The organism is Chloracidobacterium sp. (assembly GCA_025057975.1).
Classification (GTDB): Bacteria; Acidobacteriota; Blastocatellia; order Chloracidobacteriales; family Chloracidobacteriaceae; genus Chloracidobacterium.
Genome location: JANWUV010000003.1, coordinates 172,552 through 275,646, shown reverse-complemented (window position 1 = coordinate 275,646; position 103,095 = coordinate 172,552). Strand labels below are relative to the sequence as shown.

The window sequence follows — 103,095 nt, the reverse complement described above, 5'->3', positions numbered from 1 at the left end:
CGATTTACTACGCCTACAAGCAGCAGGAAATCGAAGCGAATCACGCGCACGCTCCGGCCTCGACCGGTTGGGAGACGTTTCTTGACGCGGTGATGCGCGCCGGTTTCAGCATCACCGGTACGTGGCCGATGCGGACGGAGTTGGGCAATCGGATGGTTGGGCGGGAGACGAACGCCTTGGCTTCGAGTGTGGTCTTGGTGTGTCGGAAGCGTCCGGCGGACGCGCCGACGGCGACGCGGCGCGCGTTCGTCGCCGCGCTCAAGGCGGAACTTCCCACGGCGGTACGGCGCTTGCAAGAAGGGAACATCGCGCCGGTGGATTTGGCGCAGGCGGCGATTGGTCCCGGTATGGCAGTTTATACGCGCTACGCGCAGGTCCTCGACGCCGAGGGCAAGCCGGTCCCGGTGCGCGAGGCGCTGGCGCTCATCAATCAGGTGCTGGACGAAACGCTGACCGAGCAGGAAGGGGACTTTGACGCGGAGACGCGGTGGGCGCTGGCGTGGTTTGAGCAGCACGGTTTTGCGGCTGGGGAGTTTGGCGCGGCCGAGACGCTTTCGAAGGCGAAGAACACGAGCGTGGCGGGACTGGTGGAGGCTGGTTTGCTCGAATCAAAGCGCGGTCAGGTGCGGTTGTTGCGTCCGGCGGAGTTGCCGGCTGAGTGGAAGCCGGAAACGGCGGCGCGCCTGACGCACTGGGCGGTTGCTCACCATTTGATTCGCGTGTTGGAAACCGGCGGCGAGCAGGTGGCGGCGGCGCTGGTCGCCAAGGAGGGAGTGAGGCGGCGACGGCGCGCGAGTTGGCGTATCGGCTGTACACGGTTTGCGAACGGCGGAAGCGGGCGGCCGAGGCGTTGGCGTACAATGCGTTGGTGCAGAGTTTTCCTGAGATTGTCCGGTTGGCGCGGGAAGCTGGCGCGGCAGCGGCGCAGGGGACGCTGTTTGGAGACAAAGAGGCGTAGTCCGCTGCACCGCCTTTCCGCTCCGACACCCTCTCCCGCGCCACGACCGTACCGGCAACGCCGCCTTCGTCTACATCCTCTGCGAGCACAAAAGCACTCCGTGGCCGTGGAAGCCGCTTCAATTGCTGCGCTACGTCACGGCCATCCGGGAGCAAGCCCGGCGGGGCGGCACAACTTGCCTGCACCTTCACGTTCGATGCCCTGAAGAGACGGTACGCCCGCCGACCCTCAATCGTCGGCGCGGCGTCGTCTCGGAAAGCGCGTCAGAAATTCAACCGGAAGCCCGCCTGCACCAAGCGCGGCGGGCCGGGCAAAATCCCGCGCACTCGGTCGGCAATGTAAAGCCGGTCGGTCAGATTCTTCGCCGTGATGAAGAATGTCGTCCGCCACTGCTCGACACGGTAGTTCGCTGTCGCATTCCAAATCGTGTAGGCCGGCAGCGTCCCAAGCTGCCCGTTGGCAAACACCGCCGGGTTGACCGGCGACGTGGGACGCAGGTTGAGATCGTCCCCGAACTGCTCGCCGACGTGGACGGCCTCCATCTGGACATCAAAGCCCCGCGTGTGCGAGTACCCGAACGCCCCGGTGAACATGTGCTTCGGCGTGTAGGGAATCCGGTTGCCCGTCACCAAAACGTTGGTGAACCCGGCCACGCTGCTGAAGCGCCGTCCTTCAAAGCGGGCGTCGCCGACAAAGGTGTAGTTGAAACGCGCAAAGACGTTGTGCGCCGATTTCAACAGCGTCCCGCTGTCCACACGCCCAAAGAGTTCCAATCCTTGATGGAGCGTCCGGCCGCCGTTGGTGAGGGTCGCGCCGACGCCGCCCGCCAAGCTGGCCGGTACGATTTGATTGGAAAAGTTCATACGGAAGTACGAGGCGTCCAAGCGGACACCCTGCACCGGAACACTGCGGATGCCGACCTCCGTGTTCCAGCTTAGTTCCGGGTCAAGGTCAACCACGCCGCCGGTGTTGGAGATGGTGTCTTCCGTGCGTGGCGGCGCAAAACCCCGGTGAATGCCCGCGAAAACCGTCACCCGCTGCTTGATGTTGTAGGACGCGCCAATGCCTGGTACGACCTGCGTCAGCACAGTCTCACCGCGCGCGCCGAGACCGTTGTTGGCCAGCCGATTGGCCCGGACAAATGACACCCGCTCGACGCGCACGCCCGGTGTAATCGTCAAACCACCAATGATGAAGCGGTTCTGGATGTAGCCGGAAAAGGCGTCGTTGCCGCGAAAGTTGTTTTCGACGACCACGCCCGTCCGCGCCGTCGGTGTCGCGCCGTTGACCTGCCGCCGCTCCTGATTTTCCCGATGGTAGCGGAAGCCGAAATCAAGCTCGTTGCGCACGCGGCCAAAGCCGAAGCTTGCGCGCGCCTGCGGCGTCACGCCAAACGTGTAGTAGTTGCGCAGCCGACCTTCGTTGCCGCAGTTCGTGAAGAGGTCAATCATGCCCCGGCAGCCGCCGACGCCGATGCGATTCGGGCGCTGGTTAGAGTTGCTTGACTGCCGCCACCAGTCGCGGTCGAACGTCGTGCCGTACACGCTCGTCGTCAGCAGGAAATTCGGACTGACCACAAAGCTGTGCACCGCCGCCGCGCCGAAGCGCCGGAAATCCGTCGCATCGTTGCGAAATGGGTTCTGGCGTGGGTTGGCTTGATACTCGTCCACACGCAAGCCTGAATAGGTGACGCGCGAGTTTTCATCGTAGTAGTTCGCCTTCACGGTCAGCACATGCCGCGCGCCGAAGGTTGAGACCGACTTGAAGTTGAAGTCGTACAAGCCGCTGCGGGTGTTGTCGCGCGCGCCCTCGCCCTGCTTGCGCATGAAATCGAGCAAAAAGCCGGTGTTGCCCAGTTTCCAGCCGTAGGTGAGAAGACCGTTGAAATAATCGCGGTTGCCGCCGACCAGCAGCAGTGAGCCGCTTGGCGAGTCAGGCGGGTTAGGCGTGATGTAGTTGATGACGCCGCCGACCGTGACTGGGCCATAGAGAATCTGCCCTGATCCCTTGACCACCTCAATCGTCTCGAAACGCTCAATCGGCGGGTGATAATAGGAGGCGTTGTCGCCGTAGGGCGCAAAAGCCAGCGGTATGCCGTCTTCCAGCAAGAGAACCTTTGTGGAGCGCGTTGGATTGAGACCGCGAATGCCGATGTTGGGACGCAGCCCAAAGCCTTCTTCGTCGCGGGCGTGAATGCCAGGCAGCTTGCGCAGCGCTTCGTTGACGTTGAAGACGCGGCTAAGTTGCAGCGTGCGCTCGTCGAGAATGTCTACCGTCCCCGGAATGCGCGTCAGCGACTCGCTTGTGCCGACAATACTGTTGAGACTGACGACGATGTTTTCTGCCAGCGGCGCAACATCCAGCGTCACCGTGACTGTTGTCACCTCGCCGCCGACTTTGACAACTTTTGTCGCCGCTTGGTACTGGTCGGCCGTTACCGTGATTTCGTAGTCACCTGGTGTTGGTTGTTCAAACCGGAACGCGCCATCGGCGTCCGTTTGAACGGTTTGGATGACGCCAACGGTCAACCCCCGCAACCTGACCGTTGCGCCAGTGATGGGTGCGTCCGTTACGGTGGTGACGCGGCCGTTGAGAACAGGTGCGGCAGCGGAGGCCACCGTCTGAGCCGTTGTTGTTGGGGTCATAACGCCACAGAGTAAGCCGCATGCTAGCGCCGACCATAGCAGGGTCGCCGCCCGATATGACCACTGGATGCCGTAACGTATGCCGTGCATGTCGTGCATTCCTTTCTACTCCTGGAAGCCTTGCCGCGCCTGCGCGAAGGAAGTCGTCTTCGCCTTGGGGCGACGTTCTCTAAAGAGCCTGTAAGGGCATTCATATTCAACTTGACATTCATTTTCAATAAACACCCACAGAAAAACGCCGATAGTAACGGCCGGCGTTTTCCAGAAGGAGCTACACCCGCATTAACTCTTCCTCCTTAGCCTTGGCTAAGTCATTGAGTTTCTGGGTGAAGGTGTCGGTGTGCTTCTGGATTTGGTCGAGGGCGGCTTTGTGCTCGTCCTCCGAAATGAGTTTTTCCTTGAGGAGCTTTTTGACCTCTTCATTGGCGTCACGGCGGATATTGCGCAAACCTGCCCGGTGTTCTTCCGCCATATCACGAACAGTGCGCGCCAACTGCTTCCGGCGCTCTTCCGTCAGGGGCGGAATGGGCAGCCGCACCACTTTGCCATCGTTGGACGGCGTAATGCCCAGATCAGACGCCTGAATCGCTCGCTCAATCGCGCCTAGAAGCGAGGTATCCCAGGGCTGTACGGTGATCAGGGCGGCTTCCGGCGCGCTAATGGTGGCGACTTGATTGAGGGGCATGAGCGTACCGTACGATTCAACCTGAATGCCATCCAACAGGCTGACGGATGCTCGCCCAGTGCGCAGCGCACTAAACCGACGACGCGCGTCCTCCAGCGTCATCTCCATACGAGCCACGGTTTCCTTCAAAATCTCTTGTACAGTCATGCGATTTTCCTCGTCGCTAACGAAGGTTTGCTTGTTCGGAAGTCGTTCTTTGGCGTCTTTTACTCCGCCTTTCTATAACGCACAGGCGACCGCCGAGGGCGGCGTTGCGCTCACCAGCGTCCCAATCGGTTCACCAGTCACCACACGGTAGATGTTGCCCTTAGTGAGCAGATCGAAGACGATAATCGGCAAACCGTTGTCCTTGCACAGAGCAATTGCTGAGGCGTCCATAATGTTCAGCCCCTGCTCCAACACCTGCTGGTAAGTAACGTGGGTGTAGCGCCGCGCGCTAGCGTCCTTAGTTGGATCAGCTGTATAGACGCCGTCCACTTTGGTCGCCTTCAGCAGGACATCAGCTTTGATTTCGCAGGCCCGCAGGGCGGCAGCGCTGTCGGTGGTAAAAAACGGGCTGCCAGTCCCACCGGCGAAAATGACGACGCGGCCCTTTTCCAGATGCCGGACGGCACGACGTGGGATGAACGGCTCGGCGACCTGCCGCATCTCGATAGCTGAAATGACCCGCGTAACCAACCCAAGCTGTTCGAGCGCGTTTTGGAGCGCCAAGCTGTTGATGACGGTCGCCAGCATGCCCATGTAGTCGGCGGAAGCCCGATCTATGCCAGCGGCGCTGGCTTCTGCGCCCCGCACAATATTGCCGCCGCCGACTACTAGGGCCAGCTCAATGCCGAGTTGGTGAACATCGCGCACCTGTTCGGCGACTTCCTGTACTGTCGCCGGATCAATCCCAAACTCACGCCGACCTTCAAGAAATTCCCCGCTCAACTTGAGCAGGGCGCGTTTGTAGACCGGCTTTGGGGTCGTGGCGGATGACCCCAATCGTGATGATGGCGAGAGGACATCCATAACTCTTTGAAGGAATCTTCAGGGCAAGCTATAACAACCGCCCACCGATATCCCAGCCGAACTTGTACGTGGTTTAGGCATACAAAAAAAAGCCCCACAACCGTGGGGCGTGCGCGTCATTGCTTGGCTGCCAAGGCCGCCACTTCACCGGCGAAGTCGTCGGTTTTTTTCTCAAGCCCCTCGCCCATTTTGAAGCGGACAAACCGCCGGATGCGAATGTTTTCACCCGTTTTGGCGATCAGTTGTTTGAGTAACTCGCCGATGGTCATGCTCTGATCCTTGACAAAGGGCTGTTCTAGGAGACACACCTCGGCGCGGAACTTTCCAAGGCGGCTTTCAATAATGTTCTCAATAATGTGAGCCGGTTTGCCGGCGGTTTTTGGATCGGCCGCCACTTGCGCCCGCACAATTTCGCGCTCCTTCTCAAGGATCTCGGCCGGAATCTCATCGGCCGAAACATACTCGGCGTTCAGGGCGCAGATTTGCAGCGCCACATCCCGCACGAACTCTTTGAAGTCGTCGCTGCGCGCAACGAAATCAGTCTCGCAGTTGACCTCGACAAGGACGCCGATTCGTCCGCCGGTGTGAATGTAGGCGTCAACCAACCCTTCCGCCGCTACCCGTGACTCTTTTTTACCGGCGATGTGCCGATTCCGCTCACGCAGAATCAAGATGGCCTTTTCTTCGTTCCCGTGCGCTTCTTCGAGGGCCTTTTTGCACTCCATCATGCCAGCGCCGGTCTTTTCCCGAAGCGCCTTTACCGCCGCCGCACTGATCTCCGCCATGCCAGCTTCCCTTTCACAAAAGTGTGTTGTGGTGTGAGCCTCTATCTCTAGGTATCTCTAGGCCGGTACGGCTTCCGCCGCCGTCGCCACCGCCGATGTCGGATGGCTCGTTCCCGCTGCTCCACCGCTTTCAAGTTTATCACCGTCGGCTTTTTCAATCCCCATCGAACGTCCTTCAATCACGGCGTCAGCGATCTTGGCGCTGATGAGGCGCACCGACCGCAGGGCATCGTCGTTGCCCGGAATCACGTAGTCAACCCCCAGCGGGGAGCAGTTCGTATCTACCAAAGCCACCACCGGAATGCGCAGGCGGTTCGCCTCGGCAATAGCGATTTCTTCCTTCTTAGTGTCAATGACGAACAGTGCATTCGGCAAACGGCTCATTGCCCGAATGCCTGAGAAGTTCCGCTGGAGTTTGGCGTACTCCTTCTCGATACGGAGAATCTCCTTCTTGGTCAGGGATTGGTACCGACCATCCGTACGCATGGCTTCCAAGTCGCGCATCCGCTTCATGGAACGCTGGATGGTTTGAAAGTTGGTGAGCAAACCGCCAAGCCAGCGTTGGTTGACATAGGGCATCCCACACCGAGTGGCTTCCTCTGCAATTGAGTCTTGAGCCTGCCGCTTCGTCCCAACAAAAAGCACCGTCCCACCTTCGGCGGCGGTCTGCGCAATAAAACGCACGGCTTCGCGGAGCAGCCGTTGCGTTTTCTGGAGGTCAATAATGTATATGCCGTTTCGCTCACCGAAGATGTATTCCTTCATCTTCGGGTTCCATCGCCGCACCTGATGCCCGAAATGCACACCGGCTTCGAGCAATTCCTTCATTGTGACCGTAACTGCCACGCACAACCCCTTTCTTTACAAACAACAGGCCCTGTAGCCCGTCGAGTGGATGGTTCATGTACTCGCTGCACGCACGCCGTCGCCGACACGCCCTCGACGCCGGAACACACCCGACGCACAGCAATGGAATCCAGTCCGACATTGGCGGCTGCAGCCGCTGCCGGACGCTGACGTTACCGTTTGGAGAACTGGAAGCGCTTGCGCGCCCCCTTCTGCCCGTACTTCTTGCGTTCCTTCATGCGCGGATCGCGCGTCAGGAAACCGGCTTTTTTGAGTCGCCGCCGCAGTTCAATGTTGAACTGGAGCAGCGCCCGGGCAATGCCATGCCGGATGGCTCCGGCCTGGCCCGACAAACCGCCGCCCGACACACTGACCAGAACATCGAACTTACCCAGTGTTTCAGTCACTTGCAGCGGTTGACGAATGATCATCCGCAGCGTTTCGCTTGGAAAGTAGCCCTCAAAAGTCCGCTTGTTGACCGTAATGTTGCCGTCACCTGGACGCAGATAAACACGCGCCGTCGCCGTCTTACGGCGACCTGTCCCATAGTACTGAATCAGCATGCCCGCGCTTGACCTACCTCAACCTCGGCTTCAATTCACATTCGTCAAACTGCGCCTACCTCTCACAGCTCCAGCGTCCTCAACGGGCGGCGACCAACGGAGCGCGCAGCGTATCCAGCGCCAACGGTTCCGGTCGTTGCGCCTGATGCGGATGGTTTGGGCCTGCGTAAATGCGGAGCTTCTTAGCCATCCGCCGCCCAAGCTTTGTCTTGGGCAGCATGCCGATGATGGCATGCTGCAGAATGCGCGTCGGGAACTTTGCTAACAGGTCTTTCGCCTTGATTTCACGCAGCCCACCTGGATAGCCAGTGTGTCGCCGGTAAATTTTTTGATTCCACTTGTCGCCGCGAAACACCACCTTCTCGGCGTTGATGATGATGACGCCGTCACCCATATCCATAAAAGTTGTGTACCGAGGGTGATGCTTCCCCATTAGGATAGGGGCGACTTGCGACGCCAAACGTCCGACCGTCAAACCCGTTGCGTCCACCAAAAACCACTTGCGCGCCGGTTCTGGCAGCGGCCCCTTCGGCACAAAGGTCTGCCCTGTGTAGGGCTTACGTGGGTGGGGGCGAACCTTCAGTGGCCGTTCCGCCGCCGGAGAGAGCTCCGCCGGCGGCGCAGACGCGGTTGATTCGGTTGCTTCAGTGGTTTCAGGGGTCGGTTCGCTCATAGCAGCTTTTGGTCTTGCTCCTCACAACGCATCAAGTCTTGCCGTCCGGGCCAGCGCTGGGGCCGGAAAAGCCAAAGCACGCCTTGGACGCCCGCCGACTGGAAGCAAAGCGAACGGCTAGACTACGCAACCAAACGTCGCCCTGTCAAGGGTGGAGCTTTGGCGTTGTCGGTTTGGGTTCGGAAACGTCGGCGGCCGTGCGTACGCGCTGCGCCAGAAGCGAAGCGCTGACGCCCGCCGTGAGCAACCCCAGCACAACCCCAAGGCTGACCAGCGGCGGTAAATGAAACCAGTCGAAAGCCAGCGCCAGCATTTTGACGCCGATAAACGCGAGAATGACAAACACCGCCTTGTCGAGATGAATAAGCAGGCGTTTGGCCGCCGCCACAAGAAAGTACATTGAGCGCAAGCCAAGCACCGCGAAGATGTTGCTTGTGTAGACCAAGAACGGGTCCTGTGTAACTGCAAAGATGGCCGGCACGCTGTCAAAGGCGAACATAATGTCTGACGCTTCAATCACCAGCAGGCAGAGGAACGCCGGCGTCAAAGCATGCCGGTGTATGCCCCCATTATCCGTCACCTTGGTCAAGAAGCGTCCACGATCCAATTGCGTTGCAATGCGGTGGGGGAAAAAGCGCCGGAGAAAGCGCACCGCCCAGTGATTGGTGTAGTCGGTTTCTTCCTCCGCCTTCCGGTCGCCAGCGCGCAGGAGCGCGTAAACTGACCAGAGGATAACCAAACCGAAGCCGAAAAAGACCACGCGCTGAAGTTCGATGCGGAGACCGAACACCGTCACAGCCCCGATTGCCCCTGCGCCAAACAGCAGGCCAACGCCTAACCCAATGAAGAGGGCGCGAAAGACCAACGCGCCGATGATGCCCCAGTAGAGAATTCGGTGGTGCAGGCGCTCCGGAATGGCGAAGGCGGCGAAAATCGCCATAAAAACGAACAGGTTGTCCACCGCCAAGGACTTTTCGAGCGCATAGGCGGTGACAAACAGCGCCGCGTCATTCAGCCCGCGGACGACAGCCACATACCCGGCGAACGCCAGCGACACCGCAACCCAGATGACCGACCACACAGCCGCCTTGGTCATTGAAACTGGCCGGTCGGCTTTACCGGAGACTAAGTCAACCCAAAGAAAGCCAACAACCAGGCTAATGAAAACGAGAAAGTGGATGGGGTGCGTTGTCGCGGAGAACGCCGGGTAAAGTGGCATGGACAGGCTTCCGCTTCAGCCTCTATTCGTTCTCTTTACGCGGCTGGTCGCGCAGACCGATGATGGCGTTTTTGGAAAACTCAATCTTGACCGACGGCGCGACAAGCAGATGCAGCGTGTTTTCCTTCTGATTAATGCCGGCCACCGTACCGTAAATGCCACCTTCCGTCACCACACGGTCGCCGTTTTTGAGGTTGTTGCGCATGTTTTCAAGTTCTTTCTGGCGTTTGCGCTGGGGCGCAATAACCAGAAAGTAAAAGATGGCCACCATCACCACGATCGGAACAAGCTGGATGAGAAGACTTCCTCCGCCACCCTGCGCCAAGACGATGTTCATGGTGCCTCAGACTCCTCAAGTGAAAGCTGACGGCGACGAAATTCGGCGACAAAGCGCCCGAATTCGCCCTGTTCCAGAGCGTGCCGAATCCGCCGCATTAGGTCAAGATAGTGATGTACGTTGTGGTAGGTGGCCAAGATAGACGCGAGAATTTCTCCCGCACGCATCAAATGCGCCAGATAAGCGCGCGAGTACCGCCGACAGACAAAACACGAACAGGCGGCGTCCAGCGGGCGGTCGTCGCGGATGTAGCGCGCATTGCGCAGGTTGAGCCTGCCTTCGGACGTAAACACCGTCCCATTACGTGCATGGCGCGTTGGCATCACGCAATCGAACATATCCACGCCGCGCGCTACAGATTCGACTAAATCCGCCGGCGTGCCGACACCCATTAGGTAGCGCGGCTTGTCGGCCGGCAGGCGCGGCGCGATGAAGGCCGTTGTGTCGTACATGTGTTGTTTTTCCTCGCCAACGCTCAAGCCGCCGATGGCGTAGCCGTCAAAGCCGATAGCCAGCAACCCTTCCAGCGAGCGGGCGCGCAGGTCATGGTGAATGCCACCTTGGACAATGCCGAACAGTGACTGTCGTTCGCGGTCGGCGTGGGCGTCGAAATATGTCCGACAGCGCCGCGCCCAGCGTTCGGTCAGTTCCAGCGACGCGCGTACCTGTTCGTAGCTCGCCGGATAAGGCGGACACTCATCAAACGCCATCACAATGTCCGAGCCGAGCGCGATCTGCACTTCCATAGACACTTCCGGCGACAGAAAAAGTTGTGCGCCGTCCAAGTGCGAGCGAAAAGCGACGCCTTCTTCGCTGATGGTGCGCAGTTTGCCTAGCGAAAAGACCTGATAGCCACCGCTGTCAGTGAGAATGGAACGCGACCAACCCATGAAGCGGTGTAGGCCGCCCAGTTCCTGAATGACGCCGTGGCCAGGACGTAAAAACAAGTGGTAGGTGTTGGCGAGAATGATGCGCGCATCCAGCGCCTCCAGCATTTCCTGCGTCAGCGCCTTGACCGTCGCCGCTGTGCCGACCGGCATGAACACGGGGGTTTCGATGACGCTGCGCGTTGTGGTCAGGCGTCCACGCCGGGCCTCGGTAGCGGCGTCGCGCGCCAAAACTTCAAAGCGCAGGCTCATCGCGCTTTCATGATGTTGCCTGCAATACGGGCGGCGATCTCTCGTGGAACGAAGCGTGTCGCCTGCGATAGCAGGGCGTTGGTGAAACCGGACACAACCGAACTGCTGCGCCGCCGGATGCCGGCGAAAGCCGCTTCGACGACTGCTTCGGGCGTCTGGGCGCGGCGGAGCATGTCGCGCGCCGTGCCTTCCGCCACTTGCGCCGTATCAAAGAACTCCGTCGCCGTCGCGCCGGGACAGAGCGCCATGACCAAAACGCCCTGTTCACGACATTCCTCGTGCAGCGCCTCGGAAAAACTCAACACGTAGGCTTTTGTCGCGGCGTAGGCGCCAAGGTAGGGTACGGCTTGGAACGCGGCCGTCGAAGCAACGTTGACGACCACGCCTTGCCGCCGCGCCAGCATGCCGGGCAAGTAGCGGTGGGTCAACTCGGTCAGCGTCACGATGTTGAGTTGCAGCATTTCGAGGTTGCGTTTGAGGTCGGTTTCAACAAATCGCCCGCCGATGCCGAAGCCGGCGTTGTTGATGAGGCCGTCCACCTGTACGCCCAGCCGTTCGGTTTCCTCAAAGACTTCGCCTGCCGCTTGGGGTAGGCTGAGGTCTTTTACCAGCACATCCACCGTAACGGCGTGCTGTTTGGCAAGCTCGGCGGCAAGGCGGCGGAGCTTGTTCTCGCGGCGCGCAACCAATATGAGGTTGGCTTTTTCTTGGGCGAAGCGGCGCGCAAACGCCTCGCCGATACCGACTGATGCTCCGGTGATGAGTACGGTTTTCCCAGTCCAGTTTTCCATGCGGTGTGTGCCCCACCTTGTTCCGAACGCTGTCACCTCAAACGCTTTGGCGATATGCCTGTGTCCTGCGCCATTGTCAAAGGCAACCGCCCGTGACGCGCCGGTCGTTTTACCGTGAGCTTCTCGAAGGGGGCGGCGTCAAACGCTTGGAGTGGAGTGGCGTTTTGCCACTATGTGGTGGCGCAGCGTTTCGCGCCGGATGGCTTCCGAGCCTGTCTGATGCGTTCTTGTTTGATGAGAAACCGCTATGCCTAAGCATGGCGCATGGCAACGTCGCGCAAGAAAGCGTCAAACCGCCGCACTTCTTTGCGAGCTTTCACCATCTTCGTAAAGCGCCCCCAGTCGCCAATCCCTGTCTGGCTGCTTTATGCAATAACGGTGCGAAAGTAGGCGATTGTTTTTTCAAGCCCCTCATCCAGCGAGACCTTAGGCGACCAGCCCAACCGTTCACCCGCCAGCGCGATGTCGGGACGCCGCCGCTGTGGGTCGTTTTCCGGCAAGGGACGATGTTCAATCGGTGATGAAGAACCGGTCATCGCCAGCACCTTCCGGGCCAATTCCACTACTGTAAATTCACTTGGATTACCTAGGTTGACCGGCCCGGTGAAGTCCTCTACTGCCATCAAGCGCACCAATCCCTCCACCAGATCGTCCACATAGCAAAACGAACGGGTCTGTGAGCCGTCGCCATACACAGTCAATGGTTTTTCCCGCAGCGCTTGGCAAATGAAGTTGCTGACGACACGCCCATCATTTTCCAGCATATTTGGGCCGTACGTGTTAAAGATGCGCGCAATCCGCACATCCACGCGATGCTGCCGGTGGTAATCCATTGTTAGCGTCTCTGCAACACGCTTGCCTTCGTCATAGCAACTACGCGGGCCGATGGGATTGACGTTGCCCCAGTAGTCTTCACGCTGGGGATGCACCAGCGGATCGCCGTAAACTTCCGAAGTCGAAGCCAGCAGAAAACGCGCGCCGACACGCTTAGCCAGACCCAGCATGTTGAGCGTCCCAAGGACGCTTGTCTTGACCGTCTGAATTGCGTTGGCTTGGTAGTGAACCGGCGAGGCGGGACAGGCCAGATGGTAAATCTGCGTCACTTCCAACCGGATGGGTTCAATGACATCGTGGCGCACCAACTCAAAGCGCGGATGATCAAGCAGCGGCCGGACGTTTGCGCGCCGGCCTGTGTAGAAGTTGTCAAGGCAAATCACTTCGTGGCCCTCAGACAGCAGCCGCCGACAAAGGTGCGTGCCGATGAAACCGGCTCCGCCGGTGACAAGAATGCGGTTGGTCATATGTCATGGCAATGGCTCTGCGGTTTGGCGCGGGGTCTGCCTTATGCGTCCAGCTCAAGAGGCATGTCCTTGCTAACGTCGGAAATGTATGTCAACGCCTTGGCGTCGTCTTGGCGGGCGACAATCTGCATGGTTTCCAACAGCTTGTTGAGAATCGAAAGCGTGGTGTAGTGCGAAGCCGGCACTTCGTCGAGCAAGTCGCGCACCGTCGGCGTCCCGGCGTGAAGGCGATACCAGATGTCGTAGGCCGTCGGCAGCAAGGCGTCATCGTCCCACTGCAGGTCGTCGCCCAACGGACGATACTGCGTGGTGGCCGGCATCCGACGCCGCAGTTGATGAACTTCATCCTGCATGCGAACGGCTTCCATCAGCATTGTCATACCGGGCAGAAGAATGTCACAGCTTGCACCCTCTGACACTTCGTGCGCACCACCCTTGAACTCAAACGTGCCTTCTGTCGGCGGCGGCTGGAAGAGTTGGAAAAACGCCTCCCCGCCCGTTAGATGGCCCATTGTCGCGCGACACAAATGCCCGTTGTCGAAGAAGATTTCCGCAATGGTGACGCCGAGCGGGTCGTCTACACGGAGCATCCCCGTCATACCGGAGCTGATGATGGTTTGAATCACCGTCGGCAGGTCGAAGAACTTGAGGTTGCCGCTTAGCTGGCGCTGACGTTCTTTGCGCATATTGCGAACGGTGGATTCCAGCCGTTGCGCAAAGGTGAAACACAACCGCAGCGCTAGATCAGGAAAGCCGGCCACAACGCTGTGGAAGTTGTCGCGCGAGATGCGAAAGATCTCACCGCCGCCGGGCATCCGTGCCGCCGAAGCGCGCGCTGACTTGGTGAACATGGCGACTTCACCGATGACGTCGCCCGCCGCAACATACGCCACCGGCGTCAGTTCCCGTGCACCGTCCGCTGCCGGCCGCCGAATTTCCACTACCCCCGACTTGATGACGTAGAGATGCTCCGCTGGGTCGCCAATGTGAAAAATGTCGTCACCAGGCTCAAGGACAAGGGTTTGGCCGCGCAGAAAAAGCGCCTGCAATGTTAGGTCAGACAGGGTTGAAAACAGCTCGCACTCGCGCAAAAACGAGTACTCTGTTGGTGTTGAGCGCGATTCCGGTGCAGCCATAGGAAGCGAACCCAGTGGTTGGGAAACGTTTGCCGTGCACCCTATTGTGCACGATGCCGCCCACATCCGGTAGGGAAAGCGCGCGCCGCTGCATCCCTACCCTGTTCGCCGTAATTCCTGCTTAACCGCTTCTGTGACGCCAGTCGCCGACAGGCGCGGCAGGTAGATGTACCGCGCCCCGAACAACTCCGCCAGTTGCTTAGCCTCCCCGCGTGAAACAAAGCGGTTTTGTGTATCAAACACCACCATGCGGATGTTTGCGGCGGCGTACAGACGGGCTAAATCTTCCGTTTCGCGGCGAATGTGATCGGCTTGGGAGAGGTTGGCGGCGTCAGGTTCAGGCGGGCGGGCAGGGACATTCCCGCGTCCGTCGCCGATGACAACCACCAATGCTTCGGCGTAAGTTCCAGTGCGACGAACTTCCTCGATGAGCGCATGCGCCCGCCGGAGCGCATCGTTGAGCGGCGTCGCTCCGCCGGTCGGCAACGTCTCAAGCTGACGCTTGGCGGCCTCAACGCTTTGGGTGGGCGCCAGCAACACACGGCTTTCCTCCCCGTAGCAGCCAATGAGCGCCACTTTGTCGCGGTTGACGTAGGACTGACGCAACAACTCCACCACTGCTCCTTTCGCTTGTCCCATCCGATTGGCGGCCATGCTGCCTGACGCATCCACGATGAAGACAATCAGCGCCCCAGTGCGCCGGCGCAGCCGTTTGAGCCGAACATCATCTTTGGTGAGCAGTACCCGCGCGGCGGCCTGGGGTTGGCCAGCGGCCAGAGCTTTCTGGCGACGGGCCGGTTGGTGCGGCGCGGCTTGGCGGAGGGTCGCCTCAATGGCGACTCTACCCCGCGACGGCTCGCCGGGGACGGAACGAACGTAGCGTCCCGACTGGAAGTTATCGCGTTCGGAGCGTTTGCCGTAGCGACCTAGCCGAACCTTTTTGGCGAAAAGATTGAAGTCAGCCTCAATGATTGCCTCTTCAACGTCGAAGACCAGCGCCAAGTCTTCCAGACTCTCCGGCGGCGCAGGCGGTTCGGTTTCATCGTCCGCAGCGTCCGGAGGCGGTGGGGTAGGAGGCGGCGGGGGTTCGGTTTCGTCTTCTGGACGCTGGGTGGCGCGCGGCAGCAACACGAAGAACTCGGCCGTCCGGCAATCGTCCTCGTTGACGACGGTTCGCCCTTCAAGCGCGGCGTTGGCTTTGACGGCCAGCGTAGCGAAGTACTCCGCCCGCTGCCCGACCGTGCCCAAGGCGGCGGCGCGTTCGCACAGCCACCGAAGCGTCGTGTCCGGCAGCGTCACATGCGTTAGGCATGCGCGCGCTTCGGTCAGCAGCGCCCTGAGCGTCGCCGTTTCGTCGGCGTAGAGCGCGTGCAAAGCTTCCGCGTCGCGTTCAAAGGCGGCGACCGTCTCAATGACTTTTTGCCGGGTTTCCAAATCCGGGCGGCGCGGCGCGGCGACGATCAACCCCAAACGGTCAAGCACATGCCAGCGCACGCCGCCGTCTTCGGGATTGAACGCCGCGATGAGGGCGAAGTCAGCCGGTGACGTAACGGAAATCCCTTCACGCTCAACCTGTAGCCGGCCGGTGTCGAGACAGGTCAGGAGCGCATTTTCCACGTGCGTCGGCAGGAGGTTGAGGTTGTCGGCGAAGACATAGCCGCCGTTGGCTTGCGCAAGAACGCCTGGCGCAAACCGGCGCTTGCCGCCGGACAGGGTGGCTTCCAGATCGAGACCGCCGAAGAGACGGTCCTCGCTGATGTTGCTCGGTAGAACGACAAAGGGCGGGCGTCCGGCTGGGCTGTCCGGTACGATATCGGCGAAGGCACGGACAAGAACGGACTTGGCGCTCCCAGTCGGCGCGGCAAACGCGACGCCGCGCAGCCGTGGCTCAATAGCCAACAGCAGGAGCGCCCGCTTAATTGGCGCATGCCCGACGACGGCGACAAACGGGAGCGCGACAAGTCGCCGACCAGCGTCAAGCGAAGTCAAAACAGCGGTTTGGGTAGTCATTGACATCAGATGGGCGAGGAAACCGACATACAACTTGCGCAGAAAGAACGTGAGCATTGATTGGAAACACCGCCGCCCGGCGAAACAGACCAGACGGCGGCTCAGCGCTAATCTGCTTCAGCTTACATTGCAGTTGGAAGGCTCGGCGCACGAAGCTTCCAGCCAGCGTCATTGGCAGTCGCCTACTAGAGTCGGCGCGCGCCGACATCGCCAAAACGCTCCCGGAATACCACCCGCAACGCTTGTCGCCAGCGTTCGTTGACGCCAACTAGCGTGAGAGGGATGTCCGCCCGCAGTCGCCGGGCGACGGCGCGCGTCACCGGATGAAAGCGCAGCGTCGGCGCGACAAGGTAGAGTTGCGGCGGAGCGGAGGCGTCCAACTCCGCTCCGGTGAAGTAGCCACGCCGAACAAAATCGCCCTGCCGCCAGTGATGCAGCGCGTGCAGCCAATACGTCAACCCCTGCCAGATCACATCGGCGTCCGCGTCGGCTTTGAGTTCGAGCACCGCTAACCGCCCCGTCCGGGTCAACGTCAGCATATCGGCCACGCCCACCGTGTGCCGTCCGAAGTGCGGACACTGCCCTTGGACGTAGGCTGGGTCAAGAGCGTCGTCAATCACATTTACCTGCCGCCGAACCACCGCTTCCAACCAGCGTTCGGGATAGGCGCGATACAGCGGATGCGTAGCATCGCGCGCCATCGGCGTCCGATGGCGACGCAAGGCGGCTATGAGCGCCTGAAAGTCGGCGCGGGTGCTTTCCGTGAGCGGCCGGCTCGACTCGCCGAGCGTCGTTAGACCAAAGCGCAGCGGTAGGCGCGTCGCCCGGTCGGCGGCCGATGGACGACACCACCGCGCACATTCCAACCCGTACCAGCGCACGGCAAACGTCTCTGAACCCACCGACGCAACTTCACAGTGCGCGTCCAAGTCGGCCCCAAACCATTCGCGCAGCTGGTCAAGCTCGTCTGGCGTCGGCAGCCGGCGTACCCAGCGCCGGACAGGTTGCATTACCAGCGGCGTTTGATAGCCGACGGCGACGGGACGAATCGCCGACCAATCTGCGCCCGCTTCGTAGAGCTCAAGCCACGGCGCATCCAGCGGGAACAAGCAGGGCGACAGCCGCTTTGCGCCGTTCGGCGGCAGAACCAGCCGAATACAGGCTGTCGGGTGGCGCCCGTCGGCGGCCGACAAAGCGCGTCCAAGCAAGCGACGAAGCGCAACCTCGTCGGCGTCGGGCGTTGTGAAAACCAACCAACTTGTCCCGGCGTGGACGGCCCGCCAGCCCACTACGGCGTCGTCCTCGCGCTGACGAGGAAGCGCAATCAGGCGCGTCCGGGGTGGAAGTTGACTCATCAACCAGTTTCGGACGCGCCGCCGCCACTGCGCCAACGTCGGCGTTGTCGGCGGCGGCGGGACATCACCCGCCGTGATGATGAGCCGCCCGCGTTCCGCGCCGGCGCGTCGTGAAACATCGAGACGTATGCCGTCGTCGCCGACATCGTACCGCTCGACGCGCCAGCAAGCCGACCGGTCGCCGTTCCAGTACGTCACCGTCAGCTTCCCATATGCGACGGCGAAAGCGACTTGGTAGCAGCCGCCGTCGGTGGTCGTCGGCGTCACGGATTGGATGTGCAGAGCTTTGTCGGCCGGGCCAAACGCAGCCAGCCGTGCGGTCAACGTATGCAGATCGGCGGCAAGGTCGGAAACAACCGGCATTTAGTCGTGTGCATTTTAGGCGAAAGACGGCGCGTGACGCTCCACCGAAACGCAAGCTTTTTACCGGCAGGCGTCTCACACGCGCCAAACGAGCGCCCACCCACTGAGGCACATTAGCGCACCATTGGGCGCAGTTGTTCAATGCGCTGACTGATTTCAGCCGGCGACATGTGCCGGAACGCTTCCGGCAACATGTCGCGCGAAGTCGCCTCGCGGACGGCCACCAACGTCTGGTACTCAATGGCGACTTCATCGCGTGCAGGTGTAAATTCCTGCGCTACCAGTCGCACATCATCAGATGTGACTTCCTTCCGTCCAGCCTGACGAGCAACTCGCCGACAGCGAATCAGCATGGATTCAATATCGGCGCCAGAAAGCTTCATCTCGCTCCGCGTAATGGGTGACCAGTCGGTGACTTGATGGGCGATACGGTTTTTCTTGATCATTGCCTCAATGATTGCCAGACGATCAGCTTCAGATTCCGGATAGAACAATGAGATATGTTCCTCACACCGACCTTGACGTTTCAGGTCAATCGGGAGTAAGTCTGGACGCGAAGTCATCAAAATCCAAAGGATACGTCCACGGTTTTCCGTATCGCCCATCGCCGAAGCGATTTTTGAGAAAATGCGTTTATCCACACCACTGTCACCGCCGGCATCCCGATGGCCAAGCGTGGCATCAGCTTCATCAATCAAAACGACAATTGGCGCTAAGGTCTGAATCAGGTTGAGAATCTTCTCCAGATTAGCTTCGGATGACCCGACCCATTTGTCCCGGAAGTTCTTGAACTCAACAACATTCAAGCCGCAATCCTTAGCGAACGCCTCAGCTAGAAATGTCTTGCCGGTGCCGACCGGGCCGGAAATCAGAATGCCCATCGGCGCTTCGTCAGTTTCGCCGTTGCGAATAACTTCAGCAATATTGCGCAGGTAGGCTTTGGCTTTCTCAAAACCACCAACGTGGTCAAGACCATATTTAGGCGTAACAAATTCGATCAGCCCGACACATTCCGATTCGATGATAGATTTTTTCTTAGCACGCACTAGATCAATTGTTAGACCTTCGTTATTGAGCGTTGCACCCTTAAGAATAGACGAGATGTGAACGCGGTTGAGTCCTGACGTTAGATGCGCCAGTTGTTCATCGGTGATCTGCATTTTGAGGCCGAGTACACTATTACCTAGCTCGGCTTTCATCCTTTCAAGTTCTTCATTGAACTTCTTGGTTTCTTCATTGAGACGATCTACGCCCTCTTCGCGGAGAATGCGTTCGGCTTTAGCTTTGAAGTCCGCTTTGAATTTTTCTATTTCCTTTTCAGAACGGCCATTCCGCCGCTTGGCGATTTCAGCCAGTTCGTAGCGGATATAGTCAAGCCGCTCAGCGTAGTCGGGGTAGGGGACGCGAATCAGCGTAATGCGTGAGTTTTCGCGCAGCCGCTGGGCGACATCCGATAGGTTCTCTGTTAGGAAAATCACAATATTGTCCGAGTTCAAGAGACGCGAGCTGGTGAGCCAACGTTGCAGCGTGACAAGCAGGTTGCGTTCATCACTTCCCAAATGGGCAATGTCGCCTGCTGGAACGAGGGTTTCGAGAAAATTGATGATGACGGCCACTTGGTCGCCGGAATACAGAAATCGCTCAATTAGGTTGAGCGCCGGAACTGGGTCGCGCGGCAATGTGGCTAACGTCTTGGCGTCAGCTAGCGGATTGGCGATGCGGAGGGTGGCTAAAAACTGACGTTCCGCTTCCTGGGAACCGAAGGTAATGCCCTCGCTTCGGTTGTATAGCACGATGTGCTTGTTGCCGAGCATCTCCTGCTGAAGGAAGGTTACCAACCCGACGTAGCCGCGCTTTGACCGCGCCACATCATAGACGTTGTGGTGAAGGAGAAAATGACTCGCTTCACCGGCAAAGTACTTGCGCCCCATTTCGGCGGCCCAAGCTGGAAGTTGGTTGAGTTCGTCAAGTGTGAGCAGGTGACGAGTGGCGGACATGGCGATGTTCCCTGAGTTAGGCTTCCCGATTGATTGTCGAGTCAGTCCTACGGAGCGGTGCCGACCGACGCAGCAACGCGACGGCGTGTACGGCGATGGCCTCGCCGCGCCCGATGGCGTCGAGTCCCTCGTTGGTTTTGGCTTTGACGCTCACGGCGTCGAGCGCGACGTTGAGCGTTTCAGCCAGTCGTTCCCGCATCGCCTGGATGTATGGCGCAAGCTTTGGGCGCTCGGCAAGGATGGAGGCATCCACGTTGACGATTTCAAAGCTCTGCGCAGCGACCAGCGCAACCGTGTGGCGCAGCAACGCCAGACTGTCGGCGGCGGCCCAGCGTGTGTCGGTGTCGGGAAAGTGCGTCCCAATATCACCTAGCGCCAACGCGCCCAACAGGGCGTCGGTGACGGCATGCGCCAGCGCGTCGGCGTCGGAGTGTCCCAGTAGGCCGCGCTCGTACGGAATCGTTACGCCGCCCAGAATCAGCGGACGCCCCTCGACCAAGCGGTGAATATCGTACCCGGCACCCACTCGAAACACGACGGCATCCATATGGCGTGACCACCTATCGGCCCGCTGGGGGGACAGGGTAAGGCACAAAACAGCGGCGGCAGCGCGCTTCGTACAACCCTTCTGCGCCGACCACCACCCGTCGGTCGTCCGCCGTCAGCCGTTGGGAGAAATTCGCCGGATGCCCACAGACGACGCAAATCGCCTGCGGCTTGGTGACGTACTCGGCGATAGCCATCAAATGCGGGATTGGCTCAAACGGCTCTCCACGGTAATCGAGATCAAGCGCCGCCACCACGACGCGCCGGCCGCCATCCGCCAGTCGGCGACAGACCTGCACCAAGCCAGGGCCAAGAAACTGGCCTTCGTCAATGCCGACCACCTGCGTGGCGGGCGACAACCGATCAAGGATGTCCTCCGCCTGCTCGATGACCTGCGTTTCGATACGTAACCGGCTGTGCGACACGATGAAGTCGGCCTCGTAGCGATCATCCAAGCGCGGCTTGAAGGCTTGCACCGCCTGCCGTGCAATCAACGCGCGCCGCAGGCGCGTAATGAGCGCCTCGGTTTTGCCGGAAAACATACCGCCTGCAATGACTTCAATCCATCCGCGCGGACGAGCGGCTGGGTCAGCAAAAGCGACTTCCTGCAAACTGTGATCTCCTGACGGCTACCGGCGAACCGGCGGCGTTGGGGGTTTCGGCTGGGGTGAGAAGATCGCCACAATCACAACCGTCGCTACCGACAACAGCAACACCGCCACAAACCACACGACATATTTTCCGATAAACTGGCGAAAGCGCATCCGCCAGCGACGCGGCACACGCGGCAATGTTTGGGGCGGCTCCGGCGGCGCTTCAAACTCAAACACCGGCGCTTCTGCAGCCAATGGGATGCGCGAGCGCACTTGGTTGTCGCGCGCTACGGCGTCGGGAAACACAAGTTGTCGCTTGGCGGCAACGCCGGCCGGCAGGTCGGCGTCCGGCTCGTGCGACTTGGCGGTGGGTCGGTCGGGCATAAGCACCTGCAACGCCGTATGGACTGAGCGGCTAGGGTTTTGAGAGTTTAGGCGAGTCGTCCGGTTGCGGCCAAGAACTCCGCGTTGAGCAGCGTTGCTCCGGCCGCGCCGCGCACCGTATTGTGCCCCAGAATCGTCAGCTTGACATCCAGCAGCGGGTCCTTCCGTACCCGTCCGACAATGCTCGCCATGCCGCGCTCCAAGTCGCGGTCAAGACGCGGTTGCGGGCGATCCGGTTCATAACGCACCACAATCGGGCGCGCGGGCGCGCTCGGCAACGATTGCACTTCCGCCGGGCCGCGAAAAGCCTCCAGCGCGGCGCACACATCCGCAATCGCCGCCGTCTGTTTGAGCTTGATTGAGGCGGCGCAGAGATGGCCGTCCGTCACAGCGACGCGGTGGCAATGGGCGCTTACCCGCAGCGGTGCCGGCTCGATGGTGTCTCCGGCAAGGCGGCCGAGGATTTTACGCGGCTCGGTTTCGACCTTGGCTTCCTCACCGGCAATGTAGGGGATGACGTTGTCCACAATGTCAAGCGAGGCGACGCCCGGATACCCCGCCCCGGAAATCGCCTGCATCGTGGACACCACGACCGCCTCAACGCCAAAGGCACGGTTGAGCGCTGCCAGCGGCAGCGCCAGCGCCAAGGTCGTACAGTTGGGATTGGTGACAAGGAAGCCCTGCGTCCAGTCGCGTCGGCGTTGCTGTACCGGAATGAGCTGGGCGTGGTCGGCGTTGATTTCGGGAACCAGCAGCGGTACGTCATCCGCCATCCGATGAGCGCTGGAGTTGCTGATGACGGGATAGCCGGCCGCCGCAAAGGCGGCTTCCGTTTCGCCGGCCATGTCGCCCGGCAAACTTGAGAACACCACATCGCAGTCAAGCGGCGGCCGGCAGGGAGCAAGCGTCAGCTCGGCGACCGTCGCCGGAAGTGGCGTCGGCAGCTTCCAAGCCACAGCGTCGCCGTAACGTTTCCCTTCCGAACGATCCGAAGCCGCTACGGCCGTCACTGTAAACCAGGGATGGTTCTCCAAAAGTTGAATGAATCGCTGTCCGACCGTCCCGGTCGCGCCAAGAATCCCGACACGCCAACGTTTCATGCCGTCATCCTTTCACCAGCTCGCCGCCATTCGCGGGCGAGGAACAATAGGAAAGCGACATTGCCGATCAAGTAACGCCGCCATAAACGGCGCGGCTCCTGTAAAAATCGAAACAACCATTCCAGCCCGCAAGCTTGCATCCAGCGGGGCGCGCGGCGGCGTCGCCCGGCCAGAATATCGAAATAGCCGCCAACGCCTAACGCGAATCGAACGCCGGTTTGCGGGCCGTACTGCGCCAGCCACAACTCCTGCCGGGGCGATCCCATCGCTGCAAACAACACATCGGCGCGCGTCTGATGAACCGCCGCCGCCACGGCCGGGGCTTCTTCATCCGTAAAGTAACCATCGCGTACGCCGGCCACCGCCAGTTTCGGGAAGCGCCGCTGAAGGCGGTTGCGCGCTTGGATGACAACCTCGGCCGTCGCGCCCAGCAGGTAGACCCGATGCCCGCGCCGTTCACACTGAGCGAGAACGGCTTCCATCACGTCCGGCGCAGCTACCCGCGCCACAAGTCGTCCTCCCAAACGAGACAGCCAACGGGTCGCCCACACCACCGACATCCCGTCGGCCGTCACCAAATCCGCCGTCGCCAGCGCCGCCCGAAACCGGGCGTTACGTTCGGCGTCCAGCAGGATCGCTGCATTGACGACGGCCATGCGGTGGAAATGCGGCGCTTCGAGCCAGGCCGTAATGCGCGCCATGACCTCATCCAAGGTGACATTGGCGACGGGAACGCCGGCCAAGATTGGCGACGGCCGCGCCGTCATGCGTCGTCAGCTGCTTGCAACTGCTCCAGCAGCGCGCGCAGCGTCGGCAGTCGCCGATCCTTCTCGGACAACAGCGGCGACCGAACGGGCCAGTCAACGCCGATCTCCGGGTCGTTCCAGACGACGCCGATTTCATCCGTCGGGTCATAGAGCGCCGTGCACTTGTAGAGGACTTCCGCAACATCGCTCAGGACGCAAAAACCATGCACAAAGCCCGGCGGAACATACAGTTGGCGGAAATTCTCCGCCGACAGCACAACACCCAGCCAGCGCCCGAAGGTCGGCGAATGCAGCCGAATATCCACGACGACATCAAAAATCTCTCCGGCGATGACGCGCACCAGCTTACCCTGTGGACGGCGACGCTGGGCATGCAGACCACGCAGCGTCCCGCGTACGGAGCAGGAGTGATTGTCCTGCACAAACGTCACATCCAGTCCGGCGGCGGCGAACTTCGCTTGGTGGTAGCTTTCAAGGAAAAAACCCCGGTTGTCCCGGAACACCTTGGGTTCGATGAGGACGACGCCCGGCAGTTCGGTAGCAATGAAGTTCATCGTTCGCGCGCAGCCGCCCGCATGGCAGCGACAAGGTTGGAGGCAGTATGCAGACTCTCAAATGTGCCGGCGTCCGTCCACCAGCCGTCGAGAATTTCCCACGTCAGCTCGCCGCGTGCGATGTAGGCGTTATTAACATCCGTGATTTCAAGTTCGCCGCGTTGGCTGGGCGTCAGGGTGCGGATGATATCGAACACCGTCGCGTCATACATGTAAATCCCAGTGACGGCGTAGGGCGAAGCGGGCCGCGCCGGCTTTTCGTCAATGCGCACCACGCGCGAACCGTCCAGCGTTGGAACGCCGAACCGCTGGGGGTCAGGAACCTCTTTGAGCAAAATCTTCGCGCCGCGTCCCTGCTCTCGAAAACGGGCGACGGGGCCGGCGATGCTTTTTTCGATGATGTTGTCACCGAGGATGACCACGATCGGGCCGCCGTCGGCGAAGTCTTCAGCCAGCGCAAGGGCGTCGGCAATCCCCCCTTCACCCTGCTGGTAGGTATAGCTGAGGCGTTTGAGCCCATGCTCCTTGCCGTTGCCGAGCAGTTGCAAAAAGTCGCCGGCTTTGTTGCCGCCGGTGACAAGCAACACATCGTCCACACCAGCCTCAACTAAGGTTTGGAGTGGATAGTAAATCATCGGCCGGTCATAGACCGGCAACAAGTGTTTGTTCGTAACCTTGGTAAGCGGATACAGCCGCGTACCGAGTCCGCCGGCAAGGACGACGCCTTTCATCGTGTGCCCATACTCCTACGAAATGCTTGATACAAAACGTTCGCCGCCGCAGTCCAGCTGGAAAGCGTGCATCATGCCTGGAAACCTGCGGCAAGCAAACCTAAGCCTGTGACGGCCGGTGATATGGAAAGTGTAACGTAAACGTTGCTCCGCGACCGGGCGTACTCTCTACGTCAATCGTGCCGCCGTGATCGGTCACAATCTGCCGGGTGACGGCCAACCCCAAACCGATACCAGTGTCTTTGGTTGAAAAGTACGGGTCGAAAATGTGCGCAAGGGCATCCGGCGCAATACCGACGCCGGTATCGCTGATTCGTACGGCCTGTCCGGTCGGCGTTTCGGTGATATGAACGCGCAGTACGCCGCCGTTCGGCATAGCTTCTATCGCGTTGATGACGAGGTTAGAGAAACAAGATTTGAGCGCGTCCGCGTCGGCTTCGATGGGGCGACCCTGTGCTGCATCTTCACACATCAGCGTGACGCCCTGGGCTTCGGCTTTGGGACGAACGACATCGAGCACCGCGTTGACCAACGCCCCAAGGTTGACCGGACGCAGGGCAAGCGACGCGGGACGACCAACCCGGAGGACGTTTGTTACGAGGGTGTTGAGGCGCGCAATTTCATCTTTGACGGCCGCCGTCAACCGCTCAAAAGCGGCGCGTTCGTCCGCTTCAAGGGGCGCATAGCGGGCGCAAATGTGATCCATCGTGAGATTGATGAAGTTGAGTGGGTTGCGGATTTCATGGGCGATGCCGGAAGCCAGCCGACCGACAACGGCGGCCCGTTCCAGTTCACGCATCTCGCGCAAACGCGCCGCCATAGCGTTGAAGCGCAGCGCCAGTTGGCCGATCTCGTCGCGCCGTTTGACGGCAAGCTGCACCGTGAGATCGCCCTCTTCAATGCGTCGCGCCGCCGTGACGAGTTCGCCGATGGGTTGGGTGAAGCGCCAGACCAGCGCGACGGCCACAGTCAGCGCCGCCAGCAGTGCGACGCCCGTCGCCCATAATCGCTGACGCGAGGTGGCGGCGATGGTGTCGGCCAGCGTCTGCGCCGACAGGGTGACAACCACATAGTTGCGCTCCGATGTACCATCCTTGCCCAAGGTTTGGAAGGGGATGAAAATCGTGCGCGCCATACTGTTTTCCTCCGCCGCCGACGCTAATGGATCGCCTTCCGTGACGAGGGCGGCGTCGGTCGGCGGCGTGATATAGCGACCGCGTTCAGCGCGCGCCGTGCTATCTGTCACCAAGCCGTTGGCGTCCACAATGGCGATGCGTCGGATGCGCTGAAGTTGCTGCGGCGTCAGCCGGCGTGACCGAATGAAGTCGTCAAGGTAGTCGCTCGTACTGATGCTTTGCAGGCCAAGTTCCAACGCGGTGGTCAGTTGCGCCGTCTGCGCCTCGACCTGCGCCAGAATTTGGCGCTCGGCGCGGCGGTTGAGTTCATACAGAACAACCACCATCCCGACCAGCACGACGGCCAGCAGTCCGGCCAAGCGAAAGCGAAAATTCAGGTAGCGGGGCATCCACAAGCTTTTGGTGGGACGAGCGCAAACCTGCCCGCGAAAGCGCGAGCGAAAACGCCCGCCGGTCAGAACCACAGCGCCAGCGTCGCCGAAAGGACGACGTTGGCGAGCGCCAAGGGCAGCAGAAATTTCCAGCCGAAGTCCATCAACTGATCGTAGCGGAGACGCGGTGAGGAAGCCCGCAGCCACACATAGAGGAACAGAAAGAACGCCACCTTCAAGACGAAGTACACCGGGCCGAGCCATGGCCACCGAGCAACGCCCGGCCCCTGCCAACCGCCAAGAAACAACGTCGTCGCCATCGCCGCCGCCGTAACCATGTTGGCGTATTCCGCGATGAAAAACATGGCAAACTTCATCGAGCTGTATTCTGTGTGAAAACCGGCTACCAGCTCGCTCTCGGCCTCCGGCAAATCAAACGGCGCACGGTTCGTCTCGGCGATCATACTGATGAGAAAGACGAAGAACCCAATCGGCTGAAACCAGAACACATGCCAGCCGAATCCCCAAGCGCCGCCCTGCCGTTCGACGATGGTCACCAAATCAAGCGAACCAGCCTGAATCAGAACACCGATGATGGAAAGCGACATCGCCAACTCGTAGCTTACGAGTTGCGCCGAAGACCGCAGCCCACCGAGCAAGCTGTATTTGTTGTTCGAGGCGTAGCCGGCCATCACGATGCCATAGACACCCATGCCGGTCATAGCCAAGACGGCTAGGACGCCAACATTGACGCTCGTAACATACAGGGCAATAGGGCGGTCGAGAAATGGAAGGGTTACTTCGCCGCCAACTGGAATCAGCACAAAGATCATTAATGCCGGCACGAACGACAGCGCCGGCGCCATCACATACAGAAACTTATCTGCATCCAGCGGGATGAGGTCTTCCTTGAAGACAAACTTCAGCCCATCGGCGATGGGCTGAAACAGCCCAAACGGGCCGACTCGGTTTGGGCCATAGCGCATTTGAATAAAGGCCAGTAAGCGACGTTCAATCAGAGAAAGATACGCCACCGTAGTCATCAGGATGATGAAACCGACGGCGATTTTTACGCTCCATTCCAGCAGCAGTTCAAAGGACGGCATGCCGTTTACCTACACAAGTGCGGGGTCCAACCACGTGCGGAATCCAACGCCGCATGAAGTGCCATCGTACAGTGGTCTACCCTACCACCGCCCTCCAGCGACACAAAAGACTTCCTCGTCGCTGGCGTTTTCGGCACACTGGGGGCAAACAGCCTAGGAGTGCAGTCGAATGCCGGACGCCAATTTCTGCCCAGCCTGTGGCGAGCAGCTTCCACCACCGCCTGCAACGTGGCGGACGCGCAGCGCGGCTCTGATCTTCGGCCGCCGGTGTCAGGCTTGTGGTTGGCGACTGCCGGGTTTGCGGTGGAAAACCTTTGGCGGCGGGTTGGCGCTTGGGCTGGCGTTGGGGGTCGGCAACACAGTGTGGTATGACACGCAACCGCCGCCGCTTCCTGCGCTGACCACTGCTGCGACGCTCAAGACACCGGCCGCCGCATCGCCTACGGCAACAATCTCACGGGAGCGCCATCGTTGTGGCGCGAAAACGAAAAAAGGGACGCCCTGCCAACGGTGGGTCAGCGGGGTAACCGGCTACTGTTGGCAACATCGTCAAACTGGTGGGCCGGCGGAAGAAAGACCAGGACGCCTCCAACATGGCGACTCGCCGTTTACGTCCAACAACTGAGTTTGAAACGCCGCTCTGGGTGCAGGGGGCAACGTACGTCGCCGGTTTGGACGAAGCCGGGCGCGGCGCTTGGGCAGGGCCGGTGACGGCGGCGGCGGTTATCCTCAACCCGGCAGCGCTGCCCGCCGGCCTGGACGACTCCAAGCGACTGACGCCGGCGCAACGCAACCGGCTGTACATCGAGATTGAAGCGACGGCGTACGGCGTCGGCGTCGGCGTCGTAAACGCCGATGTTATTGACCAGATTAACATCGTCGAAGCCACGCGGCGGGCAATGGCGCAGGCCGTCGCCGCCTTGCCCCAGCGGCCGGACTTTTTACTGCTAGACGCCCTTCATCTGCCGGCCGTCGCCATCCCGCAGCGCGCCCTAGTCCATGGCGACGCGCGTTCAATCTCGATTGCTGCGGCTTCCATCATTGCTAAGGTCTATCGTGACCGGCTGATGGACGCACTGGACGCCGAATATCCAGCGTACGGATTCGCACGTCACAAGGGGTATGGGACGGCCTACCATCAACGGGCGCTTGAACGCTATGGCCCGTGTCCAGCGCATCGCCTAACCTTTCGGGGCGTCGCCCCAGCACCATTGCTCAAGCCTTTGAAAGTCAAACTAAACTACTGATTTCAAACGACTTTTAGGCGTCTAGCGATATTGGTCGAAGTTTGACACCTCAGTCCCCTTGTGGTAGGTTTTCTACCTTTATCACAGTCAGGGTCTCCGTCGTCGCACAATCTTCGGCGGCGTTTACCGCGACGGGAGCAGCGCCATGTCCTATACGAAAGCCAACGATTTACGTAAAGCCGAGAAACTTGTTCAGCAAGGCAAAATCAAGCCGGCGATCAAGGAATATGAAAACTTGGTCATGTCGAATCCGGGCGACACCAACTTGCTCAACATTCTCGGCGACTTGTACGTACGGGATGGACGCACCGACGACGCCATTGTGACATTTGTCAAGCTGGCGGAGGCCACGCTCCGCGACGGTCATACGCCGCGCGCCATCGCGGTGTACAAAAAAATCTACAAGCTTGCGCCAGGCAACACCGATGTGGCGCTCAAGCTGGCGGAACTCTATATCCGCCAGAACCTGATGGTTGAAGCGCGCAAGCAATACCTTGAAATTGCTGACTACTACACCAAAAACGGTCGCAGTCGGCAGGCGCTGGAGCTTTTGCAGCGCGTCGCCGATTTAGACCCAGAAAACGTCCCGGCCCGGTTGCGTTTAGCCGAAAACTACCAACGGGAAGGGATGAAGGAGCAAGCGATTGAAGCCTACATTGCGGCCGGGGCGCAACTGATTCGCAAGTCGAGCCTGGCTGAAGCGCAGCAGGTTTTTCAACGGGTGTTGGAGTTGAATCCGGCCAGCACGCCGGCGCTAAACTCGCTGGCGACCATCTACATCAAGCAGGGCGAGCCGCAGCGGGCAGTGGCGCTGTTGAGCAACGTCGCGCAGCAGCGTCCTGATGACACGGATATCCTGATTCTTAGCGGTCGCATTTACCTTCAGGCCGACCTTCTCAACGAAGCGGAAACGGCGTTGCTCAAGTTGCTGGAAGTAGACAAAACCCGCTTCGAGTACGTCTTGACGCTGGCGCAAAAGTTCATTGATCAGGGCCTTTACGACCGTGGAACAGACCTCATTGAGAAGTGCATCGAGCCCATGATTACGCGACGCCAAGAAACACGTGGCGTCGAACTGCTCCAAAAAGTCATCGAAGCAAATCCCTACCATCTCAAGGCGCACCAGTGTTTGGTGACGATTTACAGGCGTCTGGGTGAGGGCAACGAGTTGCCGGGAGCGTTGAAACAACTGGCCGTAGTAGCGCTGCACCACGAGGAGCGCGGCATCGCCGAAAAAGCGCTTCGGGAGCTGGTCGAATTGGAGCCGAACGAGCCGGCGCATCTGGAAATGATGCGCGCCTACGGCTTTACCAGTCCCGTCAGTCCCACAATTGCGGAGCGGGATCGGGTGGTCCCAGGTCCCGTTTACACCGGTGGCGTCGGGCAGCGGGTTGAGTTTACGCCCGAGATTCTTGCCGGACAGCCTCCGTTTTCCCCGCCACCGGATTCGGGCGTCGGGTTTGGTTATACGTCCGGATCGGGTTTTGCTCCCTTGTCGCCGTCTGCTCCCGAAACAGCGGTTTTTGGCACCCCCAGCTTTGCCCCGGCTGGCGGCGACTCTGTCGCCAGTGGTTTTGGCGCTCCCGCCCCATTCGGATTTGAGACCGGCATTGGTGGTTTCAATAACCTACAAACTGGCGGCTTTACGGATTTTACGTCACCGTCGTCGGTCAGCTATCCACCGCCCAGCTTAGGCAGCGAAGCACTCCCGCCTGAGGTCGCCCGGCTCAAAGCCGATGCCGAGCGCTTCGCCAACTTGGGTATGCCTGATAAGGCGATTGAGCTTCTTCAGGAAGCTGTCAACCACGTCCCTGGTAGCATTGAACTCCGTCTCCTGCTCAAGCAGATTTGCACCGACGTTGGGCGAGATGATGAGGCTGGACGGCAGGCGGCGGCATTGGCGACGCTATATGCCCAGCGCGGTGACCATGCCCAAAGTCAGCGCTTCCAAGCGGAGGCACGACAATTGGCGGCTTCCCACCAGGGCGGCGGTTTTGAGCTGGCAGGCTCCGTCAGTACGCCGAGCATGCCAAGCGTACCGCCTGCGCAGGTCAGCGACGAAGTGGAAATAGACATCAGCGGCTCGGTACAAACGCCGACGCCGACGCCGTCCAGTCCGGCGGTTGGCGCTTTTGATTTTGGTTACACCAGCGGCGAAGGCTTCACGTTACATACGGAGGCGATTTACGTCGGCCCGCCTCATTTCCCAACCACGCCGCCGGAAAGCGTGCCCACGTTTGACGCCCAGCAACCCGTTTTTGAGATCAGCCCGGCGCCGTCCAGCGACACACTCCAAGCGGTGGCGGAAGCCAAGCTCCAAGAGCAGTTGGAGGGGATAAAATTCTACATAGAGCAAGGCTTCTTCGACGTGGCACGCGATAATCTGGCTCGCCTAAGCCTTGAGTTTCCAAATCATCCGGAGGTGCTGGCGCTGCTGGCCAAGGTGCAGTCGCCGCCGAGTGCGCCGGAGCCGGACCTGACCAGCCTGGCGCTTCCGACCGACGCGGCGGCGGAAGTCCCCGTTTCCAAGCCAGAATCCATTGGGTCGCTCATGAACGGCTTGGTGAGTGAGCTTGAGAAGGCGCTCGAAGAGCTTGAGATGGGGAACTTTGACGCTCCGGCCGTCACCAACCTGGCGGCCAAGCCTGAGCCGGCGCCGGCGTCGTCAGGCTCGATCTTGCTTGGCGAATCAGGTTTGCAGGATGTTTTTGACGAATTCAAGCAGAGTGTTGAGGCTGATGCTGAAGCGACGCCCGATTTTGAAACGCACTACAATCTAGGTCTGGCCTACAAGGATATGGACCTCTTCGACGAAGCGATCGAAGAGTTCCAGACGGCTTTTCGCGGTACAGACCCACACTCGTCCGACCCGCACTACTTCCAAGTATGCAACATGCTGGGGTTGTGCTTTATGGCGAAGAACGAACCCCAACTAGCGACGGTGTGGTTCAAGCGCGGCGTCGAAGCGCCGGGACGAACGGAGGATGAGTATCAAGCGATGCGGTACGACCTTGGGATGGCGTACGAACAAATGGGGCGTTATGACTTGGCGCTTGAGGTCTTCGAGACAGTGTACGCCGTGGACGTCAACTACCGCGAAGTGGCGGAAAAAGTCGCCGAGCTACGCCAGCGTGTGAAGCGTCAGTAGCGCTTGAGAGCCGTCGCGGTACAAGTGGGTTTTTCTGCTTTGAGTGTCGAGACAAGTCTTACCGGCGTATGCTGTCTCCAGCACGTGGCTATGTCCGCCAAACTTACGGCGATTCTCTTTATCGCGCTTTGTTTTGAAGTCGGTTTGCTGCTTACCGTTATTCCGTGGACGAGCTACTGGGAAAACAATTTTTTCCTGTTCTGGCTCACGGCGCGCTTTCCCAGTCTTCAACTCACAACATTTGTCCAGAGTGGCTACGTTCGTGGGACTGTTACGGGGCTTGGGATAGTCAATCTGGCGCTTGGCTTGCTCGAAATCACTGCTCTTAGCCGGACGCAACCCCAGACGGTGCAATGACTCGCTGACGCAAGCGCGAGAGAAGACCTGCTCACAGTCGGCCACCATTTCGCAGGCTGCTACGGGTGTTGGGTGATTTAGCGCGTACGGTTGGTGGACAGCGCCGACCACTGCACGGCGCTGTCGTTTCGCCGACAGTGCGATGCTCCGACTAACCGACAATACGCCCTAGTTCGCCAGCGTACGCCTGAGCTGGAGCGTATGACCGTTTGTGACATCGGCTTCCGTCGCTGTGGCCGACCATACTCCTTCCGGCGTAACCACGCGGTAAGGCGTCACGGCGGCTAGTGTCGTCAACGGCGAGATGTGTTGGGCGTACGGCACACGTCGTTCAAACCGTCCTTGCGCGTCCGCCGTTGTTTCGTCCACATAATCAAACTCACGCCGAAAATACGTGCGAATGCGGGTTGAAATCTGAACCCGCGCGCCCGGCGTCGTCCACCCAGCGATGACTGCGCCCGCCACCCGTTCAAAAACCTTGGCTGCCGCATGCGGCTGCGTAAAGAGCGGATAGTCGGCGTCCAAATCGCCTTCGTATACCAGCCGTATTTGCGTCAACGCCGCATCACCCTGTGGAACTCCCTCTCCGGCGACGAGGCGCGCGTAGAGCGAGGCTTTCATCCGCTCGTTCCAATCCGCCCAGGGGCTGAATGTTCTAGTCTTCGGATCCCACGCCGCGTTGCACGCAACCGCCTTGGGCGACAACGGCGTAACCAAAATGTAGCGGACACGCCGGGCTTCCATCAGAGGCAGCGACGCCGTCGGAGGTAGGGCGAACATCGCCGCCCCATCACGAATCCCTTGCCGCAGCGCCTCCGTATGACCGAGAGGAGAAGCGACGGTCGGGCGTCCGGCGACGCCGATGACCCAGTGGCCCGGCGTCCAATCACACAGAACGGCGTAATCCTCCGGTTGATCGCCCCGGCGGCTGGTCGCCGGCGTATGCGTCGCCAACCACCGCAGCGTCGGTTCGGCGTCCACAAACGCCCCTGTCGGCGACACAATGTAAGTCGGTGCGCTCAAAGTGAAGATGACCGTCGGCGTCAGTGCGCCGGCGGTGAGTCCCATTGGCAGCGCCTTCTGTAACTTGGCCGGCCAACCGACCAACCCGGCAAGTTGCGTCGCCAGTTCGCGCAGCGCCAGCCCCGTCACAACGGCGAACAGCGGCGCAAACAAGCCGCTGAACTTAAGCTGCAACAAAGCCAGTCCGGCGGTCGGAACCGACAGGAGCAACAGTGTCCAGTCCGGCGCTTCGCCACGCCGAGCGCGCAGCCAGACCAGCCCCCAGGCTCCCGGCAGCAGCCACAAAAACGCCGTGTAGTTGTTAGTGATGTCACGAAAGGACTGGCTCAACAGCGGTTGGCTTTCAAAAATTGTCGCCAGCCACGGGTCGGCGGCGCCGATGTGCGCCACGCCGTACCGGATGAATCGCCACGCGGCGTCCAAGTTCAGACGCGGCGCAACGGCGACGCCCAGCGCAAGCCAGATGGCGCCCCACGCCAAGGCGTGTCGTTGCGCGCCGACACGCCGCACGTAGACGCCCAGCGTTGCGCCAGCCGCTGCAAACGCCGCCGCCCAAGCAGTGGTGAGCGCCGGATTAATACCGTGCGGTTCAGCGAAGTTGGTCGCCGCAAATGGCGCCAACGTCACCGCCAAGCCGAACCAGGCCCATAGAGCGAGATGCAAGTGGGCGCTCAAGACGTCTGGCTGCCGCCAATGCATAATGCACCATCCAGCCGTCGTTAGCGCGTGGAAAACTACCAGCAACGGCAGCACCGTTGCGCACAGCAAACCAACGCTCATCGTCAAGCCGGCGACCACGCCGTGCCACGGCGAAGGACGCTCCCGCACCACCGCCCACAGATAAAACGCGACGCAGAGCGATTCAAAAACGTGATGGTCAACATAGCCAACGGCGCACATCACCCATACCGCTGGCATCCACGCTGCAACCAGGCCGGCTGTAATCCCTGCCCACACACCGGCAAGCCGCGCTGCAACCAAGTGGGTGAGGCAGGGCGTCGCTGCACCGATGAGCGGCGTCAGAAAGCAGGCGACGGCGGTTGTCCAACCGTCGTCCGGCAAACCTGTCCCTTGGGTCAGCGTGTATAGCGCCCGCGCCGTCGCGGCGTAGAGCCAGTCAAAACCGAACGGCCAGTTGATGTTTGCTCCATCGGGGAAATTCACATAGCGGTCGAAATCCGGGACGCGCAGCCCCTCGGCGACCGCCGCATGAATCCGGCGGAGGTGATAAAACGAATCCGTCGAGATGGGAAAGACGCCGAAGTTGGTGACAACGCCGCCCAGATTGGAAAGCCGGATTACAAAGGCGAGTAGGTACAAAATGGCAACCGTCACCACGGGGCGACTGAGCAGCCGCATAGGACGCCGGGTCGGAAGCGAAGCGGTCATGAGGCGCGTCTTGCACAGCGCCGGTCAGGCCAGAAAATCATCGGTAATCCGTCGCCACTCCTCGGTGACGGCGCTAATGTCGCTCCGTTCGCGAGCGAGCCGTTTCTGGTCGTGGGGATTGGCCTCTCCAAGTAGGCGATCTAGAGCCCGAAGCGTCAAGTCGGCGGCGACGAGCGCCTCGGCGCGGTCGCCGCGCGCCCAGTGGCAGCGCGCAATGACCCACTGTGCACGCCATTCGATATCCGTATCACCCAGTTTGCGCGCCGCCGCCGCCGCCGCTGAGCTATGCTCAAGGGCTAGAGCTAGCTCTTTACGGATCAGGTGGACTTCACCCAGCGTCTGAAGCATTTCCGCCCGTACCTGAGCGTCGCCGGTCTTTTGATTGTGGAGCTTGGCCTCCTCCAGCAAGTTCATAGCTTCGCGGAGATTGCCGGTGCGAGTGTACATTTGCGCCGCGTTGACCAGCGCCATCTCTAACACCCGCTGATTTTTGCTTTCACGCGCGCTTCGCATTGCCAACCGGTAGTAAGCGAGAGCATCGGCGTAACGCCCTTCCTGCCGGAAAGTGTCGCCAATGTTGTTGAGCATTGCACCTTCACTCGCCCGGTCATTCACCTCACGCATAATCTGAACGGCCCGCTGGTAGCAATCGCGCGCACGCGCGACTTGGCCCTGACTGTGGAAGGCCGAAGCCATCAGCATCAAGACTTTGCGCTCGATGTCGCGGTCACCGGCCGCGCGCGCCGTCTGAAGCATCTCACGCCAAGTGGACTCCAACGACACGACGCTGTGCAGGACGTTCTGAAGCGAGCCGGGTTGTGTCGGCCGCGTCACAGGCTGAGGGACTTGCGGCGGACGGCTTCGCTCTTCGTCGGGCAGGATAGCTTCCGAGAGGCGTCCACCGGTGAACAGTTCCCCCATGCCCAGGTTTTCGGCGAACGCAGCGACATCATTGAGCAGTTCTTCCAACGAGAACTCACTAATGTCACCAGTCTGCTCCGCCTGTTGCCCATAGTCCGCGTGCAGCGCATCAATGTCGCTTGGCATTTCAGCAGCCGGCGGCGACTCAGAGTGAAGCACCTTGGTTTCCTTCAACGCAGGCGGCGGAATGTCTTTCGCTTCACCCGTTGGACCCAGCGGCGGGGACTCTGACTTCACCGGCCTCGCTGCAGAATCATCTCTGAGGTTTCCAGCGGTCGCCGAATCGCTGACGGACGCGACAACCGTCGGCTTGGCGTTGGCCGCCGAGGCGGCAAGGGCGCGGTCAAGCCGCACCTTGAGCTCAAAAACCGGACGTTTGTCTTCAAGAAACGCTGCCGCCGCTGTGTCACCCGGCAGGTCCGCTTGAAGCTCCGTAATTACAGCGAGCGCCTCTTCCAACACCGTTTGGGCTTGGGCGAGGTTCTGCCGCTGAACAAGGCACTCCGCAAGACCGTAAGCCGCCGCCCAGCGGACTTGTGGCGACTCCACCTCACGCGCCAACTCGCGCGCCCGCGCATAACACGGCTCAGCCGCCGCAAAATCGCCTTCCGCCCGGTGGGTATCCCCCAGTTCGGTCAACACTTCAGCTTCAATGAGCGGCACCTCCGCCGTTTCAGCCAGCAGCAGAGCCGCCTGCAACGTGCTTAGGGCCGATTTTGCGTCGCTGCGTCGTCGCCGAATTCGACCGACATTGAGTTGATAACGCGCTTCGGCGGCGCTGTTGCCAATGTCGCGGGCAATGTCCACCGCCTGCTGGACATACTCCATCGCCTCGGTGTAGTTGCCCCGCCGCATGAAAACTTCACCGAGACCGTTGAGCGCCACTGATTCACCGTAGCGATGCCCCAGCGCATAGGCGATGCGCAGCGCGCCCGCATAGCATTCCTGCGCTTCATCCAAGTGCGCCAGACGCAGATGGACTTCGCCGAGCAGCGCCAGCGCCCGCCGCTCCTCAAAGACATTGCCCAAGTTGCGCGCCATCGCCAGCGCTTGGCGGGCGTCCGACAGGGCTTCAGCGTACTTCCCACGCCGCACGTTGACCATGGCGTTACCAAGGCGAGCTGCCGCTTGCCCACTGCGATCGCCAGCCCGCTCGGCAATGTAGAGCGCCTCATCCACCGCTTGGAGCGCCGCCGTCAGACGACCACGCTCGACATGCGCCGTGGCCGCCGCCAACAGCGCCAAGCACGATCCCGCTGCGTCTTCGCGCGCACGCAGCAGCGGCAGTGCAGCCGTCGCCAGTTCAAGCGCGCCTTCGGCGTCGCCGGTGAGATTGCACAGCCGCGCCATCCCAACTTGGGTCCGTCCCAGCCAAGTCAAGTTATGTTCCCGGCACAGCGCCAGCGCCCGTTCCAACGCCTGACGGGCCTCGTCAGGCTGGGCGCATTCGATCAGCAGCGTGCCATAGGTCAGACGATAACGCGCCTCGTCGTCTGGACTGAGCGGTGGTGCAGCGTCCTCTCCCTGAAGACGATTAAGCGCCTGCGCCACCCAAGCGAAAAACTTACCGGCGTCTGCAAAGGCGTAGGTACTCCACCGGGCATAGCCAGCTTCGAGCGCGTATTCGATCGCTTTCCGCCACTCTTCCGCGCGAAAGTAGTGATACGCCAAATCGCCCGCTGTGAAGTCTTGCCGACTTGTCCCGGCTGCTGAAGCGCGCGGCGACGCCAACTGCTGCTCCAGTCGTTCGGCGATCCGCGCATGGAGACGTTTTCGCCGCCGGCGCGTAATCCGCCGGTAGAGCACGCGGTGTACCATCGGGTTGACGAAGCTGTAGCGGTCCTCCCGCCAGCCGGCCATCTCACGGATGAAACCCAGCTTGAGGGCGTTCTCGATTTTGCCTAGCAACCCTTCTTCCGTCGCCTCAGTCAAAAACTGCAGCAGGTCAAAGGTAAACTCTTCACCAATGACGGCGGCGTGGGCCAGCACATCGGCGGTGTCGTCTTCCAGCCGCGCCAGCAATGGCTTGACCAGCGCAACGATGGTATCCGGTAGGTCAAACTCGTCCACTTCCTGACAGACCCAACCGGTTGCCTCGCCGTGGGCGATCTGCCCGTTGGCAATCATGAGGTTGACGACTTCGCAGACGTAGTAGGGGTTTCCCTTAGTTTCTTCAGCCAACATCAGCGCCACGCTAACCGGCAGCTGAACCTGAGCGCCAAGCAATCCCTCCACCATGAGCCGGATTTCGCTGTTGGAAAGCGGCGGCAGTTTGATCTGGTCATAGCCGCCCGTGTCATCCAGCGACTGCAACCAACTGCGGAGCGGTGGCGCGCTGTCAAGCAGACTGGCAAACGGACGGCTGGCCACAATGGCCAACAGCCGGTCATTACGGGTGTGGCGCAGCAAGTGACTGATGAAGTCTAACAGGAGCGGATCGGCGTTGTGGGCGTCGTCGAGAAACAGCACCGCGCCACGCTCACGCGCCAGCAAGCGGCATAAGTACGTGAGATCGGTGAAAAAGCCATTCCGGTCGGCCGCCAGACGCGCCGCCAACTTGGTCGAATAGGATTCGTCGCACAGGTTGGCGAAGAAGGAGCCATCCAGAAACTGCTCGTCGGCCGGCGATAGGGATCGCACAGCGCGCAGTTCTGGGTTGAAGTAGGCCATCGCCGCCGTCCGCAGATCGGACAATGGAAACTGTCCCGGAACGGCGCGCGCTGGATCGGGGCAGCGCATCCGCAACAGCAGGGGCTGGCTTTCGCCGACATCTTCAAGGCGAATTAGAAACTGCTCAATCAACCGCGTCTTGCCGATGCCAGCTTCTCCAAAAATGACGACCGGCCGCCCACGGCGCGTTGTCACTGACTGCCACGCGGCGATGAGGACGCCCAGTTCCGGCGTGCGTCCGACAAACTCCCCGCCGCTCATGTTGGTCGGCAGGCGCACGGAATCGGGGACAGGCGTACTGACCACGGCCGCTGGCGCGTCGCTTGGTACCACGCGGGTAAACGGCCCCTGCGCCGCTGGCCCCGGATCGGGCAGCGCCACCAAACCCTGCGGCGTTGGAATGACGGCGCTGCTTGGCGCCAGTTGACGCTGGATGGCGCGAAAAGCTTCAGCCAGCTCTTCAGCCGTCTGGTAGCGGTTCGCCGGCGATTTTTCCAACGCCCGCATCACCACCGCTTCCAGCGCCGGTGGAATATCGGGTCGCAGTTCGCGCAGCGGCTTGGGTTTTTGCTTGACTTGCGCGATAACCGTCGCCAGCGGTGTTGGCTCGTCGAAGGGCAGTTTGCCGGTCAGCATCTCGTACGCGATGACGCCGATGCTGTAGATATCCGATCGGCCGTCAATCCGGTGCGCTTGGCACTGTTCTGGCGACATGTACTGTGGCGTACCGATAATCCCCGTCCCAGTGAGGTTCATCAGGTTGGGGTTGTTCATCGCCAACTTGGCGATGCCGAAGTCAAGCACCTTAACGGTTTCGCCGGTGCGCAGCTTTTCCAGCATGATGTTGGCGGGCTTCAAATCACGGTGAATGATGCCCTCGACGTGCGCAGCGTGTACCGCGTCGCACACCGGCGCCAGCACCGACACCACGCGCAACGGCGACAGAGTTTTCGCCTGCTGGAGTTCCTGTCCGAGGCTGTGGCCCTCGAGAAACTCCATCACGATGTACGCCTCGCCGATGGCGCTCATGCCGTAGTCGTAAATCGTGATGGCGTTCGGATGCTTGAGCCGCCCCGACAACAACGCTTCGCGCCGGAAGCGTTCAAGCGCCGCCGGGTTGGAGACCAAATCGGCGTTGAGAATCTTGAGCGCCACCCGCCGCTGCATAGTCGTGTGGATGGCCTCATAGACTGCGCCCATCCCACCACGCCCGACGAGGCGAACAATCTGGTACTTGCCGTCCACGACGCGCGCCACCCCAGAGGACTTATCGGAAGCCAGCGGCGCGCCGTCCTGGGGACAGACGTTATATTCATCAGGATATGTCGCACCACACTTCGGACAGGATTTCATGGGCGTGGTTTGATCGGCGCGGCCCTTACAGCCTTCGCCGGCCGGCGTTGCCGGACAGGCCTAAAAAACGAAACCGTCATACTTCGCGCCGCTCCGTTCGGAGCACCGGCGGCCGGCGCACGTCTAGAAGCTAATCCTGAGAAAACGCAGAGTATAAGGTCAAGCCCCGGCTGGCGGCAAACAGAAGCTAGCGGCGTCTCCCTGCTGCTGACCTCACCCCAGAGCGGCTCCGTTAGTCGCGATGACCTGCGCATACCATTCGGCCGACATTTTGGGCGTCCGCACCTGTGTGTCGTAGTCCACGTATACCAATCCAAACCGCTGCTTGTACCCTTCCGCCCACTCAAAGTTGTCCATCACCGACCAGTGAAAGTAGCCCCGCACTGGTACGCCGTCCTCAATAGCGCGACGTAACTCGCGCAGGTAGCGAGTTGTGAAGTCAATCCGCTGCGGGTCATGCACCCTGCCGTCAAGCGCCACCCAATCGCGCAATGCGAGACCGTTCTCCGTGATGTATATCGGTTGCTTGTAACGTTCGTGGAAAAATTTCGGTCCCCAGCGCAGGGCTTCTGGCGTCACAGGCCAGTCAAAAGCCGTCAGGGGCGTAGCCGGCGTCGGAAGGATGATCTTCGGCCCGCCGCGACCGTCCGACTGAATCTTGAACCCGAAGTAAATGTTGACGCCGCAGAAGTCCACCGGCGTTGAGATGATCCGCATGTCGTCGGCGGCGATCTGCGGCGCATCTTTTTTGTACACCGCGAGACCTTCCGCCGGATACTCACCCAGGAACACCGGATCCATCCACCAAGCGTTGTTGAACGGATTTTTGAGTGGCAGCCCGGCCGAGGCGTTGAACAGAAAGCCGTAGCCTTGGACGCCAAAGTTGAAGGCACGCGCGGCGGCGACATCCTCCGGCTGTTCGGTTGCGGGATAGGCGATGGGCGTTGCAGGGGCGAAACCAATTTGAGCGTTTTTGACGGCGGCGCGCACCGCCTGTACGCCCTTGCCGTGGGCGAGTAGGGCATGGTGACCGGCCTGCAGAACGTCTTTGAGTGGAAGCGTCAGTCCCGGCGCATGCCGTCCGGCTTGGTAGCCGAGTGTGATAAACACCTGTGGTTCATTAAGCGTCATCCAGTACTTGATGCGGTCGCCGAGTTTGCGCGCCGCGACCGTGGCGTATTCGGCGAACCAGTCGGCACAGTCGCGCTGCGTCCAGCCGCCGCGCTGGTGGAGCGCCAGCGGCAGGTCCCAGTGGTAGAGCGTACAAAATGGGGTAATTCCGGCGGCAAGCAACTCGTCCGTCAGCCGGTCATAAAAATCAAGTCCCTTGGTGTTGACCGCCCCAACGCCCTCCGGCAAAACACGCGCCCAGGCGATGCTGAAGCGGTAGGCTTTCAGCCCCAATGTTTTCATCAGCGCCACGTCTTCCCGGTAGCGCCGGTAATGGTCACAGGCGACTTCGCCTGTATGTCCGCGCCAGATGGCGTTAGGCTTGCGTACAAACATATCCCAGATGGACGGACCCTTGCCGTCGGCGGCAATAGCCCCTTCGATCTGGTAGGCGGCGGTCGCCGCGCCCCAGTAGAAGCCTTCTGGAAAGGGTTTGCCGGTCGGCGGCTTGGGTGGCTTAGACGGCGACTGAGCGCGCCGGCGTTTGGGTGTGTCGGACGACTGGGACGTGGTTTGAGCGACAGCCGCGCCCGCCGCCAGCGTCGCCGTGGCGGTGGTGAGGAAGGCGCGGCGTGAAAAGTCACGTGGCTCCATTTGACTCTGAGCGTCCTTGGTTCAGCTCACGGAATAAAATCATTCGGCGGCGAAGCGCGTCAGGACGGCGCAATGGTTGTCCGGTAGTGATACGCGCCGTCCCGCAGTTCGAGAATGACCGCTGGTTTGACGGCGTTGCGGTTGGCGTCCAAAGTAATCGTTCCGGTAACGCCGGGAAAGTCGCGGGTAGCGGCGAGCGCGTCGCGGATGCGTGCGCCGTCGGTGCTGTTGGCGCGTTCGATGGCGTCGTAGAGGACGCGCGCCCCGTCGTAGGCCAGCGCCGCCAGTGCGTCGGGCGTGTCGCCGTACCGGCGCCGGTAGGCGGCGATGAACGCCTGAACGCGCGGATCGGGGTTGTCCACCGAATAGTGATTCGTGATGAAGCAACCGTTGAGCGCCTCTTTGCCGCCGCGCCACAGGTCGGGTGAATCCCACCCGTCGCCGCCGATGAACGGGACGCGCAAGCCCAACTCACGCGCCTGCTTGATGATTTGCCCCACGTCGCCGTAGTAGCCCGGCGCATACACAAAATCCACCCCGGCTTCCCGGATGCTCGTTAGTTGCGCGTTGAAGCTGGCGTCGCCGGCTTGGTAGTTCTTTTCAATCACAATCATTCCGCCCAAGCGTGTGAAACTTTCCCGGAACGATTTGGTTAGCCCAACGCTGTAGTCGTTTTTCACGTCGGTGATGATCGCGGCGCGGGTGAACTTGAGGACAGTCGCGGCGAACTTGGCGGCTGCTTCTCCTTGGAATGGGTCAATGAAGCAGACGCGGAAAATGTAGTCGCCTTTGCGCGTCACTTTTTCATTCGTTGAGGAAGGCGTCAGCATGGGGACGCCTTTCTGCTGGCAGACGGCCGCCGCGACGATGCTGCGCGCCGAGCCGACTTCGCCCAGCACGGCGACGACTTTGTCGCGCGTCACTAGGCGCGTCACAACGGTTTTGGCTTCTTCTGGCTGGCCGCGGTCGTCTTCAAGGATCAGCTCAATACGTGAACCGCGAATGCCGCCGGCGGCGTTGCGCTCTTCTGTCGCCAACCGAATGCCGCCCATTGAGGATGTACCGAACGTCGCCGTATCCCCAGTCATCGGCATGTAAACGCCGATTTTGATAACCGGGGGAAGGCCTTCGCCGCCGGTCGCTTGTCCCTTGCGTTCACAGGCGGCGACCAGCACCGCCAAACTCATCAAGAAAGGCCGCCAAAGCCAACCCCGAATGAAGGACAGTGTCATAGCGAAGGCAAGCTCCTTACAGCCGTGCGGAAAGTGACCGGCCCGATTCCTGCCGGCCAAGCGGTGCAGTTTCGTCCCTGTTCGAGACGGTATCGCATGGGCCGCTGTCCCGAAACGTGACAGCCAGCCGCTCACCGGCAACGCTGTGGAACAACCGAATCTGTTCCTTGAGGGGACGCGTCCAAGGTCGGCAGAGCGAAAACCGTCCAAGAAAAGATTCACAAAAAATAGGTGACCTGACGCCCACAGCCCTAACAACCTAGCCGTAAGCTAAATGTCCGCCCGGCGGAACGCAACTGGTGGTGGGAGCTTTATTCTAGAGGACCCAAAATTTGGCGCTGGCGCGTAATCAGCTCGCGGATGCCTTGCGCGGCGAGATCAACAAGCTGGTTCATTTGCTCGCGTGTAAAGGGACGTTGCTCGGCCGTCCCTTGGACCTCGACGAGCCGGCCGTCGCCCGTTCCGACGACGTTCATATCCACTTCCGCTTTGGCGTCTTCTTGATAGTCGAGGTCGAGCATCGGCGTCCCGTCAATGACGCCGACGCTGACCGCCGCCAAGTAATCGGTAACGGGCATGGCGGAGATGACGCCGGACGCCTGTAGCTTACGTGCTGCGAGCACCAACGCGACGAACGCGCCGGTGATGGCGGCGGTGCGCGTCCCGCCGTCGGCTTGAATGACATCGCAATCGAGGTAAATCGTCCGCTCGCCGAGCTTGGCGAAGTCCACCACGGCGCGCAGGCTGCGTCCAATGAGGCGTTGGATTTCGTGCGTCCGGCCGGAAGGCGTTCCGCGCGTCACTTCGCGTTGGGTGCGCTGGTCGGTTGCGCGGGGGAGCATGGCGTATTCGGCCGTGACCCAACCCGTACCTTTGCCCTTGAGGAAGAGCGGCACTTTGTCTTCGACGCTTGCTGTACAGATTACGCGCGTGTCGCCAAATTCGACTTGTACCGACCCTTCGGCGTACTTGTTGACGTTGGGCGTCAACTGCACCGCCCGCAGTGCGTTGGCTGCTCGCCCGCCGCTTCGCATGTCACCTCGCCAGTGAGTGATTTTGGATGGCGCTTACGTTTGTTTCACAACTACCTTGCCTTGACAAGCCTCTACCCGGCAAGCCTCCGTCGAGGAGCTAGCCTCAAACGCCTGTCCTCATCGGACAACGCAGTAAAGCCGCCACGGGCAGTCGGCGTCAGTCAGACAACGCAACTGCGGAAACTTCACTGCTAGCCGCTCGTGCGCCCAGCGGTCGCCGACCGCCAACACAAAGTCAAAATAGTTGAGGTCAGTTTCCGTCAAATACTCCGGCGACCATTCAAGGCCATCTGTCCACCGGACAACCGCATCGGTTTCATACCGGACAAAACTCTGGGGAAATTTCGCAAACGATAAACTGTAGCCGCCGCCCCGTACGACCTGTGCGTAGGCGGCGGTTTGCATCAGCGGTCGCCCACGAAAGCCGGAGACTTCCTTGACAAAATCCAAGCCGACCACGCGCGGACGCGAAGGCAGCGCCGCCAGCGCCTCATCCAAGCCGGTCAGATAGTCCCGCGTAAACGCGCGCCAGACGCCGGCCGTCCACAGGCAAAAGCCGACGCACAGCAGCGCCGCGCTCACGCGCAGCGGCGCGCCGGAACGCGCAGTGTCAACGTCATCCATCGGCGGCGCATCGGGCGCAGGCGCGCCAAGCAACAGCAAAACGGCGGCGGCGGGCATCCAGCGTTCGGCGAAGGCGATCGTGTACTGATACTGATAAGGCAGCAGCAGCCCCGCCGCCAAACACATCCCGCCCGCCAACAGCAGCACCGGGTCAGCCGCCGACCACATCCGTCGTCGGTGTCTTGCCAAGCCGGCGGCCAGCCAGCCGCCCAGAACAGCCAGCATCACCGGCTCAAGCGGCCCGCGCAAGCCGCCGTAAACCGCTTGCGGCAACCAGCCGGTGAACAGTCGCAGCCCGATGGGCGCCGTCCAGACAGTTTTGTGCGATACGAGCGCGGTGGCGTTGCCAATGCCGGCGTACGTCGCAGCCGCTAATGTCGCTGGCGGCAGCAGCCAGAGGCTTTCACCGAGTAATGTTCGCCAGGGTCGCCGCAGCGCTGCACCCGCCACGCCGAACCAGAGCAGCGCCAGCGCGAACCACAGCGCATGCGCGGCGTAAAGCGCAGCCGCCAGCCCGACCAGCAGCGCCCGCCGCCGGAGCGTCGCGGGCGCGTCGGTCGTCGTCACCTGCACCCACAGCAAGAACAACGGAAAGCCGGTCGTGAAGCTTACGAAGCCCCAGTAGAGCGTGTGGTTGAAAAACAGCGTCGTCGCCAGCGCGGCGGCGGCGGCGGAACGCCCGCGCCGGGTGGCGATCCAGTGCGTCGTCAGCGTCCAGGCCAGCGCCAGCGCCAACAGCATCGCCTGCCCGACCCGTTCCGGCGGCAGCGTCTGCCACAGCCCGCCCATCACCAAGTACGCCAAACTGTAGGGCGTCCACCACTGCACAATGTAAGTGACGCCGTTGGGCTGCGGCGTCCCGCGCAAGGTTTCCAGCCACAACCGTGTTTGCGCTACGTGCTGCGGCAGGTCGGTCACCGGCGGGAAGGGCGTGGTCAGCAGCGGTAGGGTTACGGCCAACGCACAGACGGCGGCGATGACCGGACGACCACCCGGCGGCTGAAGCGTACGCAAGCAAGCATGGGCAAACCTCATGGGCGTGCATATACTTGCGCCCGGCATGCCGACGCAACGCCGATTTCGTCGTCTCCTCATGTTGTCAACGTTTTTCTTGTGAAGGCTCTTTCGCTATGGCTCGCGACGGGACTGTTTTTGCTGGTCGGCGCGGTGTATGTGCTGACGAGTCCCGGTCGCATAGACATCATTGACGGGCAGTGCCGCTTTGAAGTGGCGCGCAGCCTCGTCGAAGTTGGAAAGCCCACCCTCCGCGACCCAATGCTTGTCTGGATCGGGGTACGCGGGCGCGATGGAAGGCTCTACAGTCACTACGGCGTCGCGGCGTCAGCCTTGGGCGCGCCGTTGGTAGCGCTGGGCAAGTTGGGCGACGATTGGAAAGGGGAACGGCAGCGGTTTTTGTTTTCGCTCACGTCAGCGCTGGTCGCCGCCGGGTTGGCCGTTGTCCTGCTTTACTTTTTGCTGGATTTGGGCGTCACGCCGGGAAGGGCGGTGCTTTGGACGCTCGTCAACGCCTTCGCCACGCTGACCTTCATCGGGGCGACGACGACGTTTGACAACGTACAGCAGGCGTTTTTTGTCCTGTGCGCCGCTTGGTGCGCCTATCGCAGTGCCCGGCGGCGGTCGGTCGGCTACGCCGTTGTGGGCGGTCTTTGCGCCGGTTGGCTCGTGAACTTCGTCGAACACCTAGTTTTGCTCTGGCCGTTTCTGGCGCTGATGTGCTCACGGGTGAGCGTAACCCCGCCGCCGCTGGTTGGAGACCTGCGCCCCTGGTTGGCGCAGCTCTGGACGGCGTTTTGGAAAACAACCACTGGGCGAGCGTCGCTGCAACGGATTGCGGCGTTCAGTGTCGGCTGTAGCGCCGGCCTCCTCCTGTTTGGTTTTTACAACGTGCTGCGCTTTGGCCACCCGCTCGACACCGGCAAGTTCAACATTCCAGGACATCCATCGTTTTTGGGGAATCCGCTCTACGGCATACCGGGACTGCTCATTAGCCCCGGCAAGGGCGTTATGTGGTACAGCCCACCAATTCTGCTGGCGCTCTTTGGCTACGCTGGATTGCGCGCCAAAGCGCCGATGACGGCGCGCATGATGCTGGCGGCGTCGGTCACATTGGTCGCCTTTCTGGGGTGCATTTCGTTTTACGGCGGCGATTGGTGCTGGGGGCCGCGCTACTTGTTGCCAGTTCTGCCGTTGTGGGCGCTGACGTTCGCCTTCCTACCACAACGGACGCTACTGAACTGGACGGCCGCCGTCATTGTCGCAGCTGGCGTCGGTGTACAGGCGCTAGGCCTGAGCCTTGACCACCAGCGGTTCTTTCTAGAGCGGTGTCTGCCGCCGCACTTCTGGGCGACCGATCCGGGGTTCAACTTTCGGGAAAGCGCGCTGCTGGCGCGTCCCTTTGAGCTGCTTGACCCGGTAAACCCGTCGGCCCGTGACTTGGCGTGCTGGTTTCGACCCGGTCCCTACGACGACGCCAACACGTACTGCCTGTTTGGCCTCGCCCCGGAACGGGCGGATGATTCGCCGCTATGGGCGCTCAACTTCGAAGTGTTTTACGTTGGGCGGCCGTGGGTCATCTGGATGCCGCGCCAGCCGCGCGAGCGGCAGCCGATTCCTATCCGCTGGTGGTTGTTTGGAACGCTTACGGCCGGAGCCGTCGGCGGAGGATTACTGGCTTACGGCTTGCGGCGATGCAGGGACGCCCTGTGAACTAATCGCTCCGCCGGCATATTCGGGGTGTCATTTTGACCCAGCCTGCCACGAAATCGAAGTGAGCTATGCTTCCCTCTGACGGACAGTACAAATGGGCGCGAGAGGTTCACTTTCCGGCCAACGCGGTTGCGGACAAAGGTTTGGAGCGGTTTTCGAGCAGGTATAGCGCCATACCCAGCATGGTGGCGGCCAGCGGCCAGACGCCTTCCGACCCCGCGAAGCGGATGACAAGGTGGCCATCCCCGTATGTGGCGGGAGCCAACTGGCGACCAGTTCGCTCCCACCAAGGGGTTGGCGGGTCGCCGCCGCTGCCCGACGCCTACGCCAGAGTATGGCCCTACCTCCTCTCCTTTGGAAACTTACCCTCGTGCTTTCCTAGAACGAGAAGTCAACAGACCGCCGTTTGAGGCACGGCGGCATTCCACTGCATCCCAAACGGCAAGGCGTTTCACCGCGACTACCACTGCGCCCAAGCGGAGAGCGCCCTAATGATGCCGCAGAATCTCGCGCGCGATGACAAGCCGCTGAATCTCCGACGTGCCTTCGCCAATCGTACAGAGCTTGGCGTCGCGCCAGAACTTCTCCACTGGGTAGTCTTTCGTATACCCGTAGCCGCCATGAATCTGGATGGCTTCTTCAGCGACTTTGACGGCAACCTCTGAAGCGTAAAGCTTCGCCATCGCTGATTCGCGTGTCGTCCGTTTACCGGCGTCCTTGAGCACCGCCGCGCGCCAGGTCAGTAGCCGCGCAGCTTCGATCTGGGTCGCCATATCGGCTAGCTTCCACTGTGTCGCCTGAAACTCGGCGATTGGACGCCCAAAAGCGTGCCGTTCCTTGGCATAGCGCAGCGCCGCCTCGTACGCCCCCTGCGCAATCCCGACCGAGAGCGCCGCAATCGAGATGCGTCCACCGTCGAGAATCTTTAGGGCGTCCACAAAACCCTCGTTTTCTTGTCCGAGCAGATTTTCAGCCGGAACCTGCATGTCCACAAACGCCAAGCTGGCCGTATCGGAAGCGCGCATCCCCAGCTTGTTTTCCTTCTTGCCGCGTATGAAACCCGGCGTATCGGTTGGCACAATGAACGCCGAGATGCCATGCGTTCCCTTTGAGCGGTCGGTGCTGGCTAGTACGACGCAGGTGTCCGCGTAGCTGGCATGCGTAATGAAGTTCTTGCTGCCGTTGAGGACAAAGTAGCCGTTGCGCCGTACAGCCGTTGTGGCCAAGCCGGCTGCGTCGCTGCCGGAGCCGGGTTCGGTCAGTGCCCATGCGCTCAGCTTCTCGCCGCGCGCCAGCGGCGCTACATAGGTCTGCCGTTGGGCTTCCGTCCCAGCCATGAAAATGTGGTTTGTGCCAAGGGAGTTGTGGGCGGCGACGCCCAGCGCTACCGAGGGGTCTACGCGCGCCAACTCTTCGATGATGGTCACGTATTCGACATACCCTAGCCCGGCTCCGCCATAGGCTTCAGGAATGATGACGCCCATCAGCCCCATTTCGGCCAGCTTGGGTTGCAGTTCGAGTGGAAATTGCTGGGGTTCGTCCCATGTCATGACACGGGGCGCGATTTCAGCTTCGGCAAACTCACGAACTGAGAACTTAATGCGGATCTGTTCTTCAGTGAGGTCAATCTGCATAGACGCTGCTCCTGACCGCCGAAAGACGGCGAGAACAATTTGGACGCCCGGCCGAACCGCCTCGCACAGGCTCGGCGCTATAAAAGAACCTTATTCAACGATAAGCTAAAAATATCACTACGGCCAACGCCGACAATCCGCAGGAAGCTCTCCATGACGCAACATTTCACAGGTTCCAAACTCCTGCGCGGGCTTGCGCCGCTCGGCGTCGGAATTGCCGCTTGGGCCTTATGTCCAACCGATCTTGCCGCCAATGCGCGTCCGCTTACGGGGATTTTCGCTGCCGTCATCGCCGGTCTCATTCTGCAACCGGCGGCGGGCGGGCTGGTGGTCTTGTTGGGCGTCATCGCGGCGACGGCGACCGGCGCGCTGCCGCCCAAGTCGGCGCTGGCCGGCTACGGTGACCCAACGGTATGGTTGGTTTTAGCCGCCTGTCTGATGGCGCGCGCTATGACGCGCACCGGCTTCGGACGCCGACTGGCCTTTCAGTTCATCCGCCTAATGGGTCGGCGGACGCTGGGGTTGGGCTACGCGCTGGTCGCCGCCGACGTGGTTTTGGCCGCCGCCATCCCCTCCAACGGCGCGCGGGCGGGCGGCGTGCTGTTTCCGATTGTGAAGAGCGTCGCCGAAGCGTATGAGTCCCGTCCCGGCGCGACGGCCCGACGCTTAGGCGCGTTTCTGGTCGTCATGGTCTACCAGTGCGAAGTTATTGCCTGCGCCCTCTTCCTGACCGGACAGGCGTCGAACGTCCTCATCGCCAAGCTCGCCAAAACGACCGTTAATGTGGAGTTAACCTACGGCAGCTGGTTTGCCGGCGGCGTTGTCCCAGCGTTGACGTCACTGGTTATCGTCCCGCTGCTGCTTTACCGGCTGTTTCCACCGGAGATTACCCAGACGCCGGATGCGCCGCGTCTGGCGCAGGCGGAACTTGAGCGGCTGGGGCCGACGAGTTGGGACGAGCGGCTGTTAGCCGGCGTGTTTGTTTTCGTCATCGTGCTGTGGCTAACATCCGGCATTCCCAACGCGGACGTGTGGCTGCGCAGTCTTGGCTTGGAAGGACTGCTCAACTACGCCGTTGTCGCCCTGTTGGGCGTCGGCGTGCTGTTGCTGACCGGTGTGCTGACGTGGGAAGACGTAACAGGCGAACGCTTTGCGTGGGATGTTTTCCTGTGGTATGGCGGCTTGGTTCGGTTGGCGGAAGCTCTTGGTGAAACAGGGTTGACCGAGCGGTTTGCGCAGGCGGTCGCCGGTCAAGCGGCTGGCTGGGCGTGGCCCGCCGCTGGCTTGGTGTTGGTCGCCGCGTACTTCTACGCCCACTACGCCTTTGCAAGCATCACCGCACATGCAACGGCAATGTACGTACCGTTTCTCGTGGTCTTGCTCGCCGCCGGAGCGCCGGCGTTATTGGCGGCTTTTGTGCTGGCTTACGCCTCAAACCTATGCGCCGGCCTAACCCACTACGGGACGACCCCTGCACCGATTTACTTCGCCGCCGGTTACGTCGGTCAGCGGACATGGTGGCGGCTGGGATTGGTGACGTCGCTGGCGAATTTAGCCGTCTGGCTGACGATTGGCGTTTTCTGGCTGCGACTGCTGCGGTACTGGTAAGCCTGCGGCTGCGCGCCGTAGCAGACAACTTACAGGACGGAGAACACTTCCAGCGCATAGGCGACGCGCCCGAATGGCGCGCTGACCTGAACGCCCTGCACAAGGTCGCGCACTTCGGCCAGCATTTCGCGGGCGATAGCCAAGCCTTCGCGTTGCCCCGCCTCCGGCGAAGCATTGGCGCGGCGCATCCGTTCGAGAATGTCCGGCGACACAACGACGCCCGGCACTTCGTTGCTGAGAAATTCCGCGTTCCGGTAGCTCGTCAGCGGCCAGATGCCGGCGATGATGGGAATGCGACAGTGCTCAATCCGTTTGAGAAACGCGCGAAACATCGCTACGTCGAAGATCGGCTGCGTGATGGCAAACTCCGCCCCGGCTTCAACTTTGTATTCAAACCGGCGGATTTCGTAATCCAAATCCACAGCGCAGGGATTGACGCCGACGCCGATGAAGTAGGACGTTGGCTGCCCGATGGCGTTTCCACCCAAGTCAAGGCCCATGTTGAGCCGTTTGACCATGTTGGTCAGACCGATGGAGTCAATGTCAAAGACGGCGGTGGCGTCTGGGTAAGGACCCATTTTAGGCGGGTCCCCGGTGATGAGGAGAATGTTGCGCAAACCCAGCCCGGCCGCGCCCAGCAGATCGGAGGTCATCCCCAGTAGATTGCGGTCGCGGCAACAGTAGTGCGTCACAGTTTCAATGCCGACCCGCTGCTCGATGATGACCGAAGTGGCGATGGCGCTCATGCGGGATTGCGCGCGCGGGCCGTCAGGCACATTGACGGCGTCCACACCCGCTTCTTTGAGCAGCCGGACGCCTTCCAACATTTTGGTTGGGTCACAGCCGCGTGGTGGAACGATTTCGACGCTGGTGACGAACTCTCCGCGAGCAATCTTGCGCGCAAAGCGCGATTTTTCTTCGGTCGGCGTGATGCGGACGTCGGGGAGTTTGGTTTCGGCGACTTGGATAACCGGCTCCAGGCGTTTGGCTGGCGACAGCGCTCGGACGGCGGCCTTGAGGGTTTTGATGTGTTCGGGCGTCGTCCCGCAGCAACCGCCGATGAGTCGGACGCCTGTCTGAATGAGCCGCCGCGCATATTTTGCCATGTACTCTGGTGAACACAGGTAAATCTTGCGTCCGTGGAGGTCCTGGGGCAGGCCGGCGTTGGGTTGTGCGGAGAGGGGCTTGTCGGTGAGCGCCGCCATGCGCTCAATAGCTTCGAGCATTGGTTTGGGACCGACACTGCAGTTGAGGCCGATGGCGTCCGCGCCCCATTCGTCGAGCCGCCGGGTAAAAACTTCCGGCGCCGTTCCGTAACCGGTCGTTCCATCTTCGCCTACGGTCATCTGGGCGACCACGGGAAGGTCGGGCGACAGTTCCCGGACGGCCGCCAGCGCCTGCCGAATCTCGGTTAGGTCGGTGAAGGTTTCGAGTACGATGAGGTCTACGCCGCCGTCCAGCAAGGCTTCAGCTTGCTCGCGGAAAAACGCCTTAGCTTCATCAAACGAGGTTGGACCCCACGGCTCAATGCGGATGCCAAGCGGCCCGATAGAGCCGGCGACATACACCTGCGGCCCCACCGCTTCCCGCGCCAGCTTCGCCGCCTTGTAGTTGATTTCCTGAACGCGGTCTTGAAACCCGTAAGCCTCAAGCTTCGGCCGATTCGCGCCAAAGGTGTTGGTCTGGACGATTTCCGCGCCGGCCTTGACGTACTCGCGGTGGATTTCCTGCACGAGCGAGGGGTTGGAAAGCGAAATTTCGTCGTAGCAGCGGTTGACGTACACGCCTCTGGCGTAGAGCATCGTCCCCATGGCGCCGTCGAAGACATGGATGCCGCCGGCGGCAAGGAGTTCACGGAAAGGTTTGAGAGCCTTCATGGACGGTGGTTGCTTGGGCTGGACGCAAACTTCTGGACGCAAACTTTCGGTTCGGGCCGGAAAGGGCTGATTGTCGAGGAATACGGGCTGCGATGCAACTCGCCGGGGAAGCGGTTGGCGCGGTGCAGGCGCTGAGGCCCGGTGGACGCTGTTGGCGCTTTTGAAAAGCTTTTGGTTCCCCACGCCGCCGCCGGAAACGGCGCGCAAAGCAGAGCGACGATGGGCGCTTCTACGATTCTCCACCAACTTCGCATGCGGTTGGCGACAGCGTGCGGTCCAGTTTCACTCACAACGCTGGGGCGCGATCTCCTCAAAGCGCCGTGGGCGTCGCCGGAGCAAATCCGCCGGATTTTGCAACCTTTGCTTGCGCAAATCCCCGAAGCCGTTCTCGGCGACGACAACTGTCTGCGTTGGCGTCCGTCGTCGCCGGCGGAGAACTTCGCGTCTGCGCTGCTGACCGAAGCCCGCTTCGCCGTGGTTGATGTGGAAACGACGGGGCGCAGCGCGCAGCGGGGGCGGGTTACTGAAGTCGCCTGTGTCACGATTGAGCGCGGACGGATTACCGAGACCTTCACGAGCCTGATTAATCCCGGTGAACCGATTCCGCCGGCTATCAGCGCCTTGACCGGCATTACGGACGCCATGGTCGCCGCCGCCCCGCCTTTTGCGGCGGTGGCGTTCGACATACGGGAGCGTCTCAGCGCAGCAGTGGTGGTCGCCCACAACGCAGCCTTTGACCGCCGTTTTCTCACCGCTGAGTTGACGCGCGCCGATGAGACCTTTGTCTGGACAGCGCCGACGCTGTGTACGGTGCAACTTGCGCGCCGCCTTGCGCCCGGTCTAGACAGCTACCGATTGGACGCCGTCACGGATTACTTTCGGATTCCGAATGTGGCCCGCCACCGCGCATCGGGAGACGCCCTTGCGACCGCTAAGGTTTTCCTGCGATTGTTGGAACGGCTGATTGAGCAGGACATCTTAACCGTTGAAGCTGCGGCCGCGCTTATGACAAAAGGGCGGCGTACACATCGGCGACGACTTCAGCTTACCGGTGAGGATGAACACCATGAACGACGCGCGGGATGACTTTGAGCGCCCTGAGACGACCGACGATGTGGCTGAGCGAGAAGCTGCCTATTACTTTCAGGCGGCGTATCGGCGGCAGATGGAAGGCAAGCTTGAAGAGGCCATTCAACTGTACGAACGCTCGATTGCGCTTTACCCGACGGCGGAAGCCCACACCTTTCTCGGTTGGACGTACAGCTTTTTGGGCGACCTGGACCGTGCGATTGCGGAGTGTCTGCGCGCAATTGAACTCGACCCGGAGTTTGGCAATCCCTACAACGACATTGGCGCATATTTGATCGAGCGGGGCGATCCGCTGTCGGCGACGTTGTGGCTCAAGCGCGCGATGAAGGCTAAACGGTACGAGTGTTATTTCTACCCGCACTTCAACTACGGCCGGGTGCTTGAGTTTCAGGGGCGCTGGATGGACGCAATGCGGGAGTACAGTATTGCGCTGGCGTACTACCCGGAGTACACCGCCGCCAAAAAGGCCATCCGTCGGCTTCAGTGCCGGCTCAACTAACAGACTGAACCCATACCCTTCTGGCGGCGACTCTGGTCGCCGCTGTGCCGTCTGTGCCGGTGTCGCTTGTCCTGACATTTCTCAAACGGATGGCGGTCGTCATTCCCGTGATGTGGGCCGTCGTCACGCTGGTGTTTTTGTTGATTCACCTTGTACCCGGTGACCCGGTCGTGATGTACCTTGGCGACAGTGCGCGCCCGGAGGACATCCAGGCCCTCCGCCATAAACACGGCCTCGATTTACCGCTGTGGCGACAGTACGTTCGTCTGTGGATCGGGGCGTCCACGCCGGACGGCGCTGACAAACATCGCGGTATCTTGCGCGGCGACTTAGGCGAAACCTTCAGCGGTAAGAACGTCATGCAGGAACTGCTCAAGCGTTACCCAACGACGCTTAAGCTCGCCATCGCCGCCATCCTCGTGGCGGTCGTCGTCGCCATCCCGCTCGGTGTTGCAGCGGCGGTTTTCCGTGGGCGATGGCTTGATACGGTGATTTCCGTTGCGTCGCTAGGCGGCGTCGCGCTGCCCAACTTCGTCATCGGGCCGTTGGCGATCTTGCTCTTCGCCGTGTACCTTGACTGGCTGCCGGTCTCCGGCAGCGACGGCGTGGAACACTTTATCCTACCGGCGACCACGCTTGGCCTTGCCATGGCCGCCATCCTGACCCGCCTTGTCCGCTCCAGTTTCCTTGAAGAGTTGGGTGAGGATTACGTCCGTACGGCGCGCGCCAAGGGACTACCGGAGCGCGTCGTGCTGTTCAAACACGTTCTCAAAAACAGCCTCATCCCGGTCGTTACCATCATCGGCTTGCAGTTTGGGATTGTGCTCACTGGCGCAATCGTGACGGAAACCATTTTTTCTTTGCCGGGCGTCGGCGACCTGACGGTGCGCGCCATCAATGAGCGTGAGTACAACCAAGTACAGGCAAACATCTTGGCCATCGCGCTGACATATGTCACCGTCAATACGCTGACGGACTTGCTCTACCGTCTGCTTGACCCACGCATTGCAACGGATCGTTAGTCCGGTTCGGCTTTTTGTCCCGCCGGTCGTCTTGTTCTTGCAGGAGGAATCACACCGTGGAAGAGGAAAGCCCATCGCGTCTGCGGAGTGGTAATGCGCGGCGTCCGGCGTCCGGGGAAGTACCGCGCTCCAACCGTCCCAACATCACACCGGCTGCGCCCGTTGAAGACGACGCCCTGCCGCCGCCCGATTTGGCGACGCCGATGGCCAGTCGCCTGCGCAGCCTACGGGAGTCGCGCCCGCCGGAATCGTTCCAGGAGCCAGCCGCTATTCCCGAATTCAACCAGCCTTTCAACATCCCCACACCGTCGCTGTGGGAACGCATCAAGCGTTTCTTCGGCGGATAACCCCCTTTCTGAGCGTATTTTTTTTTCAAGCGCAATGGAGTCATCCCAATGGGCAAACTTGACGGAAAAGTCGCCGTCGTCACTGGAGCAGCGAGCGGCATCGGCGAAGCGACGGCGCGGCTGTTTCATGCTGAAGGTGCCAAGGTCGTTTTGAGTGACATTCAGGATGAGCGGGGAGCAGACATTGCCGCCGAACTCGGCGACCGCGCCGCCTATTGCCATGCCGACGTTACGCGGGAAGAAGAGATTGCGGCGCTGGTGGATTTCGCCGTATCGCACTTTGGCGCACTCGATGTCATGTTCAACAACGCCGGCGCACAGGGCGTTTCCGCACCCATCGCCGAAACGCCCGTCGCCGGGTTTGATCAGACGGTGGCGCTGCTGCTGCGCAGCGTCTTTTTGGGGATGAAGCACGCTGCGCGCGTGATGGCACCGCGTCGCACGGGCGGCATCATCAGTACAGCCAGCGTCGCTGGACTGCGCACCGGTCACGCGCCGCACATCTACAGCGCATGCAAAGCAGCCGTCATTCATCTAACCCGTTCCGTGGCGATGGAGCTCGCTGAACAGGGCATTCGCGTCAACTGCGTCTGTCCGGGCTTCATCGCCACCGGTATCTTCGGCAACGCTTTCGGGCTGCCACCGGAGACCTCACGCGCCCTGGCGCCGTTGATGGCCCCGATGCAAGTGAACGCCCAACCTCTGCGCCATGCCGGTCAACCCATAGACATTGCCCAGGCTGTCCTCTGGCTGGCAAGCGACGATGCGCGCTTCGTCACAGGCCACGCGCTGGTGGTGGACGGCGGCCTCATCGCCGGGCGATCATGGACGGAATATCAACGTTTGCGTGAGTTCCTTACGCAAGGCGTCCGGGCGGCGCTAGAGCAAACGAAAACCGCCGCGCCGGGCGCATAGGGCCTGTTCAGTAAAGTGGGACCGTTGGGTCAACTTCGCGCGACCAAGCGTCAATCCCGCCGACAAGGTTGACCAGCCGCGTGAAGCCCTTGCTGCGAAGGTAAGCGCAGGCGTGCATGCTCCGAATCCCATGGTGGCAATAGACGACGTACTCCTGCGTCGGATCAAGTTTCTGCGCCCAATCCGGCAGTTCACTCATTGGATGCAGCCGGCTGCCGGGAATCCGGTTGAACTCATACTCCCACGCTTCCCGTACGTCGAGCAGGTTGACGGATTCGCCGGCGGCAAGACGTTGCGCCAACTCGGTCGCCGTAATCTGCTGAATGTCCGTCATAGCCGCCTCAGGGATTGAGCCACCCAAACAAGCCATAGAGCGTCGTCTGACGCCCCAGATCGGCGATGGACTCGGTCAGTGGAATATTTTTCGGACAGGCTTTGACGCAGTTTTGCGCGTTGCCGCAATCCGTAATGCCACCTTCGCCCATGATGGCTTCCAACCGTTCGTCGCGGTTGAGCTTGCCGGTCGGATGCAGGTTCATCAACCGTACTTGATTGAGCACCGCCGGGCCAATGAACGCTGACCGCTCGTTATACTGCGGACACACCTCCATACACACGGCGCAGGACATGCAGGTGGAGAGTTTGTAACGAATCTCCGTGGTTTTCTGATCCAGCCGCGGCCCCGGCCCCATAGCGTATGTACCATCAATTGGAATCCACGCCTTGACTTTCTTGAGGTCGTTGAACAGCCGGGAGCGGTCAACCTGTAGGTCGCGGACGACCGGAAATTTCGTCAGCGGCTCTAGCGTAATGGGACCGGCTTCGAGTTTATCCACCAACGTACTGCATGCCTGTCGGGCTTTGCCGTTGATGACCATTGAACACGCGCCGCACACATGCTCCAAACAGCAGCACTCCCACACCACCGGCGTTGTCGCCTGACCGGACGCTGTAACCGGATTTTTTTGAATCTCCATCAAACAACTGATGATGTTCATGTTGGGCCGGTACGGCAGGGCGAACTCCTCCCAGCGCGCCGGCTTGTCGGGAGCGTCCTTGCGTTTGATTTTGAGAACAATCTTTTCACGGGTCATAGCGCCATCTCCATCCGGGGGCAGCGTTGATATTGAAATTGCATCTTCTTCCAAAGGGAGGCGTTGAGCAGCCGCCATCATTGGCGGCCGTAGGCTTCGTCATTCAAACTTTTCCGTGCCAAACTGCTTCCATTTCTGTTCGGCATGCCGAAGAAACACTGGTTTTCCGTTGAAAGCAGCGTCGGGCGTCATATCGCCGCCTTCGGCAAAATCCGGTAACTCGATGCGGGCGCGGCCACGCATGGCGTACTTCCGGGTGTTCTCGTACATGATGATTTTGAGCGTCGCCGGGCTGACATCGCCGCGACAGGCCGTTTTGTACATCACCCACGCCTCGGCAATCCCATTGCCATCCAAGTCGGTGATTTCCGTAGCGGGGAGAATGAACTCCGCCGTGATGTCCAGCGGACACTCGCGGACAAAGTCCTTGATTTGCCACGCCTTAGAAAACACGCCGTTCACGTTGACGAACCGGTAGGCGTACAGTTCGGCTTGGCGAAACTCATCCGATCCGTCCGTTCTCCGCTTCCGGCCGGGCGGCGTAAACTCGCCGGTCTCCGTCAGAATCAGCCAGTTTTCGCCGTTGAGGTCGTTCCAGCGGAAACCCTGCTTGAAGCCTCCCCTGTACAAGCCGTGCATTGCCACCGGCGCTGTTTCGACAGGCATCGCCTGCCCGACCCTCAGGCGACACGCCGCATTGGCGGACGGAATCGGACAACAACCGAGTCCAAACCCGACGACAAGCAGGAAACCGACGGCGGCACGGTACATAACAACCCCTAGCGTCAAGCGGCTTTCTTCTTGGAGTAATCCCGCTTGCGCGGCTTGATGAGGCTCACGTTGACATCTTCGTAGGTCAACTGCGGCCCTTCCGGCGTCCACGTGGCGATGGTGGTCTTCAAGAAACGCTCGTCGTCGCGTTCCGGAAATTCCGGTTTGTAGTGCGCGCCGCGCGACTCGTCCCGGTTTAGCGCGCCCAACGTGATGACCCGCGCCAGATGGAGCATGTTCTCCAGTTGGCGTGCATGCGGAATCGCCTGCGTCGCCCAGTAATTCTGCTCGTTGAGGTTGATGCGCTCGTAGCGTTCCAGCAGTTCTTGGAGTTTTTCATCTGTCTGGCGCAGCCGGTCGTTGTACCGAATGACCGTCACGTTTTCGGTCATCACGCGCCCCAGTTCTTCGTGCAGGATGCGCGGGTTTTCCGTCCCGCGCTTGTTTTTGAGAGCTTCGTTGATTGCCGCCTGCCGCGCCCGCTCACGCTCGAAAATCGGGTCTTGCAAGTCTTTGACCGAGTTGTTCTTGGCGAAGTTGACGGCGGCCGGCCCGGCGATGATGCCTGCATAGATGCATGACAGCAGACTATTCGCGCCCAACCGATTTGCGCCGTGAATAGAGTAGTCACACTCGCCGACGGCGAAGAGGCCGGCAATGTTTGTCTGCTGTTCGTAGTCCACCCACAGTCCGCCCATGGTGTAGTGTACGGCGGGAAAGACACGCATCGGCGTTTCACGCGGGTCTTCGCCGACAAACATTTCGTAGATTTCAAGAATCCCGCCCAGCCGGCGGTCGAGTTGCTCGCGCGGAATGTGGGTTAGGTCAAGGTAGACTTGGAACTTGCCGCCGACCCCATAGCCGTCCAGACACACTTGGAAGATTTCGCGCGTGGCGATGTCGCGCGGCACCAGGTTGCCGTATTCGGGATACTTTTCTTCAAGGAAGTACCACCGCTCCGAAACGGGAATGTCCTTTGGCGCGCGTCGGTCGTTTGGGATGCGCGGTACCCAGATGCGCCCCCCTTCGCCGCGCGCGCTTTCCGACATCAGACGGAGTTTGTCCTCGCCGGGAATCGCCGTCGGGTGAACCTGAATAAACTCCCCGTTGGCGTACTTGACGCCCTGCCGATAAAGCGCTCCCTGCGCGCTGCCGGTGCAGATGACGGAGTTGGTGGACTTGCCAAAAATCGCCCCGATACCGCCGGTTGCCATAACGACGGCTGCGCCAGCGAAGGCTTTGACCTCAAGCGACTGCAGGTTCATCGCCGTGATGCCGTAGCAGCGGCCGTTGTCAATGACGCCGGACAGGAATTCCCAGCCTTCGTACTTGCGCACCTTGCCTTCGGCTTCGTAACGACGCACCTGCTCATCGAGCGCGTAGAGGAGTTGCTGCCCCGTCGTCGCGCCGGCGAACGCCGTCCGGTGGTATTTGGTTCCGCCAAACCGACGAAAATCAATCAGCCCTTCAGGCGTCCGTGAGAAGGGAACGCCCATCCGGTCAAACATATAGATGATGTCAGGAGCCATGTCGCACATGGCCTTGACCGGCGGCTGATCGGCTAGAAAGTCGCCGCCGTAGATCGTGTCGTCAAAGTGTTCGTAGGTTGAATCTCCTTCCCCTTTGGTGTTGACGGCGCCGTTGATGCCGCCCTGCGCGCAGACGGAATGCGACCGCTTGACGGGGACGAGTGAAAAGAGGTCAACGGTATAGCCGAGTTCGCAGACCTTAATGGTGGTCATTAGGCCGGCCAATCCGCCGCCGACGACGATAATGCTAGGCTTTTTGTTCATGCGTACCTTGCTTCGTAATGTCAGGAAGGTCTATGGCAGAAAGGCGAACGCCGCTCGAACGCCGACGGCGAACACCGCAAAGCCAAAGACGGCGCAGGCGTAGGAGAACGCCTGCTGCGATCGCGTACTAACCGTAATGCCCCAGACAATGGCGAACGTCCACAGGCCATTGGCGAGGTGGAAGGCGGCCGAGAAAATCCCCAGCACGTAGAACGCCATAATCAGGGGCTGGGCCAGCCAGTACTGCACAATGGTGAACGCCTGATCAGGGTGGTGGGCTACAGCAAGCCCTAGGCCGCCGACGCCGAAGCGCATCGTCAGGACGTGCGCCGTGATGAAAACGAGCAAAATGACGCCCGTCACGCGCTGAAGCAAATAGTTCCAATTGCGCAAGTAGCTATAGCTCAGCACGTTGCTCTTCGCGGTGTAGGCGATGTACATGCCGTAAATCGCGTGAAAGGCAATAGGAAGCCCAATCAGAAACAGCTCGGCGAGCGGCAGCAGAGCGCCGGGTAGCATGTCCTGAATGCCTTTGACGGCTTCGTTGAAGGCTTCCGGGCCGGCGACGGCGTGAAAGTTTGTGTACAGGTGCTCCAACAGGAAAGCGCCAATCGGGATGACGCCGCTGAGCGAGTGAAGCCGACGAGCGAGAAAATGGTTACTCAGTGTGATGCTCATGGAACTTCAGCAAACCGGGCGACGCGCGTTTCAACCTTAATGGGAACACACACCAAGGTTTTGGGGACGACTTGGGGCGTCGAACGGCGACGAATCTCGGCGGCGCATCGTTGAGGGCCGGTCAGTCCAAAACCAAGACGCTAACCGCCGACGGAGGAAACCGAAGGGATTATAGGCCAAGCCCTATTGAATGCAACGGACTTTCGTGCGTGAACATACGTTTTGCCGGTCGGTTTTGCCGTCTTGCCGCCGGACGGCGACCGCGCGCAAATGACGCGCCGACCCCACGCCGCAACTCCCCAGGGTTTTCCTTGCAGCGGAAGGCAAGTTGCACAGACGCGGTTGAATTCGGCATAATCGTGTTTCAGCACGGCGTTTCGTCCGTGCTGCCACCTTCCCTAAATTTGGCGTTCGGCTGGTCTGCGCTATGCAATTCTTCCGCTGCTATGCTCCCTCGCTCCGCCTGCGTGTAGCGTTGACCTGCCTGCCGTTGCGGCGACGCGCCGGCCTGTTTGCTGACTAGACCTCCCTTCCAGAGAGCGCCGACAAAGCCGCGCATCCTGTGCGCCGACTGGGTTTGTTTTCATGGAGGTCGTTATGTCAGCCGCCATTCCTACGCTTACCAAGTTTCCTCAGATTGTTACGGAACTACCCGGCCCTCGCGCCAGAGCCATCGTTGAAAAAGACCATCGCTATGTTTCGCCGAGCTACACTCGTCCCTATCCGCTGGTCATTGAGCGCGGATGGGGAGCAATGATTCAGGATGTGGACGGCAACGTGTTTTTGGACCTGAATGCTGGCGTCGCTGTCTTAGCCACCGGGCACGCCCATCCTGAAATTGTCGCCGCCATCACCAAACAGGCGTCCGAGTTTGTCCATATCGCCGGTGCGGATTACTACTACCCACAGCTTGCGAACATTGCCGAGCGTCTTCAGTACGAAACGCCGGGGGACTTTCCCAAGCGCGTTCATTTCGGCAACTCTGGCGCGGAAGCCGTCGAGTGCGCGCTGAAAGTAGCGATGTATGCGACGCGCCGGGCGAAGTTCATTGCCTTCTTCAACAGCTTTCACGGGCGGACGTTAGGGGCGCTGTCGCTAACCTCGTCGCGTTCAGCGCAGCGGCTTGGCTTCGGCCGCGCCGCCTTGGATGTGACACACATTCCGTACGCCAATTGTCTGCGCTGCGCCTACGGCAAAACGCCCGATACGTGCCACGTTGAGTGCGTGAAGGTCATTGAGGAACGGCTTTTCAAAACCACCTGTCCCAAAGAGGAGGTCGCCGCCATTGTTGTGGAGGCCGTTCAGGGTGAGGGAGGCTACATCGTTCCGCCGGCGAAGTTTCATCACGAGTTGCGCCGCATCTGTGACGAACACGACATCATTCTGATTGTGGACGAAGTGCAGTCCGGGATGGGGCGTACCGGCAAGATGTTCGCCATTGAGCATTTCGGTGTGACGCCGGATGTGCTGTGCATAGCGAAGGGTATTGCGTCGGGGCTGCCGTTGAGCGCGACGGTCGCCCGCGCCGATCTGATGAACTGGCATGTCGGCGCGCATGCCTCAACCTTCGGCGGCAACCCAGTCGCCATCGCCGCCTCGCTCAAGACCTTCGATCTGCTGCGCCAAGGGTTGCTCAAGAACGCCGCCGAGATGGGCGAGCGAATGCTGGGCGGCTTGCGGATGGTACAAGCGAAGTACGCCGACCGGATCGCCGACGTACGCGGTTTGGGGCTGATGCTCGGCGTAGAGTTTGTGACCGACCGCGCAACCCTGACGCCGGACGCCGCGTTGCGCAACCGCGTTGAGCAGGAATGCTTCCGGCGCGGGCTGATTGTCTTGGGCGCAGGCGACTCAACGATTCGCTTCTCGCCGCCGCTTGTTATAGACGCCGACCAAGTGGACTGCGCCGTGGAGATTTTCTCCGAAGCGGTTGGCGCAGCCATCAGAAGCTGACGCTTTCCCCAGAGAGGAGGTATGCCATGCAGCCGACACCTTACTCGCCGCCGTCCCAACCGGCGGCCAAGAAAAGCAATATCTGGTTATGGGTACTGGTCGGCTGCGGCAGCCTTACCGTCCTCGGCGTCATTATCGCTGCCGTTGTGGCGTACTTTGCCTACTATGCGTTTAACCAAGCGGCCAAGAATCCGGTGCGGACAGCGGCGAAGGTTGTCGAACTGGTGAACCCTGACATCGAGGTGATCTCGGTGGACGAGGAAAAACAGTTGGTCACCTTCCGCGACAAGAAAACCGGCACGGTCACAACTGTCTCTCTCGAAGAGCTACAGAAGCAACAAAAACAAGGGCAATCAGGCGGGAAACCGGCTGACGATGTAGCTAAAGGCGGGCCGCCGCCCGGTTCCACCACGCCGGGCGGCGGCGACACGGCCGACCTTCCAAACTGGGTGGTGCTGTATCCAGGGGCGAAGGTAATCGCTAAGACGACTTCCAGCGGCGGCGACAAGGTTTCTGGTACGCTGATGCTTGAAACGGACGACACCGTGGAAGCGGTCTTTAGGTTTTATGAAAGCAAGCTGGACGGTGTTGGTTTCACGGTGACGCGCACTACGGTCGGCGGCGTCCGAGCGCTTTCCGCCACACGCAATTCCGGCGAAACGATTACCGTTACGGCCTTCCCAGAAGAACCCGGCGATCAGGAGGACACGCGCATCATGCTGAGCTACGAGTCGCGCTGACTGAGCCACTAGCCAGACGCAGACTTCACCGGGCGGCAAGTGAAGATTGTTGTAGAGCGTTGGCCGGCTCTGCAATGGAGCCGACTGCCGGACTTGAACCGGCGACCTACTGATTACGAATCAGTTGCTCTACCAACTGAGCTAAGTCGGCTCATTTCGACTCGCAGACGGGGATGATAGCACGCCTGTCAAGGCATTCAGGTTGAGTTGGCTTGGATTCACCGCAAGCCGCTTGCCCTAAACGTTGCCGAACCGCTACGTTTTCGAAACTATATCGAGTCGGAGGTAACGCCAATGGAAACCAAGCCTACCATCGAAACGGTTCTAGAGCGCCTTGCGGAGCAGACGGCGCTGATTCAGCGGCTTGGCGAGGAAATCACCGGCGTCAAGGGCGAAGTCACCGGCATCAAAGGCGAGATTGCCGGCGTCAACGCAGAGATAACCAACATCAAAGGTGAGGTTGCTGGTATCAAGAGCGAGATTACCGGTATCAAGGGCGAGATTGCCAGCGTCAAGGGCGAACTCGCCGCTCTCAAAGCGATGCTTGAAACCATAGATGCACGGACACACCGGATTGAAAACCGCGTCAACGTTTCAGGCCAAGACGTGTTGGATATGCGCGCGTCCGTCCAGCGGATGGATGTTGAGTTGTTGAGCTTGAAGGCCGTTCCGTAAGCGGACGCCTTGCGAATAGCCGCGTCCGCAGGGCGTCTGGCTACCTTTTCGTCCGTGCGCGGCGCACATCGTCCACGGTCGGCGGGTTGACGTTCCAGACGGCGATGACCTTCCCGTTCCTGAGTAAAACAACACGCGGCGTATCGCCGTCCGCCAGCAGGCGCTTGAAATCGTCTTTGCTGATTTCGCCGAGTTCAAACTTCGCCCCAAAGCGTTGAACGAAGAACTTGCGTCGCCACGCTTCGTTGGGGCAGAGCGCGACAAAAAGGGGAAAATCCTTCACGCCGACGTAGGCGTTGAGTTTGGGAACACTCTCCTGACAGTGGCTGCATTCCGTATCAATCAGCGCCACAAGGCGTTCGCCGGTTGCGATATTGGTCGTCACGCCCGACACTTTGACCTTTGACCAATCGCTCCCGCCCAGAGGGAATCCGAAGGCAAGCGGCGTCATGAGTCCGAAGGCGGCGCACAGCGTCACAACGCCGACGCGCCACTGCGCGGCAGGACCACTTCGCGGTACGGCGGGGTGTGGGACGCCCGTTCCCCGAACCAGCCAACCGGCGATCAGCGTCACCATTAGCATCACACCATCCTCCAGCAAAGCTTCTTTTGGGCTGCGCTTGAGCTGCGACCCGAAGCAACCGCAGTCTTCAACCGGAATCCCGGCCGCCAGCACCCAGCCTAATGCACCCATGAAGACGAGCGTCAGCAGCCCGGCGCCGCCCAGCGCCCAGCGCAGACGATAGCCGACGATGAGCGCGCCGCCCAGCGCGCACTCCGCCGCGAGTAGCCCCCAAGCAACGACCGTGGCCGGCATACCTCCCGGTATGATTTGAAAACTCGCCACCTGCCGAACGAAATCAAACGGCTCCAGCGCCTTGATGACGCCGGCGGAAAGCCAAACCACGCCCAGTAGCGCCGCCAGCGCCCAGCCGACATAAAACCGGCGAGGAAGCGTTGGGGACTCAATGGCCTCGGTTGTGACGGCTTCAGGTGTTTGCGGTGGTGAGGAAACAACCGTTCCTTCGTCAGACTCACGCATATCCGCTCATCCCTAGTATCGTCTATCGGCTGCCATCAGACTCAATCCTGCCTTCTCCGCGCTCGAAGGGGAACGCTCGAGGCATCACATGCCCACTCCAGCCCATTCGACACGGGCAATGTAGCAAGCGTTCCCCGTCAACGTCACTTCATCCGTTACGGCGTCCCACGCCACCTCCAGCGCGCCCTGCGCGGTGTGCACCGTCACCGCACGGTCAACCAACCCCTTGAGCATCGCCGCCACGGCCGCTGCGCACGCGCCTGTCCCGGAAGCGGTGGTGTGGCCAACGCCGCGCTCCCAGAAAGCGACATCAAGGTTGCGTCGGTCGCGGACAGCCGCAAACTCCACATTCGTTCGATTGGGAAATGCAGGATGGCGTTCGAGTTGCGGCCCAAGGCGCGCCGCCGGCGCAGTGCGCGCGTCGTCTACAAACACTGTACAGTGCGGGTTGCCGATGGATACAACCGTCGCCCTGACCGTCTCCGCGTCAACCTGCAAGGCGACATCCACGAGCGGCGACGGAAGCCCGGCCGCCATCTGGAAAGGTATCGCTTCAGCCGTCAAGACCGGCGAACCCATCTGAATCGCACAGCGCGTCTCCAAGCCGGACGAGTTAAGAAAGGCAACTGTGCGCACACCGACATCCGTCATCACGCGCAACGAGTCTTTTTCCCAGCCGAGGATGCGACGGATATACGCTGCGACGCAGCGCAGGCCGTTGCCCGACATTTCAGCGCGCGAGCCGTCGGCGTTCCAGAGCGTCATCTGATAGTCGGCCTCGTCGGTGTTGCTTGGTTCGACGGCGATGACGCCATCCGCACCAACGCCGCAGTGCCGCTCGCAAACAGCGCGCGCCTGATGTTCGGCGTCGGCCAAGAATGCTACCGCGCCTGCCTGCCGCGCGTCGAAAACTAGAAAGTCATTGCCTAGACCGTGAAGTTTGTGCAGGACGAGCAAGACGAATCTCCCTTGAACGGATGTTTAGTGAACGCCCCCCGTCGTCAGCGGAAACATGCGCCGGGCCTGCGCCAGCCACACCTGCGTTTGTGGATCGTTGGGATGCTCCCGCAGGATGCGCCAAGCCGCTTGCCGCGCCGCCGCCAACCAGTCGGCGTCGCGCACAATGTCGCCGACGCGAAAAACCGGTACGCCCGACTGCCGGACGCCCAATATTTCACCGGGACCACGCCACAGCAGGTCTTTCTCCGCAATGGCGAAGCCGTCCGGCGTTTGCGCAAAAAACATCAAGCGTTCAAGGGCTTCCGGCGATACGCTATCCGGCGTCATCAGTACGCAGTACGATTTGGCCGCGCCGCGTCCAACCCGCCCACGCAGTTGATGCAGTTGCGCCAGCCCAAACCGTTCGGGATGCTCAATGAGCATCACAGAAGCGTTTGGTACGTCAATACCGACTTCCACCACGGTCGTCGTCACCAGAATCTGAATCTCGCCCGCCGCGAACTTTTGCATCACGGCGTCTTTTTCCTCGGCTTTCAGCTTGCCGTGCAGCAGTCCGACGGTGAACATCGGAAACACGGCGCGTTGCAAGTGTTCGGCGGCCGCCGTTGCAGCAGCGACATCCAGCTTTTCGGATTCCTCCACCAGCGGATAAACAATGTATGCTTGGCGGCCAGCGGCGCACTCCTGCCGAATAAAGTCGTAAACGCGCTCTCGGCGGTCATTACCGCGAACGGCCGTCACGACCGGCTTCCGGCCCGGCGGCAACTCGTCAATGACGGAAACATCGAGGTCGCCGTACATCGCCATCGCCAAACTGCGCGGAATCGGCGTCGCCGTCATCACGAGGACATCCGGCGCGACGCCCCGCGCCACTAGCTTTTCCCGTTGCAGGACGCCGAAGCGGTGCTGTTCATCAATAATGACCAAGCCGAGGCGGGCGAAAGTGGTGTCGTCCTGAATGAGCGCCTGCGTGCCGACGACAATATCCAGTTCGTGCGCCGCCAGCGCCTTGCGGACGGCTTTTTTCTCCGCCGCCGAGAGACGACCGGTCAGCGCCGCCACGCGGTAGGGTGTTCCGGCCAACCACCGCGTCAAGGATCGGTAATGCTGCTCAACCAAAATTTCCGTCGGCGCCATTAGCGCCGCCTGCCAACCGTTTTCGACGGCAACGATCAACGCCTGCAAGGCGATGATGGTCTTTCCCGAACCGACATCCCCCTGCAACAGCCGCGACATCGGTCGGTCGCCGGTCATGTCAGCGACAATTTCACGGATGACGCGCTTCTGCGCCTGCGTCATCGGAAACGGCAACGCCTCACGGACGCGCGCACGAATGGCGTCTGTCACGACCATCGTCGCCTTGCCGCCAGCTTGCTCGCGCTGGCGGCGACGATCGCCTAACGCCAACGTCAGTAGAAAAAACTCCTCTAGCGCCAAGCGTGCATGCGCGGGCGAGCGGCGCACCTGCAGATCGCTGAGGTTCGCACCGACGCTTGGGAAATGCACTGCGCGGAAGGCGGCGGCCTTGGTCGGAAGCGGCCGGCATGCGCCAACGCCAGCGCGTAACTCGTCCGGCAGTCCGTCGTCAGAAACCTCACCTAACGCTTCGAGGATGCGGAACATCAGCGTCCGCAACGCCCGCGCGCGAAAGTCGCCGAGCTTGCGATACACCGGCACACAACGTCCAACGTGGATGGTCTCCGGCACATCGTTGTCGGCTTCGTCGTTGAGCAGTTCGTATTCCGGGTTCTCCACTTGATAACATTGGTGACGATTCGAGAACTGCCACTCACCGTAGAGAATCACCCGTCGCTCGGCTGGAAAGGTCTGCCGCAAATAGGGTTGATTCCACCAGTAGGCGCGAATGCGGCCAGTGTCGTCGCGCCCGACAAACTCAAACAGGGTGAGATGTTTGCCGTTTTTCGTCCGAATAGGAACGGTTGACGGCGCGTAAACTTCGACCACGACGGACGCCGTCATCCCGTCCGTTAAGTCCCGGATGCGCGGCAAGTGAGAGCGATCCTCGTAGCGAAACGGGAGGTAAAACAGCAAGTCCTCCACCGTGACGGCGGCCGCTGTCGGTTTGCCGACCACTTCGGCCAGCGCGGCGGCCAACTTGCCGGCCGTAGCTGTACCCATCTGCCGTAGGTAGGTCGGAAGCTCCATCAATGGCGTCGTCAGCGACAGGCAGGCCGACATACGAAAAACCTTACCGGTGGTTGTCGGAGGTGGGGTTGACTTGCCAATCGGCAGCCGGTGAAGCTTACTTTGTTCGGTCGGCGGTTGGCGATAGGTCGCCGGGCGACGGCTTGCCTGCGTCGGATGAGGACCGGGCACGTTGACGGCGATCTCGACCGAAGTTTTCGCCCAGTCAGTTGATAGTTGGCGAACGGCCGGCTGGACGGCTGCGAGGTAGCGGGGCAGTCACATCGTTATGGCAAGACGCGGACATCCGGCGACGCCCTCCATTCTCGCTCATAAAACATCGCTTAGAAGCACATTGAGAAGCCTGATTCGCTGAGCTGTGTTGACATATGCTCTGCGCGCCCTGCAAGGAAAACGGTCGGCAGTGACACAAAATGGACGAAAGGCAGGACGCCATGACCGACGCCGAACATCCCGCGTTACCCGACGATTGGGCGCTGGAAGCTGTCCTGGGTCCAGACGGGCGACTGGCCCGAACCCAGCCCGGCTTTGAGTTTCGTCCGGGGCAGTTGGAGATGGCGCGCGCCGTCGCCGACGCCCTGCAGCGGGGCGGGCATCTGTGCGTCGAGGCCGGCACGGGCACCGGCAAAACGCTCGCCTATCTCGTCCCAGCCGTTTTGCAGGACGAAGTCGTTGTCGTTTCCACGGCGACCAAACATCTTCAGGAGCAAATCCTGGAGCAGGACATTCCACGTCTGGAGCGGGCGCTGGGACGTCAGCTGCGCGTGGCGCTGCTCAAGGGGCGCAACAACTACCTGTGTCTGTACCGGCTGGGGCGCTTTGACGAACAGGGTCGCCTGCCGGGCCTCGACGACCTGCCCCACCTGGACGCCATCCGCCGCTGGGCTTGCACCACAGAAACCGGCGACCGCGCCGAGTTGACGGAACTGCCGGAGGACTGGCCACTGTGGAGTCAGCTTGACGCGCGCAGCGAAATCTGCCTTGGGCAACAATGCCCAAAGTACGACGATTGCTTCGTCACCCGCGCGCGCCAGCGCGCCCGCGCAGCCGACCTGATCATCGTCAACCACCATTTGTTTTTTGCCGATCTGGCGGCGCGGCACAGTGCGTACGGCGCGTTTTTGCCCGACCATACCCGCGTCATTTTTGACGAAGCGCACGAAATCGAAGACACCGCCGCCAGCTACTTCAGTCTGCAAATCAGCAACTACCGTTTCGCCGAGTTGGTGCGCGATGTGGAGCAAGCCTTCATTCCCGACGAGTCGGCGGCGGGCGAGGTTCGGCGGGCCAACACGGCGGCGCGCCGTGCGGCCGACCACTTCTGGCGGTTTGTCGGTGGCATCTGCCAAACGGCGTGCGGTGCAACGGACGGGCGTGGGCGCTTGTTGCCGGAGGACTTTCACGCGCTGACGGCGGAAGGGGTGTTGGCGGACAAAGCGACAGCAGCGGTCGACGCCGCCGAACCGGTTGTTGCGGACGGTGTGACGGCGCTGGCGGGAGCGCTTGAGCGGCTGGCCGCGGCGTTGCAGTCGGCGGCGCAGTGTTCGGCCGCCGAACCCGCTGTCCAGCGCCTCGCGGAACGCGCGCGCAGCCTCCGCAGCGACTTACTGCACATTGTCGGCGGCGCGGACGACAACTACGTGTACTGGTGGGAAAAGCGTGGACGGGGGTTGTTTTTGCAAGCCACGCCGATTGACGTAGCCGGTCTGTTGCGGGAGCAGTTGTTTCGGCGACTGGAGACCGTCATCCTAACTTCCGCGACGCTGACCAGCCACGGGTCGTTTGACTTCATCCGGTCGCGGCTGGGGCTGGAGGAAAGCGATGAACTCCTCATTGACTCGCCCTTTGACTACCGCCGGCAGGCGCTGCTTTATTTGCCGCCGGGGCTGCCCGACCCCAACGCGCCGGACTTTACGGACGCGGCGATTGCCGAAATCATCGCGCTGCTGACCATCACGCAGGGGCGGGCGTTTGTGCTGTGTACGAGCCTGAGTCAGATGCGGCGGCTGTACGAGGGCGTCCGGCGGCAGACGGCGTTTCCGTGCCTTGTGCAGGGGGAAGCGCCGAAATCGCGTTTGCTCGAGGTGTTTCGCCGGACGCCTGGCGCCGTGTTGTTTGGGGCGGCGAGTTTTTGGCAGGGCGTGGATGTCGTCGGGGAGGCGCTGTCGTGCGTCATTGTGGATCGGCTGCCGTTTCCCGTGCCGTCCGACCCGCTTGTGGCGGCGCGGTGTCGCCGGATTGAAGCGGAGGGCGGGGACGCCTTCCGCGCCTACAGCCTGCCGCAGGCGGTTTTGGCGCTCAAGCAGGGTTTGGGGCGGTTGATCCGGAGTGGGACGGACCGGGGTGTGATGTGCCTGCTGGACGTGCGCATTCGGAAATCCTACGGGCGGGTGGTGCTAGGCAGTTTACCGGCGGAGTTGCCCATCACCGAGAGCCGCCGTGAAGTGGAGGCGTGGTTTACACAGGCGGACGCCTGCGTTTGAGGCGCACATCCGGGGTGGAACGCCGGAGGTTTTACGACCGCCGCGCCGCCAAGTCGGGTGCCTTGCTCGCCGGGTCGGACGCTGGGAGTCCGAGTTTTTCCCGAATGAACGCTTCCGCTTCGGCTTCGATGAGTTCACCATTGGCGACCGTGACGTGCTCCGCCAGAACCTCCCCCGTAGCGTTCATTGCCGCCGGTTCAATGAAAACGTTGTAGGGCGAGCCGTACGTGCGAAAGTCACCGGTCAGCCGACGGTACAGTGCATGCGGCGTTTCGCCGACTTTGGCCCGATCTTCCGATTCAATCACCACCGGATAGGGTGGGCCGTTCGCGCCGAAGAAAGCCTTGGCTTCGGCCGCCGCGCCGTACTCGTTGACGGCGATGACGCCGAACCCGTGCTCCCGATACTTGGCGTAAAGCCGTGCCACCACTTCCGACTCATAGCGCCAGTTGCCGCACCACGGCGCGAAGTACACGACCAGCACAAGTTTCTTGTTCTTCGCCCACGTGCGCAGGTTGACGGCGTCGCCGGTCAGCGCCGGGTAAGTCCAGTCGCGGTAGTTGAGCTTGACTGTTTGCAGCGGAGCGTACTCATGGCTGTCCTGATGCGGCCTGCTTGCAGCAACCCGCTGCGTCGCGCCAAGAGCCGCCAAGCAGAAAAGCCAAGCGGCAAAGAACAATCGGTGGCGTTTCATTTCGCTGATCCTTTGGCGGGTTGGTTCTTGACGGCCTTGCCAAGGGCGGCGGCGAAGACCTCACCAACCTCGTTGACGTAAACAAACTTCAGACCCTTGATAAGTTCAGCTGGAATATCGGCGACATCCGGCTGGTTTTTGGCCGGCAGAATGACCACTTTGACGCCGGCGCGACGCGCGGCCAGCACCTTTTCGCGGACGCCCCCAACGGGCAGTACGTCACCGCGCAGCGTGATTTCTCCTGTCATCGCCACAGAACGCTTGACCGGACGGCGGGCGAGCGCTGAAACCATGGCCGTCACCATCGTGACGCCGGCCGATGGGCCGTCTTTGGGAATCGCGCCTTCTGGGACGTGAATGTGCAGGTCATGCTGCGCGAAGACGTCCGGGTCAATACCGAGTTCACGGGCGCGCGACTTGGCGTAAGAAAGCGCTGCATGGGCTGACTCCTTCATGACTTCACCGAGTTTCCCCGTCAGCAGCAAACTCCCCTTCCCGCGCAGCAGCAGGGCTTCAACGTGCATGACATCGCCGCCGACGCTCGTCCACGCCAGCCCGGCCGCTACCCCGATGCGATCCTGAGCCAGAATCGCGTCGGCTTTGAACTTGGGCACGCCTAGATACTCCACCAGTGTGGCCGCAGTAATAACTGTTTTCTGCGTCGCGCCTTCTGCGACGCGGCGTGCAACTTTACGACACACCTTGCCGATTTCCCGCTCAAGCTGCCGGACGCCCGCCTCGCGGGTGTAGCGCGCAATGATGCTACGCAACGCGCTTTCCGTAATCTTGATGTGCCGACTGGTCAGCCCGTTTTCAGCCATTTGCTTCGGCGCTAGGTGGCGCCGCGCAATAACCAGCTTTTCTTCCGGGGTATAGCCGGGCAAGCGAACGATTTCGAGCCGGTCGCGTAGAGCAGGCTGAATCGTATCTGTGACGTTCGCCGTCAACATGAACATCACCTTGGAGAGGTCAAATGGAACGCCAAGGTAGTTGTCGCGGAACGCGTGGTTTTGTTCCGGGTCAAGCACTTCTAGCAACGCCGCCGCCGGATCACCGCGAAAGTCGTGGCCCAACTTGTCCACTTCATCCAGCAGCATCAGCGGATTGTTTGTCCCGGCCTGCTGAAGCCCCAAGATGATGCGTCCGGGCATCGCGCCGACGTAGGTGCGCCGATGGCCGCGAATCTCGGCTTCGTCATGTACGCCGCCCAGCGAAATGTGGACAAACTTGCGCCCAATCGCCTTGGCGACCGACCGCCCCAGGGAAGTCTTACCGACGCCGGGCGGCCCGACCAGGCACAGCAGAATGCCTTTGGCGTCGGGTTTGAGCCGCCGGACGGCAAGGGCTTCCAAGATGCGCTCCTTGACCGGCTCCAGCCCATAGTGGTCGGCGTCAAGCACCGCTTTGACGTGTTGGAGATCAATATGGTCCTCCGAACTGGTACGCCACGGCAACGCTAGCAACGTGTCGAGGTACGTTCGCAGCAAACCAGCTTCGGCGGCGTCCGGGTGCAGCCGTTCAAGGCGTTTGAGCTGACGAATCGCCTCTTCGCGCGCCCGCTCTGGCAAGTCGGCTTCGGCGATTTTCTCCTGATAAGCGGCGATGTCGTCACCTAAATCGGAGACTTCGCCCAGTTCCTGCTGAATGGCTTTGAGTTGCTGCCGCAGGTAGAACTCGCGCTGGGAGCGGTCAATCTCGCCTTTGGCCTGACTGATGATTTCCTGCTGAACGGTCAGAATACCCACTTCCCGCGCCATCAGGTCATGAACCCGCCGCAGACGGGCGACCGGGTCGGTTTCTTCGAGGATGGCCTGCGCGTCGCTGATTTTGGCGTCAAGGTTCGAGGCGCACAGATCAGCTAGCCGACCCGGATCGTCCAGTGAGGCGGCGATGGCAAGCACTTCCGCCGAGATCGGCTTGCCAAGCGTTACGATGCGCTCCAGCAGGCTTTTGACTGCGCGCAAGAGCGCCTCAACTTCCAGACTGAGTTCGACGGGCGCTTCAGCGATAGGTTGGATTTGCGCCTGCAAGTAGCCGCCTTCATCGGTTACGCCCAACAATGCCGCCCGCGTCAAGCCCTGTACAAGGACGCGCACCCGCCCATCACCCAACTTGAGAAGCCGCATCACCATGGCGACCGTCCCGACGCGATGCAGATCAGCCTCAGTTGGATTTTCCTCCTCTGGGTCGCGCTGTGTTGCAAGGACAATCAGCCGCCGATGAGGCAACACGCTTTCAATCGCCCGCTGTGATTTCTCGCGCTGCACAAAGAGCGGTACGATGAGAAACGGAAAAATCACAATGTCGCGCAGCGGCAGAAGCGGCAGCCGGTCGGGAATGTCCATCGCCCCTTCGCCGGTCGTGGGAAGGTCATCGGAGTTTTCATGCGTCAGCGGCAACGCCATGCCGCTGACGCTCAGGATTTTTGACACCATAGGACGCCATCCGCAACGGCGACGGTCCTTGTAGGGTATCGTGTTTGTCCACGAGATGAAAAGTGGTCAGACTTACCTGAGACGACCATCCGCCGCCCCTGCAGAAGAACCCTAGGTCCGTGTTCCCACATCCGGGCGCGCGTCGCCGACCTTGGAATGGAAACCGGAAATTTTTGACAGTTCGGGGACATTAAACAACCCCTTTACACCATCTGCGTACAGAGGGAGTAACACGCTCGGATTCAACGGCGCACAAATTTGACCAAGCCTTACGTATCGAAACGAGGTCACGGAACTAGCAATCAGTCAATCCAACCCATTTCTCACCGCTAGGCTTAGTGCCGGGAGGTCCGCCTATGAGTTCGTATCCGGTCAGCGCACCAACAGGACAGTACACACCGAAGTTTTCAACCCCGTCACCGCACCCTGAGAGCCACGCTTGGGTTCCGCTGCTGTTTGGCGTCGTATGGACGACGCTGCTGGTCTGTTTCACGTACGTCGTGATTGCCCTGCCTAAGTACGACTTCCTCTGGGCGTATCTCCTGTCTTGCGCGGGCGTCATTGGGACGCTTTACCTGTTGCGGGTCATTTCCGAGCCGGTTGGCGAACTGCCGAAGCTTGACACTTCAGACCCCTACCGTCTGGCGTACCTCCGGGGGCGCGCCAACGAAGCCCTGCGCGTTGCGGCGGCGGTGCTGATGGAGCAGGGGCGACTGTTGCTGATTCGAGATGAAAATTCAGGTAGGGCGGAGCCGAAGCTAGCGACGGCGCTGCCCGAAGGTGATCCGAGTACCGCCAAGTTCCCGATTGAACGAGCGGTCTTGGACTTCTTCATGGTACCGCACAAGGCGGAGGAGATGTTCAAAACCGGCGGTCTCAAGATGCGGGTGGACGACATTTACAAAAACGAGCTGACGGCGCTTGGTTTCTTCCCTTCGACCGCGCAGCAAAAGCGACGCAGAGTGCGCGCCACCCTTGCCCTGCTGTTCATTCTTGTCGTCGGCGTTACCAGAATCACCGTCGCCGTCTTGGGCGGACACTACAACATCGGCTTTACGCTCATCATTATGCTGGCGGCCGCCGGCTGGGCGGTGACGTTCGGCGGAGAGTACCGCACCCGCTTGGGCGACCGCGTCGTAGAATCGCTGGCGTCGCTCTTTGACGGCTTGCGCGCCAACGCCGCCGACCTCAAAGCCAGAGGCGCGACCAGTCAGATTGCGTTGGTGGCCGGCGTTTACGGCGTCGCGGCGCTGCCGTCGGACGTTTTCCCGGAAGTGCGGGAAACCTTCCGCGCCGGGGTGTCCATCGGTTCTTCGTGCGGCAGCGCCTGTGGCAGCAGTTGCAGCAGCGGTGGCGACGGCGGCGGTGACGGCGGCGGCTGCGGCGGCGGTTGCAGCTAATGACGCCCTCGCTGTGGCGATGAATCCACCGATACCGGCAATGAAGCGACTAAGGACCGACCGCGTGGGTCTGGGATGGCGTGCGCCGCTGGCCGCCGACATCTTGGCCCACCTTGACCGCATTGAGGTTGTCGAAGTCATCGCCGATGACTATTTCGACGCGCCGGCGCGTGACCGGCGGGCGCTCCGCTGGCTTGGGCGGCAGGTTCCGCTTGCCCTGCACGGCGTGTCGTTGGGGATGGCCTCGACTGCACCGGTGGATGTCGTTCGCCTTGACCACATGGCGCGCCTCATCGAAGACGTGGAGCCGTGGTTTTGGTCAGAACACCTGGCCTTTGTACGCGGCGGCGGCGTGGAAATTGGTCATCTGGCGGCGCCGCCCCGTACGGAGGCGACAATTGAGGGCGCAGCACGCAATCTGGCGAAGGCGCGGACGATTGTCGGCTGTGCGCCGCTCGTGGAGAACATTTCAACCATCATCGAGCCGCCCGGCAGTCGGATGGACGAAGCCGCTTGGCTGCGAGGCGTTCTGGCGGCGACGGAAAATGATCTGCTGCTTGACCTGCACAATCTCTACGCCAACGGTTGCAACTTCGATTTTGACCCGCGTGAGGTGATCGCTGAACTGCCGATTGAGCGCGTCGGCTGCATCCACCTCGCCGGCGGCAAATGGGTGCAGGCGACGCGCTTCCCGGGCCGCCGCCTGCTTGACGACCACCGCCACGCCACACCGCCGCCGGTGTTTGATTTGTTGGAGGAAGTCGCCCGTCGTGCGCCGCAGCCGTTGGTCGTCATTTTGGAACGCGACGGCGACTACCCGGTTTTTGATGAGTTGCTCGCCGAGCTTGACGCCGCGCGGGCGGCGCTGGCGCGGGGACGTGCAGCGCGTTGGGTGGAAACCGATGTCGTCCCCACAGTTTGAAGCCTTTCTGGCGCGGCTTTACGCCGATGAAGCTTTTCGGGAGCGATTCTTGGCCGCGCCGGAAGCCGTCGCTGCGACGTTCGGCCTCACTCCGGAAGAACGCGCGGCGTTGGCAACGCTTGACCTGACGGGATTGGAACTGGCGGCGCGCATCTTCGCTAGGAAACTTGACTACAAGGCTGAGTATCAGCGTCGACAGAGTCGGTTGACGCGCTGGCGGCGCCGGCGGCGCGATTGGCTGGCGTGGCTGCGCCGTTTCGGAGACCTTCACCGACCGCCGAAGACGTAGGTCGCCGAAGACGGATGACGCTTCAGGCGTACAACCGTCTTATCCCTATGATTTAACCCTAGAGCCGCCTGCGAGCCGGTGAGCTTGGCGCATACCGGCGCTGCCACGCACGCCGGCGACCTCCCGGAACGGAGGGGGGAGTGCGGGACATGAAATAAGGTTACGGCGCGCGTTCAAAGCGGTCGCCGCGCCAGCGGAGCGCATAACGCCGGCGATTCTGGCCATCCTTGACGATGATGGTTGTGCCGTAGCGCGGCAAGTCGTAGATGCGGCAGTCGTCCGCCTCAAAGTCCCGGCATTCGGCGTAGTCGGGAATAACGGCGCGTGATACGTCCACGAGTTGTCCGTTCCGGTCGTCGAAGGCGTGGCAGACTGATCCCAGTTCATAATCCGCCGTCATCACGACAAGAAACGTCCCATCGGTTTTCCGAAACTTGGCGATGGTGACGGTGGGACGCGCGCCGTCGCCTGCGACTTGCAGGTAGCCATTGCGCTCGTCGCGGACGGTGACATGTTCAGGGCGGAGGAGTTCGCGGCGGCGCGTACGGGATGGTTCCGGCAGGTATTGGTCTGGAATGGCGAGGAAGTAGTCTACGACGGAGCGTGACGCGCCGCCTGGCTTGACGCGCTGCCCGGCGGTCAAAGTAAGCGGCCAACCAAGGCTGCCCAATAGGAAGGCGATATAGACGGCGCAACGTGCGACAGTAGTGAAACCGGCGTGAGCTAGACAGGGCATACCCAAGCTCCCAAAACGCCCCAAAGGACGGCAAGTGTTCATATGTGGAAGCCTGCGCCAAAACCCGCCTAACCCCATCCCTAAACCATAAGCGGAAGTTCGGACGCCGCCCGCCGACGCAAGGCTTTGGTCATTGGCTTGCCCATCGCTCGACACAACTGGCTTCCGACAGCGTATCTCTCCTCCGCCAGAGGTTGTCAGCGGATAAACTCGTAGCGCACACGCTCAAACAAACGCCCTTCGCCAGCCGCCGACTCGATGGTAACGGTGTCGAACTGCTCCACAACGGTCAGCAGTGAGAGGATGTTCTGTTCCAAGAAGGCGACTGGCTCATCCACCGCGTCTTCCTCAAGCGGCGTCAGACCTGAAACGCCGGCGGAGCCGATCATGCGGACAACCTGCCGATAACCCGGCGCGAGAGCGCGCAGGCGAACGACAGCCTGCCGGTAGGCGGAAGGGTTGTACGCCGGTCTATCTGGCTGTCCCGCCGCCGTCAACCGCGCCTTGAGTTGCTCCGCATAGGCGGCGGAACGGGCGATCACAACAAGATCATCGCTGACAAAGTACGCGCCGCAGCGTTCAAGCGACGCTCCGACGCGCAGCGTCGTCACGCCACTCGACAGAGTTTGCCACTCAAAAGACGGCATCGTCCCAGCGATGAAGAAACGCCGCCCAACGGCGCGCGCTATTGCTGCCTCGTACGCTTTAGCGTCGAACGGACGCGCGCACCGAATGGCGACCGCCCGCTCAAAAGCGACAAACGGCGAACCGCCTTCGGCCACGGTCTCGCCAAGTCGCGCCAGATATGTCGGCTGTGCGGCGCGAAACAGATTGGCCAGTTCCGTCTCCAACGGGTCGGTCAGCGGCGAAGAAGAGACCGGACGCTTCCCGGCAGTCGTCACCGGCGCGTTTGGGTCGTCCAGATCGCGGTCAAAACGCGCGTCGAGACGCTGATAACGTCCCCGCTTGGCGGCGTCACCGGCGATGTCCTCGATGTCTCGCAGGCGTAGCTGTTTGGTGGCTATCATCAGGCGCAGCGGCGGGAGTACTGCCTGCGCCGCCAACCGCGCCGCGCGTTCCGGCGCGTCGTTCTGAAGGGTTTCAACCACGGCGAAAGGAGCTGCGTCCAGCAGGCGCTCCACCATTGGTTGCGACTGCGCGGTGAAGGCCGCCGGCACAGGCCGTCCGGCTGTCAACGACCAGCGGCGTTCCTGTACACCGTCGCCTGTAAACTCAACATCCGCTAGGGTGGCTTCGATCCCGTCTAGGTCGGTCGCCGCCGCGCCGTGAATCCAGTAGTAGCTAAAATACACTTGCTTGCGGAGGCGGGGGAGGTCCGTCCAGAGCGTCAAATCGTGGGGCGTGAAACCGTCGGCAATGGCCAGCGTGGGGGCCATCGTCGTCAGAAGGTCGTCGCCGCTCCGGCCGCCTAAGTTGTCCAGTGCGCGCTGCATCAAGGCTTCCGTCGTGGTCACGATCAGCTTACCGGGCGGCGTCGCCACACAAAGCCCCTGCCGCAGCCGGCCGCCGTCCGTCGCCAACTCCCGGACGAGATAAGCCTGCCCGCCCGGCGTGGTTCGAACCTCAAATGTCGCCTTGCGGGCTAGAAGCGGCGTCGCCGCCGCCTGCGCCGCCGACAGTTCGGTGATGAACGCCAACTCCAGCTTGCCCATATCGTACAGAGCGACGGCCGTCGCCTTGCCGGCCATTTGTGCAATCACGTCCTCGGTCAGCGTGAGGCCGACGCCCGTCTCAAACTCGTTGAGGCGCTCGTTAAGCTTGGCCCACAGCCGCGACCGGCGAAAGGCGCGGTAGCTGTCGCTTGCATAGTAGCGGTCGTGAACCTGCGATTTCCGCCAACGCGCAAACAGATCGCTGAAGTCGCGCGCTTGGACGTAGGCCAGCGCGCCTTTCGGCATGATGCGTGCAAGCGCCAAACCATCATCAGCGTTCGCGCGGCGGTTGGCGGCGACGACGAGTGCGCCGGCGATGACAAGCAACACCACACCGGCGTAAAACAGCCGATGCCTCATCTGAAACAGGCTATGCATACGAACCTCTTCCCTTCCCAACCGCCGGAACGGTTCACTTCACCCGCGCGATCACATACGTCAGGTCGTCGTGTTGTGGGGCGTCGCCGACAAAATCCCGAATGGCGGCCGACAGTTGAGCTGAAAGCTCGGAGACCGGCAAGTGGGCGTACTGCGCTAACAACTCCCGCACGCGGTGTTCGCCGAACTCTTCACCCTGCGCATTGATGGATTCCGTCACCCCGTCCGTGTAGAGGAACAACACATCACCCGGCTCAAGCTGGGTTTCCTGCACTTCGTAAGCGCCCCAATCGAACATCCCCAAGCAGAAGCCGCCGCCGGCGAACCGCACCCATTCGCCAGTGCGCGGCCGATACAGAAGCGGGTCGTTGTGGCCGGCGTTGATGGAACGAAAGAGCCGGGTCTCCAGATCGAGAACGCCGTAGAAAAACGTGATGTAGTTGTACGACGGGGACGCCTTGTAGATGACCTTGTTGAGGCGCGTCACCGTTTCCGCCAGGTCGTAGCTTTCAACCAGCGCGCGGAAACTGGCCTGCAACGTGGAGACCAGCAGCGCGGCGGGCGTGCCTTTGCCCGAGACATCGGCGATCACCAGTCCCAGTTTTGGCTCATCAAACCGAATGTAGTCGTAGTAGTCGCCGCCGACCTGACGGCAGGAGAGGTTCACACCGATGGTTTCAACGGCGTCAAGGACGGGAGAACTGTCCGGGAGAATGCGGCGCTGGATAGCCGCCGCCACCTCAAGTTCCTTCTCGATGCGTTCCTTTTCGATAGCTTCCTGGTGCAGCCGGGCGTTTTCGATTGCAATCGCCGCCTGCGTCGCCAGCGCCAGCAAAAACTGTTCGTCCTCTTCAGTAAAGGGCGCGTAGCCGTCTCTGGTCTGTTTGTCACAAACCATCAGCGCGCCGACAACCTGCTCGCTGACGATGAGCGGCAGGATGGCGTAGTTTTTGTCGCCCCCATGTTCCCGCCGATTCAGCCGACATCCACGCTGGGTCGCAATCACAACTTCGTGGATTTCGCGCGGCTGCACCTGTTCTAGAGCAAGCAGCGTTTTAGGCGGATACTCGGCGTCCATGCCAAACGAGGCCGCCACCCGCAGTCCGCCCTTTTCAAGGGAAAACAACGCGCCTTCACTGGCGTCGAGCAGCATCACCGCCCGCTTGATGATTTCACTCGCCATCGGATCAAGTTCGTGCAACGCCCCGATCGCCAAGCCGACATCGTAGAGCGATTGCATTTCCAAGACCTTCCGTTTGAGCCGGAAGTTGGCTTCACGCAGTTCACCGATGATTTGAAAGTTGTAAAGCGCCAGTGAGGCATGCTGGGCCATTGTGGCCAACAACTGTAGGTCGTCCGACGTGTAATCTCCCCGCCCAAATTTGTCGCCGAGGCAAAGGACGCCAACCAACCGGCCTCCTACTACAAGGGGCATCCACAGGCGAGATGGCAAGGCCGCCAAAGCGGCGAGATCGGTGGCAGTCTGGTCAGCTAGGGGATGATCTTTGGTGAGTAGGTCAAGCGGCTTAGGGTACACCCGCAACCGCTCGGCGGCAGCGGACGGCAGGGGAACAACCGCGGGCGGCTCCATGCCGCGCGTGACAATCGGCCGAAGCTGCTCTGAGGCGGCGTCATACAGCAAAATAGCGCCTTTCGAGGTCGCCAGCGTTCCCAGAATCAAGTGGAGCAACTCACGCGCCGTCGTTTCAAAGCTGCCGCCGGCCGTCGTCGCTTCGCCGATGTCGGCCAACGCCGACAGACTGTAGAGCAGGCGTTCAATACGTTCTTCGCTAATGGCGGCCGATGAAACGGGCGTAGCAGTGGAGGGCGGCGACATGGTGAACTTCCCTGACAAACAAGAGTCACGCCATTGCAAGTCTCCGGCGGATCCAACCACTAACCGGCGAGCGCTTCAGCTTCCGTTTCGTAAACTTGGGCGTACTGCGTCAGACCCATGATTTTGAAAGTCTTGGCGATGATCGGCAACAGGCAGCAAAAAGCGATAGAGCCATTGAGTTCCTGCGCCTTCTCAATCATTTCAATCAGAATCGAGACGCCGATGCTGTTGACCAGTTGAGTCTTTTCGAGATTGAGCACAAACCGCCGATGGCCCTCGGCGGTTCGGCGATTGAACTCGTCTAGAATTTTCTCGCCGGCCAAGTTGTTGATGTAGCCTTCGACAGCAATCACAATCGCGTTGCCAGCCTGACGACTGGTCACTTTGAAGACTTCGTTACTCATGGCATCGCCGGTGAACGCGCCGGTCACCCTCCAGCCCTTGTTTTGTAATCACGCCTCTGTTGTCCGCCGCCTGTAAGCCGACGCCGGCTGCTTACGACCTTCAGTCAACTCAGGCGCACTTCGGACGCCGTTTCTTCATCACGAGTCGCGTTCCTTGGGGACCTGTAAAGTACGTCACCTCATCCATCAGACTTTCCATCAGCAGGCGTCCATAGCCGCGTTTTTGGAGCGGCCGCACGGCGGGCCGAGCAGATGGGTCAAAACCTTGTCCGAAGTCCTGCACGACAACCTCAAGCTCTTCATCATGGACGGCGAATTCCACGCGCACCTTCGGAATCTGGCTGCCGCTATGTTCAAAAGCATTGATGATCCCCTCGACTACCGCCAGTTTGACTTCAGCTACGCAGTCAGGGCCAAGCTGCATCTCCTCCGCCAGTTGCTCTGCGACCTTGGCGGCTTCAAGCTCCTGGTCATGCGCAATTGGAATTTCAAGCTCAATGCGCTTGAGAGTGTTTGCACTCATCGAGGACTCACCACGGCGGCAGGAATCAGGGAGGCGGTCGCCGACGCCGAAAGCCTCCCTTGGGCAAGCGGCGGCAAGCCACGCTCCGAGCGCGTTAGGCGGCGGCTACTTGACGGGTTCAAAGCCCTTGAATTCATACGTCACTCCAAACGTTACGCCGCTACGCGGACTGAATTTCGTCAGCCCAGCGACGCCGGCGAGGTCCCACTGAAAGCCCGCCGCCCGTAGACGTGCGCCAAGACGAACCTGCGCTTGGCTTTCTAAACCCGGCGCCGGCGTGCGGGGGTTATAGCGTCCGGCAATTTCACCGAGTACGTCCACTTGTTCCGTCACACGGTAAATAGCCGCCGCGCCGTAGGTCAATACGTCTTGTTGCGCACTCGGTGTTACTGTACTGCTCAGAATCCCGACGCCAATGTTGCCGAAGACATTGACGCGCGCCTGCGCAAGCCGTTTACCAACGAGCGCCATAGCAAACACGTTGGTTGTATTTGCGCCGATCCCGCGCGACTGATCGCTGCTGGGAAGTTGCACGCCGATGCGTACGCCGAAACTTGGCGCACGGGAGGTTTCCTTACGCAGTTTGATTTTTGTCCAGAGCGTGAAGTCGCCAGCGCCGGCCGTTGAGACGGCGCCGGGCGCGACGGCAAGCGGAATGGCGCTTGGGCCGCGCTCCCGGATGCTTAGGTAATCACGCAAACTGCCCTCGATGGAAAAACCGACGTTGGTGTTCAGTCCGAAGTGAGCGCCCAACATCACCGGCCGGTAGAGATCGCCGCGTAAACCTGACAAGCCGAAGCGTTGGTTTTGAAAAAAGCCAGCTCCCGCTTGGAGACGAATCCACCCGGTTTCCACAATGTCCACATCTTCGGTGAGAAGCGGGCGCTGTTGGGCGCCAACGTAGGCCGGCACCACCCAAGCTAGCCAACCGCAGCACAAGAGGCGCAGCGCGGCCGGCCGCAGCCGAAGTTGTCCGTGTCGCCGATAGCGGGGTGCGTCGTGGGCGGTCATAAGGTACGGAAGGCTGCTCGATGTGGTTATTCAGAACAAGGGGTTTCGCCATTAGCCCATTAGTTTTGAACGACGCGCGCCGCCCGGAAGCCGAAATCACGACGCAGCTCTTCGCTCACCTGATTGGCCGTTTCCAAGTTATACAAGCCGACTTTGACAAGGTACAACTCATTTCCAGTATCCGGCGTTGGGCGTGTCACAAAGGCGCTGGTGAAGCCTTTGCGGTTGAGTTCGGCGACGAGCCGATTGGCTTCGTCGGCGGTGGCGACGGCGGCGACTTGTACTGCGTAACGCGCGTCCGGCAGTGTGATGGCGCGTTCCGGCGGGCGTTCCGGGGGGATCACTGCCAGCGGCATCGAGCGGTGCGCGGATGGTGCAAACGGCGAAAGCTTGCCGATGCTGATCCCCAGCGCGAAAAAGGCGGTGCAGGACAACACCCAGACGACATAGCCGACGAAGACCGGCCAGAAGGAACGACGCGGCGGGCATGGCGACGCTTTCACAGGCGATGGGGAAGCGGTGGGGTGAAGCATGGCGTCCAATCGGTGAGCCGAACTAGTTGTGGGGATAAAGCCGCAACGCCGGCAGGCCTTCCGGCAGGCATGAATCCTACAAAAAATGCGGCGGCTGCGGCGCGCAAATGCGCATGTCCCATATCGATTGAGAGCCGTGTTGAGAAAAGTTTGAACTTATGTCCGATTTTAGCGATAGTGGAACTACGCCGGCTTCTTCCGTTTGTCTCTTCATCGGCGATGCTCGTGTCCCCGGAGCGTAATCCTCTCGGTTCCTGCGAGGCACGATGCCATGAGCGAATCGAATCCATCCGTGCCGCTGTTTGAGCGCAGCTTCTCCAACCTGCTGATGACGGCGATTCTCTACCCAATGACTTGCTTGCCTTTCATGCCCCTGACAGGGATTTACAAAGCCGGTAAGCTGGTCTTTGAACAGCTCAAGGACACCCCACTCGGCAAAACCACCACGACGCACATTACGGCAACAGCGGTTATCACGCCCCTAGTCATGATCCCGCTAATGGTACCGCTTGGTCTGTCTCAGGGGTTGACGTTTGTCTCCGACAACGTAGCCAAGCACGGCATTGACAAGGGCGTGGAAAACCTCTTGAGCAAGATTACAGGCGTTGTTCGAACGACGGCGGGCAGCGCCTTGGGTCGCGGCAACTAAGGCGCACGGTTGCCGAGAAAGTTTGGCGGACACTATGACGACCATGCTTGCGATAGAAGCTCCAGTCGAAGTGTGTTCGTGCGGGGCGACGATGGAAGTGACGGCTCAAGTCGGGCCGCGCCGCTTCGATTATGCGTGTCCCGCCTGTCACCGGCGTAAGTCCAACTACGCCGCCATCACGTTGCGCAACTCGAAAACAAATCGGTTGCACAAAGGCTGGCTGGTCGGTAAGACAAAACCCATCTACATCGGGCATGTTCTGTATCATCAACTGACGATTGAAATCTCCCAGGATGAAGGCGCTGAGATGTGTCACGACCTCAGCATGCGGATGGCGTACGGACGCAAGCCACACGTGACTTTAGAGATCGCCGATGGGCGGTCGCGCAGCGATCTGATTTTCCTCTTCAACCGTGGGTGGATGGAGGACGAACACCACACCACGATTGTCCTAGAGGAAGTTGGGCGCTCGCTTTTCGAGTAGGTTAGAGCCTCCAGCCGCAGGCTCTTACGTCAAGCTTGAGAGCGCCGCTTCCAACCGACCACCGGCGTACAGCCGGCGGTCGGTTGGCGCTTGGCGCAAGCATCCGGCTTCGCTAGGCTTCGCCGACAACCCAAAGCCAACAGGGAGTGCAGGCGATGTCGTTGTCATACATTCTTCAAGAGCTTGACGACCCGGATTTTAGCGACATCCAAGTCGAGGACGAAACGGGTGGCTTTGCGGCCGACAAGACGCTCCGCCTGCTGGTTTCAACGCTCTACACTAGTTGGCGGCCAGCGCAGGGGGCGACGTTTTTGGCTGCCGTACGGGTAGCCATTGTGGACAGTAGACACCGGCCAACAACGGTGACTCCTGACCTTTTCCTGGCCCAAGCAATCATCCCAGCCGACGAATGGTGGAAGCCCACTCGCCGCCTTTACGATCTGTCCTACTTTGGCAAGCCGCCGGAGTTGGTGTTGGATCTTGTGACGCGCCTTGGCCAGCCGGAGGCGCAGGCCGCCCGTCACCAAACGTATGAGCAACTCGGTGTCACGTACCGCGTCGTCTATGACCCGTGCCGCCTGTGCTCTGACCAGGCAGTGACGGTGTTCGAGCGGCAAGGCGACCGCCTGACGGCTCGAACGGACGCGAAACTACCGCAGTTGGGATTGGGTCTGGCGCTCCAGCGCGGCGTCTTTGAAGGGCGGGACGACACTTGGTTGCGCTGGATTGACGCCGACGGCAAGCCGCTCCTTACGGGCGATGAGTTGGCCGATTTCTGGCGGCGGCAGGCGACAGCGGCGGCAGCCGCCTGCCAAGCGCCGTCAGGCAACGCCTAACGCAAATTGCTCGTGAATGGCGGCGACGGCAGCGACGGCCGCCTCCTCCGTCACGACAAACGAAATGTTGATTTCTGAAGAACCTTGGGCGATGGCGATGACATTGACGTTGGCGGCGGCAACGGCTGAAAAGATTCGCGCCGCAATGCCCGGCCGTCCACGCATACCGGCTCCGACCACGGCGACGATGGCGACTGGTTGCAGCACGTCCACGCGCTCGACGCAACCATGGTGAAACTCCATCGCCAGCGCCTTGACCAAAGCTGTCCGTGTTTTTTCCGCGTCGGTTGCTTCAACCATCAGGCATAGGTTGTTTTCCGACGACGATTGCGAAATCAGTAAGACATTGACGCCAGCGGCGGCGACGGCGGCGAATGTTTTAGCGGCGATGCCCGGTACGCCCAGCATACCCCGTCCGGCGACGGTGATGAGCGCAAGTCCCTTGATAGACGTCACCGATTTGATATCGGCCCGCCAGTCGCCGGTCGTCGCTGAAACGCGCGTTCCTGGCGCTTGTGGACGAAAACTGTTCTTGACGTATAGCGGGATGCCTTTGGGGATAAGCGGCAGCAGCGTCTTTGGGTGTAAGACTTTTGCGCCGTAGTAGGCTAGTTCGCTCGCTTCGGCGTAGCTGATTTCCGCCAAGACCTGGGCCGTTGGGATGAGACGTGGGTCGGCGGTCATAAAGCCGTCAGCGTCCGTCCAGATAACGACAGCTTCAGCTTCCAGCGCCGCCCCTAAGATACCGGCGGAATAATCTGAGCCGCCGCGTCCGAGCGTGGTCGGAATACCCTCCGGCGTCGCGCCGATGAATCCGGTTACAACAGGCGTGTGACCGGCGGCGAGCGCCGGAAGCAACCGGGCGCGTGTCGCCGCTGCTGTCGCCGCCATCTCCGGTACGGCTCCGCCGAACGTGTCGTCAGTGACAATCAATTGGTCGGCGTCATAGGCGGTCGCCGCAACGCCGGACGCGCGCAAGGCGGCTGCAACTAGCCGCGCCGACAGCCGTTCGCCTAACCCGGCGACAAAATCCTGTGCACGTGGCGGCAACTCGCCGACCAAGGCGATGCCTTCGCCGATACGGGCGAAGCGGTCAAGCCAAGCGTCTAACTCCACCGTTAGCGTTCGACGTTCGGCGTCGTTTGCCACCAGTTGCGTCAAAGCGTCAAGGTGGCGGCGACGGAGTTCCGCATGCGCGTCGGCAACAGCGGCGACGTTGCCGCAAGCAGCCGACCGGGCGGCGTCAAGCAGCCGATTCGTCACGCCAGCCATAGCCGAGACTACAACGACTATTCGTGCATCCTGTTCGCGTTCGGCGTTGACGATGGAAACTAGCTGGCGAATGCGGTCGGCGTCGCCAACCGACGTACCGCCGAACTTCAAGACTCTCATGGAAGAATCTCAACTGTGAGCGAAAATCGTATAGCGCGTTTCGTACGCCGTGCGTCATTGCGCATCAACAGCACCCGCACGATGTAGTCGCCGTCCGCCGGTAGGGTGACGTGTCCGGTGCGGTCTTCGCCGCCCGGCAACGGATCGCCGCCGCCGGCCGGCAACACCACGCCAACGGGCTGCGGCGTACTGCGACTCAGTGCGAAAGAGAGGACTTGTCCGGCGCGGGCGCGCACAACATAGTCACGGTACGCATAGCCCGTTAGCGTGCCGCTGACCGTGGTTGAGAAAGCCCCCGGCGTGAAGCGCAGCCGCACTGGGCGCGACGACTGCCCGAAGAGCAGCGACGCCGTCACGGCAAGCCATAACCCAAGTCCAATCCCAATGTTCCATCGCATAGCCGAACCCCCGTCCGAGCAACAAGGTCGGCAACCATATCGCAGTCGCCTTGTCGGATGCCATCTTTCGTGGGCGCAGGCGCGCCATGCGGCAGCCGTCATTGGACTTTCTCCCCCTGCGACCGAATCGCCCACTGGAAGTGGTTCGTTTGAGGGGGTGGAACGCGCTTGCCCGAACCGCCGCCTTCGCCTATCGTCGTGCGTGGTCGTCGTCCGTTCTACGCCGTGCGTGCCGGGCGCCAGTGTTTGGGCCGATGCCGTTTGAACGGGAAGCTGCGGCAAGTTCGCGTTTGCGCCGGGCGCTACGTGCGCCGTGCAAGAATGCGACGCTAGGCTACCCACCTGTCCATGCAGGTTCAAACGACGCGCTACAACGGCGGTGGTGGTTGGCGACGACCTCTCTCGTCGCGTGCCGATGCGACGGATAGCCTGCGCGATGCTGGGGCAAACGGCAGAGGAGCGCTGGCAATACGATTCCCCACCAAAGTACGACGGCATGCTGCTCGTAATTGACGTTGGCAATACGAATACGACGCTGGGTGTGTACGCTGGCGAGAACCTGATTGCGCACTGGCGGTTGACGACGGAACAGGAAAGAACGGTGGACGAGTACGGCATTTTGTGCCGCAATCTGTTCACATTTTCACAGCTTGACCCACAGGCCATCACCGGCATCGCCATCGCCTCGGTCGTCCCGCCGCTTAACTTCACCTTCTTTCGCATGGCGCAGACGTACTTTGGACGTGAGCCGTTGTTTGTGCGTCCGACCGAGAACGTTGGCATGCCGATTCGGTACGACGCGCCGCAGGATGTCGGCGCGGATCGGATTGTTAACGCCGTCGCGGCTTATGCGCGCTACGGCGGCCCCTGCGTGGTGGTGGATTTCGGTACGGCGACGACGTTTGACGCCATTTCGGAAGATGGAACGTATTTGGGCGGGGTCATTGCGCCGGGCGTCACGATTTCCGCCGAAGCGTTGTTCCAGCGGGCGGCGCGGTTGCCAAGAGTAAGCATCAATCACCCGGCGCAAGTCATTGGAACTTCGACGACCGGCAGCATTCAATCCGGGCTTTACTTCGGCTACATCGGTTTGGTGGAAGGTATTCTTCAGCGCATGCAGGCGGAGATGGGCGGGTTGCGGGCGGTGATTGCGACCGGCGGTTTGGCGCGCTTAATCGGCAAGGGGTCGCAGCTCATCACGGAAATTGATGAAAACCTCACCCTCGAAGGGTTGCGGTTGATTTACGAGCGGGCGACGCGGGCGTGAGGCTTGAACTGTCGCGTGAACTGTTGCGCCGTCCGCCGGACGGCTTCACGAATGTGGTATGTCCCCAACTTCGCTCCCGCTGCGCATTTTGTTGACCGGCGGTACGCTTGACAAAGTGTACGACGAACGTACCGGCACGCTGGTTTTTTCCCGAACGCACCTGTTCGACATGCTTGATCAGGCGCGGTGCTACTTGGCCGACATCGCCATTGAGCCGGTCATGCTCAAAGACAGCCTCGACATGACGGAGGCTGACCGGATGCTGATCTGCGCGGCGGCGCAACGCGCGCCGGAAGCGCGTCTCATTGTGACGCACGGCACGGACACGATGACGGAGACGGCGCGTTGTCTGGCCGAACACATCACCGACAAGACGGTGGTTTTCGTCGGCGCAATGATCCCCTACTCGTTCGGCGGCTCAGACGCGCTGTTCAATCTAGGGTTTGCGTTGGCGTCCGCCCGACTGTTGCCGCCGGGCGTGTATATCGCCATGAACGGCACGGTTTTTGATTGGCGCAATGTCCGCAAGAACCGCGAACGGGGACGCTTTGAACCGCTCCATTTGTGAGAATAAGCGCGGCACGATCGGCCGCTCCATATTAGCGACACTGCGAGGCACAAGATGCCGGGGACGGCTCAGGTTGGACCTGTCGCGCACAAGTCGGCCGCTTCAGGCGCGCGGTGCGCCCATCATGTGGTTAAGCGGCGGCATGGTTGGGGGGCCGCTTCTCCTCGCTCCGGGGCTTGTTCTGCTGCTGACGCCCGGCGACTGGCCCCGGTGGGCTGTCATGTGGTTGCTTGCCTTTGTGATCTTCTGCGGCTGTAAGTGGCTGACTTGGCGGCGAACGCCGGTGGTCGGCGGGCGTTGCGGTAAAGTCGTTGATGGATCGTCCGCTGACGGCGACCAGTCTGGCGGAGTTTTGGGGACGGCGCTGGAACGCCGCGTTCCGCGACCTGACGCACCGATTTTTGTTCCGTCCGTTGACGCCGCGTGTCGGGGCGCAGTGGGCGTTGCTCATCGGTTTTGCGTTTAGCGGGATTGTCCACGATGTGGTGATTTCGTGGCCGGCGGGCGGTGGGTACGGCGGCCCAAGGGTGTTCTTCCTGCTCCAAAGCATCGGGATTCTCGTGGAGCGAAGCCGCGTCGGGCGGTCGTTTGGTCTTGGCGGCGGTCGGCGCGGATGGTTGTTTACGATGGCGACGCTGCTTGCGCCGGTGGGGTGGTTGTTCCACCGTCCGTTTGTCGTAGGGGTGATTGTCCCCTTCCTTGAAGCGCTGGGAGCGGTTTGATGTCGGAAGAGCTGCTGACCCACCTACTGACGGCGGGTGGTCTTGGTCACTTTGGGGTGTTGGCGGCGTCGGCGTTGGTACCGTTCCAGTTGGACTGGCGCAAGGAGTTGGCGTGCCTGTCACGGCTGCACCGACAAATGTACTGGGTGTACGGCGGCTACATCGTGCTTTCGATTATCGCCTTCGGGCTGATCACTGTGTTTTACGCCCGCGACTTGGCCGCCGGCGGCGGTTTGGCGCGCGCCTTTTGGGCTACGTAGCGGTGTTTTGGGGCGTGCGGGTAGGCCTTCAGGCAGTGTTCGATGTTGAGGCGTATCTGACGGCGTGGTGGTTGCGGCTGGGGTATCACGGACTGACCGTTTTGTTTGTCTTCTTTACGGTCATTTACGGATGGGCGGCGTTGCGTCCGGCTTGAACCAAGAGTGACGCCACGCCGCAGCCACATCGTTTTTCGAGTGGCGCACCGATTCCGAGAAGCGCACTGGCTCGATTAGGCATTTTTCCGATAGTTTGCATCGAGCGCTTCCGACAAAAGCAGCAGCGCAGCGATGCGGCGGGCGACGGCGGTGACTTCGCGCGCCTCGTCAATCGTCAACCCGCGTCCCAGAATCGGTTTTTCGCGGTAACTCAGCCACTTCTTCAGAACTTGGTAGCCGCCGACGGTGTACGCCCAGACGCGCGGCGGGACGTTGCGCCAGTAGACACGCGCGTTGAGGTGGACATCAAGCGTAGCGCCGCCGCCGTCAATCCCCAGCGCCCGGTTGATCTCACTTGCTTGGGCGACTCGCTCGATGATGCGTCCCTTACCGGGCATCACAACGCCGCCCCGCCCGGCGTAGCCCCATCCGGCGGTCACGTCAAGGTCGCCGGCCGCCGGATTGATCGTTCCGCCGTCGGTGACGCTCAACACGGCAATGGAGCGCAGAGAAGCGTCAATGTCGCCTGTGGTGACGCCGGGCACAGGGCGTTCGCCGTCAAGCAACGCCGCCACGCGCCGCCCCAGTTGCGCCGAATTGAGCAGCGCCTCGCGCGTTGTCGGCCATGGAACGCGCGGCCAGTCCCGCCGCAACGCAGCCGCGTTCTCACTGCGGTACGCCGGCGCATGCAGCACGGCGACGATGTGGTGAAACAGAGCATCGGCTTCATCCACCGCTTCAATATCGCGCAGACGCTTCAGCGCCGCCGGACTCAGGTTCAACCGCCGGTTGGCGTTCGCCTCGAACATCCCGTTTTGCTGTCCATTGGCGCGCAGATACAGGGGAAAGAGATTAGCGCCGCGCTCGATAAGATGCAGCGACGCCAGATTCGCCGTCACCGGCGGCGGATCAAACGCCCTACGATTGTGCTGAGCCGCAGCCAGCCAAACATTCCCCTCGAAAATGTGCGGGACGTACTCCGCGCGCTTTTCGTCCAACAACTTTGTTTCCGGCTCCCAGTAGAGCCAGCGCACATCAAAGGGGCGGTAGCAGTAGCGCCGGACGTGTTCCTCACGGAAGCCGCGCTGCCGAAGGAAGCGACGAGTTTCAATCGGATCAAACCGCGCCGTTTCTTGCATCAGGGACGGCGCGAGCTTCTTGATAGCATCATCGCCGATCGTCGGGTCGAAATACTTCCTCATGCGTTCAATCAGGCGCTCGCGGTCAACATCAACCAGCGCCTCGTCGCGGCTGGTCTTGACGCCCGGAAACGAAGTCGGCAGCAGGTCGGGAAGGCGAGGCCAACTCAGGTAGTCTCTAGAAACCTGCGCGGGTGAGAACGGCAATCCCAAACTCAGCGGCGGCGTGAGCGTTCGGTACGGATGGCGTCTGGGATGGTTCAGCGCCGCGAGGAGGTCGGCGCGCTTGCTTTGCCCCCAGAAGTCTCGGAAGGCGACGCGGGCCGGCTTCCGGTGGGACGCGCCGCGCTGACGACGAACCAACAGCGTAATCGCCGTGCCCACCTGAATGCCTTCGGGATTGAGTTCAGTGGAAAACACGCTCGGATCGGGACGACCGTCGGGCGTCGTCTTGCCCGTTCGGTACTTGTCGCCGTTGAGCGAGTCAATCCAGATGCGATCAAACACCTCGAAGTACCGTTCGCGCATCCCGGTGTGCGAGCGGCCGTCCAGCCAAGCGTAGTTGGTGATGAAACAAACGACACCCCGTTGGCTGCGTTCGACGACTTGGCGCTCCGCCATACGGAAAAAGCGTACGTAAAGGTCGTTCAACCCCTGCCCCTGTGGTTTTGGCGCGCGGTGGGTCAGCCGGTACGCGAGGGAGAGGTCGCGCTCTTCGTCCATACGGGCGATGCCGGCGTAGCCGGAGTAGGGCGGATTCCCCAAAACAACGAGGATGGGCGCGTTGCGCTTGACGTGCCCGGCGGCGTCGCGCTCCTGCGCCAGTTCCGGCAAACCGCTCAACGGCAGTTGCACCGGTTTGCCGTTGTTGTCGGCGGCGAGCCAGCCGGTCAGGGCGTTGGTCAAATAGACGCCGACCCGCTCCTGTTCCGCCAACGGCGCCCCAAGCTGCTGGAGCAACAACCCAATCTGCAAGTGAGCGATGACGAACGGCGCGGGCAGCAACTCAAAACCGACAATGCGCGTCAGCGCGGCGCGTTTGATGTCTTGTCCGAGCAGCGCATCGGCGGCGCGACGGCGCAGCGTCGCCTCGATGACGCGCAGCGTTTCAACCAAATAAGCGCCGGTTCCGGTACAGGGATCGAGAACGTACACGTTCGGATCGGCCAACCCGTCGGCGACGCCCAACTCGTCGCGCAGAACCGCATCCACGCGCGCGACCATGTAGCGGACGACCTCCGGCGGCGTGTACCAGACGCCCAACTCCCGGCGCAACTGCGGATCGAACGCCTCCAGAAACGGCTCGTAGAAGTACTGCACCGCCTGTCCAGTGTCGAACCGCTGGAAGAAGGCGGCGCGGTCAACACGGTTCAGCAGGTCGCCGGCGCGGTCAAGCGGCGTCATCAAGCCCAGCGGTTGCAGGCGCAACGGCAGCGCCAAGCGGCTGAACAACGCTTGAAGGACGGGTACGTGCAGATAAAACGTCGCCGTGCGCCAGTCGAAGCGGTCGGCGCGCTCCGGGCGCTCGTGATGCCAGAGCACCCATGCGGCGAAGACGCCGTAGAACAGCGTCTGCACGAGCGTCGAGCGGAAGAAGCGGTCGCCGCGCTGGGCGTCAAAGCGGATGCCCAGCGTCTCTTCCAGCGCCGTCCGCAGTTCCGCGAGCGCCGTTTGCAACGCCGGGGACTGCGCCGCCGCCACGCGCGTACGAGCGTCGCGCGCGTAGGAAGCCAGAAACCACGCGACATCGGCCGGGTTGGTCAGCGGGACGGCGGCGAGCAACGCGCGTCTGAGGAACTCGGTCAGCGGCGCACTGTGTTTTTCGGCGAAGGCGTCCGGGGCGGCGACGCCGCGCCAAAAGGCGTCTTCGCGCTCCGCCAAGCGGTACGACTCGTACACCTGGGGTCGCCCGTCCGCGTCGCGCCCGACCGTGGCAAACTCGCGCAGAGTCGTCGCCAGGACTTGACCGTAGGCGGCGACGTACCGACGCACCTGCTCGCTCTCGATCACGTCGGCGATGTCTTGGTCGGCGCTTTTGACTTCAATGACGCCGCGCGCCGGAGACACGGCGCGAAGATCCGTGGGCGGCGTCTCCTGTGGAAGTTGGTCAACGGTGAAAAGACCGCCGTCGGGCAGGCCGGACTCGCCGCCTTTGGGGTGCAGAAGGCACTGCACCTGTGGGCGCAGCGTTGCGCCAACGGCGTCAAGGAGTCGTTTGAGCGCAGGGTAGAACGACATTTCCGGCGTCGCCGCGCCGGAACGGCGAATTTCACCTAAGTCACAAAAGTAGGTGACGACCGGATCAAGGCTCATGCCGGTTCATTCTGCATGACGACCGACGAAAGAAAAGCTTCAGCGAAGGCGCGAATAGCCGCAAAACCGACGGCGCCGGCTTTCACCACAAGCGGCGCATTTTCTTCCGTAACGCCGCCCAGTGCGAAAAGCGGCAGAGGCGTGCTGTAGGCAAGTGACGCAAAGGACCCCAAACCGAGAATGGGCTTGTCGCCCGAAGGGAAAACGGGGCCGCACACTGCAAAATCGGCGAATCCCTCCGCTGCGGCGATTTCCTCCCGGTTGTGCGTTGAGACGGCGATGAGAAAGCCGTCAGGCGTACAGCGCCGGACGACCGCCGCCGGCAATGAGCGCGTCGTCAGGTGAACGCCATGCGCGCCCGCCGCCAGCGCCACGTCAAAGCGATCATTGACCAACAAGCGCGTCCGCGAACCGGCGAGCGCCGCGACCATCGCAGCCGCCGTCGCCGTCAGAGCGCGGGTCGGCAGGTCTTTTTCACGCAGTTGGATGTAGTCAATCCCCTGTACGGCGGCAAAGCGCGCGAGCGCGATGAGTCGCCGCCGGGCGACGGCTTCATCGTAGGCCTCGCCGGCCCGGAAAAGTCGGCGGCGATCGGTGATGAGATAGCGTTGCATTAGCAGGGGCGGTTCAGAACGGCGCGGTTGTTCAGCGCGAGCGGCTTGGCGCGTTCACTTGGGACGCGGAAGAAACTCCAGCGAAACAACCTCGCCGGCTTCGTCGGCGACAGGTTGCGTGGTTGGGCGGTACATCACAATGACCGGATTGGGAATTTTTGAGTCGCAGCCGATGACATCGCCGACATCATCCGTGTGGGCGACAAGCTCCGCTTTGGTGAAGTCCAGCAACAGCTTGATGAGACCGGCGTCCGTACGAACGTACGCAAAGGCGCGACCCTGAACGCACGCAAAGCGTTCAATAAAGCCCTCAATGCGTTGTGTGCCGGGTCTGCGCTGGAGGTACGGGATTATCGGGGTGACGGTATCCTTCGGCTGGTGTCCGGCTGGGCTGATGTCATCGGAAACGTAGACGCTCTTGGTCGGCTCCGGGAGCGCCGCTTGACGGCCGCTTTCAGCCGCTTGCTCATACTGGTTGACCAACGTCAGCAACTCGGACGCATGAGCCGCGTTGATGGGGTCATCCGCGAGCTGCGCCAGTGGTTTGAGCAACCGTTTCGCTTCCGACCATTCGCGCCGCTGGATGTAAATGCGCGCTTGAAGCACGATGAAGTCGCGGCGGCCGGGCAGCAAAGCGCCGGCGCGTTTGATGTCGGCGAGAGCTTTGTCGAGATCGCCGGCGGCCAACGCAACGTAGGCTGACGCCGAATAACCTTCGGCGAAGTCCGGCATTTGCGCCAAGGCGTTGGTCAGGGCGGAACGTGCGGCGGCGATGGTTTCAGGCGACGACAGTCCCCGCCGGATTAGGAAATGCGCGTAGTAGTAAGACGCCAACGGCGAGGAAGTAGGCGCAGAGGCGGCGCGCTTGAGGGCTTCCTCCGCCTCGGCCTCGCGTCCCTGTCGTAACCGGAGAAGCCCAAGCACGGCGTAGGCGTCGGCCATATCCGGCGCCAGCGCAATAGCCTTGCTGAGATGCGCTTCTGCTTCAGACGCCTTATCCGGCGTCCGTGACAGCAGATCACCGAGGAAAACAAAAACTTCCGCCTCACTGATGGGCAGCCTTTGATATGCGCTCTCTTCGACGAGCTTTGTTGACGAACGCAATGTCTCGACATAGAACTTGTCGCTTCTGACGTAATTCTCCAGAGCTTTCTGAAGCTCCGCAAAGTTGGTCTGGAAGGCTTCTCTCAGCGCATCTTCAATTGGCGTTTCGTTTTCAAGAAGTGATAGAAGCTTGGCGAACTTCTGTCGTCTTATGCCGCCGTCGCCAATCATGAAGTAGTGCGTCAACGCCCAAGATTGGGCATAGAATATCGTTTGCTTATTTCTTTCATTGTACTCAGGGGACTTTGTATTGATCCTAAAAAACTCCTGAAATGGGATGAGCTTCCGCTTACGTAGGTTGGCGATGTGGTAAGGATTGGCGTTACCCAGTTCAACCGTTTTGCCGTCTTCGCTGATGTTGATGGTCTCGTAGTACTCCGCCAAACCTTCGTTGGCCCACGTTGGGATAGGTTTCAAGGTGGCGTTGACAATGAGGTGTGTGAGTTCGTGATAGATGACCGCGTATGGGAAGATACCGGGCAGGTTGGGAATCAGCGTAATGTAGTTTCGGTCACGTCCCGGAATGAAATAGCCTCCAACACTGACGGGTTTGCCTTGGTATGTCGGTCTGTATGGTTTGTAGGCATTGTCGTCTTTGAAAACAATGACCACAATTGGAACTGAGTCATTGAACTTTGCTCTGGGAAAAAGCTGGGAAAAGACACTCCGGAACTGTTCAAGCTTTGAGGCAACGACTCGAATCTCTTTTTCTTTGGCATTCCCAATAAATAGGAAGTGCTTTGACTTGATTTTTATCCACTCATCCTTGGCGGCAGGTGCTCCTGCCCGAACTGACTGGAAAAGTCCCAACAGCGCCAGAAAGCCAAACGTGAGGATGCGTAAACGACTCGGCATGGAAAACTTCTCTCTGTGGATGGGAAAGTCGTCGTAGCCCCCAGAGCAGCGCTGGGTTAGGTCGCCTTGCTAGGTCCATAGGCTTGCACTGCGGCAAGACATCACTGACCGTCTCACAAGCGATGCACGACTTCCGCCTGCTGCCTCCGGCAAGACGGAAAAGCTGCCATAATTTTTTCGTAATCTCCAGCAAGCGCCTTGTGGGGAGACCGGCAGCCGACCTCCACTGAGATTTTTTCCGTACGCCGAAGGCGCGGAAGGCGGACTACCCAACCGCCGACTGTTTCCTATGATGAGGGCGGCGCGCCCGTGTCTTGAACCGACAGCGGCGCGCACGGATTTCGTTGCGTCGGTAGGAAGGTTTCTTATGCCGAAGATTTACGATATTGAGTACACGCCCAATCCGGCGGCTCGAAAAATTGTTCTCAAGGAACCAATCACTGCTCCCGGCGTGTCATTGAGTTTTTCAAACGCGCAGGAGGCGGCGTCGCACCCGCTGGCGGAGGCTCTCTTTGCCATTCCGCACGTCAAAAGCGTTTTCATGATGGATCGCTTTATCACCATCACTAAGGACAACGAGGTGGAGTGGGATGAACTACTGCGGCAGGTGGCGGTTCCCATCCGGGCCGCCGAGCCGGTCGGCGCAACGGCGCCGGCGGCGACTGCTACTCCCAAGCGCGGTGAAAATCCCGACCTTGACCGTATTAACGACATTCTTGACGCCCGCATCCGACCGGGTTTAGCCGGCGACGGCGGAGGGCTGGAAGTGGTGAGCTACAAGGACAACATACTGGCGGTACGCTATCAGGGCGCGTGCGGCAGTTGTCCAAGCTCGATTTCCGGAACGCTCTACGGCATTCAGAGCATCCTCCGCGACGAGTTCAACCCCGAAATCACGGTCATCGCCGTGTAGTGCGCCAACGGCTTAGAGTGTCGCGTGGCGTGCGTCGCCTCGTCTGGAGTGGCGTGCGCCACGCTGCCTTACAGCATCTCCCGCCCGGAACAGGGCGCTAACGAATCCGGTCGAGAGCCTGACAGACTAACCGACTGCGCTCAGCGGAGACGCCGCCGCGCACAATCGTGGCGATGCGTCCTTGCCGGTCAATTACCACTACGTTACACACGTCGCTCCGGCAGTGGTACATGTCAGCGACGTTACCGCTCCAGTCCAACAGGACACTTTTGGGAGCGCGGCTGCGGAGTTGGCTTCGAATCATAGGTCGAATCAGGGGCGGTACGCCGCGCAAAATGGCGACGCCCTGTATTTCGATGCTGTCACCGTAGCGTTGGTACAGTTCGCGCACCCACGGCTCGATTTGCTTCGAGCCGCCACGGTCGCCAAGCATCAGCACTAGCGGCTTGCTCATTGGGAAGGCAATTGTGTGGGGGCGGTTGTACTGATCGGTGAGTGTGAAGGTTTTGGACTGTGCACCAACCAGACTCTCTGCTGAATGAACGCCGGCACGGGTCAGCGTGGGAATGGCGAGGAACGATGCGGAAAGAATGAGCGCAAGCCTCACAGCCCAAGCCACTGCTTTGCGAGCCATTGTTCACTGATAACCTCCTCGAGCTGACTTGACCGGTCACTACGGCCGGTTTTCGTCATTCGCCGGGTAAGGTTAGGGGAAGTCATCCCGGCGCAATGGACGTAAGCTTACGAAGCGCCTACTCGCCGGCAAAGTTCCCTAGGGGGCAATTGTCGGCGCGCCCCAAGCCGCCAGTGTCCTTGTGCCTGACCGGCAGCGGCTTGCCGGAAGCAAGGTTTTGGCTATAATTGTCTATTGCCTTGGCTCTCAAAGTCATCCGCAGTCAGGACGAGGTTACGTGCGATGATACGTTGCCCGCAGTGTGGTACGGATAATCTCGATGGTTCTGAGTACTGCGATGAGTGCGGCTACCAACTGCACGCCGTACTTAGCGCGCCGCCGGTTGCGCCGCCGAGCGCTGCTCCGGTAACGCCGCTGCCTTCTGGGAGTTTCCCGCCGCAGGGGTCTGTCTCATATGGCGTTGTTCCTGCTGTCGGCGGACATGGGCCGGTTGGTGGGCAGGCTTCAGTTCCGGGGCGACAAGCTTCTGGGGGGGCGCACGCTGCTGGCTTTGCTCCGCCGCCGCCGAATGTCCCATCCGTTCCAATGATACCTGCGCCGCAACCGACAACCTCCGCGACCCCACCGGTGGGGGATGTTTTTGCGGTTGCGCCGCCGTCCACTGTTCCGCCGCCCCAGCCTGTTTCCGCTCCACTACCACTCAGCGCCCAACCAACAAGCGCCGCCGGCCAGCCGCCGCAAGCTGGCGCCCCAGCTTCGCCGCCGAAGCCTACGACACCTGGCGTGCCACGCGCCAAACTGGTCATTCAACGCGGGGGGACGGTTGGCAAGGAGTTTTTACTGACAGAAACCGAATCCAACATTGGTCGCTGGGATGCCGACGGGGGCATCTTTCCAGACATTGATCTTGACCAAGACGATCCAGAAGCAAAGGTTTCACGGCGGCATGCGCGGATTATTTGTCAGGATGGGCAATACGTTCTAGAAGACCTCGGCAGTACGAATGGTACCTTCGTCAATCGCGGGCGGCGGCTGTTGCCCGGTAACCGCTATCCACTCAATGACGGTGACGAAATTATTGTTGGTAAGACCTTCTTGAAGTTTCAGTACATCCGCTAGGGGCTGCAGTCGGAACTTAGGCGAAGCGGCTTGTCTACGCCTGTGTGGCCAACTCCATGGTGAACCAAAAACATCTTGCCCCGGAGACGTTGCTCGAAGGACGCTATCGCATTGTCAAGCGCATTGGCGGCGGCGGTATGGGCAGCGTCTATCTGGCTTATGACCAAAAATTCGGGCCGCCGAACGACAAGACGCGCCGCGCCGTCAAGGAGATGTTTGATTTCTTCACCGATCCTGCACAGCGCCAGAAAGCCATTGAGGACTTTCAACGCGAGGGGCAGCTTTTGGCCAGCCTTGAACACCCCTCAATCCCCACCGTTTACGATTACTTCGTCAACGACGGCAAGTACTACTTAGTGATGAAGTACGTGCCGGGCGGTGACTTGGCCAAGAAACTCAAGGAAAGTAAGCAGGGCTACATTGACGAGCGAACGGTGACGGAGTGGGCCATTCAGATTTGCGATGTACTGGATTACCTCCACAGCCAAAATCCGCCGGTGATCTACCGCGATCTGAAACCGGCCAACCTGATGCTGGACGATACACGGACGCCGCCGCGCGTCATGCTGATTGACTTCGGCATCGCCCGCTTTGTTTCGCCCACTCAGAAGGGCGTTACCGCCATTGGGACCATGGGGTACGCGCCGCCTGAACTGTTTGCAGGGCAGGTCGAGCCACGGTCAGACTTGTATTCGCTCGGCGCAACGATGTTTCACCTGCTGACCGGCGCTGATCCGCAGGATAACCCGCTGCTGATCTTTGACTTCGATCGCAACCCGCGTCCACGAGCCATTAACCCCAAACTGACGCAAGGCATTGAGGCGATCATCATTAAGGCGGTCGCCCACAAGATACAGGATCGCCCGGCTTCAGCGGCCGAGATGAAGCGGATGTTAGAGGAACATCTGCGGCGACTTGACAACCCGCCACAGCCTGCCCTTGCATCGACCTTCTGTGTAGCATGCGGTGAAAAGATTGACCCGGACGACGCCTTCTGCCCCTACTGTGGCGCAGCCCAGCCCCACGCTGGTGGACGCGCGGCCAGCGGCCGCCCTGTGGCGCACCTACAGGTCCTTGATGCGAGTGGCAACCCGAAGGCGGTTTACGAGCTCGCTAAGAGCACTCTGCTGCTTGGGCGCACCGACCCGCATACGGGCAACTTCCCGGAGATTGACCTGACGCTGCACGACTCTGAAACGAAAGTGTCGCGCCGCCATGCGCGGCTGTTTCAAGAAGGCGGGCGCTTTTTCATTGAGGATTTGTCAAGCGTCAACGGCACTTTCCTCAACGGACACACGCGACTGGCACCCAAAAAGCCTCATCCCTTGCAAGACGGCGACGAACTCAAGCTCGGCGAAACGCGCCTTCGGTTTACGCTTCGGTGACAGTACACTGTCAGGCGGCTCAACCACCCCGTCGGGCAGGACAAGCGACGCTCCATGGTCTCACGTAAGCTACCCCCGGCGATTCAGGTTTCTCCGCCATCGGGAGCCTCGTTTGAAGTGTTGCTCAAGGGCGTCCGTCTGACCATCGGACGTTCGTCGCGCAACGATCTCTGCCTCAATGACCCGTTTGTTTCGCGGCTTCATGCCGAAATCCGCCGGGACGGCGAGGACTTTGTGCTTCATGACAGTGGCAGCGCCAACGGGACCTACCACAACGGACAACGCATCGAAACCAGCACCCTGCTGAGGCCGGGCGACGTCATTCGTATCGGTGCAACAGAACTGCGCATCGCCGATGCGACGACCTCCGCCTCCGGCTCTCACATAGCTCCGCCAGCGTTTCGCTTCACCAAAAGCGACCATGCCGCCCCAACAGAAATCCTGAGCGGCCAGCGGATCACGCCGCTTGCGCTCCAGCCGCTGCCCACGGTGTCTACGGAAGCGCCAACCGTCCCAGCGCGCGAGCGGCGGCTCTCCCGCGACTGGCTTGAGCTTTTCCAGCAAGTCATTGAAACATTGCTGGTCAACCAGCCGCTGGAGGAAACCTTGGACGCCATCCTTGGTCTCGCCTGCGCCGCCATTCCTTTTGAACGGGCTTACTTGTTGCTCATAGACGAGCGTGGACAACTGCGTCCGCAGGCGCATCGCGCAACGAAGCAAGCGGCCCAGTTGGAAGTGACGTTGCCGTGGTCAATCTATGAGCGCGTCATCAACCAGCGCGCGCCGCTTTTGATTCAGGATGCGCGAAGTGATGAACAGGTCGGCGGAGACGCTTCAGCGATGTCGCTCATTGCTGCGCCGCTTACCGGAAGCGGGGAGGTGTTTGGTCTGCTCTACATGGACAGCCCTTTCGCCCCACACTGCTTTCGCCAAGATGACCTTGACCTGCTAACGACGATTGCCCGCATCGCCGCCGTCAAGATTGAAAACACCCGGTTGCTTGAAGCGCGACTCGAAACCCGTCGCCTTGAAGAAGAACTCAAGGTGGCGAGCGAAATCCAACTCCGCCTGCACCCGGCGCACCCACCGCGACTGGACGGCTACGACATTGCCGGATTGAGTTTTCCCTGCCGTGAGATTGGGGGCGACTACTACGACTTCATTCCGCGCGGCGACGGCAAGCTCCTCATCGCCGTGGGCGATGTCGCAGGCAAAGGGATGGGCGCGGCCCTAATGATGTCGAGCGTCCATGCGGCGCTGCGCGCCCAGGCGCAGACGGGACGGCCGCTGCCGGACATTGTCGCTGCCGTAAACGACTATGTGGTTGAGAACTCGCCAGAGAACAAATTTCTCACGCTGTTTTGCGCCGAGCTCAATCCGGCGACCGGCGACCTGTGCTACACCAGCGCTGGTCACGACCCAGCGGTGCTCGTCCGCGCCGCCGGCGACCACGTCATCTTGCCGGCCCAAGGCATTCCCATCGGGATTCTGCCGGGCTTTGCGCCGCCGGTGGGTTACGAGCGGCTTGCGCCCGGCGACATTCTGGCAATCTACACGGACGGGCTGACCGAAAGCGCCAATGAGCAGGGCGAGGCCTTCGGACTTGAACGTCTGGTTCAGACGCTCGTCAAATACCGGAAACGAAGCGCCTTGCGTCTACGGGATTGCGTTGAGGAAGCCGTCGGCCGCTTCGTCGGGCGCGCTCCAACCGCCGATGATTTGACGTTAGTCCTGATCCGGCGGCTTCCCACCCCGGAGCTTCTCCCGTGAGTCCCGGCCGGAGGGACACTGAACTGCGCGCGGCAACCCATACCGAATGAACTCAAAACAACAAGACCGAGGCGTTCAGTATCCGCCTCGGTCTTACACAAGCCCTGCGTCGCAAGCCAAACGGCTATTCGTCGCTGCCCAAAATGTTCAGAATGTTGAGCAGGTGAATGAACAGCCCGAAGAAATCTAGGAACAGGCTCAATGCACCGGCGACATACTCGTCGGTCGGCAAGTCACGCATGATATTTGACGTGTCGTAAAGCACATACCCAGCGAACAGCAGTACCGCCGCTGAGGAAATCGCCAGTGACAGAACGCTTGACCCAACGAAAATCCCAATCAGCGAGGCGACCAAGATGACGATCAGCCCGGTAAATAAAAAGCCGCTCAAGAAACTAAAATCCTTGCGCGTGACGAACGTATAAGCCGTCAGCCCACCAAACGTCGCCACCGTCAATCCGCCCGCCGCCACGAGCGACAACGGGTTCTTTCCTAGGGCGAACAGGACAAGCGGCGAGACAAGTAATCCTTCAAAGAAGGTAAAAGCGAAAAGCGCCGCCAGATTGACGCCCTTGACGCGCCGTACGGCGTTCACAGCGAACACCGAGCCGATAAGCAGCAGCAATGCCAACCAGTAGTACCGGACAATCGCCATATAGATGCCGGTGGCAAGGCTCACCCCCACGCCGGCAATGGCGCAGAAAATACCGACCAGAAACAGGGCGTACACCTTGCGGATAAAGCCCATCCGCGCGGCCAAAGACGCATCAGCCACGGTTAGCTCGCCGCCCCAGCCGTACGCCGCAGACGACTGGCGGTTGAGTTGATCATAGCGATAGTCGTTCATTGCTTTTCCTCCCAACAGATGCGCTGTCGTTGACCTTGGCCGCCACCTTGTCCCGCACGGACGTTTCCACAAGGCGTGCCGGCTTTCGGTATGCTAACCGAGAAACGCCGAACCCTGCCAGAGGTTCCTGTGGAGCAACGCCAAATGCCGAAGCCGCCCAACCGTCTCACCCAAATGCCCGCCGTCACGCTCCACCCTGGCCGTGAGAAATCGGTGCGCAACCGCCACCCGTGGATTTTTTCCGGGGCGATCGCCGTCTGGCCTAACGAGCTTGAAGACGGCGGCCTTGCCGCCGTCCTATCCGCTGACGGACAGCAACTCGGCTACGCTTACGTCAACCGCCGGTGCTCCATCGCTGCGCGCATGGTGGCGTTTGGCGAAACTGACCCCCATGCGGCGCTTCAGGCCAATCTTGAGCGCGCCGTGGCGCTCCGCCGAAGGCTTTTCGATCCAGTGCGCACCAACGCAGTACGGCTGGTGAACGGCGAAGGCGACGCCTTGCCTGGCCTCGTCGTAGATCAGTACGCCGACGTGCTGGTGTGTCAAATCTCAACGCTCGGCATGGAGCGGCTCAAGCCCTTCGTTGTAGAAACACTGGTCGGGCTGGTTCAGCCGCGCGCCGTCTATGAGAAATCCGATGTGGCAGCGCGCTACGAGGAGGGTCTCAAGGATTTCGCCGGCTTACTCTACGGCCGCGACTTCGGCCCGGTGGTCGTCGTCGAAAACGGGCTGCGCTTTCACGTGGACATCAAGCACGGACAGAAAACCGGCTTCTTCCTCGACCAACGCGAGATGCGCGCCCTACTGGAAAACCTCGTCGACGGGCGGCGCGTTCTCAACGGCTTTGCCTACACTGGCGGTTTTTCCGTTTACGCCCGGCGGGGCGGCGCAACACGGG

General features: G+C 60.9%; 90 protein-coding genes, 1 tRNA gene and 1 pseudogene (1 of these 92 only partly in view). 33 read left to right on the top strand and 59 right to left on the bottom strand.

Annotated features, from left to right (window positions below):
- Both NZ585_04225 and NZ585_04220 read left to right on the top strand, forming a co-directional pair.
- Positions 1 to 958 (top strand): annotated as a pseudogene (locus NZ585_04225) (hypothetical protein).
- The gene (locus NZ585_04220; GenBank protein ID MCS7079242.1) at positions 861 to 1,163 is read left to right on the top strand and encodes a hypothetical protein; all 303 of its coding nucleotides are present in this window, start codon (positions 861 to 863) and stop codon (positions 1,161 to 1,163) included. Before NZ585_04225 ends, NZ585_04220 begins: the two are co-directional and overlap by 98 nt.
- A gap of 58 nt (positions 1,164 to 1,221) precedes the next feature.
- On the opposite strand, the gene NZ585_04215 is transcribed toward NZ585_04220, so the two are convergent.
- The 25 genes from NZ585_04215 to nuoH all read right to left on the bottom strand — a co-directional run bounded on the left by NZ585_04215 (position 1,222) and on the right by nuoH (position 27,102).
- Positions 1,222 to 3,693 carry a TonB-dependent receptor gene (locus NZ585_04215; protein ID MCS7079241.1) on the bottom strand — a complete coding sequence of 824 codons (2,472 nt, stop codon included), beginning with the start codon at positions 3,691 to 3,693 and terminating at the stop codon, positions 1,222 to 1,224.
- Between the two features lie 181 nt (positions 3,694 to 3,874).
- Positions 3,875 to 4,435, bottom strand: coding sequence for a ribosome recycling factor (gene frr, locus NZ585_04210; protein ID MCS7079240.1), 561 nt, complete (start codon positions 4,433 to 4,435; stop codon positions 3,875 to 3,877).
- A gap of 72 nt (positions 4,436 to 4,507) precedes the next feature.
- On the bottom strand, positions 4,508 to 5,299 hold the full coding sequence (pyrH, locus tag NZ585_04205; protein ID MCS7079239.1) for a UMP kinase: 792 nt from the start codon (positions 5,297 to 5,299) through the stop codon (positions 4,508 to 4,510).
- A gap of 116 nt (positions 5,300 to 5,415) precedes the next feature.
- Positions 5,416 to 6,084 carry a translation elongation factor Ts gene (tsf, locus tag NZ585_04200; protein ID MCS7079238.1) on the bottom strand — a complete coding sequence of 223 codons (669 nt, stop codon included), beginning with the start codon at positions 6,082 to 6,084 and terminating at the stop codon, positions 5,416 to 5,418.
- Between the two features lie 57 nt (positions 6,085 to 6,141).
- Entirely contained in the window at positions 6,142 to 6,912 is a 771-nt protein-coding gene (gene rpsB, locus NZ585_04195) for a 30S ribosomal protein S2 (protein ID MCS7079237.1), read from the bottom strand.
- A 191-nt stretch (positions 6,913 to 7,103) separates the two neighbouring features.
- The gene (rpsI, locus tag NZ585_04190) at positions 7,104 to 7,493 is read right to left on the bottom strand and encodes a 30S ribosomal protein S9 (protein MCS7079236.1); all 390 of its coding nucleotides are present in this window, start codon (positions 7,491 to 7,493) and stop codon (positions 7,104 to 7,106) included.
- 79 nt (positions 7,494 to 7,572) lie between these two features.
- Positions 7,573 to 8,028 carry a 50S ribosomal protein L13 gene (gene rplM / locus NZ585_04185; protein ID MCS7079235.1) on the bottom strand — a complete coding sequence of 152 codons (456 nt, stop codon included), beginning with the start codon at positions 8,026 to 8,028 and terminating at the stop codon, positions 7,573 to 7,575.
- Between the two features lie 283 nt (positions 8,029 to 8,311).
- Positions 8,312 to 9,385: a TerC/Alx family metal homeostasis membrane protein gene (locus NZ585_04180; protein MCS7079234.1), complete on the bottom strand. Its 1,074-nt coding sequence runs from the start codon at positions 9,383 to 9,385 to the stop codon at positions 8,312 to 8,314.
- A gap of 22 nt (positions 9,386 to 9,407) precedes the next feature.
- Entirely contained in the window at positions 9,408 to 9,722 is a 315-nt protein-coding gene (gene yajC, locus NZ585_04175) for a preprotein translocase subunit YajC (protein MCS7079233.1), read from the bottom strand.
- Positions 9,719 to 10,861: a tRNA guanosine(34) transglycosylase Tgt gene (gene tgt / locus NZ585_04170; protein MCS7079232.1), complete on the bottom strand. Its 1,143-nt coding sequence runs from the start codon at positions 10,859 to 10,861 to the stop codon at positions 9,719 to 9,721. Before tgt ends, yajC begins: the two co-directional genes overlap by 4 nt.
- Positions 10,858 to 11,652, bottom strand: a complete 795-nt coding sequence (locus NZ585_04165) for an SDR family oxidoreductase (GenBank protein MCS7079231.1) — start codon at positions 11,650 to 11,652, stop codon at positions 10,858 to 10,860. Before NZ585_04165 ends, tgt begins: the two co-directional genes overlap by 4 nt.
- 365 nt (positions 11,653 to 12,017) lie before the next feature.
- Positions 12,018 to 12,953 carry an SDR family oxidoreductase gene (locus NZ585_04160; GenBank protein ID MCS7079230.1) on the bottom strand — a complete coding sequence of 312 codons (936 nt, stop codon included), beginning with the start codon at positions 12,951 to 12,953 and terminating at the stop codon, positions 12,018 to 12,020.
- Between the two features lie 41 nt (positions 12,954 to 12,994).
- Positions 12,995 to 14,089, bottom strand: coding sequence for a cyclic nucleotide-binding domain-containing protein (locus NZ585_04155; protein MCS7079229.1), 1,095 nt, complete (start codon positions 14,087 to 14,089; stop codon positions 12,995 to 12,997).
- A gap of 96 nt (positions 14,090 to 14,185) precedes the next feature.
- Positions 14,186 to 16,099, bottom strand: coding sequence for a magnesium chelatase ATPase subunit D (bchD, locus tag NZ585_04150; GenBank protein MCS7079228.1), 1,914 nt, complete (start codon positions 16,097 to 16,099; stop codon positions 14,186 to 14,188).
- A 185-nt stretch (positions 16,100 to 16,284) separates the two neighbouring features.
- Positions 16,285 to 17,817, bottom strand: a complete 1,533-nt coding sequence (locus tag NZ585_04145; GenBank protein ID MCS7079227.1) for a hypothetical protein — start codon at positions 17,815 to 17,817, stop codon at positions 16,285 to 16,287.
- A 113-nt stretch (positions 17,818 to 17,930) separates the two neighbouring features.
- Positions 17,931 to 19,814 (bottom strand): ATP-binding protein, encoded by a 1,884-nt coding sequence (locus NZ585_04140; GenBank protein MCS7079226.1) that lies wholly within the window; start codon positions 19,812 to 19,814, stop codon positions 17,931 to 17,933.
- Between the two features lie 16 nt (positions 19,815 to 19,830).
- The gene (ispF, locus tag NZ585_04135) at positions 19,831 to 20,361 is read right to left on the bottom strand and encodes a 2-C-methyl-D-erythritol 2,4-cyclodiphosphate synthase (protein MCS7079225.1); all 531 of its coding nucleotides are present in this window, start codon (positions 20,359 to 20,361) and stop codon (positions 19,831 to 19,833) included.
- Positions 20,362 to 20,374: 13 nt separating this feature from the next.
- Entirely contained in the window at positions 20,375 to 20,971 is a 597-nt protein-coding gene (locus NZ585_04130) for a thymidine kinase (protein ID MCS7079224.1), read from the bottom strand.
- 18 nt (positions 20,972 to 20,989) lie between these two features.
- The gene (locus NZ585_04125; protein MCS7079223.1) at positions 20,990 to 21,337 is read right to left on the bottom strand and encodes a hypothetical protein; all 348 of its coding nucleotides are present in this window, start codon (positions 21,335 to 21,337) and stop codon (positions 20,990 to 20,992) included.
- Between the two features lie 47 nt (positions 21,338 to 21,384).
- Positions 21,385 to 22,437, bottom strand: coding sequence for an aspartate-semialdehyde dehydrogenase (asd, locus tag NZ585_04120; GenBank protein MCS7079222.1), 1,053 nt, complete (start codon positions 22,435 to 22,437; stop codon positions 21,385 to 21,387).
- Positions 22,434 to 23,204 (bottom strand): WecB/TagA/CpsF family glycosyltransferase, encoded by a 771-nt coding sequence (locus tag NZ585_04115; GenBank protein MCS7079221.1) that lies wholly within the window; start codon positions 23,202 to 23,204, stop codon positions 22,434 to 22,436. The genes asd and NZ585_04115 overlap by 4 nt, the downstream gene beginning before the upstream one ends.
- Entirely contained in the window at positions 23,201 to 23,758 is a 558-nt protein-coding gene (gene rfbC, locus NZ585_04110) for a dTDP-4-dehydrorhamnose 3,5-epimerase (protein MCS7079220.1), read from the bottom strand. Before rfbC ends, NZ585_04115 begins: the two co-directional genes overlap by 4 nt.
- A complete protein-coding gene (locus tag NZ585_04105) occupies positions 23,755 to 24,489 on the bottom strand; it encodes a sugar phosphate nucleotidyltransferase (protein MCS7079219.1) in 735 nt (244 codons plus the stop codon). The genes rfbC and NZ585_04105 overlap by 4 nt, the downstream gene beginning before the upstream one ends.
- A 100-nt stretch (positions 24,490 to 24,589) precedes the next feature.
- On the bottom strand, positions 24,590 to 26,014 hold the full coding sequence (locus tag NZ585_04100) for an ATP-binding protein (GenBank protein MCS7079218.1): 1,425 nt from the start codon (positions 26,012 to 26,014) through the stop codon (positions 24,590 to 24,592).
- 65 nt (positions 26,015 to 26,079) lie between these two features.
- Positions 26,080 to 27,102: an NADH-quinone oxidoreductase subunit NuoH gene (nuoH, locus tag NZ585_04095; protein ID MCS7079217.1), complete on the bottom strand. Its 1,023-nt coding sequence runs from the start codon at positions 27,100 to 27,102 to the stop codon at positions 26,080 to 26,082.
- A gap of 169 nt (positions 27,103 to 27,271) precedes the next feature.
- Between nuoH and NZ585_04090 the strand changes: the two genes are divergently transcribed.
- From NZ585_04090 to NZ585_04075, 4 genes are all read left to right on the top strand, one after another.
- Positions 27,272 to 27,727 (top strand): hypothetical protein, encoded by a 456-nt coding sequence (locus NZ585_04090; GenBank protein MCS7079216.1) that lies wholly within the window; start codon positions 27,272 to 27,274, stop codon positions 27,725 to 27,727.
- Complete coding sequence (locus NZ585_04085; protein MCS7079215.1) at positions 27,696 to 28,349, top strand: ribonuclease HII; 654 nt, start codon at positions 27,696 to 27,698, stop codon at positions 28,347 to 28,349. Before NZ585_04090 ends, NZ585_04085 begins: the two co-directional genes overlap by 32 nt.
- Before the next feature lie 145 nt (positions 28,350 to 28,494).
- A complete protein-coding gene (locus NZ585_04080; GenBank protein ID MCS7079214.1) occupies positions 28,495 to 31,497 on the top strand; it encodes a tetratricopeptide repeat protein in 3,003 nt (1,000 codons plus the stop codon).
- Positions 31,498 to 31,587: 90 nt separating this feature from the next.
- On the top strand, positions 31,588 to 31,854 hold the full coding sequence (locus NZ585_04075) for a hypothetical protein (protein MCS7079213.1): 267 nt from the start codon (positions 31,588 to 31,590) through the stop codon (positions 31,852 to 31,854).
- 168 nt (positions 31,855 to 32,022) lie between these two features.
- Here NZ585_04075 and NZ585_04070 read toward each other — a convergent pair whose 3' ends face one another.
- From NZ585_04070 to NZ585_04045, 6 genes are all read right to left on the bottom strand, one after another.
- The gene (locus NZ585_04070; GenBank protein ID MCS7079212.1) at positions 32,023 to 34,266 is read right to left on the bottom strand and encodes a hypothetical protein; all 2,244 of its coding nucleotides are present in this window, start codon (positions 34,264 to 34,266) and stop codon (positions 32,023 to 32,025) included.
- Between the two features lie 24 nt (positions 34,267 to 34,290).
- Positions 34,291 to 39,210, bottom strand: a complete 4,920-nt coding sequence (locus NZ585_04065) for a tetratricopeptide repeat protein (GenBank protein MCS7079211.1) — start codon at positions 39,208 to 39,210, stop codon at positions 34,291 to 34,293.
- Between the two features lie 213 nt (positions 39,211 to 39,423).
- Positions 39,424 to 40,974 carry a family 1 glycosylhydrolase gene (locus NZ585_04060; protein MCS7079210.1) on the bottom strand — a complete coding sequence of 517 codons (1,551 nt, stop codon included), beginning with the start codon at positions 40,972 to 40,974 and terminating at the stop codon, positions 39,424 to 39,426.
- Between the two features lie 59 nt (positions 40,975 to 41,033).
- Positions 41,034 to 42,206 (bottom strand): ABC transporter substrate-binding protein, encoded by a 1,173-nt coding sequence (locus tag NZ585_04055; protein ID MCS7079209.1) that lies wholly within the window; start codon positions 42,204 to 42,206, stop codon positions 41,034 to 41,036.
- A 311-nt stretch (positions 42,207 to 42,517) separates the two neighbouring features.
- Positions 42,518 to 43,240 carry a ribonuclease PH gene (gene rph / locus NZ585_04050; GenBank protein ID MCS7079208.1) on the bottom strand — a complete coding sequence of 241 codons (723 nt, stop codon included), beginning with the start codon at positions 43,238 to 43,240 and terminating at the stop codon, positions 42,518 to 42,520.
- A gap of 117 nt (positions 43,241 to 43,357) precedes the next feature.
- Positions 43,358 to 44,899, bottom strand: coding sequence for a hypothetical protein (locus NZ585_04045; protein ID MCS7079207.1), 1,542 nt, complete (start codon positions 44,897 to 44,899; stop codon positions 43,358 to 43,360).
- 78 nt (positions 44,900 to 44,977) lie between these two features.
- On the opposite strand from NZ585_04045, the gene NZ585_04040 reads away from it, so the two are divergent.
- A complete protein-coding gene (locus NZ585_04040; GenBank protein MCS7079206.1) occupies positions 44,978 to 46,591 on the top strand; it encodes a hypothetical protein in 1,614 nt (537 codons plus the stop codon).
- Positions 46,592 to 47,079: 488 nt separating this feature from the next.
- Here NZ585_04040 and NZ585_04035 read toward each other — a convergent pair whose 3' ends face one another.
- Positions 47,080 to 48,225 carry an acyl-CoA dehydrogenase gene (locus NZ585_04035; GenBank protein MCS7079205.1) on the bottom strand — a complete coding sequence of 382 codons (1,146 nt, stop codon included), beginning with the start codon at positions 48,223 to 48,225 and terminating at the stop codon, positions 47,080 to 47,082.
- Positions 48,226 to 48,378: 153 nt separating this feature from the next.
- Between NZ585_04035 and NZ585_04030 the strand changes: the two genes are divergently transcribed.
- Positions 48,379 to 49,833, top strand: a complete 1,455-nt coding sequence (locus NZ585_04030) for an anion permease (protein ID MCS7079204.1) — start codon at positions 48,379 to 48,381, stop codon at positions 49,831 to 49,833.
- Between the two features lie 29 nt (positions 49,834 to 49,862).
- Here the strand turns inward: NZ585_04030 and NZ585_04025 are convergent, their stop codons facing one another.
- Positions 49,863 to 51,710 (bottom strand): bifunctional homocysteine S-methyltransferase/methylenetetrahydrofolate reductase, encoded by a 1,848-nt coding sequence (locus NZ585_04025; protein MCS7079203.1) that lies wholly within the window; start codon positions 51,708 to 51,710, stop codon positions 49,863 to 49,865.
- 219 nt (positions 51,711 to 51,929) lie between these two features.
- On the opposite strand from NZ585_04025, the gene NZ585_04020 reads away from it, so the two are divergent.
- The 5 genes from NZ585_04020 (at position 51,930) to NZ585_04000 (ending at position 55,582) form a co-directional block, all read left to right on the top strand.
- Entirely contained in the window at positions 51,930 to 52,796 is an 867-nt protein-coding gene (locus tag NZ585_04020) for an exonuclease domain-containing protein (protein MCS7079202.1), read from the top strand.
- Positions 52,777 to 53,298, top strand: coding sequence for a tetratricopeptide repeat protein (locus tag NZ585_04015; GenBank protein ID MCS7079201.1), 522 nt, complete (start codon positions 52,777 to 52,779; stop codon positions 53,296 to 53,298). The genes NZ585_04020 and NZ585_04015 overlap by 20 nt, the downstream gene beginning before the upstream one ends.
- A gap of 89 nt (positions 53,299 to 53,387) precedes the next feature.
- Positions 53,388 to 54,320 (top strand): ABC transporter permease, encoded by a 933-nt coding sequence (locus tag NZ585_04010; protein ID MCS7079200.1) that lies wholly within the window; start codon positions 53,388 to 53,390, stop codon positions 54,318 to 54,320.
- A 56-nt stretch (positions 54,321 to 54,376) separates the two neighbouring features.
- On the top strand, positions 54,377 to 54,667 hold the full coding sequence (locus NZ585_04005; GenBank protein MCS7079199.1) for a hypothetical protein: 291 nt from the start codon (positions 54,377 to 54,379) through the stop codon (positions 54,665 to 54,667).
- A gap of 48 nt (positions 54,668 to 54,715) precedes the next feature.
- The gene (locus tag NZ585_04000; protein ID MCS7079198.1) at positions 54,716 to 55,582 is read left to right on the top strand and encodes a glucose 1-dehydrogenase; all 867 of its coding nucleotides are present in this window, start codon (positions 54,716 to 54,718) and stop codon (positions 55,580 to 55,582) included.
- 7 nt (positions 55,583 to 55,589) lie between these two features.
- On the opposite strand, the gene NZ585_03995 is transcribed toward NZ585_04000, so the two are convergent.
- From NZ585_03995 to NZ585_03975, 5 genes are all read right to left on the bottom strand, one after another.
- The gene (locus NZ585_03995) at positions 55,590 to 55,916 is read right to left on the bottom strand and encodes a rhodanese-like domain-containing protein (protein ID MCS7079197.1); all 327 of its coding nucleotides are present in this window, start codon (positions 55,914 to 55,916) and stop codon (positions 55,590 to 55,592) included.
- A gap of 7 nt (positions 55,917 to 55,923) precedes the next feature.
- Positions 55,924 to 56,676 (bottom strand): succinate dehydrogenase iron-sulfur subunit, encoded by a 753-nt coding sequence (gene sdhB, locus NZ585_03990; protein MCS7079196.1) that lies wholly within the window; start codon positions 56,674 to 56,676, stop codon positions 55,924 to 55,926.
- 99 nt (positions 56,677 to 56,775) lie between these two features.
- Positions 56,776 to 57,447, bottom strand: a complete 672-nt coding sequence (locus NZ585_03985; protein MCS7079195.1) for a hypothetical protein — start codon at positions 57,445 to 57,447, stop codon at positions 56,776 to 56,778.
- 14 nt (positions 57,448 to 57,461) lie between these two features.
- Complete coding sequence (sdhA, locus tag NZ585_03980) at positions 57,462 to 59,240, bottom strand: succinate dehydrogenase flavoprotein subunit (GenBank protein MCS7079194.1); 1,779 nt, start codon at positions 59,238 to 59,240, stop codon at positions 57,462 to 57,464.
- 30 nt (positions 59,241 to 59,270) lie between these two features.
- Positions 59,271 to 59,918, bottom strand: a complete 648-nt coding sequence (locus NZ585_03975; protein ID MCS7079193.1) for a succinate dehydrogenase cytochrome b558 subunit — start codon at positions 59,916 to 59,918, stop codon at positions 59,271 to 59,273.
- 597 nt (positions 59,919 to 60,515) lie between these two features.
- Between NZ585_03975 and NZ585_03970 the strand changes: the two genes are divergently transcribed.
- Both NZ585_03970 and NZ585_03965 read left to right on the top strand, forming a co-directional pair.
- Positions 60,516 to 61,871 carry an acetyl ornithine aminotransferase family protein gene (locus tag NZ585_03970; protein ID MCS7079192.1) on the top strand — a complete coding sequence of 452 codons (1,356 nt, stop codon included), beginning with the start codon at positions 60,516 to 60,518 and terminating at the stop codon, positions 61,869 to 61,871.
- Positions 61,872 to 61,897: 26 nt separating this feature from the next.
- The gene (locus tag NZ585_03965) at positions 61,898 to 62,611 is read left to right on the top strand and encodes a hypothetical protein (protein MCS7079191.1); all 714 of its coding nucleotides are present in this window, start codon (positions 61,898 to 61,900) and stop codon (positions 62,609 to 62,611) included.
- Positions 62,612 to 62,686: 75 nt separating this feature from the next.
- Here NZ585_03965 and NZ585_03960 read toward each other — a convergent pair.
- A tRNA-Thr gene (locus NZ585_03960) sits at positions 62,687 to 62,762 on the bottom strand.
- 143 nt (positions 62,763 to 62,905) lie between these two features.
- Between NZ585_03960 and NZ585_03955 the strand changes: the two genes are divergently transcribed.
- Positions 62,906 to 63,286 (top strand): hypothetical protein, encoded by a 381-nt coding sequence (locus tag NZ585_03955; protein MCS7079190.1) that lies wholly within the window; start codon positions 62,906 to 62,908, stop codon positions 63,284 to 63,286.
- Between the two features lie 40 nt (positions 63,287 to 63,326).
- Here NZ585_03955 and NZ585_03950 read toward each other — a convergent pair whose 3' ends face one another.
- The 3 genes from NZ585_03950 to recG form a co-directional block, all read right to left on the bottom strand.
- Complete coding sequence (locus NZ585_03950; protein MCS7079189.1) at positions 63,327 to 64,328, bottom strand: hypothetical protein; 1,002 nt, start codon at positions 64,326 to 64,328, stop codon at positions 63,327 to 63,329.
- Between the two features lie 84 nt (positions 64,329 to 64,412).
- Positions 64,413 to 65,285: a diaminopimelate epimerase gene (gene dapF, locus NZ585_03945; GenBank protein MCS7079188.1), complete on the bottom strand. Its 873-nt coding sequence runs from the start codon at positions 65,283 to 65,285 to the stop codon at positions 64,413 to 64,415.
- Between the two features lie 24 nt (positions 65,286 to 65,309).
- Positions 65,310 to 67,625 (bottom strand): ATP-dependent DNA helicase RecG, encoded by a 2,316-nt coding sequence (gene recG, locus NZ585_03940; protein ID MCS7079187.1) that lies wholly within the window; start codon positions 67,623 to 67,625, stop codon positions 65,310 to 65,312.
- A 263-nt stretch (positions 67,626 to 67,888) separates the two neighbouring features.
- On the opposite strand from recG, the gene NZ585_03935 reads away from it, so the two are divergent.
- Positions 67,889 to 69,937 (top strand): ATP-dependent DNA helicase, encoded by a 2,049-nt coding sequence (locus NZ585_03935; GenBank protein ID MCS7079186.1) that lies wholly within the window; start codon positions 67,889 to 67,891, stop codon positions 69,935 to 69,937.
- A 31-nt stretch (positions 69,938 to 69,968) separates the two neighbouring features.
- Here the strand turns inward: NZ585_03935 and NZ585_03930 are convergent, their stop codons facing one another.
- A complete protein-coding gene (locus NZ585_03930) occupies positions 69,969 to 70,631 on the bottom strand; it encodes a TlpA family protein disulfide reductase (GenBank protein MCS7079185.1) in 663 nt (220 codons plus the stop codon).
- Entirely contained in the window at positions 70,628 to 73,066 is a 2,439-nt protein-coding gene (lon, locus tag NZ585_03925) for an endopeptidase La (GenBank protein MCS7079184.1), read from the bottom strand. The genes NZ585_03930 and lon overlap by 4 nt, the downstream gene beginning before the upstream one ends.
- Before the next feature lie 356 nt (positions 73,067 to 73,422).
- Between lon and NZ585_03920 the strand changes: the two genes are divergently transcribed.
- Genes NZ585_03920 through NZ585_03910 form a run of 3 tightly spaced genes read left to right on the top strand, consistent with a single transcriptional unit; the run spans position 73,423 to position 75,677 of the window.
- Entirely contained in the window at positions 73,423 to 74,466 is a 1,044-nt protein-coding gene (locus tag NZ585_03920; protein MCS7079183.1) for a TIGR04222 domain-containing membrane protein, read from the top strand.
- Positions 74,396 to 75,388: a DUF692 domain-containing protein gene (locus NZ585_03915; protein MCS7079182.1), complete on the top strand. Its 993-nt coding sequence runs from the start codon at positions 74,396 to 74,398 to the stop codon at positions 75,386 to 75,388. The genes NZ585_03920 and NZ585_03915 overlap by 71 nt, the downstream gene beginning before the upstream one ends.
- Positions 75,369 to 75,677: an Os1348 family NHLP clan protein gene (locus NZ585_03910; GenBank protein MCS7079181.1), complete on the top strand. Its 309-nt coding sequence runs from the start codon at positions 75,369 to 75,371 to the stop codon at positions 75,675 to 75,677. Before NZ585_03915 ends, NZ585_03910 begins: the two co-directional genes overlap by 20 nt.
- Before the next feature lie 160 nt (positions 75,678 to 75,837).
- Here NZ585_03910 and NZ585_03905 read toward each other — a convergent pair whose 3' ends face one another.
- From NZ585_03905 to NZ585_03875, 7 genes are all read right to left on the bottom strand, one after another.
- A complete protein-coding gene (locus NZ585_03905) occupies positions 75,838 to 76,413 on the bottom strand; it encodes a hypothetical protein (protein ID MCS7079180.1) in 576 nt (191 codons plus the stop codon).
- Positions 76,414 to 76,610: 197 nt separating this feature from the next.
- On the bottom strand, positions 76,611 to 78,464 hold the full coding sequence (locus NZ585_03900) for a hypothetical protein (protein ID MCS7079179.1): 1,854 nt from the start codon (positions 78,462 to 78,464) through the stop codon (positions 76,611 to 76,613).
- A 34-nt stretch (positions 78,465 to 78,498) separates the two neighbouring features.
- Positions 78,499 to 80,301: a SpoIIE family protein phosphatase gene (locus NZ585_03895; GenBank protein ID MCS7079178.1), complete on the bottom strand. Its 1,803-nt coding sequence runs from the start codon at positions 80,299 to 80,301 to the stop codon at positions 78,499 to 78,501.
- A 59-nt stretch (positions 80,302 to 80,360) separates the two neighbouring features.
- Positions 80,361 to 80,705 carry an STAS domain-containing protein gene (locus tag NZ585_03890; GenBank protein MCS7079177.1) on the bottom strand — a complete coding sequence of 115 codons (345 nt, stop codon included), beginning with the start codon at positions 80,703 to 80,705 and terminating at the stop codon, positions 80,361 to 80,363.
- 109 nt (positions 80,706 to 80,814) lie between these two features.
- Entirely contained in the window at positions 80,815 to 81,228 is a 414-nt protein-coding gene (locus NZ585_03885) for an ATP-binding protein (protein MCS7079176.1), read from the bottom strand.
- 105 nt (positions 81,229 to 81,333) lie between these two features.
- Positions 81,334 to 82,239 carry a hypothetical protein gene (locus tag NZ585_03880; protein ID MCS7079175.1) on the bottom strand — a complete coding sequence of 302 codons (906 nt, stop codon included), beginning with the start codon at positions 82,237 to 82,239 and terminating at the stop codon, positions 81,334 to 81,336.
- Between the two features lie 59 nt (positions 82,240 to 82,298).
- Entirely contained in the window at positions 82,299 to 82,772 is a 474-nt protein-coding gene (locus NZ585_03875) for an SPOR domain-containing protein (GenBank protein MCS7079174.1), read from the bottom strand.
- 271 nt (positions 82,773 to 83,043) lie between these two features.
- On the opposite strand from NZ585_03875, the gene NZ585_03870 reads away from it, so the two are divergent.
- Both NZ585_03870 and NZ585_03865 read left to right on the top strand, forming a co-directional pair.
- On the top strand, positions 83,044 to 83,421 hold the full coding sequence (locus tag NZ585_03870; GenBank protein ID MCS7079173.1) for a hypothetical protein: 378 nt from the start codon (positions 83,044 to 83,046) through the stop codon (positions 83,419 to 83,421).
- A gap of 34 nt (positions 83,422 to 83,455) precedes the next feature.
- Positions 83,456 to 83,905, top strand: coding sequence for a hypothetical protein (locus NZ585_03865; GenBank protein MCS7079172.1), 450 nt, complete (start codon positions 83,456 to 83,458; stop codon positions 83,903 to 83,905).
- 24 nt (positions 83,906 to 83,929) lie between these two features.
- Here the strand turns inward: NZ585_03865 and NZ585_03860 are convergent, their stop codons facing one another.
- On the bottom strand, positions 83,930 to 84,073 hold the full coding sequence (locus NZ585_03860; GenBank protein ID MCS7079171.1) for a hypothetical protein: 144 nt from the start codon (positions 84,071 to 84,073) through the stop codon (positions 83,930 to 83,932).
- On the opposite strand from NZ585_03860, the gene NZ585_03855 reads away from it, so the two are divergent.
- The gene (locus NZ585_03855) at positions 84,061 to 84,741 is read left to right on the top strand and encodes a Uma2 family endonuclease (GenBank protein MCS7079170.1); all 681 of its coding nucleotides are present in this window, start codon (positions 84,061 to 84,063) and stop codon (positions 84,739 to 84,741) included. The genes NZ585_03860 and NZ585_03855 overlap by 13 nt on opposite strands.
- On the opposite strand, the gene NZ585_03850 is transcribed toward NZ585_03855, so the two are convergent.
- Both NZ585_03850 and NZ585_03845 read right to left on the bottom strand, forming a co-directional pair.
- On the bottom strand, positions 84,727 to 86,133 hold the full coding sequence (locus tag NZ585_03850; protein MCS7079169.1) for an aspartate kinase: 1,407 nt from the start codon (positions 86,131 to 86,133) through the stop codon (positions 84,727 to 84,729). The genes NZ585_03855 and NZ585_03850 overlap by 15 nt on opposite strands.
- Positions 86,130 to 86,531: a hypothetical protein gene (locus NZ585_03845; protein MCS7079168.1), complete on the bottom strand. Its 402-nt coding sequence runs from the start codon at positions 86,529 to 86,531 to the stop codon at positions 86,130 to 86,132. Before NZ585_03845 ends, NZ585_03850 begins: the two co-directional genes overlap by 4 nt.
- Before the next feature lie 496 nt (positions 86,532 to 87,027).
- Between NZ585_03845 and NZ585_03840 the strand changes: the two genes are divergently transcribed.
- The 5 genes from NZ585_03840 to NZ585_03820 all read left to right on the top strand — a co-directional run bounded on the left by NZ585_03840 (position 87,028) and on the right by NZ585_03820 (position 89,503).
- Positions 87,028 to 87,798, top strand: coding sequence for a type III pantothenate kinase (locus NZ585_03840; GenBank protein ID MCS7079167.1), 771 nt, complete (start codon positions 87,028 to 87,030; stop codon positions 87,796 to 87,798).
- Between the two features lie 58 nt (positions 87,799 to 87,856).
- The gene (locus NZ585_03835) at positions 87,857 to 88,366 is read left to right on the top strand and encodes an asparaginase (protein MCS7079166.1); all 510 of its coding nucleotides are present in this window, start codon (positions 87,857 to 87,859) and stop codon (positions 88,364 to 88,366) included.
- A gap of 314 nt (positions 88,367 to 88,680) precedes the next feature.
- Complete coding sequence (locus NZ585_03830) at positions 88,681 to 89,088, top strand: membrane bound O-acyl transferase family-domain-containing protein (protein MCS7079165.1); 408 nt, start codon at positions 88,681 to 88,683, stop codon at positions 89,086 to 89,088.
- Positions 89,088 to 89,348, top strand: a complete 261-nt coding sequence (locus tag NZ585_03825) for a hypothetical protein (GenBank protein ID MCS7079164.1) — start codon at positions 89,088 to 89,090, stop codon at positions 89,346 to 89,348. Before NZ585_03830 ends, NZ585_03825 begins: the two co-directional genes overlap by 1 nt.
- Positions 89,336 to 89,503: a hypothetical protein gene (locus NZ585_03820; protein MCS7079163.1), complete on the top strand. Its 168-nt coding sequence runs from the start codon at positions 89,336 to 89,338 to the stop codon at positions 89,501 to 89,503. Before NZ585_03825 ends, NZ585_03820 begins: the two co-directional genes overlap by 13 nt.
- Positions 89,504 to 89,578: 75 nt before the next feature.
- Here NZ585_03820 and NZ585_03815 read toward each other — a convergent pair whose 3' ends face one another.
- Genes NZ585_03815 through NZ585_03805 form a run of 3 tightly spaced genes read right to left on the bottom strand, consistent with a single transcriptional unit; the run spans position 89,579 to position 95,529 of the window.
- Entirely contained in the window at positions 89,579 to 92,956 is a 3,378-nt protein-coding gene (locus tag NZ585_03815) for an N-6 DNA methylase (protein ID MCS7079162.1), read from the bottom strand.
- Positions 92,953 to 93,570 (bottom strand): thiamine phosphate synthase, encoded by a 618-nt coding sequence (locus NZ585_03810; GenBank protein ID MCS7079161.1) that lies wholly within the window; start codon positions 93,568 to 93,570, stop codon positions 92,953 to 92,955. The genes NZ585_03815 and NZ585_03810 overlap by 4 nt, the downstream gene beginning before the upstream one ends.
- A 54-nt stretch (positions 93,571 to 93,624) precedes the next feature.
- Positions 93,625 to 95,529 carry a tetratricopeptide repeat protein gene (locus NZ585_03805; protein MCS7079160.1) on the bottom strand — a complete coding sequence of 635 codons (1,905 nt, stop codon included), beginning with the start codon at positions 95,527 to 95,529 and terminating at the stop codon, positions 93,625 to 93,627.
- 367 nt (positions 95,530 to 95,896) lie between these two features.
- On the opposite strand from NZ585_03805, the gene NZ585_03800 reads away from it, so the two are divergent.
- Positions 95,897 to 96,442, top strand: a complete 546-nt coding sequence (locus tag NZ585_03800) for a NifU family protein (protein ID MCS7079159.1) — start codon at positions 95,897 to 95,899, stop codon at positions 96,440 to 96,442.
- A 97-nt stretch (positions 96,443 to 96,539) separates the two neighbouring features.
- On the opposite strand, the gene NZ585_03795 is transcribed toward NZ585_03800, so the two are convergent.
- Positions 96,540 to 97,076 carry a hypothetical protein gene (locus tag NZ585_03795; GenBank protein MCS7079158.1) on the bottom strand — a complete coding sequence of 179 codons (537 nt, stop codon included), beginning with the start codon at positions 97,074 to 97,076 and terminating at the stop codon, positions 96,540 to 96,542.
- A 585-nt stretch (positions 97,077 to 97,661) separates the two neighbouring features.
- Between NZ585_03795 and NZ585_03790 the strand changes: the two genes are divergently transcribed.
- Genes NZ585_03790 through NZ585_03780 form a run of 3 tightly spaced genes read left to right on the top strand, consistent with a single transcriptional unit; the run spans position 97,662 to position 101,350 of the window.
- Positions 97,662 to 98,195, top strand: coding sequence for an FHA domain-containing protein (locus NZ585_03790; protein ID MCS7079157.1), 534 nt, complete (start codon positions 97,662 to 97,664; stop codon positions 98,193 to 98,195).
- A 56-nt stretch (positions 98,196 to 98,251) separates the two neighbouring features.
- Entirely contained in the window at positions 98,252 to 99,580 is a 1,329-nt protein-coding gene (locus NZ585_03785; protein MCS7079156.1) for a protein kinase, read from the top strand.
- Positions 99,581 to 99,634: 54 nt separating this feature from the next.
- Positions 99,635 to 101,350, top strand: a complete 1,716-nt coding sequence (locus NZ585_03780; GenBank protein MCS7079155.1) for a SpoIIE family protein phosphatase — start codon at positions 99,635 to 99,637, stop codon at positions 101,348 to 101,350.
- A 124-nt stretch (positions 101,351 to 101,474) separates the two neighbouring features.
- Here the strand turns inward: NZ585_03780 and NZ585_03775 are convergent, their stop codons facing one another.
- Complete coding sequence (locus NZ585_03775) at positions 101,475 to 102,197, bottom strand: Bax inhibitor-1/YccA family protein (protein MCS7079154.1); 723 nt, start codon at positions 102,195 to 102,197, stop codon at positions 101,475 to 101,477.
- 90 nt (positions 102,198 to 102,287) lie between these two features.
- Between NZ585_03775 and NZ585_03770 the strand changes: the two genes are divergently transcribed.
- Positions 102,288 to 103,095, top strand: the 5' portion of a protein-coding gene (locus NZ585_03770) for a class I SAM-dependent rRNA methyltransferase (GenBank protein MCS7079153.1). Its footprint extends 449 nt past the window's final position; the window shows 808 of its 1,257 coding nt (coding positions 1-808); it begins with the start codon at positions 102,288 to 102,290; the stop codon falls past the right edge of the window.

Bases quoted from the DNA above. Each gene is read 5' to 3' on its own strand.
- sdhB (MCS7079196.1), bottom strand. From the start codon at position 56,676: ATGACCCGTGAAAAGATTGTTCTCAAAATCAAACGCAAGGACGCTCCC.
- NZ585_04015 (MCS7079201.1), top strand. From the start codon at position 52,777: ATGAACGACGCGCGGGATGACTTTGAGCGCCCTGAGACGACCGACGAT.
- lon (MCS7079184.1), bottom strand. From the start codon at position 73,066: ATGGTGTCAAAAATCCTGAGCGTCAGCGGCATGGCGTTGCCGCTGACG.
- NZ585_03830 (MCS7079165.1), top strand. From the start codon at position 88,681: ATGGATCGTCCGCTGACGGCGACCAGTCTGGCGGAGTTTTGGGGACGG.
- NZ585_03800 (MCS7079159.1), top strand. From the start codon at position 95,897: ATGCCGAAGATTTACGATATTGAGTACACGCCCAATCCGGCGGCTCGA.
- NZ585_03875 (MCS7079174.1), bottom strand. From the start codon at position 82,772: ATGCTTCACCCCACCGCTTCCCCATCGCCTGTGAAAGCGTCGCCATGC.
- NZ585_03780 (MCS7079155.1), top strand. From the start codon at position 99,635: ATGGTCTCACGTAAGCTACCCCCGGCGATTCAGGTTTCTCCGCCATCG.
- NZ585_03825 (MCS7079164.1), top strand. From the start codon at position 89,088: ATGTCGGAAGAGCTGCTGACCCACCTACTGACGGCGGGTGGTCTTGGT.
- NZ585_03840 (MCS7079167.1), top strand. From the start codon at position 87,028: ATGCTGCTCGTAATTGACGTTGGCAATACGAATACGACGCTGGGTGTG.
- frr (MCS7079240.1), bottom strand. From the start codon at position 4,435: ATGACTGTACAAGAGATTTTGAAGGAAACCGTGGCTCGTATGGAGATG.
- NZ585_04180 (MCS7079234.1), bottom strand. From the start codon at position 9,385: ATGCCACTTTACCCGGCGTTCTCCGCGACAACGCACCCCATCCACTTT.
- NZ585_03870 (MCS7079173.1), top strand. From the start codon at position 83,044: ATGAGCGAATCGAATCCATCCGTGCCGCTGTTTGAGCGCAGCTTCTCC.
- NZ585_04070 (MCS7079212.1), bottom strand. From the start codon at position 34,266: ATGACCGCTTCGCTTCCGACCCGGCGTCCTATGCGGCTGCTCAGTCGC.
- NZ585_03905 (MCS7079180.1), bottom strand. From the start codon at position 76,413: ATGCCCTGTCTAGCTCACGCCGGTTTCACTACTGTCGCACGTTGCGCC.
- NZ585_03885 (MCS7079176.1), bottom strand. From the start codon at position 81,228: ATGAGTGCAAACACTCTCAAGCGCATTGAGCTTGAAATTCCAATTGCG.
- NZ585_04035 (MCS7079205.1), bottom strand. From the start codon at position 48,225: ATGCAGATTGACCTCACTGAAGAACAGATCCGCATTAAGTTCTCAGTT.
- ispF (MCS7079225.1), bottom strand. From the start codon at position 20,361: ATGGATGCCGTCGTGTTTCGAGTGGGTGCCGGGTACGATATTCACCGC.
- nuoH (MCS7079217.1), bottom strand. From the start codon at position 27,102: ATGCCGTCCTTTGAACTGCTGCTGGAATGGAGCGTAAAAATCGCCGTC.
- NZ585_04090 (MCS7079216.1), top strand. From the start codon at position 27,272: ATGCCGGACGCCAATTTCTGCCCAGCCTGTGGCGAGCAGCTTCCACCA.
- NZ585_03970 (MCS7079192.1), top strand. From the start codon at position 60,516: ATGTCAGCCGCCATTCCTACGCTTACCAAGTTTCCTCAGATTGTTACG.
- NZ585_04215 (MCS7079241.1), bottom strand. From the start codon at position 3,693: ATGCACGGCATACGTTACGGCATCCAGTGGTCATATCGGGCGGCGACC.
- bchD (MCS7079228.1), bottom strand. From the start codon at position 16,099: ATGACTACCCAAACCGCTGTTTTGACTTCGCTTGACGCTGGTCGGCGA.
- NZ585_03910 (MCS7079181.1), top strand. From the start codon at position 75,369: ATGTCGTCCCCACAGTTTGAAGCCTTTCTGGCGCGGCTTTACGCCGAT.
- NZ585_03985 (MCS7079195.1), bottom strand. From the start codon at position 57,447: ATGTACCGTGCCGCCGTCGGTTTCCTGCTTGTCGTCGGGTTTGGACTC.
- NZ585_04105 (MCS7079219.1), bottom strand. From the start codon at position 24,489: ATGAAAGGCGTCGTCCTTGCCGGCGGACTCGGTACGCGGCTGTATCCG.
- NZ585_04060 (MCS7079210.1), bottom strand. From the start codon at position 40,974: ATGGAGCCACGTGACTTTTCACGCCGCGCCTTCCTCACCACCGCCACG.
- NZ585_04220 (MCS7079242.1), top strand. From the start codon at position 861: ATGCGTTGGTGCAGAGTTTTCCTGAGATTGTCCGGTTGGCGCGGGAAG.
- NZ585_04010 (MCS7079200.1), top strand. From the start codon at position 53,388: ATGGCGGTCGTCATTCCCGTGATGTGGGCCGTCGTCACGCTGGTGTTT.
- NZ585_03880 (MCS7079175.1), bottom strand. From the start codon at position 82,239: ATGACCGCCCACGACGCACCCCGCTATCGGCGACACGGACAACTTCGG.
- NZ585_04160 (MCS7079230.1), bottom strand. From the start codon at position 12,953: ATGACCAACCGCATTCTTGTCACCGGCGGAGCCGGTTTCATCGGCACG.
- NZ585_03855 (MCS7079170.1), top strand. From the start codon at position 84,061: ATGTCGTTGTCATACATTCTTCAAGAGCTTGACGACCCGGATTTTAGC.
- NZ585_04045 (MCS7079207.1), bottom strand. From the start codon at position 44,899: ATGAGGTTTGCCCATGCTTGCTTGCGTACGCTTCAGCCGCCGGGTGGT.
- rph (MCS7079208.1), bottom strand. From the start codon at position 43,240: ATGCGAAGCGGCGGGCGAGCAGCCAACGCACTGCGGGCGGTGCAGTTG.
- NZ585_04030 (MCS7079204.1), top strand. From the start codon at position 48,379: ATGACGCAACATTTCACAGGTTCCAAACTCCTGCGCGGGCTTGCGCCG.
- NZ585_04085 (MCS7079215.1), top strand. From the start codon at position 27,696: ATGGCGACTCGCCGTTTACGTCCAACAACTGAGTTTGAAACGCCGCTC.
- NZ585_04155 (MCS7079229.1), bottom strand. From the start codon at position 14,089: ATGGCTGCACCGGAATCGCGCTCAACACCAACAGAGTACTCGTTTTTG.
- NZ585_04080 (MCS7079214.1), top strand. From the start codon at position 28,495: ATGTCCTATACGAAAGCCAACGATTTACGTAAAGCCGAGAAACTTGTT.
- rpsB (MCS7079237.1), bottom strand. From the start codon at position 6,912: ATGAAGGAATTGCTCGAAGCCGGTGTGCATTTCGGGCATCAGGTGCGG.
- NZ585_03790 (MCS7079157.1), top strand. From the start codon at position 97,662: ATGATACCTGCGCCGCAACCGACAACCTCCGCGACCCCACCGGTGGGG.
- NZ585_04075 (MCS7079213.1), top strand. From the start codon at position 31,588: ATGTCCGCCAAACTTACGGCGATTCTCTTTATCGCGCTTTGTTTTGAA.
- NZ585_03795 (MCS7079158.1), bottom strand. From the start codon at position 97,076: ATGGCTCGCAAAGCAGTGGCTTGGGCTGTGAGGCTTGCGCTCATTCTT.
- sdhA (MCS7079194.1), bottom strand. From the start codon at position 59,240: ATGAACAAAAAGCCTAGCATTATCGTCGTCGGCGGCGGATTGGCCGGC.
- NZ585_03815 (MCS7079162.1), bottom strand. From the start codon at position 92,956: ATGAGCCTTGATCCGGTCGTCACCTACTTTTGTGACTTAGGTGAAATT.
- NZ585_03890 (MCS7079177.1), bottom strand. From the start codon at position 80,705: ATGAGTAACGAAGTCTTCAAAGTGACCAGTCGTCAGGCTGGCAACGCG.
- NZ585_03845 (MCS7079168.1), bottom strand. From the start codon at position 86,531: ATGCGATGGAACATTGGGATTGGACTTGGGTTATGGCTTGCCGTGACG.
- NZ585_03920 (MCS7079183.1), top strand. From the start codon at position 73,423: ATGAGTTCGTATCCGGTCAGCGCACCAACAGGACAGTACACACCGAAG.
- NZ585_03950 (MCS7079189.1), bottom strand. From the start codon at position 64,328: ATGCGTGAGTCTGACGAAGGAACGGTTGTTTCCTCACCACCGCAAACA.
- NZ585_03775 (MCS7079154.1), bottom strand. From the start codon at position 102,197: ATGAACGACTATCGCTATGATCAACTCAACCGCCAGTCGTCTGCGGCG.
- NZ585_04065 (MCS7079211.1), bottom strand. From the start codon at position 39,210: ATGAAATCCTGTCCGAAGTGTGGTGCGACATATCCTGATGAATATAAC.
- NZ585_04055 (MCS7079209.1), bottom strand. From the start codon at position 42,206: ATGACACTGTCCTTCATTCGGGGTTGGCTTTGGCGGCCTTTCTTGATG.
- NZ585_03810 (MCS7079161.1), bottom strand. From the start codon at position 93,570: ATGCAACGCTATCTCATCACCGATCGCCGCCGACTTTTCCGGGCCGGC.
- NZ585_04100 (MCS7079218.1), bottom strand. From the start codon at position 26,014: ATGCCCCGCTACCTGAATTTTCGCTTTCGCTTGGCCGGACTGCTGGCC.
- tsf (MCS7079238.1), bottom strand. From the start codon at position 6,084: ATGGCGGAGATCAGTGCGGCGGCGGTAAAGGCGCTTCGGGAAAAGACC.
- NZ585_04115 (MCS7079221.1), bottom strand. From the start codon at position 23,204: ATGACGGCGCGGCCGTCGCCAATCTTGGCCGGCGTTCCCGTCGCCAAT.
- tgt (MCS7079232.1), bottom strand. From the start codon at position 10,861: ATGAGCCTGCGCTTTGAAGTTTTGGCGCGCGACGCCGCTACCGAGGCC.
- NZ585_04125 (MCS7079223.1), bottom strand. From the start codon at position 21,337: ATGCCCGACCGACCCACCGCCAAGTCGCACGAGCCGGACGCCGACCTG.
- NZ585_03785 (MCS7079156.1), top strand. From the start codon at position 98,252: ATGGTGAACCAAAAACATCTTGCCCCGGAGACGTTGCTCGAAGGACGC.
- NZ585_03895 (MCS7079178.1), bottom strand. From the start codon at position 80,301: ATGTCGCCGCCCTCCACTGCTACGCCCGTTTCATCGGCCGCCATTAGC.
- NZ585_03930 (MCS7079185.1), bottom strand. From the start codon at position 70,631: ATGAAACGCCACCGATTGTTCTTTGCCGCTTGGCTTTTCTGCTTGGCG.
- NZ585_03995 (MCS7079197.1), bottom strand. From the start codon at position 55,916: ATGACGGACATTCAGCAGATTACGGCGACCGAGTTGGCGCAACGTCTT.
- NZ585_04020 (MCS7079202.1), top strand. From the start codon at position 51,930: ATGGGCGCTTCTACGATTCTCCACCAACTTCGCATGCGGTTGGCGACA.
- NZ585_03955 (MCS7079190.1), top strand. From the start codon at position 62,906: ATGGAAACCAAGCCTACCATCGAAACGGTTCTAGAGCGCCTTGCGGAG.
- NZ585_04000 (MCS7079198.1), top strand. From the start codon at position 54,716: ATGGGCAAACTTGACGGAAAAGTCGCCGTCGTCACTGGAGCAGCGAGC.
- NZ585_04145 (MCS7079227.1), bottom strand. From the start codon at position 17,817: ATGCCGGTTGTTTCCGACCTTGCCGCCGATCTGCATACGTTGACCGCA.
- yajC (MCS7079233.1), bottom strand. From the start codon at position 9,722: ATGAACATCGTCTTGGCGCAGGGTGGCGGAGGAAGTCTTCTCATCCAG.
- rfbC (MCS7079220.1), bottom strand. From the start codon at position 23,758: ATGAACTTCATTGCTACCGAACTGCCGGGCGTCGTCCTCATCGAACCC.
- asd (MCS7079222.1), bottom strand. From the start codon at position 22,437: ATGAAACGTTGGCGTGTCGGGATTCTTGGCGCGACCGGGACGGTCGGA.
- NZ585_03900 (MCS7079179.1), bottom strand. From the start codon at position 78,464: ATGCATAGCCTGTTTCAGATGAGGCATCGGCTGTTTTACGCCGGTGTG.
- NZ585_03935 (MCS7079186.1), top strand. From the start codon at position 67,889: ATGACCGACGCCGAACATCCCGCGTTACCCGACGATTGGGCGCTGGAA.
- NZ585_03975 (MCS7079193.1), bottom strand. From the start codon at position 59,918: ATGAGCATCACACTGAGTAACCATTTTCTCGCTCGTCGGCTTCACTCG.
- pyrH (MCS7079239.1), bottom strand. From the start codon at position 5,299: ATGGATGTCCTCTCGCCATCATCACGATTGGGGTCATCCGCCACGACC.
- rpsI (MCS7079236.1), bottom strand. From the start codon at position 7,493: ATGCTGATTCAGTACTATGGGACAGGTCGCCGTAAGACGGCGACGGCG.
- NZ585_03850 (MCS7079169.1), bottom strand. From the start codon at position 86,133: ATGAGAGTCTTGAAGTTCGGCGGTACGTCGGTTGGCGACGCCGACCGC.
- NZ585_03965 (MCS7079191.1), top strand. From the start codon at position 61,898: ATGCAGCCGACACCTTACTCGCCGCCGTCCCAACCGGCGGCCAAGAAA.
- NZ585_04165 (MCS7079231.1), bottom strand. From the start codon at position 11,652: ATGGAAAACTGGACTGGGAAAACCGTACTCATCACCGGAGCATCAGTC.
- NZ585_03805 (MCS7079160.1), bottom strand. From the start codon at position 95,529: ATGCCGAGTCGTTTACGCATCCTCACGTTTGGCTTTCTGGCGCTGTTG.
- NZ585_03835 (MCS7079166.1), top strand. From the start codon at position 87,857: ATGTCCCCAACTTCGCTCCCGCTGCGCATTTTGTTGACCGGCGGTACG.
- NZ585_04140 (MCS7079226.1), bottom strand. From the start codon at position 19,814: ATGTCCGCCACTCGTCACCTGCTCACACTTGACGAACTCAACCAACTT.
- NZ585_03860 (MCS7079171.1), bottom strand. From the start codon at position 84,073: ATGACAACGACATCGCCTGCACTCCCTGTTGGCTTTGGGTTGTCGGCG.
- NZ585_04025 (MCS7079203.1), bottom strand. From the start codon at position 51,710: ATGAAGGCTCTCAAACCTTTCCGTGAACTCCTTGCCGCCGGCGGCATC.
- NZ585_03865 (MCS7079172.1), top strand. From the start codon at position 83,456: ATGACGACCATGCTTGCGATAGAAGCTCCAGTCGAAGTGTGTTCGTGC.